The organism is Phaeobacter sp. S60 (assembly GCF_000826845.1).
Taxonomy (GTDB): domain Bacteria; phylum Pseudomonadota; class Alphaproteobacteria; order Rhodobacterales; family Rhodobacteraceae; genus Phaeobacter; species Phaeobacter piscinae.
In genome coordinates this window covers 54,723-165,848 of the sequence record NZ_JSWJ01000011.1, presented here as the reverse complement: position 1 = coordinate 165,848, position 111,126 = coordinate 54,723, and the positions used below count along the sequence as shown (strand labels likewise).

Sequence of the window (111,126 nt, the reverse complement as noted above, 5' to 3'; positions counted from 1 at the left end):
TTGCATCGGCTCGGACCGGACGAAACGCGACATTCGCGCCTGTGCAAGCTCACCAGTCGGCACTGTCCATCCAGATGGTCACCGGGCCGGAATTGACCAAAGCGACCTGCATATCCGCCCCAAAGGATCCGCGCGCCACAGGCACATCCAGCGCCGCCAGTTGGTCGGCAAATCTGGTATACAGCGCGCGCCCCAGGTCCGGGGCGGCAGCATTGGAAAACCCGGGACGATTGCCCCGGCGGGTGTCGGCGGCAAGGGTGAACTGGCTGACGACCAAGGCGCTGCCGCCGATGTCTTTCACGGAGCGGTTCATCTTGCCTGCTTCATCGCGAAAAATCCGCAGCTTGCTGATCTTGGTAGCCATCTGATCGGCGTGTGCTTCGCTGTCGCCTTCCATGGCGCAGATCAGGATCAGTAGGCCGGGACCGATATCGCCGATGACCTCACCGTCAACACGGACAGAAGCCTCAGAGACGCGTTGAATCAGAGCACGCATAATCTCTCCTATTCTGGGATCGGGGCGTCAGTCGCGCCAGCTGGTAAATTCGTCCAATTCGGCGCGCTCGGTTCGAAACTGATTGGCAGGATGGTCTGGATCGCCGTAGCCGAAGGACAGCGCACAGAGGATCGTGCGGTCTTCTGGTATGTCGCAGAATTCATGCAGCATCGGCGCATATGTGGCAACCGCAGCCTGCGCAATGGTGGCCACACCGGCAGCTGTTGCGGCCAGCGTGAAACCGGTAACAAATCCACCGCAGTCGAGCGCGCCGTAGGGGCCAAGCTCCTTGGGGCTGGTCAGAATGGCACAATGGGGGGCGTCAAACAGGGTGAAATTGCGCATCATCTGCTGGTGTGACGCCGCGCGATCGCCGCGTTCGACACCCACCGCCTCATATAACGCCCAGCCGCAGGCCTGGCGGCGGGTTTTGTATTCGCCGCTGTAGCGTTCGGGAAAGGGCAGATCCGGCGCAACGGGATCTTTCATCACCGCTTCCATCAGCGCAGATCGCAGCGCGTTGGTAGCCGCACCGCTGAACAGCGTCACCTGCCAAGGTTGGGCATTGCACCAGGACGGAACTTTCTGTGCGCAGCGCAGAATATCCTCGATCACCGCGCGCGGCACCGGATCCGGGCGAAACGCACGGCAGCTGTGGCGCGCCCGCAGCAGCGCATCAAGGGCGGGAAGGGTGGTCGTCATGATGCGTCCTCATCCTGTATTTGCGAGGGGGTATTCAGGCTCCCTGCGCCGCGTGGCCGTTCTAGCGGGTGCCAAAATAGGCAATGGCGGCACCGATCACCATGGCCACTGCAACGGCTGCGGCGATCTTCCATGCGGAGTAGGGGCGTTCGCCCTGCACCCGGCCCGATTGTCCGTTGACCACAAACCGATAGGTTTTGCCCCGATACTTATAGGCCGCGAGCCAGACGGGCAGCAGCACATGTTTGAACGTGATATCGGAGAAATTGCTGTCGATATATTCAATGCGTTGCCGGTCGCCGCCGATATCAAACCGCACATCGCGTTCGATCACCCGGCGCATCCGTGCATTGGCTTCGCTGTAACCGTCGGCCAACTCCACCGCATAGGCCTCCGCCCGGAACCCGGCCAGATACTGCGGCTGATAAGGCTCCAGCGCCGACAGATCCCAAGGTTCCAGCGCGTCGGTGTTCTTTTTCGGCAGGCTCTTGGAGGCCAGCACCAGAACATCGTCAAAGAACCGCTGTCCCCGCCCCGAGACAGGCCGCCAGCGCACCTTCGGCACCTGCCGGGACTGGCGTTTGCCATCAACCACGACGGTTTCGGTGACATAGTAGACCGTGCCGCGCTGACCGCGATACTGGGATCGGGTTTCAGCATCGAAGGTCCAATAGGGCACATAGATCCCGTCCATCCGCCGCCCCTTACGGGCATATTTCTGCAAACCGTTTGGCGCAAACCACAGCTGACCCAGCCAGTCCGCCATCGCCTTATGGGCGCTGCGCTCATCAAAGGCGAAGGGCAGCACACCCTTTGGCTTGATATGGCGATGGGTGCCGGTATCCGTGACCATGGGCGTGGCGCAGAAGGGGCATTCGCCGGCGTGGTCCTTTGGGTCCAGTTCCACCTGTGCGGCGCAATTGGGGCAGCGCAGTACACGGGTTTCTTCCATGTCGGCCTCAGCCAGACCAGAGGATAGCGCGGTGTCGAAATCCAACTCGCGCAGACTGCCACCGCGCCATGGACCAGATCGGATCGCCTCCTGATGGCCGCAGTGATCGCAGGTCAGCGTGCCGTTTTGCGGGTCATAACGATAGTCTGCGCCGCATTGTTCGCAAGGGAACCTGTGGTCTTCCAGCGGAGGCTGGGCCTTGGCCGTATCAGAGCTTTCGACAACAGGCGGTCCGGGCGGCGGCGGAGGTGGGGTTGGGGTCACGGGGGAGCCTCAAAGATATTTATGCAGCAGTTTTGGCACCATGATGCGTAGGGCGTTGTCCTTCAACAGGAAATGACGCCAGAGATGAAAGACCCCATGCAGCACAATGACGATGAGCAGCGTGTCAAAGGCGATTTCATGCACCTCTTCAGCCAATTCATGCAGGCTGCGGCTGCCGACGCCGGGGTTGATCGGAACAACACCAAAGGCGTGGATCGCAAAGGGGGCCAGCAACCCGGCGAGTGCCCCGGTAGCAACCATGACCGGTAAGCCGAATTGCAATACGCGGTGGTTCAGCCCGTGGAACCGCTTGGCCCAGCCGGGCAGCTTCGGACCAGCGCGCCCCGCCAGCCCCCTGCGCAGATAGATCGCGGTCCAGAACAGCACGACCACTGACAGGATCAACCCAACCCCGGCATGGGTCGCCAACGCCAGCCCTGGGGGGACGCTGTTGTCGTCTGGCTCCACCAGATAGAAGTAGACGATAAGAGCGAGGCTGAGCCATTGGAGCCATTTGAGCGCGCTGTGGCGTGTCATACCTGCGGGATCCTTCGTGGCGAGAGGGCTGCGATGTCCGCGAGACGGGGCGCCAAATGTCGTGGCGCCCCATGTGTGATCGGGTGTCAGCCCGCCGGGGCAGGTGGCGGTGGCGGCGGTGGCGGGGGCAGGATTGTGAAGAGCTGCGCCAGTTCCATCACATCACCGGCGGCTTTCCAACCATCCTGACCGGGGGTCCACACCAGACTGTCGCGGCGCAGCGCGCCCTCCTGCGCCATCCGTCCAAGGCGGGCCTTAGAGAAAGGGCCACTGGTCTGGCCATTTTCAGCGATGTGCCAGACATGTTCCACCGGTGGAGGCGGCGGGGCCACGGGAGCGGCCTGCGGCGCCGGTTGCGGGGCAGCGGGTGCGGGCCGTGCGCCCCAGGGACCGGCGGGCTGACCCGCTGCATGACTGGCGGCACCCGGTTGCGCCATCTGCGCCATCTGTTGGGCCATCGCCATGCCCATCCCCATGCCCATACCGGTCCCCATCCCGCTGTTGGGCGTCTGGGCGGCGGCGGTCATCGCTTCGGCGGCAGAAAATTGCGTGTAGCGGCCAAGATCACCGACGATCCCCATCTGGGTGCGCTTGTCCAGCGCCTGTTCGACGGCGGCGGGAAGTGAGATATTCTCGATATAGAGTTCCGGGATCGCGATGCCGTACTCAGCGACCGTGGCGGAAATCTCCGCCGCAACCAGCTTGCCCAGATCAGCCGTATTGGCCGCCATGTCCAGCACCGGGATGCCAGAGCCTGCCAAGACCCGGCTCACCTGTTGCACAATGATATTGCGGATCTGGAAGGAGATTTCATCCATGGTGAATTCGCCATCGGTGCCGACGATCTCGGTCAGGAACCGGGCCGGGTCCACCACCCGGATACTATAGGTGCCAAAGGCACGCAGACGCACGGGGCCGAACTCCGGGTCGCGAGCCATGATCGGGTTCTTGGTGCCCCATTTCAGATCGTTGAACCGGGTGGTGTCGACGAAGTAGATCTCCGATTTGAATGGCGACTGAAACCCGTGATCCCAATGCTGCAACGTCGTCATGATCGGCATGTTATTGGTCTCCAGCATGTAGAGACCGGGGGTGAAGACATCCGCCAGCTGACCCTCATGAACAAAGACCGCCGCCTGACCTTCGCGGACCGTCAGCTTGGCGCCATATTTGATCGCATGGCCTTCGCGCTCAAAGCGCCAGACCAGCGTGTCATTGGTGTCGTCGGTCCAGTGGATGACGTCGATGAACTCTCCCTTGAGAAAGTCGAAAATACCCATGGTTTCATCCTCCTTCGGCGATGCGGCTGGCATCATGGCGGGCGTGCAGGGCAGCACAATGTTGGGCGCGCCGAGGCGCGGGCGGGAGACAGTCGCGCTTAGCGCGGTTCCCCCATGATATCATAGGCAATCGCCTGCACGATGGGCCGGGCCTCATCGGCGGACATGCCGGGGCGCAGGCGCGGATCGTACAGGATTTGCAGAAGTTTTTCGTCCTGACTGGTCAGCAGCGCAAATTCATCATCATCGTTGAAGATTGACGGCCGCGCCTGCGGGCTGTCATTGCGCAGGCCAAGGCCCTGAGCGATCTCCTCGTGGATACAGCTCCGGCGGGCCAGATCGGGGTGTTCCGCGCGGATAAGAGCCACTCCGCGCATATAGGATGACGGATCCGCTTGCAGCCCCCCGGCGCGCACCAGGCAATAATAGCTCTGCGGCGGGTTGGCAAAGACCTGAAGATCGGCGTCGCTGATCGACGGCAGGATGTCCCGCACCCGCCCCGCCACATAGGCGCTGTCATCCGCGCCGGCAAAGATCACATTGAAATTGGCGCGGGCACGGCTGGTCGTTGTGCTGATGGGATGACCGGTGATCCGGGCCAGACGGGCGGCGTAGGCCTCCAGCGTTGCGCGGTCTTTCTGCTGTTGCTCCGCGCTGACGGAGGGGCCGAAGTCGGCGCGCAGACGCACCGGCCCCTGCCAACGCCCCAACGCCCCGGAGGTGCGCAGGTTATTGCTGCCATATTCGTCGTAAAAGGCAATCTGTTCAAAATTCCGGCGCAGATCGTCCGCATCATAAGGCGTCTCTGGCCCGCCACCATCGGTGCGCAACAGCCCACGGGTCAGCAGATCCTGCTGCAGTGCGCCGTAGTAGCGGGCCAGACGCTGGCTTTCGGCAGAAGGGGGCTTTGGCGCCGGCGCGAGACCTGCGGGCCGCGTCGGCGGCACCAGCGAGGTGCGCTCAGCCAGTGGATCGCACCCCATCAGAAGCGCCGTCCCAGCGAGCGTGGCGAGCACCGCTGGGATCAATCGCCGCCGGGGCGGCCGCGGTCTTATGGGGTGGGCCTTGCTCATGCGGTGCCGGGGACCGCCGTGGCAGCTGTGTCGCCTACACCGTCGCGGCGCGCTTTGGCGGCGGCCAATGTGTCGCGCAGCTCGGCTTCCATCTTTTTCAAATCTTCCTCAGCCGCAGCGCGTTTGGCCTTGCCGTCGTCGGCGATCTGCAGGCTTTCCTGGATGGTTCCGATCAGATCGGCATTGGCCTGCTTCACCGCTTCGATGTCGAAAACGCCGCGTTCCATCTCCTGACGGATCACCTTGTTGGTTTCGCGCAGATTGGCAGCGTTGGAGGTCAGCAGCTCATTGGTCAGATCATTGGCATCACGCACGGCGGCCGCAGCCTCGGCTGAGCGCTGGATGGTGACCGCCTGCGCCAGCTGGGTCTCCCAGAGCGGCACCGTGTTCACCAGCGTTGAGTTGATCTTGGTCACCAGCGATTTGTCGTTCTCCTGAACCAGCCGGATCGAAGGCAGCGACTGCATGGTGACCTGACGGGTCAGTTTCAGATCATGTACCCGACGCTCCAGATCGTCGCGGGCGGCGCGCATGTCGCGCAGCTCCTGTGCGCGCATCACCTGATCGCTCTCAGGCGCGGCGGCAACAGCGGCCTCCAGGGCCGGGATTTCATTGGCATCCAGCTCGGCCAGCTTGGCCTCTCCCGCGGCAATATAAAGCGCCAGCTCATCATAAAAGCTCAGCGTCTTGGCATAAAGCAGATCCAGCGATTTGATATCCTTGAGCAGCTGATGCTCATGGCCGAGGAGATTATCGGTAATCCGGTCGATCTGGCCCTGAACATCCTCAAATCGGGCGGTGAACTTGGCAAAAGGCGCCGCGCGCCCCAGCAGGCGTTCCCAGAAACTGCGCTTGCGGCGCACATCCAGTTCCGACACCGAAAACCCGCGAATGGTGGTCACGATATTGCGCAGGCTGTCACCGGCCGGGCCAACATCCTTGTTGCGGACATCCGTCAGCATGGCCTGGCTGATCTGCTGCAATTCCGCCTGGGCACCGGAGCCGAAATTGATGATCGAATTGCTGTCCGACATGTCGATCTGCGCCATACGGGACTGGATATCGGCGCTGGTGGCCTCATCGGCCTGCTCCAGCGACTGGATCTCAGCCACCGGTTCCGGCAGTTCAATCGCGGTGATCTCGGAAACGATTTGCGTTTCCTTGGCGGCTTTCTTCTGGGTCGTCTCGGACATGTGCAAATTCCTTATGGCTGTGTCAGCGGGTGTCCAGATGAACGCCCTCGCGCTGCAAACGATCCCGCAGCACGTCGATTTCAACGGTCAGATCGGTGCGATCTTCCAGCAGCATCTTGCGGGTGCGGGCGGCAAAGTTCTCCTCAAGATCGCGCAGCAGAGTCAGATAGTCCTCACGCGATTTGGTGTCGCCACTGCGGGTATAGATATCGGCAAATTTGATCGTCGCATCGCGCGCGCCCATCAAATAGACGGTGAGGTAGCGCCGCGCCCCGGTCAAATCGCGGGGGTCTTCCTCAACCGTACGAAAGAGGTCACGCGCCACCTCCTGAAAGGCCTCAACCCGCTGTTCGACCTGACGATCCCGGGCGCGCAGGGCGGCATCGGTCATCGCCGCGAGATAGGTTTCGGCCTCGTCTACAACACGGGCGACGCGATCACGCTGGAAATCATCAATGCCCTCGGCGCCCTTATCCCGCAGGGGATCAAGGCCAAAGGCGGCGAGATGCAGGCCAGCTGCCGCTGCGGCATAGATCAGCGCGCTGAGGGCGCCGGGATCCTGTCGCCAGGCAGCAAACACGGCGCCGACACCGCAGAGCAGGGCGGCCAGGATTTTGCGTGGCAGGGCAGGGCGGCGGGCAACTTTGCGATCATCATAGGCGGCTTCAGCCCGCAGGCCATCGCGCAGCAGATAGGCCGAACCGGCCCAAGTGGCTGCGGCAAGCAGGCCAAACGCCAGACCGGCTGTGTCCGAGAAGACAGACATCAGCGCCACCAGTCCCGCAGGCAGCGCCATCAGATTGGCGCGCATGCCGACGGGGTCGACTTTGGCGCTGCGGTAGCTGTTGGCGCTGGAGGTGCTGTGACCGGAGGCGGGGTCTTTTTCGGCCCCTTTGTCGCGGCCATCCGGGCTGTATTTGCCGCCAAAACGCTGTGCCATGGGATCAGCCTCCGACCAGCCAGCCGGTTGCCAGGCCAATCATCAGGATCAGCAAGGCCACAAAGGCGAGTTTCTGCACGTCTGTTCCCCCAAGATGAGCGCTGCAAGCAATTGGAAACTTAGGATATGCAGCGCCATCTTGCTAGGGGGAACTCTGAGAAGGCGGGCGCAGTTTCTCAGGGCAGGGCGCTCAGCGGCGCGTTGGTTTGCCGCCACCGCGCGGTGCGGGACCTTTTCCAGAGCTGCGGCCTGGACCGCGCCCGGTATCGCGCCCTGCGTCCCGGCTGGCGCCGCCACTTGCGGGTTTGCCGCCGAATTTGCCCGCAGGCTTACCCCCGGGTCTGTCTGCGGAACGGTCAGTTGCCCGGCCTGCGGGTTTGCCCTTGCCAGCAAATTTGCCGTCTGGTTTTCCAGTGGAGCGGCCACCGGAACGCTCGCTGCCTTTGTCGCCCGGGCGATCTGATGCGCCGAAGGATCGCCCTGATGGTTTCCCGCCGGGTTGTTTGCCACCCGGTTGTTTTCCGCCCGGCTTACCGCCAGATTTGAAATCTGGTTTCGCGCCGGGCGCTGTCCCAGGTTTGCCCGCGCCGGGGCGTCCACGCGCCGGGCGGGTCGGGCGTTTGGGCTTCTCGTCTGCCTCGGTCTCCGGCGTTTCCAGCCCCAGCTGATCGCGCACCACGCGGGGGCGCAGCTCTTCGACTTCACCGGGTTTGAGGCTGCCCAGCTGGAACGGACCGTAAGACAGCCGCAGCAGGCGGTTCACGGTAAATCCGATGTCTTCGATGGCACGGCGGATTTCGCGGTTCTTGCCCTCGCGCAGGCCAATGGTGAGCCATGCGTTGGCCCCCTGCTGCCGGTCCAGCGCGACGGTCATCGGCTGAAAGCGCTCCCCCTCGATCACCAGCCCCTGACGCAACGGTTCAAAATCGGTGTCTTTGGGGCGCCCGTTGATGCGCACGCGGTAGCGGCGCAGCCAGCCGGTGGAGGGCAGCTCCAGCTGTCGCTTGATACCGCCGTCATTGGTCAGCAGCAGCAGCCCTTCGGAGTTGAGGTCCAGCCGCCCCACGGTCATCACGCGGGGCATATCCTCAGGCAGTTCGTCAAAGATGGTCTTGCGGTCCAGCTCGTCACTGGTGGTGGTCACCAGGCCCGACGGCTTGTGATAGAGCCACAGCCGGGGTGGTTCCGGATCCTGCACAGGGGCGCCATCCACCGCAATCCGATCCTTCCCCAACACCACATTCAGCGCCGGGCTGTCGATGATCTTGCCGTTTACCGCAACGCGCCCTTCGGCGATCATCCGCTCGGCTTCGCGCCGCGATGCGACGCCGGCCCGTGACAGGACCTTGGCAATGCGGTCGCCCTCGGGGCTGTCACCGGTCGCAGCTGTATCTGTCGGTTTCTTGCTGGCGCGGGCGGGTTTCGCCGCACCGGGGCGCTGGCCCCTGGGGGAAGATGGTGTTTTGCTCATACTGAGGCCATAGATCATTCCGCGCAGTTGCGAAAGCTCCCATTCTGGGGCAGGGAGGGGCTATGCCGTTTCGTTCTCACATGGATATCGCCCTTGCCGAAGCCCGTGCCGCAGCCGCGCGCGGGGAGGTGCCGGTGGGGGCCGTCCTGATCTCCCCAGCGGGGCAGGTGGTCGCCCGGGCAGGCAATCGCACCCGAGAGTGGAGCGACCCGACCGCCCATGCCGAAGTGTTGGTGATCCGCGAGGCCTGCGCTGCCGCCGGGTCGGAGCGCCTCAATGGCCATGATCTCTATGTGACGCTGGAACCCTGCGCGATGTGCGCCGCCGCTATTGCCGCGGCCCGCATTCGCCGTGTCTACTACGGTGCGTCCGATCCCAAGTCCGGCGGCGTGGCGCATGGGGCTTGCGTGTTCTCGCATCCGCAGGCGCATCACGCGCCAGAGGTCTATGAGGGCATCAGCGCAGAACCGGCCGAAACCCTGCTGAAGGCTTTCTTTGCTGCGCGCCGTTCGGCGGATGGTTGACCCGGCTGCTGTGCTGCCCATAGCCTAATAGTCCGGTCGCGCCGCAGGAGGGCAGAGAGATATGAGCAAGGATTTTCTAGCCCCTGACGGGCAGTTGCGTTGTGGCTGGGCCGGATCCGTTCCGGAGTTTCTGCCCTATCATGATCACGAATGGGGCTATCCGGTGGCGGATGATCAGCGCCTGTTTGAGAAGATTTGTCTTGAGAGTTTTCAGTCAGGTCTGAGCTGGCGCACCATTCTGGCCAAACGCGAGAATTTCCGGGCCGCCTTTGCGGGGTTCGACTGGACCCGTGTCGCCCGGTTTGGCCCTCAGGACGTGGACCGCCTTTTGCAGGACGCAGGTATCATTCGCCACCGCGGCAAGATTGAGGCGGTGATCAACAACGCGCGTCGCGCAGAGGAAATGGTCGTCGCCGAAGGATCGCTTGCTGCGTTTTTCTGGAGCTATGAGCCGGGGCCGGACGATCAGGTGCCGCCGCAGACCGCCTCCATCACGCCGCAGTCGATTGCGCTGTCAAAGGAGCTGAAAAAACGCGGCTGGAAATTCGTCGGACCCACCACCTGCTTTGCCTTCATGCAGGCGATGGGGTTGGTGAATGACCACGCAACAGACTGTATCTGCAGACAAAAAGCCGCCAAAGCCCGCGCCGCCTTCACCTCCCCCGCTGTGCAACAGGCGGGATGAGGCCCTAACCCGCAGGTCATCTGGTGCCCCGACGGCGCTTATAGCTTGATCGCCTCGAGCACCTGCGGCTCGATCACCGTCACCTCCGGCAGGGCATCCGCCAGTTTCTCAGCGCTCTGCTCCAGGATCGGGAAGGTGCGGTAGTGGCAGGGGATCAACGTTTTGAAATTGAAATACCGTTTCGCCGCATAGGCCGTCTGCGCCATATCCATGGTGAAATGCCCCCCGGCGCTCAGGATGCCGATGTCGGGTTTATAGTAATCGCCGATCCAATCCATATCCGCCATCAACCCGGTATCGCCTGAGATATAAAGCGTTTTTCCCTCGCTCATCAGCATATACCCCACTTCGCTGCCCGCTGTTCGCAACCCATCCTGCGTAGCAAAAGTGGAGCTGTGCGAGGCCGGAACCATGGCGAGGTTCGGCCCGTCCAGATTGACGGTTCCGCCCTTGTTGAAGCCGATGGTGGTCACATCTTCGGTTTCCCCCCAGATGCCCATCAGATCATATTGGCCCACAATCGGCACATTCAGCCGCCGCGCCAGCGCCAGCACGTCAATGACATGGTCAAAATGGGCATGGGTCAGGATAATATGGGTGGCGCCTGCGATGGCAGCCTCGTGCTGATCGTCGCGCAGCATCGGATTGCCGGTCAGCCAGGGATCAACCAGCAGAACCTGTCCTGCGGTCTCGATGCGAAAACTGCCGTGGCCCAGCCAGATGATCTCCATGTCCTATACTCCCTCACTGCGGTTGCGACCCGGCCCGGTCGGGGCCTCGTCCTGTCTCAAGCCTATCGTGGCAGAGGCAAAAATCCACAGGCTCAGGTGCCTTGGGGCCGAATTCCCGGGGCTTTCACGCGCCCGCAGGCTTGCGGCGGCGGCGGTGCGGCGGTAAATGCGTGCTAACACGAGATGAGGGTTTCCATGTCGATTGACCAAAGCACCGCCGCCAAAGTGGCCAAACTGGCCCGTATCAAGGTCGAAGAGGACGCGCTGCCCGCTCTGGCAGATGAGTTCAACACCATCCTCGGCTTTATCGAGCAGCTGAACGAGGTGGACGTCGAAGGCGTCGAGCCAATGACCTCCGTAACACCGCAGCGGCTGAAGCGCCGGGTGGATGAGGTCACGGATGGCAATCAGCAGGACAAGATCCTCGCCAATGCTCCCGATGCCCGCGAAGGCTTTTTCGCAGTGCCCAAGGTGGTTGAATAAGACATGACCGAACTGAACAAACTGACCCTGTCCGCCGCTCGTGACGCATTGCGCAAGGGCGAAACCACCTCTGTCGAGCTGACCGAGGCCTGTCTGAAAGCGATTGATGCCGCGGATGCGCTGAATGCCTTCGTGCACAAGACGCCCGAGATTGCGCTGGAACGCGCTAAGGCGGCGGACGTACGGATCAAGGCAGGCGACGCGCCTGCCATGTGTGGCCTTCCCATTGGCATCAAGGATCTGTTCTGCACCAAAGGTGTCGACAGTCAGGCGGCCTCTGGCATCTTGGAAGGCTTCAAGCCCGAGTATGAATCCACCGTCTCCCAGCAGTTGCAGGATTCTGGTGCGGTTATGCTGGGCAAGCTGAACATGGATGAATTCGCGATGGGCTCATCCAACGAGACATCTGTCTATGGCAACGCAGTCAGCCCCTGGCGGCGCGAGGGCGATGAGGCCCAACTGACACCGGGCGGCTCCTCCGGTGGGTCGGCATCTGCTGTGGCGGCTGATCTGTGCCTGGCGGCAACTGGCACCGATACCGGCGGGTCGATTCGTCAGCCTGCGGCCTTTACCGGTATCACCGGCATCAAACCCACTTACGGGCGCTGCTCGCGCTGGGGTGTGGTGGCCTTTGCCTCCTCACTGGATCAGGCCGGTCCGATGACCAAATCGGTGCGCGATGCGGCGATGATGCTTGAGGCGATGTGTGGCCACGACCCCAAGGACAGCACCAGCGCCGATCTGGCGGTGCCGAATTTTGAGGCAATGCTGACCGGTGATATCAAAGGCAAGAAAATCGGCATCCCGCGCGAATACCGCATGGATGGCATGCCTGCGGAGATTGAGAAACTCTGGTCCGAAGGGGCGGAGATGCTGCGCGCAGCAGGTGCCGAGATCGTCGATATTTCCCTGCCGCACACCAAATACGCGCTGCCAGCCTATTATGTGATTGCGCCGGCTGAGGCGTCATCGAACCTCGCACGCTACGACGGTGTGCGCTACGGTCAGCGCGCCACGCTGGAGGGCGGCGACGGCATCACCGAGATGTACGAGAAAACCCGCGCTGCGGGCTTCGGTCACGAAGTGCAGCGCCGTGTGATGGTGGGTACCTATGTGCTCTCTGCAGGGTTCTATGACGCCTATTACAACCGCGCCCGCAAGGTCCGGACCCTGATCAAAAAGGACTTCGAGGATGTTTTTGCGCAGGGTATCGACGCGATCCTGACGCCGGCCACGCCCTCTGCGGCCTTTGGCTTGGGCGAAATGATCGACGCGGATCCGGTGCAGATGTATCTGAACGACGTCTTCACCGTGACCGTGAACCTCGCCGGTCTGCCGGGGATTTCCGTGCCTGCTGGTGTTGATGCCAAAGGACTGCCGCTGGGTCTGCAACTGATTGGCCGCCCTTGGGAAGAGGGTGATCTGCTGAATACAGCCTATGCGCTGGAAGAGGCTGCCGGGTTTGTGGCCAAGCCAGGGCATTGGTGGTAAACCCGGTTCTGATCTGAGCAGAACAAACAGGTGGTGATCATGCGTGCATTCCGGTCCATCCTTGCGACCAGCAGCCTTGTCCTGCTGGCCGCGTGCCAACCCCCGGTGCCCGACAGCGGGCCAGAGGCCGGGTTTGGCTCCAGCCCCTTCGACGGGGCGCCTGCGACCGGCACCACCATCAACGGCGATCCACTGGTGCCACCGGCACGGGTCGCCAGCGAGCCTCTGCCGCGCGCTGTGCAGCCCGCGCCCCGCGTGGCGGCGCGCACCAGTGGTGCGGGAACACTCGCCTCCTCCGGCGGCAGCAGCGATGACATCGCGCGGGAGACCGCAGCGGCACTAGAGGCCGCACGCAGCAATTCCGGCACCGCCCCGATTGAGGCCAGCCCCTCCAATCCGGCACCGGCGCTTGCGGGCAATCCGCAGATTTCGGACGAGAATGACTTCGACGCGGTTGCCTCGCGTCAGAGCATAGAAAGCGACGCAGAGCGGCTGGCCCGTCAGCGCGCGCAATATCAGGTGGTGAGCCCGACTGCCGTGCCCACCCGCAGCGGCAGCCGTGATCCCAATATCGTCCGCTACGCGCTGAGCACCTCCAATCCGCGCGGGCAGCGCATCTATTCGCGCTCGGGCATCAATCTTGCGGCGCGCTCCTCGCGCAATTGCGCGGGCTTTGCGTCGCCAGAACTGGCCCAGATCGCCTTTCTTGCAGCAGGCGGGCCGAAGCGTGACCGTCAGGCACTTGATCCCGATGGCGATGGCTACGCTTGCGGTTGGGACCCGGCGCCTTATCGCCTTGCGGTGCAGAACTGACGCCGGGCGGCGTGGCGTGACCGAGGTCCCGAGCAATCCTGAGGAGGGCGAGGCCGCCATTTGGCATCCGAGCCCCAATTTCAATGCGCGCCGGAATGGGTTGAAGCCACAGCTGGTCGTCCTTCACTACACCGCAATGGAGCACGCCGAGGCGGCTCTGGCACGGCTCTGTGATCCGCAATACGAAGTCTCCGCCCATTACCTGATCGGCGCTGACGGAACGCTGTGGCAGATGGTGCACGAGGCGGATCGCGCCTGGCATGCAGGTGCAGGTGAATGGTGCGGGCAGGGCGATATCAATTCACGTTCCATTGGGATCGAACTCGACAATCGGGGGGATCACCCCTTTTCTGCGCCGCAGATGGCGCGATTGGAGACGCTCTTGCCCGCCATCCTGCAACGTTGGGAAATCTCGCCTACAGGGGTGATCGGTCACTCCTGCATGGCGCCCGGCCGCAAATTCGATCCCGGCCCGCGCTTTGACTGGGCGCGTCTGGCGCGGCAAGGACTGGCAGCCCCCGTCCCGAAGGTCACGGCGGCTGCTCCACCCATTCCGCAGGAGCCATGGGCGCGCACGGAGCTCTTTCGCGCTCGCGCGCAGGCGCGGGGCTTCACTGCAGATGTTGACGACGCCACGCTGCTGCAGGCGGTGCGTCTCAGGTTTCGGCCCGGACAACGCGGACCGTTGAGCGATGCGGATATACAACTGCTTCTGCCTGGCAATCGCTAAAGGTATCCCCACGCGCCGCCCATCTTCTGGCGAAAATATCCTGAGGTGAATTGCCCCCGATCCTGAGGGGGCGAAAGGGGCAACGCCCCATCTCCGTTCTTACGGGGCACAATCTGCTTGACGCCGGGCGCGGTTGTTCCTAGGCGATCAGGGCGCAGAGGGCTGGATGGCCGCGGGAGGCCGCAAGGTGTCACGAGGAAAGTCCGGACTCTACAAAACGACGGTGCCGGGTAACGCCCGGGCAGAGCGATCTGACGGAGAGCGCCACAGAAAACAGACCGCCCGCACGCGCCTGCCTGTCAGGCGATCCCGTGTGGGTAAGGGTGAAACGGTGGGGTAAGAGCCCACCGCGCCGCTGGCAACAGGGGCGGCATGGCAAGCCCCACCGGGAGCAATGCCAAATAGGACCCCCGCGCGGGCCGGTCGGCGTCAGCCGATACCGCCGCTAGGCATGTTTTGGCCAAGAGGGGTCGGGTTGGCAGCTGGAGGTGCGCAGCAATGCGCATCCTAGATGAATGGTCGTCGAAGGGGCCCAGGCCCCGGAACAAAATCCGGCTTATAGGCCCTCTGCGCAAAATATCCCGGCGAACCCTCTTGACTCGCAGGGTGGTGCAGGTAAAAGCGCACGCTCATATAGGAATTTACCGAGAGGCCCCTGCCTTTTCGGACGCAGGAGAATACCATGGCGAAGCCGACCACAATCAAGATCCGCCTGAACTCGACCGCGGGCACGGGCCACTTCTACGTGACCAAGAAAAACGCACGCACCATGACCGAGAAAATGGTTGTGCGTAAGTACGACCCGGTCGTGCGCAAGCACGTTGAATACAAAGAAGGCAAAATCAAATAAGCCTCTTGATGTCGCGCAGCCGCTGGCCGCGATATCGCCCCGATATTCGGGACAGTAGATAAGAAGGGTCGCACCGTAGTGCGGCCCTTTTTTGGTTGGCACAGCAAGTCTTGCCCGGCGCACCACAAGTTTTATGAAAATCCGGTTGATGAAAGTCCGGCCCGCTGGATGCTTTGGCGCGTTAATGGCAGGTTTCCCCGCGACAAGTGATCCCGGGATGTGGGTGAGAGAGTGGCGCCGAGGTGCCTCGCCGGAAGTGCAAGGTCTCGGGCGGTCACAGCACCACAGGTCGGCTCGGGGGAGCGACCAGAGCAGGAGGCAGCGGTGGGGCTGCCTCCTGTCTTTTATGGGACGCAGCGCGCGTCGTTGGTGGCTGTCAGAGCGGTCGGAGATGCCTGTGTCAGCCGCGCCACTCGGCCATGATCATGACCGGCTCCATTCCCATACGCGCCATCAATGCGGCGGAGGCGCTGTTGAACGGCGCATATGTGGTGGCAACGACCTGGATGCCTTGGAGCGCCACAGCGCGTTTCAGATCCGCGATCAGCGCTGCTCCCACGCCCATGCGCCGCCAGCTTTCTGATACGGCGATGTGGTGCAGCATCGCGCGGGTCTCAGCCCGGCGCACAGGTAGGGCAGGGCGGTGTTCAATCCCATAGATCATATAGCCCATCACGCTGCCCTGCGGGCTGACCGCAGCGCGGGCGGTAACGCTGCTATCGCTCAGCCATTCTTCCAACCAGCGGGTCAATGCGGCGGCGTCCGGATCTGCCGGGTAGCGATCGGGCTGATGGGCCACGTGCAATGCATGCAGGTCCTGCAGCAGGGGGATCAGGCGGTGGGCGTCTGCGGGGGTAATATCGATCAGGTCCATGGGTGTCTCAAATACAGCGGTGAAGAGAGGCCTGCTGGGCGGCAGCAGGTCGGCTGGGCAGGCAAAGAAAAAGGGCGGATCGTGATGATCCGCCCCGGTCGTGCTTAGGTCTGGAAGGTGTCGCGTTATTCGCGGTTTCCAAGCAGCTGGAGCAGCATCATGAACATATTGATGAAGTCCAGATAGAGGCTCAGCGCGCCCATGATGGCGGATTTGGCGAGCCACTCCTGGTCGCCCATATGGGCGTGCTGCAGATACTCATTCTTGATCCGCTGGGTGTCATAGGCGGTGAGACCCGCAAAGATCAGCACGCCAATCACCGAGATTGCGAAAGCCATCGCCGAGGAGGCCAGGAAGATATTCACGATCGACGCCACGATCAGACCGATCAGGCCCATGATCAGGAAGGCGCCCATGCCGGAAAGGTCCTTTTTGGTAGTGTAACCCACCAGCGACAGACCCGCAAAGGCGATGGAGGTGATCAGGAACACCTGCACGATGCTCTCACCGGTGAACACCAGGAAGATCGAGCTGATGGACACACCCATCACGGTGGCGAAAACATAGAACAGCAGCTGGACGCCAGCGGCCGACATGCGATTTGCCGCCGCGCCGATGCCAAAGACAAAGGCCAGCGGGGCAAACATGACAACCCATTTCAGCGGCGAGGCATAAAGCGCATAGCCGATGCTGGTCAGATATTTGTCAGCGCTCAACTGGGCTGCGGCATTGGCGGGGTCCGTGGTGACCGCGAGGCCGGAAATGGCCCAGGCTGCCAGAAAAGTGATGAATGTACCTACGGCCATGGTGCCGTAGACCTTGTTCATATGGGCGCGCAGGCCCGCATCGATCTCCGCAGAGCGTGCGCCCGCTGTGGATCGGATGGTGTCAAACTGTGCCATGTATCATGGTCTCCGTCTCTAAACTCCCTCGCGCAGGTTCCCTGCTGCGTGCAGAGACCTGGCGTTCCTCGCAAATATCGGGTGAAGCGGGGCGCGGTTCAAGCCTGTAGATCGAAGTTTCGACGCAATTATCGACAAAAAGCGGCGGAAGGTGGGGCGCAGGGTAACGATGCAGTCTCTCGTTGGTTGCCTAAGGAGCATAATACCGAGACGTTATGCATAACTCAGCCTTTGGTTGCATTTTTGTTGTGGTGGCGGAGCGCATTTGACATGTCTTTTGTCATGAGATCACAGAACACACATCTTCAGGGGATCGGTTTGCGTCTTTTGGCCGCATTCCTGATGACCGCCATGTCAGCAGCCATCCATGGAGCGGCACAGAGTGTGCCCATTGGTCAAATCATGTGCTGGCGATCTGTATTGGCACTGATACCCATCGTCTTGTATATGATTTGGCGCGGTGAGTTCCCCGCTGCGTTGAAAACACGGTATCCGCGCCTGCATGTGACCCGAAGTGCTTTCGGCGCGTTTTCCATGGCTATGTCTTTTGTATCTCTTGCTTATCTTCCCGTCGCCAATGCGCAGGCCCTGGCCTATCTGGCGCCAGTTCTGGTCTTGCCGCTTTCGGCGATACTGCTTGGCGAACGGTTGACCGCTGCGATCATGATCGCAATTTCCTTTGGGTTTTCCGGTGTAGTGTTGCTGTTGTGGGAGGCAATGGAATTGCCCGGTGATGGGGCTTTGATCGGCGTGGTTGCTGGTCTTGCCTATGCCGTCACTATGGCGTTTGTTCGGGTGCACACAAAAACGATGATGGCAACGGAGGGGTCGTCTTCCATTGCCTTTTACTTTGCAATTGTCTCTGCCGCGCTTGGGCTTGCATCTTTGCCCTTGGGCTGGGTTTCCCTCAGCGCTGAGATGTTCGGATGGCTCGCTTTTGCCGGGCTGATAGGTGGTGTTGGTCATTTCGTCGCCAATGAAGCGGTAGCACGGGCACCGGTCAGCACGCTCGCGCCTTTTGACTATACCGGCCTGGTCTGGGCGCTTGGTTTTGATCTGGTGTTGTTCTCGGTGGTGCCGGGCGCGTTGGGGGTTTTGGGCGTCTTCGCCATTATCCTTGCGGCACTGCTGGTCACCTTTACGGGCCGCAGCAAGCTACCTGATCCGCTCAAGACGCAGGCGCACATACGCTGATACCCCGAATATCACGCTCATCGGTCTGGAACGAAAAAAGGCCCGCAGTGCGGACCTTTTTTGTCTTACGCCCGCTGCCGACGCGTTGGCATTAGCGGGTCCAGTTGCTCGGCGCGTCCCAGATCGGACGGCGGGCTTCTGCCTCGGCGTCGCGTTGGCTGATGCCCATGTCCTCAAGTGCCGAGGAATCCAGCTGCGCCAGCATCCGGCGTTCGCGCCAGACGGCGAGGGCATGTGCCACGGTTGCCAGGATGGAACGGCGGGGGGCGCAGGAGGTGGAGCGCAGGCTGTTGTCCATATAGGTCATAATTTGCGTCCTTTTCTGGATCTATGATGGTGTGGTGCGTTGTTATCAATTCTGTTGATGTATATGGCGCAGTGTGATTGATATGAAAAACGAATGTTTATGATTTCAACTATCAAGGATTGTGATGATGCGGAATCTCGATATCACCACGCTGCGCTCCTTCGTTGCGGTTGCGGATAACGGCGGGGTAACCCGCGCCGCCGGCTTTCTGCATCTGACCCAGTCTGCGGTCTCTATGCAGCTCAAGCGACTTGAGGAGCTGCTGGGGCTGCAACTGCTGGATCGCTCTGGCCGGACAATTGCGCTGACCGCCTCCGGGGAGCAGCTGCTGGCCTATGCCCGGCGGATGGTGGCGCTGAATGATGAGGTGATCGGACGGCTCACCGATCAGGCCTATGAAGGCGAGATTGTCCTTGGGGTGCCGCATGACATTGTCTACCCGGCGATCCCGCAGGTGTTGCAGCGTTTCAATGCGTCGTTCCCACGGGTGAAGGTGCAGCTGATCTCCAGTTTTACCCGCTCGCTGAAGGAGCAGTTCTCGCGCGGTGAATGCGATCTGATCCTGACCACGGAAACCACCACCTCGGAAAATGGTGAGACACTGGCCGAACGTCCACTTTGCTGGATCGGGGCTCCCAACGGGTCTGCTTGGCGGCAGCGTCCGCTGAAGCTGGCCTTTGGTCGGTACTGCACCTTCAGGCCCAAGGTGGTGGGCGCGCTGGATGCAGCGGGTATTTCCTGGGAGATGGTGGTGGAAACAGACAGTGACCGCACGATTGAGGCAACCGTCAGCGCCGATCTTGCGATTCATACGATGATTGAGGGGACCGAACCGCCGCATCTGGTGCAGATCGACCATGGCGGCAACCTGCCGGAGTTGCCGGTCCAACTGATCAATCTCTATGGGGCGGAGACCTCTGGCTCTCCCATGGTGAGCGAGCTGGCGTTTCTTGTGCGTAAGGCGTTTCAGAACATCAGCGCCCCGCTGGCTGCCGCGCAGACGCATTGGACAGCTGCCTGAGGTCTCACCTCAGACCAAGACCCGCGCCGCCTTTGTTTGCGGTGCGGGTTCTCATTGCATGACATGGCCTGGTGGGGCGTGGAAGGGCTAAGCAGGACAGGGCAGGGCTGCAGCCAAGCTGTCGTTAGCCCTGCTCTGGTCGGATCATGATCACCACCTTGCCCGTGGCCTGCCTGCTGCGCAGCAGCTCCAGACCGTCAGCGACCCGATCCAGCGGCAGCCTGTGGCTGATATGCGGGCGCAATGAGCCGTCGCGGTACCACTGAAGCAACCGTTTGATCGCCCATTGGATTACCACCGGCTGGCTCTTGAGGTAGCCGCCGAAGTAAAATCCGATCACGCTGAGATTTTTGACCAGCAGATGGTTCGCAGGGATCTGCGGCACCTCACCCCCGGCAAAGCCGATCGGCAGCAACCGGCCGCCGGGGTTGGTTGCGCGAAAGGCGGCGGTCCAGACCTCGCCGCCGATGGCCTCATAGACCACATCCGCGCCGCCCAGATCCTTGACCGATTGGCGCAGATCGTCACTGGCATCGATCAGATGGTCCGCACCAGCGGCCTTGGCCACAGCCAGTTTCTCGGCACCGCGGGCATGGGCAATCACCCGCGCGCCCAGCCGCTTGCCGATCTCAACCGCCGTGAGGCCAACGCCCCCTGCAGCGCCGGTGACCAGCAGCGTCTCCCCCGGCTGGAGTCGTGCGCAGTGATCAAGTGCCACAAGTCCGGTGCCATAGGTGATCTGAAACGCTGCTGCATCGGCAAAGGACATCTCATCCGGGATAGGTGTGACCCGATCGGCTGGAAAAATCCCGGCTTCGGCCAGGCCACCCTGACCGGAAAACACCGCTACCCGGTCGCCAACGGCCAGCCCATCTACATCCGCGCCAACCGCCTTGATCACGCCGGCCAGTTCCAACCCCGGCACAAACGGCAGGTCTGGCGTGTCCTGATATTTGCCGCTAAGAAGAAGAAGATCTGCAAAATTCAACCCACAGGCGTATATTGCAACTGCAACTTCTCCGCTTTTCGGAGATCTAACGTCAACCTCTGCGATAGTAGGTGAGATGTCGAAGCTGCTAACACTGTAGGCGCGCATATCATTTTTCCATATCTGGCATGGGGTAAGGTGATTCTGAGTGGTAAAACCATGTCAGATTCGCAATCGGATCACCTCACTATTTATGGGGAGGTGCGGAACATGAGTAAAACATGCAAAAAAGTGAAATAAAAATGGTGCATGAAATCATGCGTTTGACGCACAGGCGCCCATTGCGGCGAGAGTGACTGCTTGAATTCAACCGTTAAGGTCGTACACTCAACCCCAATGGGAGCGCCTTGTTCGTTGGTACAGGGACTTACGGGTTTTTTGGCAACATTGGTCTTGCACGGTAATTGCCGGGTGGGCGGGGGTTAAGAAAGACGGCTAGGGTGGCACCCAGTTGGTAAATCTTAGGAGAAACGCATGGCTCATCCAGTGGACGTGCACGTGGGGAAACGCATCCGGCATCGCCGGTGGCTCATCGGCATGACGCAACAACAGCTCGCAGAGCTGGTTGGTATCAAATTTCAACAAATCCAAAAATATGAAACCGGTGCAAACCGGGTCAGCGCCTCTCGGCTCTGGGATATTTCTGACGCGCTCAGCGTTCCTGTCAGCTTCTTTTTTGAAGGGTTGCAGGACGATGCTGCGCCAGCATCGGACAAGGCGCAGGTGCCTGATGATCTGATGGGCGACAAGGAGGCACTGGATCTGGTGCGGTCCTACTACGCGATTCCAGAGAACCAGCGCCGCCGTCTGTTCGAACTGGCGCGCGTGCTCAGCGACGCGGCTTGATTTTCCAGCCTCGAGTGGGGGCTTGGGGCTTGAAATATGCGCGGTTGAATGTCACCCCTTTGGGTATGACTTCAGCCGCGTTTTCAGATCTGGAGGTTGCCCATCGGATGGCCGATGCTGCACGCCAGGCGATCCTGCCATATTTTCGTTCAGACGGACTGCAATCCGACAACAAACTGGACGAAGGCTTTGATCCTGTCACCATTGCTGATCGCGCCGCCGAACAGGCGATGCGGTCCGTGCTCGCCGAACTGCGCCCCGAGGACAGCATCCTTGGAGAGGAATACGGCGAGACCACCGGCCCATCCGGACGCATTTGGGTCCTTGATCCGATTGACGGCACTCGTGGCTTTATCAGCGGCACCCCAACTTGGGGCGTTCTGATCGCGCTGGGGGACAAAAGCGGGCCTTTCCTTGGTATCATCGACCAGCCTTATATTGGTGAACGTTTTGTCGGCACACCCGATGGCGCCAGCCTGACCGGCCCCTTGGGAGAGCAGGCGCTCTGCGCCCGCGCGACGGTCAACCTGTCAGAGGCAACGCTGTTCACCACTTTTCCCGAAGTCGGTAGCGACGACGAACGGGCGGCCTTTCAACGCGTCGCCAGCCAGGTGCAGCTGACCCGCTATGGTATGGATTGCTACGCCTATGCGCTACTGGCGGCGGGGCAATGTGATCTGGTGATCGAAGCCGGTCTGAACGCTTATGATATTCAGGCGCCGATTGCGGTCATTCAGGCGGCAGGCGGCGTGGTGACCAACTGGCAGGGCGCGCCCGCGCATGAGGGTGGCCAGGTGCTTGCAGCTGCCACGCCCGAGTTACATGCCGCAGCGCTTGCACTGATTCAGCAAACCGCTTGAACTGCCTGCATACAATCCGCTAAACCACTCCAGCGCGCCGAGTCCTTTGCCCGTATTCTGTCGGCGCGTTTTCACACTTCACCGAAATGGGCGGCCTGATGGAGTGTGACCTGTGCCTGAGATTCTGATTCAAAATATTGATATCGCGCTGACAATGGATGATCAGCGCCGCCAGCTGTCGGCTGTGGATCTGCGCCTGCGTGACGGGATTATTGCTGAGATTGGCAGTGATCTCAGCACCACAGGTGAGCGGATCAGCGGCCGCGGCTGCGTGGTGACGCCCGGCCTCGTGAATACCCACCACCATCTCTACCAGAACCTCACCCGCGCGGTGCCCGGCGCGCAGGATGCGTTGCTGTTTGGCTGGCTGAAACGGCTCTACCCGATCTGGTCCGCCTTCACGCCGGATGATATCCATGTCTCCGCCCAGCTAGGCTTGGCGGAGCTGGCCTTCTCGGGCTGCTCGCTCACCTCTGATCATCTCTACCTCTATCCCAACGGCAGCAGGCTTGAGGACACGATTGAGGCGGCTGGCGATATCGGCCTGCGCTTCCAGCCGGCCCGTGGCGCCATGAGCATCGGCGAAAGCGCGGGGGGCCTGCCGCCGGACAGCCTGGTTGAGGATGAACGCGCCATTCTTGACGATATGATCCGGGTGGTGGACCGGTTCCATGATGCCGCTGAAGGGTCGATGTGCCGGGTCGCATTGGCGCCCTGTTCGCCGTTTTCCGTCAGCCGCGAGCTGATGCGGGACAGCGCCCTTCTGGCGCGGGACAAGGGCGTCATGCTGCACACTCATCTGGCCGAAAATGACGAAGATATCGCCTATTCCCTTGCGCAGTTCGGCTGCCGACCCGGCCAATACGCCGAGGATCTGGGCTGGACCGGCCCTGACGTCTGGCACGCCCATTGTGTGAAACTGGACGCTGAGGAGATTGATCTCTTCGCCCGGACCCGTACCGGTGTGGCCCATTGCCCCTGTTCCAATTGTCGGCTGGGCAGCGGTATCGCGCCGCTGCGCGCCATGCGCGATGCGCGGGTACCCGTTGGGCTGGGGGTGGATGGATCGGCCAGCAATGATATGGCCAGCCTGATCAGTGAGGCACGTCAGGCGATGCTGCTGCAGCGGGTCGCGCAGGGCGCCGATGCCATGAGCGCCTATGAGGCACTGGAAATCGCCACGCGCGGCGGGGCAGAGGTGCTGGGACGGCCCGATGTGGGGCAGCTTGCGGTGGGCAAACGCGCCGATATCGCCATCTGGGATGTCACTGGCGTGGCCTCAAGCGGCAGCTGGGATCCGGCGGCCCTGTTGCTGGCAGGGCCTGCACAGGTGAAACATCTCTTCGTTGAGGGGCGTCAGATCATCCGCGACGGCACCTTGGCGACCATGGATCTGCCAGGGCTCCTGGAACGGCACCAAAAAGCCACCACACGTCTCATGCAGCTGGCCTGACGCAACTGGCCAAACCGGGCAACGGCGCTCCGCCCAGCTTCTGGCGCCAAATATCCCGCCGGAGGCAGAGGCGCGTCAGCGCCTCCCTCGCTTTGTCCTCATGTCGCGACGGGCTTCAGTCGCGTGCGCCGTTGATCCAGACCTCCGCAACCGCCCGGTCATCGCCCATCATGATGGTGGCAAAAACCGCCTCCCAGAGGTCTTTCGCCCCGGCGCTGCGCTGCGCAATGGCAGGGGTTGAGGCCAGATCCAGCACCACCAGATCCGCCTCCATGCCGGGGGCGATATTGCCGATCTGGTCTCCCATATGCAGCGCGCGGGCCGAGCCTTGCGTCGCAAGCCATAGCAACTGCGCGGCATGCAGCGGCGTGCCGCGCAGCTGACCAACCTCATAGGCCGCCGCCATGGTGCGCAGCATCGAAAAACTTGAGCCGCCGCCAGTGTCCGTAGCCAGGCCAATCCGTTGCCCCTCAGCCATCAGTCCGGCCATGTCGAACAGGCCTGATCCGATGAAGGTGTTGGAGGTCGGGCAATGCACCAGCGCCGCGCCAACCTCGCGCAGCCGGGCACGTTCGCGGTCTTCCAGATGGATGGCATGACCATAAAGGCCGCGTGCGCCCAACAGGCCAAATTGCTCATAGGTGTCCAGATAATCGCGGGCCTTGGGGAAGAGCGACTTCACCCAGGCAATCTCATCCGTTTGCTCGCTCAGATGGGTCTGCATCAGGCAGTCCGGATGATCGGCCCAAAGCGCGCCCATGGCCTCCAGCTGTTCGGGTGTCGAGGTGGGAGAGAACCGTGGCGTGATCGCATAAGACAGCCGGTCAACCCCATGCCAGCGCGCAATCAGCGCCGCACTGTCGTCATGGGCCGATTGCGCGGTGTCGCGCAGCCCGTCCGGGGCGTTGCGATCCATGCAGGTCTTGCCCGCGACGACCCGTTGACCCCGCGCCTGCGCGGCGGTGAAAAACGCATCCACGCTTTCGGGATGGATGGTGCAATAGCTGCACATGGTGGTGGTGCCATTGGAGCGGGTCAGATCCAGATAACGCCCGGCGATCTCATCAGCATAAGACCGATCGCCAAACCGCATCTCCTCGGGGAAGGTATAGCTGTTCAGCCAGTCAATCAGCCGTTTGCCCCAGCTGGCAATAATCGCGGTCTGGGGGAAATGCACATGGGCATCGACAAACCCCGCAAGGATCAGCCGGTCGTCGTGGTCCACCAGCTCTGCCGCCGGGTGGGCCTTGCGCAGGCCCTCCCATGCGCCCAGCTCCAGCACCTTGCCACCACCGATGGCGACCGCCTCATGCAGGTCAGCCGCAGCCTCAGGGCTGTCGCCACCAAAGGGGGTGTCTGTAAACGAAAGAACCTGTCCTCGTAAGATATAGTCTGCCTGCATAAGACGCGGTCCTTTCTTGCCAAACTGCGGTCCACAGGATACGCGCAGCATCATCGGCGGTAAATTACGTCATTGTCATTGTTTTTCGGTAACTGCTTCTTTTATTCCAGAAGCAACCGCGAAAAAGGGGCCTCAGATGATTGCAGACGACCACCAGGAGCCAGTCGACCCCGCGTCCGAGGATGCCTATGAGCTGGACCGCAAACGGGTCGGCCAGATCCTCGAGGCGGTGGAGGCCGCGGATCAGGCGCAGCTGACCGCGCTGATGGAGCCGCTGCACGCAGCGGATATTGCTGACCTTCTGGAACAGATCAGCGCCTTTGACCGGGGCCAGCTGATCCGGCTGTACGACCGCGAATTCGACGGTGAGATCCTGTCGGAACTGGATGAGAGCATCCGCGAAGAGGTGATCTCACAGCTTGCCCCGCAGGTTTTGGCTGAGGCGGTGCGTGATCTTGAAAGCGATGACGTTGTTGACCTGCTGGAGGATCTGGAAGAGCCGCAGCAGGAGGCCATTCTCAACACGCTGGAAGATGCGGACCGGGTCGCGGTTGAACAATCGCTGAGCTATCCTGAGAACTCCGCCGGCCGACTGATGCAGCGCGAGGTGGTGATGGCACCCGACCACTGGACGGTCGGGCAGGCAATTGATTTCATGCGGGAATCCGATCATCTCCCGGATCAGTTCTACCATGTCGTTCTGGTCGATCCTCGGCTACACCCCGTCGGCAATGTCACGCTTGGCCGCATCATGTCCTCCAAACGGGAGGTGCCGCTGGGTGACATCGTCGAGGAGACCTTTCAGATCATCCCTGCCGATCAGGACGAGGAAGATGTGGCCTATGCCTTCAACCAGTACCACCTGATCTCAGCCCCCGTGGTCGATGATGAGGGACGGCTGGTGGGCGTCATCACCATGGATGATGCCATGGTGGTGCTGGACGAAGAGCACGAAGAAGACATCCTGCGCCTCGCGGGGGTCGGCGAGGGCAGCCTTGCTGACCGGGTGATGGCCACGACGAAGCAGCGCTTTCCCTGGCTGGCGGTGAACCTTGCCACCGCAATTCTGGCCTCGCTGGTGATTGCCCAGTTTGAGGCGACGATTGCCGAATTTGTGGCGCTGGCGGTGCTGATGCCGATCGTGGCCTCCATGGGTGGCAATGCTGGCACGCAATCGTTAACGGTGGCGGTGCGCGCGCTGGCGACCCGCGACCTCACCGGATCCAACGTCTGGCGGGTGATCCGGCGGGAAGTTCTGGTGGGGCTGGTCAACGGCCTTGCCTTTGCCCTGATCATGGGCGTGGTGGGGATCTTGTGGTTCGGCTCACCCGTGCTGGGCGTGGTGATTGCCGTCGCTATGGTGATCAATCTTGTCGTCGCGGGGCTGGCGGGAACCGTGGTGCCGATTATTCTGGAAAAAATCGGCGTCGATCCGGCGCTGGCCTCCGGCGCCTTTGTGACGACGGTCACGGATATCGTCGGGTTTTTTGCCTTTCTTGGGCTGGCCGGGGCGATGTTGCTCTGACCTTCGCCGTTTTTGCTGCCCGCCGGTGCGGGCGGTGTCTTTCGTTCTGACAGGATCGCTTTCATGGATGACCTCACCCGGATCAAGGCCGACGCCCGCAAAGCTGCCTTCCAGCGCCGCAAGGCCGCATATGAGATGAACAAGCCGGGGGTTGCGGGCCATCTGTCCGAGGTGCTGGCCGGATATCGCGGTGTGCCGCTCTCAGGTTACATGCCGATCCGCACGGAGATTGACCCGCGCCCTGCGATGGCTGAGGCGGCGGCCCATGGTCCGGTTGGGGTGCCAGTGATTCAGGCCAAGGAGACACCGCTGAAATTCAGTCGCTGGCAGCCGGAGGGCGCGCTGCGCGACGGTCCCTTTGGCGCCAAGGTGCCCGAGGTGGATGAATATTTTGAACCCGAGATCCTGATTGTGCCGCTGGTCGCCTTTGATGCGCGGGGCGGGCGGCTTGGCTATGGGGGCGGCTTTTATGACCGCACCTTGGAACTGCTGCGCGGCAAACGCGCGACATTGGCCATTGGGTTTGCTTTTGACGCTCAGGAGGCGGACGACCTACCACTGGAACCAACGGATCAGCCGCTGGATATGCTGATCACCGAAAGCCGGGTGTTGCAGTTCAGCCGATAGCGCTGCGGCTGATCGCTCAGATTTTTGAAAAAATCTGGGCAACACTTTTCAAAAAGTTTTGGTCCATCAACGCGGGCCTTGTCCTGAGCCGTGCAACGGCGTACCACGCCCGGATGCGACTATTATTTCTTGGCGATGTCATGGGCCGTGCGGGACGCAAGGCCATTTCCGAACACCTCCCGCAGATGCGCAAGGACTGGCGACTGGATTTTGTCGTGGTCAATGGCGAGAATGCGTCCAATGGCATGGGGCTGAATGGCGATCATGCCAAGGCGCTGCTGGATGCGGGGGCCGATTGTCTGACCCTTGGCGACCATGCCTTTGACCAAAAGGACATGTTGCAGGCCATCGAGAAAGAGCCGCGCATTATCCGGCCACTGAATTTTGCCAAAAACGCACCGGGGCGCGGCTACCGGTTGTTCAACGCCCCCGGCGGGCGCAAGGTGCTGGTGGTTCAGGCGCTGGGGCAGGTGTTCATGAAACGCGCCTATGATGATCCCTTTGGTGCGGTGGAGGCGGTGCTGAAATCGCATCCACGTGGCGGTCTGGCGCAGGCGGTGATCGTGGACATGCACTGCGAAGCCACGTCTGAGAAGATGGCCATGGGGCATTTCTGTAACGGCCGCGCCTCGCTGGTGGTGGGCACCCATACCCATGTGCCAACGGCCGATGCCCAGATCCTGTCTGGCGGGACCGGGTATCTGACAGATGCCGGCATGTGCGGCGACTATAACTCCGTGATCGGGATGGAGAAATCCGAACCGATGCGCCGTTTCCTGACCGGCATGCCCAAGAACCGCTTCACCCCCGCCGAAGGGCCAGCAACGCTCTCCGGCGTTTTTGTGGACACCGATGATCGCACCGGTGCGGCGAAATCGATCCGCATGATCCGGGTGGGTGGCTTGCTGGAAGAGGCCGCGCCCTGACGCTGGCTTTGTCTCGGGAGGCTCGCAACGTGCCTGGCTCCGCAAAAATACACGCAGGGCAGGGGGATACTTGCCTGCCTATATGCGCAAAACCCAAACCCTGTTCGCAAACAGCCGGTAAATCAGGACATGCCAACCGGTTGCACCGCGAAACACTTGCCTCGGGTGGCGGGATCAGGTTCACTCGCTTGGGCCGTGCGCTGTCTGATGCGGTTCCAGCCGGTCTTGCAGGTCACCGATGACTGATCTTTCAACCTCATGGATGTCGTTACCCTTGATGCAGTTTCTACCCCTTGGCGAGACCGGCGGCGCGGTTCTGACACTGCTGATCGTGGCGGCGATGTTTGCAGCCTTCCTGCGGGAAACCTTCCCGACCGAGGTGGTGGCGCTGGCGGGAGTGTCCGTGATGCTGGCAACGGGCGTGCTGCCCTATCAGGCGGCGCTGCCGGTGTTGTCAAATCCGGCGCCCTGGACCATTGCGGCCATGTTCATCATCATGGGGGCCTTGGTGCGCACCGGGGCACTGGATGCGTTTACCGCACAGGCGCGCAAGCAGGCGGAGGTCAGCCCGAAGCTGGCCATCGCGCTCTTGATGGTCTTTGTCGTTGCCGCCTCTGCCGTTGTGTCGAACACGCCGGTGGTTGTGGTAATGATCCCTGTGTTTATCCAGATCGCCCGCACGATGAAGGTTTCGGCCTCCAAGATGCTGATCCCGCTGAGTTATGCAGCCATCCTGGGTGGCACGCTTACGCTGATCGGCACCTCTACGAACCTGCTGGTTGACGGGGTTGCACGGGCGCAGGGGCTGGCGCCTTTCACTATTTTCGAGGTCACGCCGCTGGGCATCATTCTGGTGATCTGGGGCATGATCTACCTGCGCTTCGTCGCACCGCGCCTGTTGCCGGACCGCAGCAGCATGGCCAGCTTGCTCAGCGACCGCTCGCGGATGAAATTCTTCACCGAGGCGGTGATCCCCCCGGACAGCAACCTGATCGGGCGCGAGGTCACCGGCGTGCAATTGTTCAAACGCCCCGGCGTGCGGCTGATCGATGTCATTCGCGGCGATATCTCGCTGCGCAACGCGCTCAAAGGCGTGGAGCTGCAGGTCGGTGACCGGGTGGTCCTGCGCACCCAGATGACCGAACTCCTCAGCCTGCAACGCAACAAGGAGCTGAAGCGCGTCGATCAGGTCTCCACCGTGGAAACCGAAACCGTTGAGGTGCTGATCACCCCCGGCTGCCGCATGGTGGGCCGCTCGCTCGGCGCGATGCGCCTGCGTCGTCGCTACGGTGTTTATACGCTGGCGGTGCATCGTCGGAACCAGAACATCGGCGTCCAGCTGGAGGATCTGGTGGTGCGGGTGGGCGATACCCTGCTCCTGGAGGGCAACACCGAGGATATTCAGCGCCTTGCGGCAGATATGGATATGGCGGCGGTGTCGCAGCCCTCTGTGCGCGCCTACCGCCGTCGCCACGCGCCCATTGCCATTGTCGCGTTGATCGGCATCGTGCTTCTTGCGGCTCTGGGTGTGGCTCCGATCCTGATGCTGTCGGTCCTGGCCGTCTCACTGGTGCTGATCACCCGCTGCATTGATGCGGATGAGGCGTTTTCTTTTGTCGACGGTCGCCTGCTCACGCTGATCTTTGCCATGCTGGCCATCGGCGCCGCACTTGAAAGCTCTGGCGCTGTGCGGCTCATTGTGGACGCCATTGCGCCGTCACTCTCGGTCCTGCCGCCGTTTCTTCTGGTCTGGGCGGTCTATCTGCTGACCTCGATCCTGACAGAGCTGGTCTCCAACAATGCCGTGGCTGTGGTGGTGACCCCGATCGCGGTTGGGCTGGCGCAGGCCATGGGCATTGATCCACGCCCCCTTGTGGTGGCGGTGATGGTGGCGGCCTCAGCCTCCTTTGCGACACCGATTGGCTATCAGACCAACATGCTGGTCTACGGTCCGGGCGGATATAAATTCACCGACTTCCTGCGCGTGGGCATTCCGTTGAACTTTAGCGTTGGCCTCTTGGCATCCATCCTGATCCCGGTCTTCTGGCCACTTTAACAGCGACCGGTAAGTTTCTGTTAACCATGATTCATGCCAGTTCAGGCAATCGCACGTGATTGCCCGGCTTGGCGACCGGTAAACAGACACCCACCAAGGAAACTGCCCTCCAGCGCGTTATAGCCGTGATAGCCGCCACCGCCAAAACCGGCGACCTCTCCGGCAGCAAACAACCCCGGCACCGTGGCGCCATCGGCGCCGATCAGCTGCCCGTCGAGATTGGTCTGCAGGCCGCCCAGAGACTTGCGCGTCAGGATGTTCAGGCGTACTGCAATCAACGGCCCATTGGCGCGGTCCAGCAGGCGGTGCGGCTTGGCGGTGCGGATCAGACGATCGCCCCGGTAGTTGCGCGCGGCATTGATCGCAATCAGCTGCGCATCCTTGGCAAAGGGATTGTCCGCCTGTGCATCCCGCGCCTCAATCTGCCGGCGCAAATGGCTTTCCTCCAACGGCAGCTCCCCCAATTCGTTCATGCCCTTGACCAGATCGCTTAGCGTGTCGGCGACGACGAAATCCGCACCATGTTTCTTGAACGCCTCCACCGGGGCCGGGGCCTTGCCCCGCGACAACAGCCGCGCGCGCAGCACCTCGCCCCATTTGCCGGAGGTCAGATCCGGGTTCTGCTCCGACCCCGACAGGGCAAATTCCTTTTGGATGATCTTCTGGCTCAGGATGAACCAACTGTAATCCTGCCCGGTCTTCAGGATTTCGCGCAGGGTGCCCAGCGTGTCAAATCCCGGCAGGTAAGGCGCGGGCAGGCGGTCGCCTTTGGCGTCAAACCACATCGACGAAGGCCCCGGCAGAATGCGAATGCCGTGGTTGGGCCAGATTGGATCCCAGTTGCGCAGCCCTTCAGTGTAGTGCCACATCCGGTCGGCATTGATGACATGGCCGCCAGCGGCCTCCGCGATGGGGATCATGCGGCCATCCACGTGAAAGGGCACACCCGACACCATGCGGCGCGGCGCCGGGCCGAGCCGCTCCACCGGCCAGTTCTTGCGCACCGCATCCAGATTGCCACCAATCCCGCCAGAGGCGACCAGCACCGACGGCGCATAGACCTCAAACTCGCCGATTTCCTGCCGATTGGTGCGTGCGCCCTGCGGGGCCTCATCTGCGGCCAGAACCTCGCCGGAGACACCTTTGACGATGCCGCCCTGAGTGATGATATGGCTGACCTGATGGCGAAACCGCGGCTGGATCAGACCAGCCTCAATATGGGCCTCAACCCGCGCGGCAAAGGGGGCGACCACTCCGGGTCCGGTCCCCCAGGTGAGGTGAAAGCGCGGCACTGAATTGCCGTGGCCTTCGCCATCGCCGCCGCCGCGTTCGGCCCAGCCCACCACCGGAAACCAGCGCATCCCCAGCCCGTGCAGCCAGGCCCGCATTTCGCCACTGGCAAACTCCAGATAGGCCCGCGCCCAGCGTTGCGGCCAGTGATCCTCGGGGCGATCAAACTGGGCGCTGCCGAACCAGTCGCGCCGCGCCAGATCGGGGCAGTCGCGAATGCCCATGCGGCGCTGCTCCGGTGTGTCGATCATGAACAACCCACCAAGGCTCCAATGCGCCTGACCGCCCAGGAAATGCGCAGGCTCCTGATCCAGCAGGATCACCCGCTTGCCCCGGTCGCCCAGTTCGGCTGCCGCCACCAGTCCGGCTAGTCCGGCGCCGATAATGATCACATCTGCGCTGTTGTCCGTCACCTGTCCCATGGCGTGCCTCCGCTGTTGGTCCCCGTGGTGGGATCAGCCTAAGCGTGCAGAGGGTACAGGCGCAAACCCTGCGCGCCCTGCCGTTGGGTCATATTCGGGTTGAACAGCTGGTTCAGAGCGGCCAGAACAGCAAGATTGACGGGATAGAAACGGCGATGATCAACACCTCAAGCGGCAGGCCAATGCGCCAGTAATCGCCAAACTGATAGCCGCCGGGACCCAGCACCAGCGTGTTGTTCTTATGCCCGATAGGGGTGAGGAAGGCTGCGGAGGCCGCGACCGCCACTGCCATCAGGAACGGATCAGGTGACACCCCAAGGCCATTGGCCATCTGGATGCCGACAGGGGCTGCAACAATGGCTGTGGCGGTGTTGTTCAGCACATCCGACAGCGTCATGGTGACCACCATCAATACCGTCAGAATGGCCCAGGCGGGCATCCCATTGGTCAGTGTAAGCAGGCTTTCAGCAATCAGAGCCGTCCCACCGGCGCTGTCTAAGGCTGCCCCCAATGGGATCATGGATCCCAGCAGCACAACCACCGGCCATTCAATGTGGTCATATAATTCCGCCAGCGGCAGGATCTTGGTCAACACATAGGCCACCACCACCAGCCCCAGCGCAATCGGCAGATAGATAATCCCCAGCGAGGCCGCGAGCACCGCCCCCGCAAAGAGACCAATCGCCAGCCAGGTCTTGTCATTGGCGGTTACCGACAGGCCACGCTCGGCCAGCGGCAGGCAGCCCAGCCACTCGGTGACATCGGCGCCGCGATCGCGCGGGCAGAGCAGCAGCAGGATATCCCCGGCCTCAATCTGTTCCTGGCGGATATGGCGGGTCAGGCGGCGACCCTGCCGCGCCAGCCCCATCAGAACCGTGTTCTGCCGCCAGGCCAGCCCCAGCGCCTGCGCGCTGCGCCCCTTGATACGGGCGGTTTCCGGCACCACCACCTCAACCAGTTCAAGTCCATCGCCTGCGGCCGCCAGTTTCTCCTGGCGCGCGGCATCGGCAAAATCGAGGGAGGCGGCGCTGCGAAACTCATCCAGCGCTTCCGGCGTGGCCTCCAGCACCAGAGCGTCACCGGCCCGTAACAGCTGACCTGCCGCCCGCCCATAAAGCCGCTTCCCGTCGCGGATCAGCCCCAGAATGGCGACATCGGCTTTCTCCGCTTCTTTGTCGAATTCTCCCAGCCGCTGGCCGATCATTTCGGAGCCTTCGGGCACCGTCAGCTCGGCAATATACTGGGACAGCTGTGCCTCTGACGCGCCCGCCGCATTCTGGCGTAGCGGGATCAGGCGCCAGCCGATCAGCGCGACAAACAGCAACCCCGCCAGCGCCGCAATCCCGCCCACCGGGGCAAAGTCGAACATCCGGAACGGTTCTCCCAAGGTTTCTTCGCGGATTGAGGCAATGATGATATTGGGGGGCGTCCCGATCAGCGTCGCCATACCGCCTAAGATGGTGGCAAAGGATAGCGGCATCAGGCTCATCCCCGGTGTGCGTCCGGCCTTGCGCGCGGTCTGGATGTCCACTGGCATCAGCAGCGCCAGCGCAGCGACATTGTTCATGAAAGCTGACAGAACCGCGCCGATCCCGCCCATCAGCGTGATATGTGCGCCCAGATTGCGGCTGCTGTCCACCAGCGTGCGGGTGATCAGAAACACCGCGCCCGACCGCACCAGCCCGGCCGAGACCACCAGCACAAGCGCCACCACCAATGTGGCCGGGTGGCCAAACCCCGCAAAGGCCTCGCTGGCGGGCACCACGCCCAGAACCACCGCCACCATTAGCGCTGAAAACGCTACGATATCATAGCGATACTTTCCCCAAAGCAGCAGGCCAAAGACAGCGGCAAAGAGGGCGAATAAAACGGTCTGGTCAAATGTCATGGCGCCACTCTAGCCGCTGGGGCGGGTGGGGCAACCGTCGCAATGCACCCTTCTGTCGTGGCGCGTGCCTAGGATCCGGCAGCGCTGGTAGGGGCAGGGTGCATATGGGGCGCTTGAAAGCCCCCACATGTCGGGGCTATATGGGCGCCAGATCGAAATTGAAGCAGCAAGGATGCACCATGGCAGGCCATTCCAAATGGGCGAATATCCAGCACCGCAAGGGCCGTCAGGACGCCGCGCGGTCGAAATTGTTCTCGAAACTCTCCAAGGAAATCACCGTCGCCGCCAAAATGGGCGACCCCGATCCTGAGAAAAACCCGCGTCTGCGTCTGGCGGTGAAGGAAGCCAAGAGCCAATCCGTCCCCAAGGATGTGATTGACCGCGCGATCAAGAAATCCACTGCCGGTGAAGGCGATGATTACGAAGAAATCCGCTATGAGGGCTATGGCCCGAATGGTGTGGCCGTCATCGTCGAAGCCATGACCGACAACCGCAACCGCACCGCTTCCACCGTGCGCTCCACCTTCTCCAAGAACGGCGGCAACCTCGGCGAGACCGGCTCCGTCGGCTTTATGTTCGACCGCAAGGGCGAGGTGACTTACCCGGCAACGGTCGGCGATGCGGACACTGTGATGATGGCTGCGATTGAAGCGGGCGCCGAAGATGTCGACAGTTCCGAAGATGGCCACATCATCTACTGCGCCGATACCGACCTCAACGAGGTGTCCAACGCGCTGGAAGGTGAACTGGGCGAGTCCGACTCGACCAAGCTGGTGTGGAAGCCCACCACCACCACCGAGCTGGATCTCGAAGGCATGCAGAAGCTGATGAAGCTGGTGGATGCACTGGAAGACGATGATGACGTGCAGCGGGTCACCACCAACTTCGAAGCCTCGGATGAGGTGATGGAGCAGCTGTAAAACGCTAGCCCAGACTGAACAGGGCTAAGAACCTCAGGCCCGCCGGACTGGCGGGTCTTTTCGTCTGCGCAGTCCCCTTGGGTCCAAGCCGCATAAGGATAAAACGATGAAAATCAGAGGTTTCCGCGCCGAAGATGCCGCAGCGCTGGCGCAGATCTTTCACACTGCCGTGCATGGTGTGAGTGCACGGGACTACAGCCCGGAGCAATGCGCCGCCTGGAGCCCGGAACCGGCCCCGGCGGAGGTGTGGCAGGGCCGCGCAGATGACGGGCGCTTTGTCTTTGTCGCGGTGAATGCCGCCGATCAGCCGCAGGGCTTTATCGAGCTGGAGCGGGATGGCCATATCGATTGTTTCTACTGTCACCCAGATGTGGCGGGCACCGGCGTCGGCCTTGCACTTTATCAGCAGTTGGAGGCGCAGGCGCGGGATCTGGGGCTGAGCAGCCTATATGTTGAGGCAAGCGAGGCCGCGAAGCGGTTTTTCATCCGGCAGGGTTTTACTGACGAGGGGCGCCGCGAGATCGAACGCCGGGGCGTCGGGCTTCACAACTACCGCATGACCAAGGCCCTGAGTTGATCTGAGACGATCAGGGCTGCGTCAGCACGCCTTCCCGTCGCAGCTCATCCGCGTCGGGCATCCACAGGTCATTGCTCGCGGTGGCAAAAAGCCGGTCGGCAAACCCTGCGCTGATGCCCTGTTCGATCAGGAACGCCCGGTCGCGGGCCTGTTCGCGGCCCAGATCCACCTGTGGCAACCCACCGGGGAAATTCAGCGCATAGGCGTGAAACCCCAAGACGCCCTGATCGGCCAGCCTGCGCTGTTGCCCCGCCGCGAAGATCAGCGTGCAGGCAGAGGCGCAGGTGCCCTCCGCCACCGTGTCCAGCGCCCGGTCCCGGATCAGCCGGGCCACACCGCGTGCCTCATAGATCAGCCCGCCCGGACCGCTCAGGGCGACCTCACGCAGGGCCGGGGCCTCTGCCATCATCGCCGCCACGCGGCGGGTCAGCCCATGCGGGATTTCCCCGACAAAGACCAGCCGCCGCCCATCCGGGGTGATCGACAAGTCATAAAGCGCCTCACGCGCCAGCCGTTCCTGCTCGGCATAATCCGGCTCAACCGGGGTCGTCGCGATCAGCACCGCGTCCCACCACAGGGTTACGGTGGCAAAGCCGGCAAAGAGAATGGCCAGATATCCACCCCAGACCGGCGCCAGATGTCCGGTGTCGCGGATATGGGCATCGGCACTGCGCAGGAAGCACCGCGCCTGCCACAACAGCAGCAGCGCGTCGATCAGAACCAGCGCATAAAGCAACCGTATCGGCAGCACCACGACCGTATTCAACAGTGCCCATGTCAGCAGCACCACGATCCTTGGCAGAACCAGCTGCCATAGAAAGCTTCGCCCCAGTGTCAGAATGCGCAGCCGTTTTGGCGAGGTGCGGGCGGGGTTGGTTCTCAGGCTGGAAAACCTGCCGTTCGTTTTGCTGGTGTCGTGATCCTCTGGCACTGCCGTGCCCCCGGTGGTTACATCGGCGTCAGATGCCGACGTGCTGATATGAGCACGGCACGGGTCACATCGGCAAGGGCCGGGGCCAGTACCCGGCTCACCTGCCAGGTCAATGGCACATCCAGCGGGGTGTCCGGGATCAGCGGGCAGAGCTGCTCTGCCGTCAGGTAAGGTGCGGCCAGCTGTTCGGGGTTCATCCCCCAGCCCACGCCTGCCAATGCGGCATCGACAAAGGCCTGACTGGACGGCAGGAAATGGGCGGGCGGTGCGATCCCGCTGCCCACATGTGCGCTGAGCCAGCGCCCCTGCAGCTGATCCTTGGCATTAAATATGAGACAGGGCGCGCGCGTTGCGGCCTCTTGTGTCACGCCCTTGGCAAACCAGCGCTCCCGAAACCCCGGTGACGCCGTCGCAATATAGCGCAGCGCTCCCAATGGGTGGGCATCGCAGCCTGTCACCGGCTTGGCGTGGGCTGTCACCGCCGCCGAAACCTCGCCCCGGCGCAGCCAGTCGGCGCTGTGATCCTGATCGTCGATCACCAGATCAAACAGCAGCCCGTCGCAGGCGGCCATCACCGGAACAAACCAGGTCGCCAGACTGTCCGCATTGATCGCCACCCGCAGGCACGATGCACCGGGCGCGCGCTCCAGCCGCAGATCCTCTGACACAGCCGCTTCCAGCAAGGCCACATCCTCGGCGTGTTTGGCAATGCGAAGCCCAGCCTCGGTGCCAAGGCACGGGCTGCCACGCTGCACCAAGCTGCTGCCGATCCGATCCTCCAGCGCCTTGATCCGCTGCGAGATCGCTGAGGGCGTGACCAGCAGCGCCTGCGCCGCCGCCTCAAAGGAGCCAAGCCGCAGGACCGCCGAGAGCGCGGCAAGGTGATTGGGATCGAATCTCATTAGCTCTGCTTAATTGAGGTTATTCGGATTAATTTGCGTACAGCATTAAGGCGGCGTAGTCAAAGTCGCAGATGCGGAGATCGGTCCGCGCAAACACCACCAAAGGATACCCCCATGCCCCCCAGCCTGATCGCCGGTTTCTTTCTTGGCCTCAGCCTCATTATGGCCATTGGTGCGCAAAACGCCTTTGTGCTGCGGCAGGGGCTGCGGCGACAGCATGTGTTCTGGATCTGCTTTACGTGTGCCAGCTCCGATGCGCTGTTGATCACTGCCGGTGTTCTGGGGTTTGGCTCTCTCGCATTGGCGGTGCCGTGGTTTGAGATGGCGATGCGCCTGGGCGGGGCGGCGTTTCTGCTGTGGTATGGCGCGCGCAGCCTGATGGCGGCCTGGCGTGGCGGGGCGCATCTGGACAGTGCCGACCGGCAGGGAGCGCCGGTCACACTCTGGCCGATGCTGGCAACGGTTCTGGCGCTGACCTGGCTCAACCCGCATGTCTATCTGGATACCGTGGTGTTGCTCGGCTCAATCTCGGCGCAATATCCGCAGCCGCTGGTGTTCGGCTTGGGGGCAGCGGTCGCGAGCTTCGTGTTCTTCTTCACGCTGGGCTATGGCGCCAGCTTTCTGGCGCCCGTCTTTGCCCGACCCCGGGCATGGCAGGTGCTGGATGTGCTGGTGGGTCTGACCATGTGGGCCATCGCGCTCAAACTGCTGCTGATGTAGGGGCTGTCTCCTCACTCCTGCCGTCACGAGGATCTGCGCGTTATCCGGCCAAATCCGCACTCATCGCCCCAGCATGAAGATATTTCATATGTGAAGGGTTGTTCTGCAGCGACCCCGGTGGTCTCATGCCCGCCATGACCTCAACACCCCAAGACACCCCATCGCCCGCATCACGCTTTGCCGCCAACCAACCCTTGAGAGGTGTGTTCTGGATGCTGATGACGGGCTTCTGCTTTGTTGCGGTGACGGCACTGGTCAAATACCTCGGCGACCGTGTCCCGCCAGCGGAATCTGCGTTCTTGCGGTATCTGCTGGGGCTGGTGTTCCTGTTGCCGATGATTGGCGCGCTACGCCGCAGCCAATTGACACCACGCCTCTGGGGGTTGTTTGCCACACGGGGGTTTGTCCATACGCTGGGGGTGATCCTGTGGTTTTTTGCTATGACCCAGATCCCCTTGGCAGAGGTCACGGCGATGAACTACCTCTCGCCGATCTATGTCTCCATCGGGGCGGCGCTGTTTCTGGGGGAACGTATGGCGCTGCGCCGGGTCGGGGCCATACTGGTGGCGCTGCTCGGAGCGCTGATCATCCTGCGGCCCGGATTTCGCGAGGTGGAGGCAGGCCATATTGCCATGCTGTTCACCGCACTGGCCTTCGGCGCGTCTTATCTTCTGGCCAAGACCACCGTGGACGGCACCAGCCCGGTGGTGGTCGTGGCGATGCTGTCGATCTGGGTGACGGTGTTTCTTGCGCCCTTCGCCGCCGTGGTCTGGGTGACACCCACGCTGTGGGAACTGGCGATCCTGTTTGCGGTCGCCTGCTTTGCCACCGCTGGACATTATACAATGACACTGGCCTTCGCCTCGGCACCGGTGACGGTCACTCAGCCAGTAACGTTTTTGCAATTGCTTTGGGCCACACTGCTCGGGGCGCTGGTCTTCGGTGAGGCGGTTGATATCTGGGTGGTCGCCGGCGGCTGCCTGATCCTGGCGGCTGTCAGCTTCATCACCTGGCGGGAGGCGGTGCTGAAGCGGCGAGCACTCACACCGGCCAGTCTCGCTACAAAAGTCTGATTTTGCAAAACCGTCACATAGCACTGTTAGGGACCTCGAACGGATTCGGAAACAAAGGTGAAACACATGCGCGCCCGACTGATCTTGGTGTTTCTGCTGGCACCACTGGGGCTGGCACTCGCCGCCCAGCGTGGTTCGGCAGAGCCGGGCCATCCGGGATACGCAGGGCTGGAGATTTGCAACGACACTGCTGTACCCCAGACGCTCAGCCTCGCCTACCGAGATGATGGACGTTGGATTTCCAACGGCTGGTGGTCACTCTCGCCGGAAACCTGTGAACGCGTGCTTGATGCCCCACTAAAGAACCGATTTTATTATTTCCACAGTGAAGCGCAGAACTGGCAGTTTCTGGATGAGCGTATTTCATTCTGCACAGCCCCCGGTAATTTCACCATATACGGCGATCGGGATTGCGCTATCCGTGGCTACAACAGCGCATTTTTTGCGAAAATCGATACTCAGCTGCCTGCTGCACTCTCTGGCAGCGATCAGGCCGCCTCGGCCTATGTGGCGCGACTGAGCAGCCATTCCCGCCCGGCGCCTGTAGGCGCTGACGCAGTCAGAAGGCTGATGCCGGAGGAGGTCGCAGCCGCGGATACTGCGTTTGAGCAGGATGTAACCTTTCAGGGCTGCGAGGTGCGCAGCGGCGACGGGCGGGTGATCTGCAAATTGGTCATGGGGGCAGGGCAGCTCTGCGTGACCAACGATGGGATGACAGATCCGGCGATCATCGATCGGCTGCAGGCCTTGGCCCCCGGCACACCGGTGCGGGTGTCGGGAGAGAGCCTGACATCCGGCGATCGCGTGACCTTTGCCAGTTTAAATTCCCTGACAGAGCGCGCAGAGACCCGGCATGATCTGATGTTGGATGATCTGGCTGGCCGATGGGTGTCGCAGGCGGATGCCTATGATCTGTTCATCATTGAAGGGGCCTCGCGGCATAATTTCTACGGGTCGGTTGAGACCATGACTGAGCTGTTGTCGGTTCAGACCGCCTGCGATGATGCCTCAGGCACAGGACCCTATATGGTGGCTCAGGCTGAGGACGGCGGCCCCACCCATTGCTACCGGATCATCTCCCTGACGGAGGGCGAACTGGTGCTGTCCTACATGCCGCGCGGAACTGAGCTGCGCTATCACCGCCAGGATCAGCCCCTGAACTGACCGGCGGAACCCCCGGTGCGGCGGTGGCGTGGTCAGTTCAACGCCAGATCCACCACCCGGTGGGCAGCGCGGCGGGCCTGGGCCGAATCCAGCGGTGTTTCAGACTGTGCAGCCTGGAGCCAGACCCCGTCCATATAGCATTGCAGGGCGTGACGCGCTGTCTCCACCCGATCCTGCGGCAGCAAGCCATTCAACTCCGCCAGGAAATGGCTGCGCACCCGGCTGCGATTGATTCTGTGCAGCCGCGACAGGCGCGGCGAATAGGGCGCGCTGGCCCAGAACTGCATCCAGAGACTGCACTGCGCGACGCTGAATAAGTCATCGTCAAAATTGGCATCCATCACCGCATAAAGACGTTCCTTCGGGCAATTTGCAGTGGCATAACCCCGGATCATTGCCTCGCGCAGCTTGTTCAGCAGATGGCGCATCGTGGCTTCCATCAGCCCTTCCTTGGAACCGAAGTAATAGTTGATCGAGGCCGCGGAGGCCCCGGCCTCCTTCGCGATTTCTGCCATGGTAACAACACCATACCCACGTCGGTGAACGGCGACGATCGTGGCTTCGATCAGCTCTTCATTGCGGATGTCGCGAATTCTTTTTCTTCCCATTCCTCAGTCTTGCGTCAGGTCGCTCTGTGTTTCAACTCCTGTTATGCGGATTCCGGATCTTGAACGGTCATTTAAAAATAGGTTTAGAGATGACCTTTTTTCTGCTATGCCTGCCGCACACGTCAAAAGGGCGATCAACGCCCATCCAAGGGAGGGACGTATGACAACAATCATCTCAGCCGGGATCTTGCTGGCCTTTGCGCTGGTGATTTTCTGCGTGATCAAGTGGTGGAACATGCGCATTGTCGGGGTCACCCCGGTGCCATTGTTCACCTTTATCGCAATCCTGTTCACCTCGGGTCTGGATGTGGGGCTGATCATGTTCCCGCTGGCCTTTGACTACCCGCTATATGCGGATACCGCGGCAGAGCCTGCCTATGCGTTCACCAATCCGTTGGCGCTTGAATTCGGCTTCTGGGGCTTTCTGATCTGGGCCTTCTACTTCCTGACCTCATTCTACTTTTGCGCCATCGAACCGCGGGTGAAGTTCTTTGAGATCGGTGTTGTGAAGCTGCTGAACAATCTGGTGATCATCACCACCTGTGCCTTCACCGGCGCGCTGTTCCTGATCTACATGCCTTATTACATCGCCGAAGTCGGCGACGGCGAGACGGTCATTCCGGCCTTCTATGTGATCTGCTTCCTGGTGATCCTGGCGGCGGCCTATTCCTCCACCGATATCAAATATGTGCGCATCCTGTCGGTCACCTCGACCTTCCTGTTCTTCGCGCTGATCCTCGGCATGTGGGCCTATGCAGGCATGGGGCTGGGTGAGTTTGCCACCACCGCTGGCAATATCGGCGGCTACTTCGCCAACATCCACAAATTCGTCCTGCCGCTGACCGACTATCATGAGTTCTACCTGTTCTGGTGGTTTGCCTGGTCGATCATGATTGGTCAGTTCACCTCGCGCTTCGTTGGCGGCCTGACCACATGGCAGCTGCTGGCGGCCCTGCTGGTGTTCCCGTCGATCCCGCTCGCGGTGTGGTTCTCGGTGCTTTACTTCTATCACCTCAACACCATCCCGACCGCAGGTCTGATCAACTGGTCCATGACGGTCGTTGGCATCCTGTTCGTGATCAACTCGTTTGACTCGCTGATCCGGCTTTACACCGACAACATGAACCTCAGTGCAGAACGCCTGGGCAAACTGCCCTATGTGCTTGGCAATGCGGTGGCGCTGTTTGCCCTGACCCTGGCCTTCCAGAGCCAGTGGCTGCAGATCCAGTGGGTCGGCACCGTGGTGATTGGCATCTACATCGCCTGCCTGATCTACATCTTCGCAAAGAAGCGCAGCGAAGTTGCGGAGATCACCACCTCGCCCGAGGAAAACACCCTCGACTTTGAGCGTATCAAAACAGCCCACTAAGTAAGACTGGGCGCCCCGGCCCGCCAGTTGGCAGGGCCGGGGCCTTTCGCGGCAACGCCGCATAAAACATCTGACAGGATCGGGTCTTCGTGCCGCACGCCCCTGGCCCGCAAAACACCACCTGTTGCGAGCTACCACCGGGCCCAGGGCCGCTGTGCACAGATAGAGGAGACGTTGGAAAGATGACCGCCCCGAACATTCTGATCGTGATGGTTGACCAGTTGAACGGGACGCTGTTTCCCGATGGTCCCGCCGATTTCCTCCATGCGCCCAATCTCAAGAAACTGGCAGCCCGCTCCACCCGGTTCAAAAATGCCTATACCGCCTCGCCGCTCTGCGCGCCGGGCCGTGCCTCTTTCATGTCCGGTCAGCTGCCGTCGCGCACCGGCGTCTACGACAACGCGGCTGAATTCCGCTCGGATATTCCCACTTATGCGCATCACCTGCGGCGCGCGGGCTACTACACCTGCCTGTCGGGCAAGATGCATTTCGTCGGTCCCGACCAGATGCACGGGTTTGAGGACCGCCTGACCACCGATATCTACCCGGCCGATTTCGGCTGGACGCCGGATTATCGCAAACCGGGTGAGCGGATCGACTGGTGGTATCACAACATGGGATCCGTCACCGGCGCAGGGGTGGCAGAGATTTCCAACCAGATGGAATATGACGATGAGGTCGCCTATCACGCCAAGGCCAAGCTTTATGATCTGGCGCGCGGCAAGGATGACCGCCCTTGGGCGCTGACCGTCAGCTTCACCCATCCGCATGACCCCTATGTGGCGCGCAAAAAATACTGGGATCTCTACGAGGATTGCGAGCATCTGCTGCCACAGGTCCCGGCGATGGACTACGCCGATCACGACAACCACTCCAAACGGATCTTTGACGCCAATGACTGGCGCAGCTTTGACATCTCGCAAGAGGACATCAAACGCTCCCGCCGCGCCTATTTCGCCAATATCTCCTACCTTGATGACAAGATTGGCGAGATCCTTGAGGTGCTGGAAACCACCCGGCAGGAGGCGATCATCCTGTTTGTCTCTGACCACGGCGATATGCTGGGCGAGCGGGGGCTTTGGTTCAAGATGAGCTTCTTTGAAGGCTCTTCCCGCGTGCCGCTGATGATCTCGGCACCTAACCTGCCTGCCGGGCTGATCGAGACGCCGGTGTCCACATTGGACGTGACCCCAACGCTGGGCGCGCTGGCCGGTGTGGATATGGCGGAAATCGAACCCTGGACCGATGGGCAGAACCTGCTGCCGCTGGCAATGGGCACGGAGCGCAGCGAACCGGTCGCCATCGAATACGCAGCGGAGGCCTCTTATGCGCCGCTGGTGTCGCTGCGCTACGGCAAATGGAAATACAACCGCTGCGCGCTGGACCCCGATCAGCTGTTCGATCTGGAGGCAGATCCGCAGGAACTCAACAACCTTGCAGGTGACCCGACCCACGCTGGCACCTTGCAGACCTTACGTGCCAAATCAGAAGCGCGTTGGGATCTGGAGCGCTTTGACGCCGAGGTGCGCGCCAGCCAAGCCCGCCGCTGGGTTGTCTACGAGGCGCTGCGCCAGGGTGGCTATTACCCTTGGGACTACCAGCCGCTGCAAAAAGCATCCGAGCGCTACATGCGCAACCATATGGATCTGAACGACGTTGAGGACGGCAACCGCTTTCCTCGCGGCGAATAAGACCCGCAGACACTCCTTAGCCAGATCTTCTGGCCCTAAATATCCCCGCCGGAGGCATAAAATCATGACACACCCCGCACAACCCAAAGCCAGCCACTTTATCAACGGCGAATACGTCGAGGACACCGCCGGCACGCCGATCCCGGTGATCTACGCCGCCACAGGCGAGCAGATCGCCACCGTCCATGCCGCAACTCCGGCGATCGTCGAACAGGCGCTCTCCACCGCCAAAGCAGCCCAGAAAGAATGGGCCAAAATGACCGGCACCGAACGCGGCCGCATTCTGCGCCGCGCTGCCGATATCATGCGCGACCGCAACCACGATCTCAGCGTGCTGGAAACCTATGATACCGGCAAACCGCTGCAGGAAACGCTGGTTGCCGACGCCACCTCCGGTGCTGACGCGCTGGAGTACTTCGGCGGTCTGGCGGCCTCGCTGACCGGTGAGCATATCCCGCTGGGCGAGGACTGGGTCTATACCAAGCGCGAGGCACTGGGCCTGTGTGTGGGCATCGGTGCCTGGAACTACCCGACGCAAATTGCCTGCTGGAAAGGCGCGCCTGCCTTGGCCTGCGGTAATTCCATGGTGTTTAAGCCGTCCGAGACCACACCCTTATGTGCCTTGAAAGTCGCCGAGATCCTGATCGAGGCTGGTGCCCCTGCGGGTGTCTTCAACGTCGTCCAGGGCATGGGCGAAGTGGGCGGCGCGCTGGTCACTGATCCGCGCGTCGACAAGGTCTCGCTGACCGGCTCGGTGCCTACCGGCAAGAAAGTCTATGCCGCCGCCGCCGCAGGTATGAAGCACGTCACCATGGAACTGGGCGGCAAGTCGCCGCTGATCATTTTTGATGATGCTGACATCGACAACGCTGTGGGCGGTGCCATCAATGGCAACTTCTACTCCTCCGGCCAGGTCTGTTCAAACGGCACCCGCGTGTTTGTGCAAAAAGGCATCAAGGAAAAATTCCTCGCCCGTCTGGCCGAGCGCACCGGCAACGCCATCCTCGGCGACCCGATGGATGAGGCCACCAGCTTTGGCCCGATGGTCACCGAGAACCAGATGAACATCGTGCTGGGTTATATCGAGAAGGGCAAGGAAGAGGGCGCCCGCGTGATCTGCGGCGGCGCGCGCGCGGATATGGACGGTTATTACATCCAGCCCACCGTCTTTGCTGATGTGACCGACGAGATGACCATTGCACGCGAAGAAATCTTTGGCCCGGTCATGTCCGTCCTCGATTTCGACACCGAGGAAGAGGTCGTAGCTCGCGCCAATGACACCGAATTCGGTCTGTCGGCTGGTGTGTTCACCAAGGATTTCACCCGCGCCCACCGCGTGATTGGCAACCTTGAGGCGGGCAGCTGCTTCATCAACTCCTACAATGACGCGCCGGTGGAGGCGCCGTTTGGTGGAGTGAAGGCTTCCGGCGTCGGCCGCGAGAACTCGAAAGAGGCGATCAAGCACTTCAGCCAGGTGAAATCCGTCTACGTCCGCATGGGCGACGTCGAAGCGGCGTTCTGATTGCCCTTTTGGGCCACGCCCACCCACCCGCCCCGTTGCCCAAAAGGGCAAAAGGGAAGGGGTTGCTGAGAGGTCTGCTGAGGGCGCTTTGCATCCTCAGCAGACCAGAACAATGATGAGGCAGATTCGGAATGCCTCAAGGACAAGCCGCGCCAAGGCGCGGTGCCACAGGCATCCTTGACCCACCCCGAATCCGCAATGGAGAGACGCAATGAATGCGGATTATGTGATTGTCGGCGCCGGATCAGCCGGCTGTGCCATGGCGTATCGGCTCAGTGAGGCCGGGAAATCGGTGCTGGTCATCGAACACGGGGGCACAGATGCGGGCCCCTTCATCCAGATGCCTGGCGCGCTGAGTTATCCGATGAATATGTCGATGTACGACTGGGGATATAAATCCCAGCCGGAACCGCATCTGGGGGGCCGTGAGCTGGTCTGCCCACGTGGTAAGGTGATTGGCGGGTCGTCCTCGATCAACGGGATGGTCTATGTGCGCGGCCATGCGGGCGATTACAACCATTGGGCCGACAGCGGCGCTGCGGGCTGGTCCTACGCCGACGTGCTGCCCTATTTCAAACGCATGGAAACCTGGGATGACCGTGGCCATGGCGGCGATCCCGACTGGCGTGGCACCGACGGCCCGCTGCATGTGACCCGCGGCCCCCGCGACAACCCGCTGCACGCAGCCTTCGTCAAGGCAGGGGAGCAGGCCGGCTATCCGGTGACCAAGGATTACAACGGCGAGCAGCAAGAGGGCTTTGGCCCGATGGAAATGACGGTCCACAAGGGCCAGCGGTGGTCGGCTGCCAACGCTTATTTGAAACCTGCCCTGAAGCGCGACAATTGCGAGATGATCCGCGCCCTGGCGCGCAAGGTGGTCATTGAGGACGGGCGCGCCGTTGGGGTGGAGGTCGAGCGCGGCGGCAAGATCGAAGTGATCCGGGCAAAGGCCGAGGTCATTCTTGCGGCATCTTCGCTGAACTCGCCCAAGCTGCTGATGCTCTCCGGCATTGGTCCGGCGAAACATCTGGCCGAACATGGTATTGAGGTTGTGGTTGACCGCCCCGGCGTCGGGCAAAACCTGCAGGATCATCTGGAATTCTACTTCCAGTTCGCCTCCAAACAGCCGATTACGCTGTTCAAATACTGGAACCTCTTCGGCAAGGCGTTGGTCGGCGCGCAGTGGCTCTTCACCAAAACCGGCCTTGGGGCCTCCAACCAGTTCGAAAGCGCCGCGTTCATCCGCTCTGACAAAGGGGTGGACTACCCGGATATCCAATACCACTTCCTGCCGATTGCCGTGCGCTACGACGGGCAGGCCGCAGCTGAAGGCCACGGGTTCCAGGCCCATGTCGGCCCGATGCGGTCGGATTCGCGCGGGGAGGTCACGCTGGCCTCTGCCGACCCCAAGGACGCGCCGAAGATCCTGTTCAACTATATGTCGACCGAGAAGGACTGGGAGGATTTCCGCAAATGTGTCCGCCTGACCCGCGAAGTCTTTGCGCAGGATGCGATGAAACCCTTCGTCAAACATGAGATCCAGCCCGGCGACGCGCTGCAGTCTGACGAAGAGCTGAACGGCTTCATCAGAGAGCACGTTGAAAGCGCCTATCACCCCTGTGGCACCTGCAAAATGGGTGCGGTGGAGGATCCGATGGCGGTGGTTGATCCGGAATGCCGTGTCATCGGGGTTGAGGGACTGCGCGTTGCCGACAGTTCGATCTTTCCCCGGATCACCAATGGTAACCTCAATGGCCCCTCGATCATGACCGGCGAGAAGGCCTCTGACCATATTCTGGGCCGCCGCCTGCCGTCGTCCAATGCGGAGCCCTGGTTCAACCCGAATTGGGAAGGCTCACAGCGCTAACCACTGTACGGCGATCCCGGTATCACGATCGCCCTTGGTAACGATCCCTGAAACGCCCGCTGCACAATGTTGCGCGGGCGTCTTTTTTATGCGCTGCCGCCCGGCGTTTGATCCGAGTCAAAGTGGCTGGCCGACCGTCGCCTTAAGCTCTGGCTGACGCTGAGAAAAAGGAGCGAACAGATGTCCAACACCCCGCATGAGCTGGCCGAAGAATTCCCCGATAAAACCGTGCAGATCAGCCAGCTGAAACAATCTGACGCGCATTTTGCCAAACTTTCAGATGAGTATCACGCGGTGAACCGCGCGGTGCATCGTGCGGAAACCAATGTGGAACCGGTCAGCGCCGAGGTCGAAACCGGCCTGCGCAAACAGCGCGCCGCACTGAAGGATGAAATCTGGGGCATTCTGTCCAGGGCGTGAACTCTGTCGAAAATACAGCACGGAGGGGCGCCTCGGGCGCCCTTTTGTTTTGGAGGCGGCAATTCTGACGGTTCAACGAAGGGGCCCTATTGGTCATGAAGCCTGCGGAAAACAGACCCAGCACGCCACGGCTGCGCGAGTTATGGAAACAATGCAGCAATAGGGGGTGACTGTTTCCGCCGCACCGCGAAGATTAACCAAATTTCATCAAATTTGAGGCAAAATAGGGTGATCTCCCACGCTTTCGTATAGTCTCGACACAGCAAACGAATGGGCTTCGGCGCGGATCATTGCCGAAGCGGTCAGAGTTGAGGAGACGCCAGATGGAACAGAGCTGCCAGACTGTTTTTGGTGAGGACATGCACGGAACCGCTGGGACTGACAGCGATGCCGAAATTCTGGCGGCTGTGCGCCGGGTCCTGACCGCTGAGGATATCAGCCATCCAGATGTTGTGGAGCCGCCCCGGAAGGCCTCCTTAGTGTCCACACTTCTGACCCGGCTGCGCGGCTGATCTGCCTGTCTTGTGTGGAGGCCGCTGCGCCACCCGGGGACCAGGGCCCCTGCGAACCCCTTAGCAACGTCCTTCTGTAAGGAATTGTGTCGCAGCCGACACGGTCAGCTCACCTCATAGGGCAGCACGCCGCGTTGGTCGGTGTCGATGCTCAGCCGACGTTCCAGCGGTGGCACCGACCGCTGATGACAGTCGCGCCGCTCGCAAATGCGGCAGGAGATCCCGATCGGTTCATAGGCGCTGTCCTGGCTCACATCCAGCGTATCGGCATAGACCAGCGCATCGGCGTGGCGCACCTCACATCCCAGCGCGATGGCATAGCGGCGCACCGGTGAGCCAAAGGAGCCGCCGGGTTTCGAGACATCCCGCGCCAGCGAGATATAGCGCACCCCATCCGGCGTCTCTGCCAGCTGCCGTAGGAACCGCCCCGGCGTTTCAAACGCGCGGTGCACATTCCATAAGGGACAGGCGCCGCCGAAACGGGCGAATTGCAATCTGGTGGCCGAGTGGCGCTTGGTGATTGTGCCCGCCTGATCCACCCGGACAAAGAAAAACGGCACCCCCTTGGCACCGGGGCGCTGCAGCGTCGACAGCCGGTGGGCCACCTGCTCGATTGAGGCGCCAAAGCGCGTGGAGAGAAGTTCCAGATCGTGGCGGCATTCGACCGCCGCTTCCAGAAACTGCCGATAGGGCATCATCGCCGCCCCGGCGAAGTAATTGGCCAACCCGATCTTGGCAATGGAACGGGCCGCGTCGCTGTGGAATTTTGCAAAATCCAGCGTCGCCTCCAAGAGGTCATTCTGATGCAGCAGTGCCACCTGCAACAGCAGCTGAAACAGCTGTGTCTGCGGCGAAGCCCGGTTGGACAGTCGCAGCACCTTTCCCGCCGGATCAAATTTGCGCAGCCCGTCGATATCGCCGAACACCACGCTGATCCCGGCCTGATCCAGCGCCGCGATTGCCGCGCTGCGCGCATCCAGCCGCCCGCAGAAATTCTCTGCCGCGCGGTCGACCGCGTCGATATAGTTGTCACAATAATGGAAAAAGTCGCGCACCTCTTCCCAAGGGGAGGCCTGAATGCGCGCATCCTCCCGCCCCAACGCCTCATCCAGAGAGGCCAGCCGCTCATGGGTCTGCCGATAGGCACGGTGCAGGGTCAGCAGCGCCCGCGCCAAGGCTGGTGCGTTGGAAGCCGTCAGCCGCAGATCCGCCATCGGGGGCGTGTCATCGGCAAAGACAGGATCGGCCATCACTTCGCGCATGTCACTGACCAGCCGCTCACTGTCGCCGGCAGACAGCTCCGTCACGTCCAGCCCAAATTCCTGCGCCAGCGCCAGCACCACAGTTGTCGACACCGGCCGGTTGTTGTTTTCCATCTGATTGAGATAGGGCAGGGAGACGCCCAGTTTGGCGGCAAACTCTTTTTGTGTCAGCGACAGGCGCAGCCGCATTTCCCGCAGCTTGGCCCCGGCATAGAGTTTCTGTTGCGCCATGTGAGCTACCTTTGCAAACTTAGGGTGTCGCAATTGTAGAATTGCAAATCAATTGGCGCAATAGGGGGGGCTGGACTGAGGTGTTGAGCGCCCCGGCTGCGGAACGGCTCCTTTCAGATACCCGGTTCAGATACCCAATGATTTCTCGCGACGGATCACCACCCGGATCGAGACGAAGCCCAGAACGGCGGTCCCCAGCATGATCGCCAGCAGGGGCACCGGGGTTGAACCGGGCACCAGCAGATAGCCGGCATAAGCGCTGAGACCCGCGCCCACCCCAATCATAATCGCCCCTGCCAGGCCAGAGGCCGTCCCCGCCAGATGTGGGCGCACAGAAATGGCACCCGCCGTGGCATTGGGGATCGCCATACCGTTGCCCAGCCCGACAAAGGTCATGAACCCGAAGAAGGAATAAACGCTGTCGGCCCCCACCAGTGCCAGTCCCAGCGACAGCGCGACGCCAACCCCGTTGATCAGGCAGCCCCAAAGCACCATCTGATTAAGACCAATTCGCACAGAGTAGCGCCCGGACAGGAAATTGCCGGCGAAATAGCCAACAGCGGGGGAGGCGAAATAGACCCCAAGCTGCGCCGCCGACAGCCCATAGACCTGCGTCCCCATAAAGGGCGCGCCGCCGAGGTAGGCGAAAAACGCCCCTGACGACAGGCCTGAGGCCAGCGAATAGCCCCAGAATCGCGGCGACCGCAGCAATTCCGGGTATTCACGGAACTGCGCCATCAGCGTCTTGCCACTCTTGCGCGCGGTTTCGCCCAGATCCAGATAGGCGATCGCAAATGTGCCAGCACCCAGCGCCATCAACAGCCAGAAGTTCGCCTTCCAGCCGATGGTTTCCTCCAGTGCTCCGCCAATCATCGGGCCGATCATCGGCACAACGGCCATGCCCATGGTGACATAGCCGATCATGCTGGCGGCCTGATCGCTGTCATAGATGTCGCGCACGGCGGCGCGGCTCAGCACCATAGCCGAGGCAACGATCGCCTGGCACATCCGGAACAACAGGAAAATCTCGGCCGAGGGCGCGTAAAGACAGCCCAGCGTTGCCAGAAGGAACAGCGCCACCCCCCAGAGGATCACCGGGCGCCGTCCCAATTTGTCCGATATCGGTCCGACAACGATCTGGACCACCGCGCTCACCGCGAGGTAGAGCGCGACCGACAACTGCATGAGACTATAATCAGCATCAAAATACCGTGCCATCCCAGGAAGGGAGGGCAGAAAGATATTCATCGCCAGCGCCGACAGTCCTGATAGCAGGATCAGCGTGCCGATATTTGGGTTGGACCGGCGGTCCAGAAATCGCCGCGGAATGGTTCGCATGTGAACGAGTTAGGTCACACCGCGGCGATTGTCCATATTTAGTGGCCTCAGACCAGCAGATCGTCGCTGATTTGATCCAGCGTCATATTGCGCAGGGTGATGCTGTGGTTGCCTTCAAGGTCAAAGTAGAGATCGTCCCCCACCTCACTGGCGCGGGCCAGCACATCCGCTTTGCTGCCGTGGCCCACGATCCGCAGGGTGTCGATATCATCCTGAAAATCGCGGATGGTGTCATTGCCGCCCTTGCGGGCAAAGATGAACAGATCCGCGCCGCTGTTGCCCACCAATCGGTCATTGCCGCCAGCGCCGTTCAGCCGGTCATTGCCGCCTCCGCCGACCAGCAGATCCACACCGCTGTTGCCGTTCAGCGCGTCATTGCCGCCGTCGCCACGCAGCGTGTCGCGCCCGCCGCCGCCCACCAGCCGGTTGCTTGCATCATTGCCGGTGATGCGATCACGTCCGCGGCCGCCGATGGCATTCTCAATGGTGACCCCCTCGGCAATGGTCACATCACTGTCGGCATCAAAGCTGGAGAAATGCATCTCTCGCAGGTCCAGCGCCACCGCAGTGGTGCGGTCGCTGGCGTTGAAGGTATCCGTCCCTCCGGTGTCCCAAACCACATCCACGGTATCCGTGCGCGATCCGCGATACGTGGTGTTGCCGGTGTTGAAATCCGCAGCCCCCCAGATGTCCTGCAGTGCCAGCACATCAAACAGCATCATTGCATCGCTGTCCTGGCCGTTCAGGGGGTTTTCACGGTAGGACATCACAGAATAGAGGTTGCTGTCATAGTCTTCGGGTAGGTTTGAATCATGGGTGTGCTGCAGGCCAAGAGCATGTCCCAGTTCATGCAGGATCAGGCTCTCGCGATTGTCCTGTGACATATCCAATGTGTTATCAAACACCGCATAGCCATCCCAGCGGGTAATGTCATCGCCGCGGTAGCTCATGCTGTAGCCGCCGATGCCGACGGTGCTGCCCGGTATCGTTACCGAGCCAAGGTTGAGGTCCGGATCACTGGAGCCTTGGACCTCGACAAAATCGACGTTGAGGAAGGTCTCGATATGGTCGAAAGCCTCAGCGAAGGCGGCTCTCTCTGCGGCGCTGAAATTTTGCCAGCCGGAGTAGTTCGAGCCGGTGGGCAGGTCGCCCGGCGCGGAATTGCCCGCGAACTGATAAGTGATGGTGAGGCGGGGTGCATTGTCGGTGTTGACCGGGTTGCGGGTGTAGAACCCGTCGAACTGCATGGCTTGGATGATCTGGGAAGGTTGTAACATGGGGGGTGTTCCGTTTCCGTTAGTCGACCCCGGTGATACGAGCACATCCGTCAGCACATCAAGAACGCCCGCCGCTTCGGCCGTCTCTGCGCGGTTCTGTGCTGATTTGCAAATTAGCGAAGCTTCTACGCAAATGCTTTGCAAATTTGCCATTATTGCCTTTGGCTTCGCGTGTTCAGCGTTTATGGTCGCCTGAAATTCAACAGGGGGCATGGCCATGAAAGATATCCTTTCCGAGCTCGAAGACCGTCGCAACGCAGCGCGACTGGGTGGCGGACAAAAGCGGATCGACGCCCAGCACGGGCGCGGCAAACTGACCGCGCGCGAGCGGATCGAGCTGCTGTTGGACGAGGGTAGTTTCGAAGAATTCGATATGTTCGTGGCGCACCTCTGCACCGATTTCGGCATGGAAAACCAACGCCCCGCGGGCGATGGCGTGGTCACTGGCTGGGGCACCATCAATGGCCGGATGGTCTATGTTTTCAGCCAGGATTTCACCGTGTTCGGCGGCTCCCTGTCGGAGACCCACGCGCAAAAGATCTGCAAGATCATGGATATGGCGGTGCAGAATGGCGCGCCGGTCATTGGTATCAATGATTCCGGTGGTGCGCGCATTCAGGAGGGCGTCGCCTCGCTCGCCGGATATGCCGAAGTGTTCCAGCGCAACATCATGGCCTCCGGTGTGGTGCCACAGATTTCCGTCATCATGGGCCCCTGTGCCGGCGGCGCGGTCTACTCCCCCGCGATGACCGATTTCATCTTCATGGTGAAAGACACATCCTACATGTTCGTGACCGGCCCCGACGTGGTGAAGACCGTCACCAATGAGGTCGTGACAGCCGAAGAACTGGGCGGGGCCTCGACCCACACCAAGAAGTCCTCGGTGGCCGATGGGGCGTTCGAAAACGATGTAGAAGCCTTGGCAGAGGTCCGCCGACTGGTCGACTTCCTGCCGCTGAACAATCGCGAAAAACCGCCGGTGCGCCCCTTCTTTGATGAGCCGGGCCGCGTTGAGACCTCGCTCGACACTCTGATTCCAGAGAATCCCAACACGCCCTACGACATGAAGGAACTGATCCACAAAGTCGCGGACGAGGGGGATTTCTACGAAATTCAGGAAGATTTCGCCAAAAACATCATCACCGGGTTCATCCGCCTTGAGGGGCAGACCGTGGGAGTTGTCGCCAACCAGCCGATGGTTCTGGCGGGCTGCCTCGACATCGATTCCAGCCGCAAGGCTGCACGGTTTGTCCGCTTCTGTGATTGTTTCGAGATCCCGATCCTGACGCTTGTGGATGTGCCGGGATTCCTGCCGGGCACCAGCCAGGAATACGGCGGTGTCATCAAACATGGCGCGAAACTGCTCTTTGCCTATGGTGAGGCGACCGTGCCCAAAGTGACCGTCATTACCCGCAAGGCCTATGGCGGCGCTTACGACGTGATGGCGTCCAAACATCTGCGCGGCGATTTCAACTATGCCTGGCCGACCGCGGAAATCGCGGTGATGGGCGCCAAAGGAGCGACCGAGATCATTCACCGCGCCGACCTCGCGGATGCAGACAAGATTGCCGAGCATACGAAGGACTACGAGGAGCGCTTTGCCAATCCGTTTGTGGCGGCGGAACGCGGCTTCATCGACGAGGTGATCATGCCGCAATCCACCCGCAAACGCGTCAGCCGCGCCTTTGCGTCGCTGCGGGGCAAGCAGCTGAAAAACCCGTGGAAGAAACACGACAATATCCCTCTTTGAGGTCCGGACCATTCCGGAATTCCTGAACCCAGACCCTTGCGGCCAAAGGTAAATATCGCCTTGGTTGCGAGGGGAGATGAGGATGCAACCCTGATGTCAACGCCACGATTTGCCGGGATATGCTGCCGCGATGGCGGGGAAAGCCTGTGGGAAATCAGGGGTCTGGAACCAATCCTCGGCAATCAGGGTGGATTGTTCGCAAAATGCGATCAATTTGAGCGACCACATGCGTTAGCGCCCACATTTGCGTCTTTGTTTGACACCGGAACCGAATCTGCCCCATGATCCGCGCCAGCTCATATCGGACAGCGCGCACCGCGTGTGCAGCGCCTGCAGCCCCGACAGGAGGAGCCCATCGTTTTTGGGGTCGGGGCTGCGGTATTGGGCCTGTCATCACATCTGTTTCCTGCGCCTCTCTGATTGCGTTGGCCCTGTGCCTTGGCACTGCGGGGCAGGCGGATGCTGGTCCCTTTGATGTGCCCTCGGGGCAGAGCGTCGATCTCCATGAGGTGCTTCTGGATGAAGCCACTGGCGAACTCTGGGTGCGCTTCCGCTTTCTGGCGCCACAGATCGCACGCGATCTCGCCGTAATTAGCTACGAACAGGCGGCACCGGATATGGACCACCTCTGCCAGACACTTGCCTTGGCCTACCTGCAGCAGCATCAGCTGGCGCCCGCCCGCGTGGTGATTTCGCTGTCGGACCGTGCAGTGCCCTTTGGCGAGGCGGATGCCGCCGCAACCCAATTCTTCGAAAGCTACCGCCCCGAAGGTGACAGCTGCATCTGGGAGGCCTTCTGATGATCTCCTGTCTGCCACCGGATATTCGCGCCGGAGACCTCCGGTCGTTGCATCCGGCGCCGGTCGCTCCCGGCGTCACAAATACGCCGATCAAGGCTGAAAACTGGCGCTTTTTTGCAGCTTTATCCTGCGAACTGCCGCCGTGTTCGGCTTTGGGATGTGAAACGGTGCGCATCTCGGCTATTCTCGCGCCGGATCACATGCGTGTGATCTGTTATTTGAGGATGAGGCAGGCGCCGGCCGTGGCCCGCGCAGGTTTCAAAGACACAATTGGGAGACAGAAATGTCCAAAAGCATCAAACTCGTTGCCCTCGCGGGCCTGCTTGCAGCCGCCGCAGCCTGCGCACAGCAGGAAGAAGAATACGTCGTTGTCGAGCCCGAGCCGATTTCGGCTGAGCCGGTCTACACCGGCAAATACAAGTAATCACTACAGGGGTCCGGCCCTGCGGCCGGACTCCACCGTCCCGCGGGGTGCCGGATCGGAGGCACCATCATGCTAAAACACCGCGGCTTCCCCGGTCGTCTGCCGGGCACCGATTTTCAATTCATCATTCGTCGACCCAACCCCAAAGGGGTCACGCCAATCACCAGGCGCGAGCGGTTTCGTGACCGCCGTCCGGCGGACCGGCGTGCCGATGCCGGATTCATGCAGGCGCTTTGGGACTGCTTTGGCGATCAGCCTTTTGAACGGGGCAATCTGGATGCGGGCCGTCTCAGCTGGCTGTTTGGCCGCGAGGTGATCGCGGCTGAAGACCCGTTTGATCCCGAAAGCTATGAGGCACTGCTGGTCATCGACGTCGATGCCGCCCAGTTGTCCTTTCCCGAGGTTTTCGACGGATGCGCCCGTTAGGATGTCGGCCGGGATCCTGCATAGCCCTCTTTGCTGTGACCGCCATGTGGGGCGGTTGCGGCACGGTGGTGACGACAGGAACCCGGCGAATCTGTTGCTGGCGTCGTCCACGGATCTGCCTGTCTTAAGGGCCATAAAGTGGCCCGTCGGACTGCGGGGCGGTGACACTAACTGGCGGTCAAATAGGCCTTTTTGGGCTGATTTCGGCGTAATTTTGCACGGGACTTTCCAGTTTGCGCGACTTCTCGCCAAATCCGCGTGGTTTGTAATTCTGGGGATGTTTCTGCGCCGGGCTGGAGGCAATCTGAAAAAGACAGGTCAGCCTGTCGTGCATCTGATCCAGCCCCTTCGCCTGGAAGGGCAGGTTTGCCCCCCCAATCGCGGCCTGCCCATTTTTTCCTTGGATGCAAAGGCGGAAGCTTGCCAATTGCCCCCCAGTGTTTGGCAGGCTTCTGCGCATCCTCTTGATGCAGATCGGATATCCTTGCCTCCTGTTCGGGGGGCTGCAAACAGTTGTGCAGAGCTTGGATCACACAACGAAGGATCACCCCCATGCAGGCAAAACTCATCCTTGCGGCCTTTGGCCTCTGCACCACACTTGCCGCCTGTGGCGATACCACGGGCGAACAGGTCGTCTATGGCGCCGGCGCCGGCGCGGTTGGCTCGGCGCTTCTCAACGGCAATCTGGTCACAGGTGCAGCTGTTGGTGCCGCCGCCAATGTCATCTACTGCAAGGAAAATCCGCGCAAGTGCTAAGGCCGCTTGCCCGCAGGCAGGTCTGACGTCTGACCGCTTGCCCCGCGTGGGCATGCGCCAGAACCGCATATCCATCACCGCACAAAGGCTGCGCCCGGAGATCTCTCCGGCGTGGCCTTTTTTGTGCTCCGACGAAGCCAAGACCGTGGCGGGGCATGTCCTCGCGCCTCACGGAAGACACCGAAGACAAGGGACAGCCAATGTTTGAGAAGATCCTGATCGCCAACCGGGGCGAGATCGCCTGCCGCGTCATCAAGACCGCCCGCAAGATGGGCATCAAGACCGTTGCCATCTATTCGGACGCCGACAAGCAGTCCCTGCATGTGAAGATGGCGGATGAAGCCGTCCATATCGGCCCGCCGCCCGCCAACCAGTCCTATATCGTCATCGACAAGGTGATGGAGGCGATCCGCGCAACCGGCGCGCAGGCGGTGCATCCGGGCTATGGTTTCCTGTCGGAAAACGCCAAATTCGCCGAGGCGCTGGCCGCTGAAGGCGTCGCCTTTGTCGGCCCGCCGGTCGGCGCGATTGAAAGCATGGGTGACAAGATCACCTCGAAGAAAATCGCGCAGGAGGCAGGTGTTAGCACCGTTCCTGGTTACATGGGGTTGATTGCCGACGCCGATGAGGCAGTGAAAATCTCCAATGAGATCGGTTATCCGGTGATGATCAAGGCCTCCGCTGGCGGCGGTGGCAAGGGGATGCGGATCGCCTGGAACGACGAGGAAGCCCGCGAAGGTTTCCAGTCCTCCAAAAACGAGGCGGCGAATTCCTTTGGTGATGACCGGATTTTCATCGAGAAATTTGTGACGCAACCGCGCCACATCGAAATTCAGGTGCTCTGCGACGCCCATGGCAATGGCATCTATCTGGGGGAGCGGGAATGTTCGATCCAGCGCCGCAACCAGAAAGTGGTGGAAGAGGCGCCGTCGCCGTTCCTGGATGAAGACACCCGCCGCGCCATGGGGGAACAGGCCGTGGCGCTGGCGAAGGCTGTGGGATATGCCTCCGCCGGCACCGTGGAATTCATCGTCGATGGCGAGAAGAATTTCTATTTCCTGGAAATGAACACCCGTCTTCAGGTGGAACACCCGGTGACCGAGCTGATCACCGGTGTCGATCTGGTCGAACAGATGATCCGCATCGCCGGGGGGGAACCGCTGTCGATCACCCAGAACGACGTCAAGCTGAACGGCTGGGCCATTGAGAACCGCCTTTACGCTGAAGATCCCTATCGGGGGTTCTTGCCCTCCATCGGGCGTCTGACCCGCTATCGTCCGCCGCAGGAGGTTGCCGCAGGCCCGTTGCATGACAGCGGCAAATGGCAGGGGGATGCCCCGGCCGGTGAGCTTGCTGTGCGCAATGACACTGGCGTTTTTGAAGGCGGCGAAATCTCGATGTATTACGATCCGATGATCGCCAAACTCTGCACCTGGGGTCCCACCCGCGAGGCGGCGATTGCGGCAATGCGGGATGCGCTCGATGGGTTTGAGGTTGAGGGGATTGGCCACAACCTGCCGTTCCTCAGCGCGGTGATGGATCACCCGATCTTCATCGCGGGCACCATGACCACCGCCTTCATCGAGGAGCAGTATCCTGAGGGCTTCAACGGGGTCGAGCTGCCGGAACAGGATCTGCGCAAGATTGCAGCCGCCTCCGCCGCCATGCACCGGGTTGCGGAAATCCGCCGCACCCGCGTATCTGGGCGGATGGACAATCACGAACGCAAGGTCGGCAGCGACTGGGTTGTGACTCTTCAGGATGTCGCCTTCAACGTAACGGTAGATGCGGATCGTGACGGCTCCACCGTGCGCTTTGACGATGGCAGCGCGCTGCGCGTCGCCTCCGACTGGACGCCCGGCGACCAGCTGGCGCGGTTGACCGTCGGCGATGACAGCTTGGTGGTCAAAGTTGGCAAGATCTCCGGCGGCTTCCGCATCCGCTCGCGTGGGGCCGATCTGAAGGTCCATGTCCGCACCCCGCGTCAGGCCGAACTGGCCAAGCTGATGCCGGAAAAAATCGCCCCCGATACCTCCAAGCTGCTGCTCTGCCCGATGCCGGGACTGGTGGTGAAACTGGAGGTCGAAGTCGGCGATGAGGTGCAGGAAGGTCAGGCGCTTTGCACGATTGAGGCGATGAAAATGGAGAATATCCTGCGCGCCGAGAGGAAAGGCGTGGTCAGCGCGATCAACGCCGCCGCTGGTGACAGCCTCGCCGTTGACGAAGTGATCATGGAATTCGAATAACACCACATGATGTCGGTGCAGTCATATCACAAACTGGCGCGTGTCGCCTGTGTGGCGCTGGCCCTTTCGGGGCTGGCGGGCTGCGCCTTGCAAGATGAGGCGGCGGCCCGTGCCGCCGTTGGCGATTGGGTGCAGCTGGGGGAGACGCAGTATTACTTCTCCCGCCGCAACTGCGCTGCAGGCGTGTTTGAGGTGAAGGCGACCCGCATTTCATCGCTGCTGACCAAGGCGCGGTCGATCCGCGCGGGGCTGCGCCACCTCGACAAAAACCGACCCGTCGCCTTTGAGGTCGACGGCCTGTCGCCCAATATGGTCTCGGTTCAGGTGATGACGATGGATCAGGGCCGCGGCAACGGCATTTTTGCAGCCGGCATCGTTGGTAAGGACTGCATGCTGGAGGAGGTCAGCCGCGCTTATCTCTTGGCGCTCCTCGATCCCACATCTGTGTTGATTTATGAACCGCGCGCCCGTTTTATGGCGGTGGTGGGTCGCAGCAACCGACGCCTGTTTTACGCGCAGGGCGGGGGGGCGTGATGCGCCGTCGCTCTCTTCTTGGCGCTTGGCACTCAAGTTGCAGCGGCACCCGCAACCGCGGCACCAGCCTGCAGCGGACCGTGCCTGATCAGCTGCCGCGCCGCTCCTCCACCTCGCGCAGGCGGGAGGGGAATTTGTCAATTGTCCGGCTCAGCTCGCGCACGGTCCAGGGTTGCGGTTTGCGCAGTTTGACGCCGCCATCCTTGCCGATCAGCACCAGCATGAACCCCCTTGGCCGCAGCTTTTTGCGCAGCGCAGATTTCACGCCGGGGTCGGTATCGGTCAGCACGACGACATCCCGCTCCAGCAAGGCCTCGGCCCCGTCCGCCAACCGCTCCATTTGTTCGTGGAAGCGTGGATCAGCAGGGCTGTCGGCAAACACCACGATGGGCCGATGCAGCCACATCAGCTCATCGAGATCAACACTGGCGCCGGGTCGCACCAATTGCACCAGCGGGTCGGCAGGCGGATCCGCAACCTCTGCCAGCGCCTCGGCGTCGCTTGCCCCAGGCGATGTGGTCTCTTCCGTCATGACCCCGGCGTCCTCCGCGGCAGCAGCGGCAGCCTGTTGTGCTAGGCCTGCAGACGGCAGCCCCATGGCAAGCAGAGCCGCCAGCCCCAGTATCCCAGCCGATCCAATCCGCGGTTCGGCTAGTCCAAAACGGTTTTTTCCAAAGACAAACAAGTGTTTCATCAGCTCTCCTGTAGCGATGAATATATGCCCCATCCCGGTAATTGCGATGGGGAATCCTGCGCTCGGGGCAAAAAAAGCGCGCCACTGCAACAGCCGCACACGGCGCATTAACCGCATCGTCAGCCTCCCTGTGGCACGCTCTTGGCCTCTGCAAACCCGGCTGTCTGCCCTGCGCGACGCCACCATCGGGACGACACTGGCTATGGATATCATGCTACATATCGGCGCGCATCGCTGCGCGACGGGGTATTTTCAGGGCTTCCTCGCCCATCACGCGGCGCGGCTGCGGCAGGATGGGCTTGCGATCTGGGGGCCAGAGCAAACCCGCGATGGGCTGTTGCATGGCATCCAACCCGGTCCTGTGCCGGTCACCGGTCGTGATCTGGCAACCCGCGCGCGAGGCCGTCTGCGGCTACGCATCGCAACAGAGGCCGCCGCCGGCGCCCAACGCCTACTGATCAGTGACACGGATCTGATGGGCGGCGCCCATGACCTTTTGCAGCAACGCCAGATCTATGCCGGGATCGGCGTGCGTCTTGCCCGCTTTGATGCCGCCTTTGACGGGCAGGTGCGCGATGTGATGCTGAATCTGCGCAGCCCGGATCGCTTCTGGACCTCCCTGCTGACCCAGATGGTGGCCAATGGGCACCCGCTGCCCTCGGCTGCGGTGCTGGGCCAGATCGCCGCCCATCCGCGCAGCTGGCGCGACGTCATCACCGATATCGCCTGCGCAATGCCCAATGCCCGCATCCGGGTGATGCCCTATGAAACCTATGGCGACCGCCCCGAGGTACAGCTGGCCCTGCTTGCCGGTCCACGTCTGGCGCGGGTCTCTCTCTCCGATCGGCTCAACCGTTCCGACGGGCTGCCGACCCTGCGCCACCGCCTGGCCGCCAATGTGGCCCGCGATCTGCCGCGCGGGGAGGGCCGTTGGAGCCCGTTTTCCGACATTCAATCCGCAGCGCTGCGCGAGCGCTACGCCGACGATCTGATGTGGCTGCAAGGCGGCGCCGATGGTCTGGCAGAGCTGATGCGCGACCCTGACAAACACGCGGTGGGCTCGAACCCGCCCCCCTACGACCTGACAAGAGGAACTTCCGATGACGACCAAAACCGACGATTGGCGGGCTCTGGCTGAAAAGGAACTGCGCGGCCGCCCGCTGGACGCGCTGACCTGGAACACGCTGGAAGGTATTGATGTCAAACCGCTCTATACTGAAGCGGATACCAAAGATCTGCCCCATATGGGCACCTTGCCCGGCTTTGGCCCCTTTACCCGCGGGGTGAAGGCCACGATGTACGCAGGCCGCCCCTGGACCATCCGCCAATATGCGGGCTTCTCCACCGCTGAAGAATCCAACGCCTTCTACCGCCGCAACCTCGCCGCCGGTCAGCAGGGCGTCTCAGTCGCGTTCGATCTTGCCACGCACCGTGGTTACGACAGCGATCACCCCCGCGTTGTCGGTGATGTCGGCAAGGCCGGCGTGGCCATCGACAGTGTCGAGGACATGAAGGTCCTGTTTGACGGCATCCCGCTGGATCAGGTCTCGGTCTCCATGACCATGAACGGCGCGGTGATCCCGATCCTGGCCAACTTCATCGTCGCGGGCGAGGAGCAGGGCCATGACAGATCACTGCTGGCAGGCACCATTCAGAATGACATTCTGAAAGAGTTCATGGTCCGCAACACCTATATCTATCCGCCCGAACCCTCGATGCGGATCATTTCGGACATCATCGAATACACTTCGAATGAGATGCCGAAGTTCAACTCCATCTCGATCTCCGGCTATCACATGCAGGAGGCGGGCGCGAACCTCGTGCAGGAGCTGGCCTATACCCTTGCGGACGGGCGCGAATATGTGCGCGCTGCGATGGAGGCGGGCATGGATGTCGATAAATTCGCAGGCCGTCTGTCGTTCTTCTTCGCCATTGGCATGAATTTCTTCATGGAAATCGCCAAACTGCGCGCCGCCCGGACGCTCTGGCATCGTGTGATGACCGATTTTGGCGCGCAGAACGACCGCTCCAAGATGCTGCGCACCCACTGTCAGACCTCGGGCGTCTCCTTGCAGGAACAGGATCCCTATAACAACGTGATCCGCACCGCCTATGAGGCGATGTCGGCGGTACTGGGCGGCACGCAATCCCTGCACACCAACGCGCTGGACGAAGCTATCGCGCTGCCCACCGATTTCTCCGCCCGCATTGCCCGCAACACCCAGCTGGTGTTGCAGGAGGAAACCGGCGTCACCAATGTGGTCGATCCGCTGGCCGGCTCCTACTATGTCGAAAGCCTCACCAATGAGCTGGTGGAAAAGGCCTGGGCGCTGATGGAAGAGGTCGAGGAGATGGGCGGCATGACCAAGGCTGTCGCTTCCGGGATGCCGAAACTGCGCATCGAGGAAAGTGCCGCCAAACGTCAGGCGATGATCGATCGCGGCGAAGAGGTGATCGTCGGCGTCAACAAATACCGCAAGGAGAAGGAAGACCCGATCGACATTCTGGATGTCGACAATGTTGCCGTCCGTGAAAGCCAGATCGCCCGTCTCGAAACCCTGCGCGCAGACCGTGACAACGCCGCCTGCGAGGCCGCGCTGGACAATCTGACCCGCGTCGCAAAGGAAGGCGGCAACCTTCTCGCCGCCGCTGTCGAAGCTGCGCGTGCGCGCGCCTCAGTCGGAGAGATCTCCATGGCAATGGAAAAGGAATTCGGCCGCCATAGCGCCGAGGTCAAAACCCTCGCCGGGGTCTATGGTGCCGCGTATGAGGGCGACGAAGGCTTTGCCGCCATTCAGAAATCCATCGAAGACTTTGCCGAGGCAGAGGGCCGTCGCCCGCGTCTTCTGGTGGTCAAGATGGGTCAGGACGGTCACGACCGCGGCGCCAAGGTGATCGCCACAGCCTTTGCCGATATCGGTTTTGACGTCGATGTCGGCCCGCTGTTCCAGACCCCGGATGAGGCCGCACAGGACGCCATCGACAATGACGTGCATGTGGTCGGGATCTCGTCACAGGCGGCGGGTCACAAAACGCTGGCCCCGCAGCTGGTCAAGGCGCTGAAGGAGCAGGGCGCAGAGGATATCATCGTGATCTGCGGCGGGGTCATTCCGCAGCAGGACTACCAGTTCCTCTATGACAATGGCGTCAAGGCAATCTTTGGCCCCGGCACCAACATCCCCGAGGCGGCGCAGGACATCCTGAAACTGATCCGCCAGAGCTGATCTGCCTGATCTGCCTACCGTTTGGGCAATGACACACCCGTCCCGGACTGCCGGGGCGGGTGTGTTTCTTTCCCGCTTGCGCCTGTGCCCCTGCAGGCTAGTCTCCCCGCAGCATGATCCGCAGGAACAAGGGGGAGACGTCATGGAGCTTGATCATCTGGCCGTGGCCGCAGACACGTTGGACGCGGCCGTCGCCCATGTCGAAGACAGCCTTGGCGTGCCGATGCAACCCGGCGGCAGCCATGCGGTCTTTGGCACGCACAACCGGCTCCTTGGCCTAGCCGATGGGCTCTACCTTGAAGCCATTGCCATTGACCCCGCCGCGACACCGCAGCGCAGCCCGCGCTGGTTCGATCTGGATCGCCGTGCGGGGCCTGCGCGGATCACCAACTGGATCTGCCGCTGCGATGATCTGGCCGCGGCGCTGGACAACGCCCCGCAGGGGGCAGGCGAGATCGTTGATCTGCAACGCGGCAATCTGCGCTGGCAAATGGCGGTGCCTGCGGATGGCGTTCTCCCCTTCGACAATATGTTCCCAGCGCTGATGCAGTGGCACAGCCCCCATCCTGCTGACGCACTCACCCAGCAGGGCTGCACCCTGCGCCGTCTGCATCTGTCACATCCGGGCAGCATGGCGCTGCCGCTTGATGATCCGCGGGTAGAGATCCACCGCGGCCCGGCCGGGTTCGAGGCAGAATTTGACACCCCCCATGGGCCAAGGGTGCTGCGATGAATGTCCGACAGGCGCGCCCGGCAGATGCCAGCGCCATCGCCGCGATCACCAATCAGATCATTCGCGACACGCTGATCACCTTCACCACGGATGAAAAGACGGCGGCAGAGGTCGCGGCTGACATCACCGTAAAAGGCCCGCATATGCAGGTGGCGGAGGAGGCGGGTGAGATCCTCGGCTATATCAGTCTTGGTACCTTTCGCAGCGGCCCCGGCTATGCGCGCAGCGGTGAGCACACGATCTACCTCAGTGACACCGCGCGGGGCCGGGGGGCGGGGCGGGCGCTAATGGCCGCTATTGAAGAGGTTGCGCGCCGCGATGGCATTCACGTGCTTGTCGCAGGCATCAGCGCCGTAAACGCAGTGGGCCTGGCCTTTCACGCCGCCATGGGCTTTGCCGAGGTGGGGCGGATGCCTCAGGTAGGCTACAAATGGGGCCGGTGGCTCGATCTGGTCCTGATGCAGAAAATTCTCTCCCCCAAAGAGGTTGGGGCCGCTGACAGCCCAGCCAAACCGCGATAGTCTGCCCTTATGTCACTCTGGACCCGCATCACCGAAGCGCTCTCTGCGCTGGCCTCCGGTCAGAGCCTCTCCGAGGTGTTCGACAGTCTGCGCGCGCCGCCGGAACGCAGTGTTGCCTTTGCCATTGCGGTGATCGCGCTTGGCGCCAAAATGGCCAAGGCGGACGGGCAGGTCACCCGTGATGAGGTCACCGCCTTTCGTGAGGTGTTTCAGATCGCCGCCGAGGATGAGGCCGGGGCCGCGCGGGTCTTTGACCTCGCGCGGACTGATATCGCGGGCTATCAGGACTATGCCGCCCGCATTCAGAAGATGTTTGCCAATGATCCCCAGACGCTGTGCGATTTGATGGAGGGGCTGTTTCACATCGCCATGGCGGATGGGTTTTATCATCCCGGCGAAAACGAATTCCTGTCAGAGGTCAGCCGTATCTTCGGCCAGAGCGAACAACAGTTCATGGCCCTGCGCGCGCGGTTCGTGGCCGATGCGCCGCGTGATCCCTTCACCGTGCTGGGCGTGTCCCCGGATATGCCACGCGATGAGATCCGCAAGCATTGGCGGAAACTGGTGCGCGAAACCCATCCTGATTCCATGATGGCGCGTGGTGTGCCCGAGGAGGCGGTGCGCCTGGCTGAAAAGCGGATGATCGACATCAACCGTGCCTGGGACGAAATCAACGGATGCGGTGGCCATGCGGCTCGTCACCTATAACGTTGAATGGTTCTCCTCGCTGTTTGGTAATGACGACACGCTGCTGATGGATGGTGGTACGTCGGGCCGCCACGGGGTTGATCGGGTGGGCCAGACCCGCGCGCTGGCGCAGGTGTTCAAACATCTGGACGCCGATGGCATCATGGTGATTGAGGCGCCGGATACCAGCACCCGCCGCAAAACCCTGCGCGCACTGGAGTATTTCGCGCAGGAGGCTGGTTTGCGCAGTACCAAGGCGGTGATCGGCTTTGCCAATGACACCCAGCAGGAGATTGCCTTTCTCTACGACCCCGACGTGCTGACGGTGGCCCATACGCCGCGGGAAAGCACAGAGGCGCCGCGGTTTGATGGCGTGTTTCATATCGATCTGGATGTCGATGCTCAGAAAGACGCGGTGCGGTTTTCCAAACCGCCGCTGGAGTTGACCGTGACCACGCAGAGCGGCCGCGAGGTCTCGCTGATTGGCGCCCATCTGAAGTCAAAGGCCCCGCATGGTGCGCGTTCTGATGATCATGCAGTCACCCTGTCGATTGCGAACCGGCGCAAGCAACTGGCGCAGGCGATCTGGTTGCGCCGCCGGGTTGAGCAGCTTTTGGCCGAGGGGCGGGATGTCGTGGTGATGGGCGATCTCAACGATGGGCCGGGGCTGGATCAATATGAGCAGCTGTTCAACCGCTCCTCGGTGGAGATCGTGATGGAGAGCGATCTTTACGATCCCAACGCCCAAAGCCTGCTGCAGCCCCGGCTGCGGGTGATGCCCAGTTCCGCGCGTTTCTATGACAAGGCAAATAAACGTTATTTCAGTGCCTTGCTCGATTATATCATGGTGTCCTCCCGGCTACGCCAACCGGCAGGCAATTGGCGGATCTGGCATCCGTTTGAGGATGCCACCTGTTATGAAGACGTGGCGCTGCGCGAGGCGCTGCTGGCAGCTTCGGATCATTTCCCGGTCAGTCTTGATCTGGAACTGGAGTGACGGTGGTCCGCTGCGCCGCAACACGTCGCGCATGCCGACTGAACCGCGCCTATTCAATCCAGACGTGTTTCACCTATATTGGCAGCAGATGATGCCTGTTCAGCGATAAGGGAGCAATCACATGAGGTCTTGGGTCCGAATGACACCGCAGCTGCGCGGCGCTTTGGCGTTGGCTGGGCTGTTGATGCTGCCGCTGGCGCCAGCCGCACAGGCGGACACTGCGCCGACACAGAACGACGAAGGCAGCAGCCTGATGCAGCGCGGGGCAGAACTGTTCTGGGAAGGGCTGCGTCAGGAAATGGCCCCGGCACTTGATGATTTACAGGCGCTGGCGGATGACTTTGGGCCAAGCCTGCAAGGGTTCCTGTCCGAAATGGGCCCCGCGCTGGCCGAGATCGCGAACAAGGTTGAGGATTGGAGCGTCTATGAACGACCCGAAATCCTGCCCAATGGCGATATCATCATGCGCCGAAAGCCGGAAACCACCCCGGATGAAACACCGGATGCCACGCCCGAAGGGCAGCAGGATGAGGGTTTGCCCGAGGGCACAACAGACCTTTAGGGTGCCGGGGTGCCCTTGCGGATCTTCACCCGCACTTCCGCCTCCAACGAGCGGGCGAGGGAGGTCAGTCGCGCCTCGGCCACCTCGCCAAACAGCGGCTCTGCCTCGCGCGGCAGTTCCAGCAGCAGATGTTTCTTGCGCGGTTGCCAGACCAGCTTGCCGATGTCGCCATCCTTGCTGACCATCAGCATGGCGCCAAACCGCATCGCCTTGCCAAGGATCTCGGCCTCTTTCTTGCCGCGCTCATCCAACAGATCATAGAGGTATTCAAACGCCGTGCCCTGTCGTTTGTTGCGATAGCGGTGCAGCAGCGCGAGACCCAGAAACACCCGTTCGGAATGCTTCAGCCCGCCCAGATTGGCGCGGGTGGCATTGTCGAAACAGACCTCGGCGCGGTAGTCGGGGTGGGCGCGCCAGCTGACGTCATGCAGCAGGCAGGCAGCCTTGACCAACCGGGTTTTCGCATGATCGGAGGCTTTGAACAGGGGCGACACAAATTCATAGAGCGTGCGGCCAAAGCCTGGGATGCGAGCGTCCTTCTTCTCGGCAAAGCGGCTGGCCTCGATCAGCGGATCCCGGTTGCGCAGCCGCTGCGGCATCTGCTCATACAACAGCCCTTCGCGGATCCCATAGCTGGAGACGGCAATATCCTTGGGTTTGAAGGTCTTGACCAGCCGTGACAGCACATCGGCGGCATAGGGCACCAGCGACATCCGCGCGGTGGAGATACCACATTCGCTGCGTAACGCGTCCAGATCATGGGTCTCGATATAGCGCAGGGTTTCGCGCACGTCCTGCGCGTTCATGCGGTATTCATGCAGCACCCGCAGCGGATAGCCCCGCCGCGCCATGTCAATCCGCGCAATCGCCCGCCAGCTGCCGCCGACCAGAAACAGCCGGTCGTTCTGCTGGCCCATCTCGGCGCGCAAGCCTTCCATAACCTCGGTGATATGCGCCTTGCGGCCCCGTCTGCCGCCGGGAATATCGCGCAGTTTTAGCGGGCCAAGGGAGGAGGTCACGCGTTTGCCGACCTCGCCATCATGGATCTCTGCCAGTTCCATGGAGGAGCCGCCGATATCGCAGACCAGACCATAAGATCCGGGCCAGCCCAGAAGGACCCCCTGTGCGGAGAGGCGCGCCTCTTCCTGACCGTCGATGACATGGATTTTCAGCCCGGTGTCGCGCAGCACCTCATCGCAGAACTCCTGCCCGTCGCTGGCGTCGCGCACCGCAGCAGTGGCCACCACGGAGAGCGGCGGCATGTCCATGCCCTCCGCCAGATGCTGAAACCGGCGCAGCGCCGAGAGCGCACGGGCGCGCCCTTCAGGGTTCAGGCGACCGGTCTCAGACAGACCAGCCCCCAGCGCACACATGATTTTCTCATTGTAGAAATAGGCCGGACTGCGGGCTGCACCGTCAAAAATCACCATCCGCACCGAGTTGGAGCCGACGTCGACAACCCCCACCCGCGACAGCGCGCGGGCGCCCGGATCGTCAAACAAGGGGCGCTCAAATGGCCCCCAATCGGCGGTGGCAGGCTCCGGTGTCACGTGCATGTTGGCTCCGTTACGTGTCGTCAGGATGGGGGATCGCAGGGCGCGGGTCAATCGCCGGATGCGGCAGGGCGGGCGGCATCTGCGGCATCTGATTTCGGATCTGTCTCTGCGGTGGTGCGCGCCTCTGCCGGGACCTCTGCCGGTGTCGGCATTGGCCGGGCAGGGCGATCGGACATCAGCTCCACCGCCAGCATGCGCGATACCATCCGCCCTTCGGTGAGGGAGAGGCGATCCAGCTCCTCCACGATCTGCGAGGCGGCAGCAAACGACCGGTCCATATGGGCCACCAGATAGGGGATCACATCCGGTTTCGGGGTGATCTGGCGATCATTGAACAGCTTGGCCAATACCACCGACAACAGCGCGTCATCGGGGGGTTGCAGCTGCGCGTGGGGCGCGCCTTCGATCCGGCTTTGCAGATCGGGCAGCGACATGCCCCACAGATGCGGCGCCGCGCGGCCCGTCAGCATCAGCGCGTGGCCATTGGCCAGCACCAGATTGTGCAGGTGGAACAACGCGTCCTGCGCGGGCGCGCAATCGGCAATATCCGGCACATCCTCCACCGCGATTGGCCCATCGGCCAGATGCGGTACATCTTCCTTTGTCAGCTGCCAGGCGGGGATGATCTGTGCGCCTGAATTGCTGGCCCAGACATGCACCAGATGGGTTTTGCCAGAGCGTTTTGGCCCGCTCAGCACCAGCTTGCCGCCGGGCCAGGCAAACGAGGGATCCAGCATCGCCACCGCCATCGCATTGGAGGGCGCGACAAAGAAATCATCCCGCCCCAGCGCCGGTTTCGCCGGGAGATCAAAGCTCAGCTGCTGGGCCATGGGTCCGTTCAGTCCGCGTCGTTATGGGCTTTGCCCTGATAGAGTCGGCTGTCCAGATACTGTTCAACAAGGAAACGTGCAATCACCCCAAGTGCAGCCGCCACCGGCACCGCGATCAGCATGCCAACGAAGCCGAACAACGCACCAAACACCGACAGCGCCAGCAGCAGCCAGACCGGATGCAGCCCGACCGAATTGCCCACCAGTTTGGGGGTGAGAAGGTTGCCCTCAATCACCTGACCGATCATGAAAATGCCAGCCACCATACCAATCGACCACCAGTCGCCCCAGAACTGAAACAGCGCCAGACCAATCGCCAGCGCGCCGCCGATCAGCGCGCCCAGATAGGGGATGAAGGTAACCAGCCCGGCGATGAAGCCAACCGCCAGACCAAAATTCAACCCCACCACCATCAGGGCAACGGCATAATAGGTGCCAAGGATCAGGCAGACCGTGCCCATGCCGCGGATGAACGACGCCAGCACCTTGTCGATCCGGCTGGCCAGCAGGCGAATGGTCGGGGCATGGTCGCGGGGCAACAGCTCATCAATGCGGGCAACCATGCGGTCCCAGTCCAGCAGCAGATAGACGGCTACAACTGGCACGATCACAAACAGGATCAACACATTGACCAGCGACACTGCGGATCCCACGACGCCTTCCAGAACGCTGATGGCCTTGCTCTGCAGGGTTTGCGCGATGGAGACGATGGTCTGCTGCGCGCGGCTGCCCTCGTCAAACAGGGAGGGCGCCTGTTTCTGGGCGAAGTCACGCAGGTTCTGGAACGCCTCCGGCAGAACCCGTGCCAGATCAATCATTTGATAGATCAGTGTCGGCACCACCACCAGCAACATGACCACGAACAACAAGACCGCCGCCACAGTGATGACAGCCGTGGCGGCCGTCCGGCTGAGGCCCATCGCCTCCAGCCGGTCGGCAATCGGATCAATCAGATAGGCAATCGCCGCACCCAGCACAAAGGGCAGCAGCACATCGCCCAAGGCCCATAGGATGACCGCAAAGACAACGGCGGCAATGCCCCAATAATTCAATTGCTTCTGTGCCGGAAGTGCCATGTGTTGGTCCCTGCTCTCAGCCCGATCCTGTGGCGTCTGTTTGACAGAAGTCTTCGCTGATGCACAGAAGCGATGCAAGCCCAATGACCGGTTGCGGGGATCACCGCGATAGGCGGCGGCCTATGGCCCCGCTCTGCCGCCGCAAAAGCCACAAAGACAAAGCACGATTGCCCAAGGCGCGCCGATGGCTTAGACCGCTTGCGAACCCAGATTGACAAATGAGACCGCCATGCGCCTGTCCCGCTATTTCCTGCCTGTTCTCAAAGAGAACCCCTCCGAGGCCCAGATCGTCAGCCACCGCTATATGCTGCGGGCCGGCATGATCAAACAATCCGCCGCCGGGATCTATTCCTGGCTGCCCTTGGGCTTCAAGGTGCTGAAAAAAATCGAAGGCATCGTCCATGATGAACAGATCCGCGCGGGCCATATCCCGATGCAGATGCCGACCATGCAATCCGCCGACCTATGGCGCGAGTCTGGCCGCTACGAGGCCTATGGTCAGGAAATGCTGCGTATGAAGGACCGGCATGACCGCGACATGCTGTTCACCCCTACGGCAGAAGAGCTGATCACGGATATCTTCCGCAGCCATGTGAACAGCTATAAGGATCTGCCGCTGACCATGTATCAGATCCAGTGGAAATTCCGCGATGAGATCCGCCCGCGGTTTGGCGTGATGCGGGGCCGCGAATTCTACATGAAGGATGGGTATAACTTCGACCTGACCAAGGAAGACGCGCTGCACGCCTATAACCGCCATCTGGTCAGCTATCTGCGCACCTATGAGCGCATGGGTCTGCAGGCGATCCCGATGCGCGCTGACGGCGGGCCGATTGGCGGCGACTATACCCATGAATTCCTGGTGCTGGCCGATACCGGCGAGTCGGAAGTGTTCTATGACAGCGCGGTCACCGATCTGACCTTTGGCGACCGTGAGATCGATTACGACAGTGTCGAGCAATGCCAGGGCGTGCTGGAGGAGTTCACCTCCAAATATGCCCGCACCGACGAGACCCACGACGCGGCCCTGTTTGACGAGATCCCCGAGGAACGCCGCCGCGTCGCGCGCGGTATCGAGGTTGGTCAGATCTTCTATTTCGGCACCAAATACTCCGAAGCGATGGGCGCCAATGTTCAGGGCCCCGATGGCAAGCAGTCGCCGGTCCACATGGGGTCGCATGGCATCGGTGTGTCCCGCCTGCTGGGTGCGATCATCGAAGCGAGCCATGACGACAAGGGCATCATCTGGCCCGAGGGCGTGACCCCGTTCCACTGCGGGATCGTCAACCTCAAGCAGGGCGACGATGAGGCGGATGCCGCTTGCGAGGCGCTCTATCAGGCGCTGACAGCGGCCGGGCTGGAGCCGCTTTATGATGACCGCAAGGAGCGGGCGGGCGGCAAGTTTGCCACCATGGACCTGATCGGTCTGCCCTGGCGCATCACCGTTGGCCCGCGTGGGCTGAAAAACGGCGTGGTGGAACTGACCTCCCGCCGCAGCGGCGAAAGCGAGGAACTGTCGCCTGAGGCGGCGGTGCAGAAGATCATCGAGATCTACGCCAAACACCCCTCCAGCCGCGGTTTCTGAACCCGCCCGGCAGTTTGAAACAGATAGCCCCGCCAGCCTCGCTGGCGGGGTTTTCCTTTGTCAGCCGTGTTTCAGCGGGTAGTCATGGCCGGAGATCCGGTGGAACAGCGTTGCAATCGCCACCAGCGCCACGGCGCCAATCAGCACCGGGAACAGCAGGAAAGAAATGCCGGGGTCGGTGGCAAAGACCACCAGCGGATCGGCGCCTGCGGGCGGATGGGTCAGCCGCAGCGCCGCCATCAGGGCGATCGACAGCCCCACAGCGAGGGCCAGCGCCCACCAGGCGTCCGGAAGCAACGCGTTCAGCGCCAGTGCCACGGCAGTTGCCAGCAGATGGCCGCCGACCACATGCGCGGGCTGCGACAGCGGGCTGGCGGGCACCGAGAACAACAGCACGCAGCTGGCGCCAAAGGGGGCGATCAGCAGCAGGAGGTTGGCATGGGTTGTCAGCAGCGACAGCGCCGCAATCGCCAGAAAGGCACCAAGCCCGGCCATGACCACCGCGCGCAGCGACGGATGTGGCAGGGCGCGTTTGAAATATCGGTCCATCGTCATCCTCATTGTGACCTCGCAGGAGGTTTGGCAAATCGATATCACCGGGGAAGGGCAATGCAACGGGCAATTGCACCGGGTCACGATTCGGTGACGCCATATGCAGGCCCGCGCCCAAGAGATTTGCAGCCTGCGATGTGCGCGGAGCCATGTAACGGGCGGATTATCGGGCAGATCCGCCACCACACCTTGACCCCGGACCTTCCACAGCACAGGTTGCAGACAAATTTTCCGGGCAGGACCACCATGGCCACACCACTCCCTTTTTCCCGTTTCGAATGGCTGATCGCCTGGCGTTATCTGCGGGCGCGTCGCGCCGAAGGGGGCGTCAGCGTGATGACCTGGATCAGCCTCATTGGCATTGCGCTGGCGGTGTTTGCACTGATTGCGACCCTTGCGGTGCGCACCGGGTTCCGGTCGGAATTTGTCGGCACCATTCTGGGGGCCAATGCACATGTGACGCTGTATTCCCACGGCACCGTCACCGATCAGGGGCGGATTGACCGCAAGCTGACAGAGTATGACGCGCTGGCCGAGGCCGCCGCAGCGGTGCCCGGTGTGATCCGTGCAGCGCCGTTGGTGAAGGGGCAGGTGATGGCGAGCCTCAGGCAGCGCAGCGCCGGGGTTGAGGTCTTTGGCATCTCCGCCGCCAATATCGCCACGCTGCCGGCTGTTGCCCAGAGCGAGGCCGCAATTGGTGATCTGTCGCGGTTTGACGCGGGCGTTGCGCTGGGGTCCGGCGTGGCCCGTGAGCTGGGTGTGCAGGTGGGCGACCGGATCAAGCTGATCTCCCCCGATGGGGTCAAGACTGCTTTTGGCACCAGCCCGCGCGTGAACGCCTATGAGGTGGTCTATATCTTCACCGCCGGGCGCTATGACATCGACCGAACCCGGCTTTATATGCCCTTTGCCGAGGCGCAGAGCTATTTCAATCGCGAAGGCTACGCCGATGAGATTGAGGTGATGGTGGAGGATCCAGAAACCGTGGACCGCATGGTGTTGCCGCTGGTGCAGGCGGGGGATGCGGTGGCGTCCAATATCGGGGTCTGGACCTGGCGCGATGCCTCCGGCGGCTTCCTGCGCGCATTGGAGGTGGAGGACAATGTGATGTTCATCATCCTGTCGATCCTGGTGCTGATTGCCACGATGAATATCGTCTCTGGCCTGATCATGCTGGTGAAGAACAAGGGCCGCGACATTGGCATTCTGCGCACCATTGGCCTCAGCGAAGGCTCGGTGATGCGGGTGTTTTTCCTCTGCGGGGCCTGTACGGGTGTCGTGGGCACCCTGTTGGGCGTGATCCTTGGCTGTCTCTTTGCGATCTATATCGATCCGATCTTTTCCTTTGTGAACTTTGTGATGGGGGGCGGGGTCTGGGATCCGGCGATCCGGGGCATCTATGCGCTGCCCGCTGAGCTGCGGCTGGCCGATGTGCTGTCGGCTGTGACGCTGTCGCTGTCGCTGTCCTTTGTCATCACCATTTTCCCGGCACGGCGCGCCGCGCGGATGAACCCGGTGGAGGCGCTGCGCTATGAATAACCCCGAGACGCAAGCCGCTGGCGCGCAATCCGCCGTGTTGCAGCTGAGCCAGGTCGGCAAATCCTACAATCACGGCCTGCCAACGCAGGTGGATGTGCTGAGCGGCATTGATCTGACGGTGAAGCCGGGGGAGATCGTGGCGCTGGTGGCGCCCTCCGGTGCGGGCAAATCGACGTTGCTGCACACGGCTGGTCTGCTGGATACGCCCGATCGCGGCACCGTGCGGATTGGTGGTCAGGATTTGACCGGCAAATCCGAGCGACGGCGCACGGCGGTGCGGCGGCAGGATGTAGGGTTTGTCTATCAGTTCCATCATCTTCTGGCGGAATTCACCGCGCTGGAAAACATCGTCCTGCCGCAGCTGGCCAATGGTATCAGCCGGACCAAGGCGGAGGCCCGCGCGCAGGATCTGCTGGCGCGGGTTGGTCTGCAGGACCGCGCCGGGCATCGCCCTGCGGCCATGTCGGGCGGCGAGCAGCAGCGGGTGGCGTTTTGCCGGGCGCTGGCCAATGGGCCGCGTCTTCTGTTGGCGGATGAGCCCACGGGCAATCTGGATCCCGGCACGGCGGATCAGGTCTTTGCCGCGCTGATGGAGCTGGTGGCGGCCACGGGCATGGCGGCGGTGATTGCCACCCATAACCTTGAGCTGGCGCAGCGGATGGACCGGGTGGTGCGGCTTGAGGGCGGTCAGCTGCACGCCGGGATGTGACTGGCGCGGCTCAGGCGCAGATGCCGGTCACATCGACATCTTTCCAGGGCAGGTAAACATCGCTTTCGCGGCTTTGCGGCAGGTCGGAAACCGGCATCGCGCCCTTCAGCATCCGGTGTAGCCGTTTGGTGCGCGCGCCGGTGGGATCCAGCGCACGGCAGCAGACATATTCCTCAACGATGGCGCCCTGCTGTTCATAGGCAAAGTCGATGAATCGGTCATTGCCCTTCAGATCAAACAGATAGGGGTCGTCGCTCACGCGATGTTCAGCGGCGGCGCGCAGCGGGTGATACCCGGTCTTGGCGCGTTGCTGCCATTGCCAGACATGGGTGGCCTCATGCGCAAGCAACATCGCCTCCACCAGATAAAGCCGATCCGGGTAGGCGGGCATATAGTCATCGATATACCAGTCGCGCACAAAAAAGATGCGGTTGAACAGCGCCAATGCAGCCGGGGAGGAGGTGACGATCTCCTCCTTAACCGGGGGCAGAATACGTTCGCGGCAGGTGACGCGCGGGCGTGGTTTGCGGCGGAATGTGACCTGCGACAGCGGCGCGCCCTTGACGATGCGCAGGCGATCCAGATCCAGCTCCGGCCCATGGATGCGGGTCAGAAACTGCCGTTCTCCCTCTGATGGCGGGCGCCCACAGGACAGGAGGCCAAGGCAGGTGAGGAGGAGACAGAGACGCGCAATCATGGCCCCACCCTAGGTAAGTTAGACCAGGGTGGGAACCGGTTTTGCAGGCGTGGCGTCGCCCGTCAATTGGTGGCGGGGCGCAGGTCCACAAAGGTTTCGTTGTAGCAAGCGCCATCCTCGGTATCGGTGCGGATGTCTGCGGGGATCAGCGCATTCACGGTAAAGCCGGTGGCGCTACTGGCGCGCCAGGTGCCCTTGGGGCTGTAGAGTACACCGGGGCGGGTGGCATCGCTGATCTTCAGCCGCAGGGTCACTGCGGCCTGATCGTTGAACAGCTCCAGCAGCGCACCGTCGCTGAGGTTGCGGCTGGCGGCATCCTCGGGGTGCATTTCGACCAGTTCAACCCCGTCGGAGGGCGGCTGATCGCCAAAGGTGGCATTGGTCCGCTTGCTGGAGGAGGGCGTGATCAGCACAAAAGGCGCGCTGCGCGGCACCGGGTCATAGCGCGGTACGCCAAAGCCGTAGCGGGCCTCGTAGTCTTCGCTGAACAGCTCAATCTTGCCCGAGGCGGTGGCCGGCACAACCGTATCACACAGGATCGGTGCAGCGCCCTCAGGGGCGGTGATCTCCAGCGCCCGGTCCAGCGGGATCTCACTGGGGCGGTGGCCCTGGAGCTGGGGGTGATCGCCGTCCAGCGCCTGATCCATCAGCTCGGCGTCGCTGACCTGAAACAGCGGATCATCATAGCCAAACCGCGCCGCCAGACGGCGGAAAATCTCGGTATTGGGCAGGCTGTCGCCAACCAGCGGGATCACCGGGGCGGCGCGCTGGATGTAGTTCTGGCCATAGGCGCCATAGACATCGTCATATTCGAAATGGCTGGCGGCGGGCAGGATTACGTCACACATCCGCATGGAGTCAGTCATTGCCACATCGCTGCCCGCGATGAAGATATCCTCCTGGCTCAGCGCCTCAATCAGCCGCGCCTGATCGGGATGGGTGGCGACCGGGTTGTGGTTGTAGATCATCACCGCCTTCACCGGGATGCGCATGGTGCGATCCAGCAGTTTGCGCGCCACATCAACGATGTTGAAGACACGGGTATCCGGGTCAATCAGGTGGCTCGCCTGCAAGCGGTCAGTCGTCTTTGGGGCGGCAAGGCCGGGTTTGGCGAGCACACCAGCCCCCAGGCGCCCATGGTGGCCAGTCAGCGCCTGAAGCGCCATCGCCGCGCGCAGGCCGGACCCGCCGGAGCGGCCCCGTTCTATGCCGTTGCCAAGGGAGGTGGACATATTGCGCGCCGCTGAGATCCAATCGGCGAGCTGGTGGAACTGCGCCAGCGGGATGCCGCAGACCTCCGCCACCTGATCGGGGGTATAGCCGCGCGCCGCTTCCAGGTATTGCGCGGACCCCGTGGTCCATTGGCGGATGAAGGCGTGGTCCAGCGCATCGCGGCGCTCCAGCTCCGCCGCCAGCGCCATGGCCAGCACCACATCGGTGCCGGGCACCGGTTGCAGATGCAGGTCGCAATGTTCGGCAATCTTGGTGCGCTTGGGGTCGATCACCACCAGCCGCGCGCCCTTGGCCCGTGCCTGTTTCAGCAGCGGCGCCATATGCAGGTTGGAGACGGTGACATTGTTGCCCCAGACCAGCACCAGATCGGACTGCACCACCTGTTGCGGCGGCATGCCGGGGGCGGGACCAAAGAGGCTCTCATAAGCGCCGCCACGCACCCCGCCACAGAGCGGTCCCCGGTTCAGCCGGGTCGCCCCCATGTGGTAGAAAAACCGCCGGTCCATCGACCCACCTGCCAATTGGCCATGGGGGCCTGCGTAGTTGAAGGGCAGCACCGACTGCGGGCCATGGGCCTCAATCGCGCGCATGACGCCTGCGTGGATCAGATCCAGCGCCTCCTCCCAGCTGATCGGTTCATAGCTGCCGCTGCCGCGTGGACCACTGCGGCGCAGGGGCTGGGTCAGGCGGTTGGGACCATGCACGAAGCCTGCAAAACTGCGCACCACCTTGTTGCAGATCACCGCATCGGTCAGCGGGTTGGCGCGCGATCCGCGCACGGCGGTGATCTGATCATCTTTCACGCTGACGCTGAGGCTGCAGGTGTCCGGGCAATCCAGCGGGCAGACGCTGGGCAGCTGGGTGGTCGGGCTATGGCTCGATTGGCTGTTGGGCGGAAGGGTGTCGCGCATGGCTGGGCTCACAAATCTGAAAATGTCTGTTGCCCTAGCCTAGCGGTGCATGTGACCTTGTATAAATGGCCAGATAAGGAGAATTTGATAAGGCCAAAACCCTTAGCGTAGATCGACCACGGATTTACCCAACCGGAATGGCGCGGCAAAGGCCACCATGCAAAGCGCGAGGATCTGCAAGATCAGAATATGCGCATTGTCCTGCAGATATTCCCATTCGCTTTTCAGCTGGGTGACCTGCGTGATCAGCGCATCATAGGCGCGCGCCAGGATCAGAAAATCGCCCGCAATGGTCGGCACCTTGCGACGCAGGCTGTCGACGGCGGCCTCGGTCGGGGTGTCGAGCGCTGTAAAGACGGTGAAGGCGGCGGGATCAAACGCGTCCGCCTTGGCGGCCATCTCCATCATCTCGCTGGTGTTTTCGGCGCGACCAAAGATCAGCTGCAGCCCCTGCAGCGGCGTGACCTGATCGGTGACAGCGATGAACAGGGGCAGCTCAGCATTGCCGGCGGTGGAGGCGGAGAGGAATTCGATCTTCTCGCACAGAATGGCGATATCCGCATCATAGGCCGGATCGCAAAACCTGAGGCGAAACCGCGCCGCGTCGCGGTCAAAGGCGGCGGTGGCGGCATAGGCGATGTCGATCTGGCGCTCCAGCCGCCCGGTGTCGGCCTTGTAAATGCCCGCCAGCACAGCCACCAGCGCGCCGATCCCGCCGAGAACCACCCAGCCCAGATCCGCCAGCCGCCAGACGCGGTGCCCGGCGGGATGGCGAAACAGCAGTGCGGTGCCGAGACTGCCGATGCCAAAACACATCAGGATCAGCAGCAGTTGATTGTCGGCGATCATCATCATAGCGGCGGCTCCTGCGGGTGGGGGCGAGTTTGGGCTGGCTCTGGGAAGTGTAGAAAGACCAGCGCCTTGCAGGCAAGCGCTATCACCGCGCGGCCCGATGTGCCTAGGGGCGCGGTGGGGGATGTCCTGATTGTGATGTGCCCGGCGTGGTGGGGGCGGGGTCTTGGCCGTTGCTGCGGGCAGCAAAAGGAGGCGGCGCCGCCAAGGGCCCAATGTGTCCATTGGGGCCAAAGGCGGAGGGTGGAATGGGGATTGCCCATCTTCGCGAGATATCTGCGAAACCGCCCCGGTTGGTGGTCGGGGCGTCCAATCTCCAAGTGGTGGGGCAGGGTGTCAATCCGCCCCGGATGTCGCGACTGGATCAGTCTGGCAGAACAGGTTTAAGCGAAGGTGGCGGCGGCGTGCGGTGGGGGCGCAACGGCTGGGTTTTTAAGAGTTGTCAAAACCATCGGTGTCCAAGCCGAGCGCCATCGTGACATAGAGTTCTGTCAGATACTGCTCGATATGGCTTTTTATCTCGAGGAAGCGAAAATTCATACCCTTGATATTGTTGATCTCTTCTCTGAAAGTAGCGCCATAGATCTCGTGGGCTGTAATCTCAGATCTGCTTAGTGCGGTCTTGTATGTGGCCTTGCTAATTTCTTGGTGGCGTTTTCGAGTTCGTTTCAATGCAAAAGATGCAGAATTATGTGATGCCGTTACATGCGCCCTTAACCGCTGCTCCAAATTGTTTGTTCGGCCGACGTAAACTGGTTTGCTGTTCTCGTAAAAAATATAGATTGCTGGAATTTTGAACCCCGCTGGGCGGGTACTCATTGAGAAATATTTTGTTCGTTCAAGAGGTCAAAATTGTTTTTTGCCTTGTCGCAGAAAGCGTCGAAATCATCAGATGACATTATGTCGTCCTATCAATTGAAGTGAAATCTTATGGTGTGCGCCCCCCTCGGACGTGACGCACAGCGGCACGGCCCGCGCCTGACCTTCCCCCCGGGAAGGCGCATTCGCGCCCTCCCAAGGTCAGGTGCGGGCCTTGTGTTGCGCGAGGTGTCTTCATTTCGAATCAGAGATGCCAATACAAGATTGCAGCTCTTTCATTGTAGCCTCATAAGCAGCAATGACGTCACTCTTTCGGGGGACTGAAGATGAGTCAAATAGCTGTTCAAACTCGTCCTTCCATTCGTAGCTTGTATGTTCTTTTCTGTTTCCGTCAAAACATGAAACATGGCTCTTGATTAGAGCATCTTTTCCCGCACCGGAGTAAGTACGAAAAACTAAATGGATGAAGCGGTCGTAAGCAGAGTAGAAATCTTGGCTAAGCAAGTATTTGTAGATGTTTACAATTTTGTCTAGCTCGCGTTTATTTTCGATCAGGTCTTTGGGTGAGATATCTTTCCAGTAACCAACCCAAACGAAGAAGCAATATATGGCATTTAGGCTTGGGGCTATCTGATCATAAAGCTCAAGCCGCTTTTCGATCAGTTTTCTGTTCTGCCATTGTGCGTCATCAATGTTCTTTAGACGGCGATTTAGAAAATACCCGACTATAGCGACTGACAGCGGTGTGAGTGCTGCGACTAGCAGCTTGTAAATTTCCAATGCTTAGCCCTCAAACATCCAGCTCCTCCACGAACTTCGCGTTCTCCTGAATATACTGGAAGCGAAGCTCGGGTTTCTTGCCCATCAGACGTTCAACCAGATCGCCGGTCTCGCCGGGTTCGTCCTCGTCGATGGTCACCCGGATCAATTTCCGGGTGGCGGGGTCCATGGTGGTTTCCTTCAGGTCCTTGGCGTCCATTTCGCCAAGACCCTTGAAGCGGGAGACGTCGATCTTGCCCTTGCCGCCCAGACCCTTTTCAAGCCAGAGATCCCGCTCGGCCTCGTCCAGGCAGTAGACGCGTTTCGCGCCTTGCGTCAGGCGGAACAGCGGCGGGCAGGCCAGATACAGGTGGCCGCCGTCAATCAGCGGGCGCATCTGGGTGAAGAAGAAAGTCATCAGCAGCGAGGCGATATGGGCGCCGTCGACGTCCGCATCGGTCATGATGATGATCTTGTCATAGCGCAGATCGTCGAGGTTGAACTTGCTGCCAAGGCCGACGCCAAGCGCCTCGCACAGATCATTGATTTCGGCGTTTGAGCCGAGCTTGTTGGAGGCGGCGCCAAGGACGTTGAGGATCTTGCCCTTCAGCGGCAGCAGCGCCTGATTGACCCGGTTGCGCGCGCCCTTGCCGGAGCCGCCGGCGCTGTCGCCCTCGACAATGAACAGCTCGGTGCCCGCGCGGTTCTTGGCGGTGCAATCCGTGAGCTTGCCGGGCAGGCGCAGTTTCTTTGTGGCAGATTTGCGCTGGGTCTCTTTCTCCTGCTTGCGGCGCAGGCGTTCCTCGGCCCGCAGGATCAGGAAGTCGAGGATGGCGCCCGCGGATTTGGTGTCGGCGGCCAGCCAGTTGTCGAAATGATCGCGGACGGAGTTTTCCACCATTTTGGCGGCGGCCTCGGTGGAGAGGCGATCCTTGGTCTGACCGACAAAGGCGGGATCCGCAATGAAGCAGGAGACAAGCGCGCAGCCGCCGGTCATCAGGTCGTCGCGGGTGATCTGGCCCGCCTTTTTGTTGCCGACCAACTCGCCGTAGGCCTTGATCCCCTTGAGGATGGCGGACCAGAAGCCCGCAACATGGGTGCCGCCCTCCGGCGTGGGGACGGTGTTACAGTAGGACTGGGTGAAGCCGTCGCGGGACGGGGTCCAGTTGATCGCCCATTCCACATAACCCGGCGCGTTGAATTTCTCGCGGAACTCGACCTTCCCGGCAAAGGGTGCATCGGCGTAGACGGAGGATTTCCCAAGCACTTCTGTCAGGTAGTCTTTGAGGCCGCCGGGGAAGTGGAAGGTGGCCTCGGTCGGGGTTTCACCATCGTCGATTTCCGATTTCCAGCGGATTTCGACGCCGGAGAACAGATATGCCTTGGAACGCACCAGGGTGAACAGGCGCTTGGGCTTGAAGCGGTGGGAGCCGAAGATCTGCTCATCCGCGTGGAAGGTGACGAAGGTGCCGCGTTTGTTCGGGGCGGCGCCGATTTTCTCAACCGGGCCCTGGGGCAGGCCACGGGAGAAGCGCTGCTCGAACAGTTCCTTGTTCTTGGCAACCTGCACCACCATGGAATCCGACAGCGCATTCACCACAGAGGAGCCGACGCCGTGCAGACCGCCCGAGGTCTGATAGGCCTTGCCGGAGAATTTGCCGCCCGCGTGCAGCGTGCAGAGGATCACCTCAAGCGCGGATTTGTCCGGGAACTTCGGATGCGGATCAATCGGGATGCCGCGGCCGTTGTCTGAGATGGTGACGGCGTAATCGGCGTGCAGCGTCACCTCGATCCGGTTGGCGTGGCCCGCGACCGCCTCATCCATGGAGTTGTCGAGGATTTCCGCCACCATATGGTGCAGCGCGCGCTCATCGGTGCCGCCGATATACATACCGGGGCGCTGGCGGACCGGTTCGAGGCCTTCCAGGACCTCAATCGAGGAGGCGTCATAGGTCTCAGAATCGGGCGTGCTGAGGAGGTCGTCGGCCATATGCGGGGCTGCTCTTGCTTGGTTTTGGTTGAGGTCATTATGGCAGGTGTTGGGGCCGGGTGGAAGAGGCACGCAAGGGGCTGTGGATAAGGCGGGCGGGTGCTTGATTGCGGGTCATAATCTTTGAAACAGAGAGGCAGATGTGGTAGTGTCGCCGTGTTATCCATTCACCTTTTATCAGTATTAGTAGGGAGGGAGCCATGCAGACTGCAGGGGCAATTTCCGCGTTTTTGGTAGCAATTTCTTTAGCGTTGCCAGCAGCAGCCGGACCGTCGTTTTCAAAAAAGGAGGTCAGGAAGCTGCTGATCGGCAATACCTATCCGTTGGGACGGAACAACGAGGGGGCGATGTATGTCAAACCCGACGGGACCATGGATGTGGTTTGGGAAGGTAAAACCGAGACGACGGCGTACAAACTGAGGTCCCGTGGCCGCATCTGTTATGAACTCAAGATGTTTGGCGAGACTGAATGCATCGGGTTTGAAAAGATCGACGGCGAAAGTTTCTATCAGGTCTTTGGTGACGCCAAACGTAAGATGGCGTTTTCGGACATTAAACCGGGCAAAGCATTTTGATCCTCCGCTTTCGGGCCGAACTGTCGCTCTGTGTGCGGTTTGGTCTTTACCAGGCTGACCTCTGACACCCAGCCTGCGGCGATATTCTCCGTGCGGTGCCGGGGCTTGCGGGCTACACCGGCTGCCAGAGGTTGGCAGGAGGAGAGCGCAGGTGGCTGGGACTGGGATCAAGACGCAGGATTGGGCGGCGTTTCGGGCGGAGGCACAGCGGATGCTGGAGGCGGCGCTGGATCAGATGCAGGAGGCGGCAGAACGCCCGTGGCAACCGGTGCCCGGCGACATTGACGCGCGTTATGCCATCAGGGCGGAGGCGCAGGGGCCAGAGCAGACCGTCGACCGGATCATTGCGGATGTGCTGCCGTATCATGGCGGCAATATTCATCCCCGGTTCTGGGGCTGGGTGCAGGGATCTGGCTTGGCCAGCGACCTGATCGCCGCGCTGGCGGCGGCAGCGGTCAATGCCAATATGGGCGGGCGGGATCACGGCGCGAACTATATGGAACGTGCGGTCGTTGACTGGACGCGGGCCAAGATGGGGATGCCGGAGGGCGCCAGCGGCATTCTGGTGACCGGCACCTCGCAGGCGACGGTGATTGCCTGTCAGGCGGCGCGGCTCAGGGTCATGAAGGATCTGCGCAAACAGGGACAGGGCGATGTCCGGCTCACGGCCTATGCGGGGGAAGGCGTGCACAACGCCACGCTGAAGGCGGTGGAACTGTTGGGCATCGGCTCGGACAATCTGCGCAAGGTGCCTTTGGTCGGTGGGCAGATGGACTGTTTTGCATTGGCCCGGATGGTGGCAGAGGACAGGGCCGCAGGGGCGCTGCCCTTTCTGGTGGTGGGCACGGCGGGATCGGTGGATCTGGGGCTGTTTGACGATCTGAACGCGCTGGCGGATGCGGCGGCGGCGCTGGGGCTGTGGTTGCATGTGGATGGGGCGTTTGGCGCCTGGACACGAATTGCGGATGAGCCGTACCGGTCGTTGTCCGACGGGATCGGGCGGGCTGACAGTATCGCGCTGGATTTTCACAAGTGGATGTATGTGGGCTACGACTGTGGCATGGCGCTATTGCGCAATGAGGATGAGCACCGGGCGGCCTTTGCCGCGCGGCCATCCTATCTGGAGGGGGCCGAGCGCGGGCTGGCAGGTGGCGAGCCTTGGTTCTGCGACTACGGCATTGATCTCAGCCGGGGCAATCGGGCGTTGAAGGTCTGGACGGCTCTGGAAACCTACGGCGAGGCGGCATTCTGCGAGGCGATTACTGGCAATTGTGCGCTGGCCGCAGCGATGGCGGCAGAGGTGGAGGCGCAGCCGCTGATGGCGCTTGGCGCGCCGGTGGTCTCCAATATCTGCGTGTTCACGGCGCGCTGTGATCTGGCGCCAGAGACGCAATCGCAGGTGAACGTGGAGATTGCCCAGACCCTGCAGGAAAGCGGCGAGGCGGTGTTCTCCACCACACGGATGGACGGCCGGGTGATGCTGCGTGCCGCCATCACCAACCATCGCAGCCGCCCGGCGGACGTGGATGCAGCCATTGCCGCAGTCGCGCGGGAGGCCGCACGGGTCTAGCGGCCGAGCCCAGAGACATCAGCGACAGGATCGGTGTTTTTCGCTTCCATCGCGGTGGGCAACGGCTACTCTGCGCGACGGACAAGCAGGGAGAGCCACATGGCCTGGATCAAGACCATTCCATTTGACGCAGCAACCGGCAAGCTGAAGACGCTGTACGACCGGGTGACCGGACCGGGCGGCAATGTCGATAACATCATGATGATGCACAGCCTGCGCCCGCAGTCGATGGAAGGGCATATGGCGCTGTATAAGGCGGTGCTGCACCACAGCGGCAACAGCCTGCCGAAATGGTATCTGGAGGTGCTGGGCGTCTGGGTGTCCTCGCTGAATGACTGCGCCTATTGCGTTGAGCATCACTTTGCCGGGTTGCAGCGGCTGTTGCGGGACGCGCCGCGCGGCGCAGCCATCCGCGCCGCCATCGAGGCGCGCAACCCTCAGCTGGCACCGCTTGAAGCTGCGGAGCGCGCCGGAATGGTCTATGCGCGCAAATTGACCGAAGCACCGGCTGCCGTGATTGAGGCGGATATCAACGCTCTGCGCGCGGCGGGGCTGGATGATGGGCAGATCCTGGAGATCAATCAGGTCACCGCCTATTTTTCCTACGCCAATCGCACCGTGCTGGGGCTTGGCTGTTCGACCAAGGGTGATGTGCTGGGGCTGAGCCCCAACAACAGCGAGAACCCGGAGGATTGGGGTCATAGCTGAGCGCGTCTGACTGGCTGGCCTAGGCCGCGTCAGACCGGGCTAGGCCGCAACAGGATCGGCGAGGATCGGCCGCAGCAGCGTAAACAGCGGCGCCAGCACAAGGGCGGCGCTGCAGACTGCGGCCACGGGATCCGGCGGCGGCGCAAGCGCGACATCGCGCCAGAGCGTCAGCGATTTGCGTCGCAGCAGATCGGCGTGGGGATGGCTCTGCCCATGCGGCGAGGGCACGCGTTTCAACTCTGGTGCCTTGGGCTGAAACCCTTTGAGGGAGAGGATATCCATCAGTGCCGCCATCTCATCGGCAAAGCCACTGTCGCGGGGGTTGGGATGCCCCGCGACCTGCGCCAGCCCGGCGGTGGGATAGCTCCGCGTCAGCGGTTGCCCCGCAACCGCATCCCGCCAACGGCTGAGCGCGCTGCCGTTCAGGCCCATGATGCCGCCGCCGATGCGCACGCCATCGGGATCAATGCCAAAGAACACCCCGCAACCGGGGGTCTGCGGCAGCTGCCACAGCAGATGCAAATGGGTGTGATAGGGGGTCTTGTCCTTGGAAAAACGCAAATCGCGCTGGGGGCGGAAGAGTTTGCCTCGAATGCCGGGATGATGGGGGCGCAGATAATCCGCGACCGCTTGCAAAAGCGCCTCAGCCGGGTGGCGCAACTCTGCGTCGTAGCGCGCCTTGTGGGACTGGAACCAATCCCGCGTGTTACTCTCCGCCAGCTCCGCGAGAAAGGCCTGTGCGTCGGGGATCAGCTGGCGTGTGATATCGGACATGCAAAGGCTCCTTACGGTGGGCTGGCGCTGACAGAAGCCTAACACAGGTGGGGCACAGCGCGGGCATTGGAAACTGCAATCCCGGACCGGCTGAGAGCAAGAGGCCGACAGCAACCATCGGTAAGATCAGACTTGCCGTTGTGCCGGTCGATGCCTAAGGCTGGGGTATGACACAGAGAATACCCCCGCCCGCCCCGAATACCCTTCTTGGCCACAGTCGCGCGATTGCGGTGCTGGGGCTGCCGTTGATCGGCGGCCATGTGGCGCAGTTCGCCATCGGCCTGACCGATACGGTGATGCTGGGCTGGTACGGGGTGGAGGCGCTGGCGGCGGTGACGCTGGGGTCGACCTATTTTTTCACGATTTTTCTGCTGGGTTCCGGCTTTGCCTTTGCGGTGATGCCGATGGTGGCCGCTGCCGCAGGCGCCGGTGAGGAGCGCCAGATCCGCCGAAGCACCCGTATGGCGCTGTGGCTGTCGCTGGCCTATGGGCTGTTGGTGATGCCGCTGTTGTGGTGGTCGGAGCCGATCCTGTTGCTGTTGGGGCAGGAGGCGGAGGTGGCCCATGGCGCGGCGGAGTATCTGCGGATCGCGGGCTGGGCGCTGTTTCCGGCGCTGCTTTATATGGTGCTGAAAAGCTACTTGGCCGCGCTGGAGCGGACCCAGATCGTGCTGTGGGTGTCGGTTCTGGCGGCGGCGCTGAATGCGCTCATCAACTATATGCTGATCTTTGGCAATTGGGGCGCGCCGGAACTGGGGGTGACCGGGGCGGCGCTGGCCTCGCTGGCGACCAATGTTTTTGCCTGCATCTTTGTGCTGATTTACGCGCTGAAGGCGCTGCCAGAACATGCGCTGTTGAAGAATTTCCAGCGTCCCGACTGGGAGATGCTGAGCCGGGTGCTGCGTCTGGGCCTGCCAATTGGTCTGACCAACCTCAGCGAGACCAGCCTGTTTGCCGCCTCGGCGATGATGATGGGCTGGCTTGGCACCGTGGCGCTGGGCGCACATGGTATTGCGCTGTCTCTGGGCGGGCTGGCGTTCATGATGCATCTGGGGCTGTCCAATGCGGCGACGATCCGGGCCGGCAATGCCTTTGGTCGTGGCGACCGGGACCATATGGCGCGCGGCGCGCGCGTGGTGATGGCGATGTCGCTGGGGCTGTCGGTGCTGGGGATGATCCTGTTTCTGGCGGTGCCCGAGGCGCTGATTTCGCTGTTCCTGTCGCCGGATGACCCGGACCGGGCCGAAATCGTGCTGATCGGCAGCGTGCTCTTGGCGGCGGCGGCGCTGTTTCAGCTGATGGACGGGATGCAGGTGATCGCGCTGGGGCTGCTGCGCGGGGTGCAGGACACCGGCGTGCCGATGGTGATTGCGGCGCTCAGCTATTGGGCGGTTGGGATCCCGGCGTCGTATCTCCTCGGCTTTACCTTTGACATGGGCGGGCTTGGCGTCTGGTTGGGTCTGGTGCTGGGTCTGACCGCGGCGGGGGTGTTCCTGATGATCCGGTTCTGGCGCCGCTCGATCAAGCTGGTCGGCACATCGAAAACCGCCGCCGCGCGGTAGCGGTCAGCGCATCGGGCCGCTGTGCTGTGGAGGTGCGCGCCCCCTGTGCCATCGCGCCGGTATTTCGAGCTGAGATTTGCGAGGAGACCTGTGGGCGCCGTATGTGCTGAATGTCGGAAGTGTGGGACTTTGCTGCCGTTCGATTCAGCGGCTGCAAGGTCGGCAACTTCCCCTTTCCACCATTCCAACGTAGATGTATCCAGTTCCTGGTATTCCCGTTGGCCACCAGAGCATAAAATGCATTTTTACTCCGAAGCTAAGCGACTACTTTGGTTTCACTTAGCAAACCTTGTGATCTCTATACCGGTTACGCTTGTACTTCCCTTGAGCATTTCTGGCTTCAACATGGCTTATCCATTGTTTTCTCTGAAAGTAATCGCTCTTCTTTACTTCAACGAGTTTCCTTCGAAAAAAGATCCATTCAGCGTTGCGTTCTTTGCCATCGCTTGTGTTTGAGATCGCTTTATTGTTTCTTACGGGTTCCTTTTCTTTCTTCACCTTCTTGTTCTGATGCTTGTGATTGGAGCGGAAGCTTCCTGCGCATCGCAGTTCTGGCGCTGCGCGGCATCGGTGACTCTGGGCTCAAAGCCAACAATGTGCTCTGAGCCCAGACTGTCATGTCCCAGCGTCCTATCCTGTGAAACGCTGCTTCTTCTGTGTTCCCTTTGTAGGAAGGTATCTCGCTGCCGCCTTTGGTGGCAGCTGCGATGGGTCAGTTGCTGATGGGTGACAGCAGATCCGGGTTGGTGACCAGATTGCGGACGCCGTGGGCGTGGGTTTCGATAAAATGGTTGTGCGCCAGCCACGTGCCGACACTCTGGATATTGACCTTCATCACCTTGGGCCGGACGCTCCAGGTCACTTGAAATGGCGAGCCTTTGGTATTGTAGCCCGGCCCGGTGGTGGAGCCTGCATAGCGTACTGGGGTGCCGGTGTTGCTGGGGATGTTCTGCGCCTGATAGAGATTGTTACGGACCGTCAGGCGGGTCAGCTCCTCGAAATCGGCGGCGCTGGGATCATTGACCAGGACATAGACCTGGGCCTCCACCCGCAGTTGCGGGTTGCCGATGGCCTCACTCAGGCAGGCGCCAAGCGTCGGGCCGGGGGTCACCTGCGCGGTGGTGTGGACGTAGTGCACCTCAATCGTATCACCGGGCACCAGGTCGCCGTGACCACCATCCGCGCCGATGGGGCTGTCCAGCGGGGCCAGTTCAGCCTCTGTCAGGGGGCCGTCGTATTGATAGCCGCTGCCGTAACCCTTGCCATCGCCATTGCCTGCATAGGTGGTGAATTCACCGCCGCGATGTTCGGCGTTCTCGTGAAAATGGATATTGCAGAGGCTCATTTGCGATGCCGACGGTGCCTCCGCAAAGAAGCGCAGGTTATGTCCTTCGGCGGCGTCGATATCGCGGGGCGATTGCGGGCCAAAGCCTGCGCCAAAGGTGGACATGGCTAGCGCGGCGCGTTGCCTGTCCATCTCGCCGTCTTTTGCTGTTTCCGACGTGTCGGCGGATGTTTCTGCACCATGGGCGAAGGCCAGGGCAGCAGCGAGGGCTACAATCGAACGATATGACGGCATCATGGATCCTATTTTGACTGAACACTACTGGTAACGGTGACGGCAGCGGCGCAGTAATACCGGTTCAGAACATGGGGTCGGGGAGATCCTGCACACTACGCACTGCCGCATTGGTTCATAGTTTAAGTGTGTGACGATTAAATTAATCGCTTATAGGTTGTTTGTTCGGTTCGCTGCAGGTGACACTCTGGCCGCGTGCTAGCGGGCACAGGTCAACCAGCGATGAGGGGGCGTGTTTGCAACGGACCCCGCGCCGAGGGATCGGGCGCGGACTTGATTGGGGCGTGGCGAGCCCAGGTCGCGGAACGCTCAGATCGCGGTGGACCCTACCGCCGGACACGAAGGGCGGTTTAGAGGGCTGGTAGATTGGCTGGCGTTTAAGGGCGTTCCGGCTTCTGATTGCTTCGTTGGACTTTGACCAGCCGATCGGCCTTCTTTCGCACCAGCACCGAGCGCAGATCATGCATCGCCAGCAGCATCTGGTCAGTGATCTCTTCCAACTGTTCGTCGCTGGCCTTGCTCTGGGCCCAATGGGCGGTGAGATTCAGGTGGTCGATCGCGCGGTGGATGTCATCCATATCCCGCGCCGCCAGGGTGCGGCTGCGTTGCGCCATCCAGTCGCGGATGGCACTCAGATCTTCAGGGCTGAGGGAGCGGTCGCCATGTGGGCGGATCTCGCCACTGCGCAGCTTAACCACGGCGATCTGCTCCATATCCAGCCGTCGCTGCCGGTTCTCGCTGTCGACGCGAAACACAAAGGCGCCGTTGTCGCGCACGCGAAAGTAATAGTCTGGCAGGGCGGCGGGCATCTGGGGGCCTCCGGTCAGCGCAACGCGGCGCAGAAGGCCTGGATGCGGCGGCAGGCTTCGGTCAGGATTTCATCCGAGGCCGCGTAGCTGATGCGGAAGTTCGGCGACAACCCATAGGCAGCGCCATGTACCACAGCGACATCGGCCTCTTCCAGAAGCGCCTTGGCAAAGGCCTCGTCATCGGTGATCGCAACGCCCCCGGCAGAGGTCCGCCCGATCAGCCCGGCAATCGACGGGTAGACGTAGAAGGCGCCATCTGGAACCGGGCAGGCGACACCGTCGATCGTGCTCAGCAACGAGATCACCAGATCCCGCCGACGGCGGAAGACAGCGGTATTGGGCAGGAGATAATCTTGGGTGCCGTTCAGCGCTTCAACCGCCGCCCATTGGCTGATGGTGCAGGGGTTGGAGGTGGATTGCGACTGGATCTTGCGCATGGCATCAATCAGCGGCTTTGGCCCCGCCGCATAGCCGATCCGCCATCCGGTCATCGCATAGGCTTTGGAGACGCCATTACAGGTGAGCGTGCGGTCATACAGCTGCGGCTCAATCTGCGCCGGAGTGCAGAAGGTGAAATCGTCAAACACCAGGTGCTCATACATGTCATCGCTCATCACCCAGACATGGGGATGGCGCAGCAGCACGTCGGTCAGCGCCTTCAGCTCCTGCGCATGATATCCCGCTCCGGTGGGATTGGAGGGGGAATTGAAAATGAACCATTTGGTCTTGGGCGAAAGGGCCGCCTCAAGCTGCTCCGGGGTGATCTTGAACCCGGTTTCCAGCGTTGATTCCACACAGACAGGGGTGCCGCCCGCCAGCCGTACCATATCAGGGTAGGATACCCAGTAGGGGGCAGGAATGACCACCTCGTCGCCGGGGTTCAGCGTCGCCATCAGCGCATTATAGAGGATCTGTTTGCCGCCGGTGCCTACTGAAACCTGCGCGGGGGTATATTCCAACCCATTGTCGCGGGAGAATTTATCGCAGACCGCTTGCTTCAGCTCGGCGATGCCATCGGGGGCGGTGTATTTGGTCTTGCCTGCCTGGATGGCGCGGATCGCCGCCTCCTTGATATTGTCGGGGGTGTCGAAATCTGGCTCCCCGGCGCTCAGCCCGATCACATCGCGGCCCGCAGCGCGCAATTCCCCGGCCAGCGTGGTGATCGCGATGGAGGGGGACGGTTTGACGCGGGCGAGGCTATCGGACAGGAATTGCATGGAAAGACCTCTGTTTGAATGTCATATAGAACTGTCATAGGGTGCCGCTAACTGTCGATCAAGCGCGATCAAAGGGCAGGCAAACCGATAGGCCAATAGGAGCGGGCAAATGAGCAACGACGACATGAATTGGTATGGTCCGGAGGCCGCAACCTTTGGTGACCGTGTGGCGGCTGCGCGGGATGCTGCGGGCATGACACAGGCACAGCTGGCGCGCCGGCTGGGGATCAAAAAGGCGACGCTGGCCGGCTGGGAACAGGACCTGTCGGAGCCGCGTGCCAACAAGCTGTCGATGATGGCGGGGCTGTTGAATGTATCCATGCGCTGGCTTCTGACCGGTGAGGGCGAGGGCATGGAAGCCCCGGCTGGCGAACAGGTGCCGCAGGATCTGGCAGCGGTCATGACCGAACTGCGCCAGCTGCGCGAAGAGCTGCGCGGCAATGCTGACCGGGCGGCGCGGCTGGAGAAACGTCTGCGTCTGGTGATGGAAGGCAGCGTTCAATGAGTGAGCTGCCCGCCCATCGTCTGAAACGGCTGCAGATGCGGTCCATGCGCCGGGGGATCAAGGAGATGGACATTCTCCTGTCGGCCTATGCCGAACGGAACCTGGCTGGGATGGCCCCGGCTGAGCTGGATCTCTATGATCTGCTGTTGCAGGAAAACGATCAGGATCTCTACCAGTGGGTGACGGGTCAGGTGGCCGCCCCGGCGCAGTTCGCTGCGCTGGTTGGCGGCATATCGCAAATCCATCAAAAAGAATAAAATTTCAGCTTAACGGATTTTTCGGGAATTTTCTGCATTGTGACCCGCAGACACCATCGAGTCGGAGATGCGGATGAGTATGGAAATGCCAATTGGCCAGCAGGACACCAAAGGGTTCATGACTGGCTATCTTGAGGCGCTTGCAATGGTTGAGCGTCTTCACCGTCTGCTGCTGGACGTGATCAAGGACGAGTTTGAGCGCGTGGGCGTGCTGGAGATTAATGCGGTCCAGGCACTGTTGCTGTTCAATATCGGCAACAACGAAGTCACGGCAGGCGAACTGAAATCACGCGGCTATTATCAGGGCAGCAACGTCAGCTATAACCTGAAGAAACTGGTCGAAATGGGCTATATGCACCACCAGCGTTGCGAAATTGATCGCCGCTCGGTGCGGGTTCGCCTGACGGAGCGCGGTCGTGAAATCCGCGATATCGTTGCAGCCTTGTTCTCGCGCCATGCCGAAGGCCTGGAAGGCAAAGATGTGATCAGCAGCGAAGGGATCGCGGATATCACAGCCTCGCTTAAGCGCGTTGAGCGCTACTGGTCAGACCAAATCCGTTACATTTACTAAGCATTTTTTGCAGACCTAAATGGTTCTTTCCTTATCGGTCGCAACGCATATCATGCATCGGCAGAACGCCGTATCTCTGCGATATGCTTGACCCGTTTGATTTGCTGCCAGGCAGCTGATCTGACCAAGCCACACCGATGCCAGCCGTGCAGAATGCCGGATGTGTGATCGGATCTGGGGACCAGAAGGCCCATCAGGCTTGGCATCTGTTTTGAGTGATCGCAGCGCAGCTGAAACACCACCGGGCACCGGCTGGTGCGCCTTGGTATGGGTTACGTGCCATTGCCGAAGCAAGCGAGATGCCGGCTGATGTCTAGGGCTACCCGCGCATTTCAGGATCTGAGATTGCGATGTCGGACAGGTTCGGATCACCAGTATTGATGCAGATATTCAACCTGATCAGCCGGCGCGCCTGCGGCTCGTCGCCTCCGTGACAGTGCTGCGATAAAAACCACAGGGCAGGTGGAACGCGCGATCCGCCCTGTGGGTTGGTTGATCAGCAGTCAGGCCTACCAACAGTTAGACCTGCCAGCTGTCATATTTACCAGCTGCCTGTGTTTTCCATGCTGGCCCAGGGCTCTGCCGGGTCCAGCGGGTCGCCGTTTTGCAGCAGCTCGATCGAGATATTGTCGGGAGAGCGGACAAAGGCCATATGGCCGTCGCGCGGCGGGCGATTGATGGTCACACCATTGTCCATCAGATGCTGGCAGGTGGCATAGATATCATCGACACCATAGGCCAGATGGCCAAAATGACGGCTGTCGCTGGGCAGCGCGTCGTCGCCATCCCAATTATAAGTCAGCTCAATCGGGGTGTCCTCCTGGCCTTCGGCCGCCATGAAGATCAGCGAGAAGCGCCCCTTTTCGCTGTCATAGCGTTTGGTCTCCTTGAGGCCCAGCAATTCGTAAAAGGCCATGGATTTTTCCAGATCTTTGACGCGAACCATTGTGTGCAGATATTTCAGCGGCATCGGTGTCTTCCTTATATCAGGACGGCTGACCCTAGGGGCGTGGCGTCCGTGTCGTCTATCTCAGGCTCCTGACCATAATGCGTCCACTGCCAGTGACCAGAGCGATTGCGGGACCCAAGCGCGAATTAGAGTTTAAAACTTGGACTGGATGCCGAGGGAGAGAGACAATTCACGGGACTGGAAGCGGCTGTGATTGCTGTCTTTCTTGCCAGCGCGCAGGCGCAGTGTTGGGGCAAAGCCTGCGTAGTCATACTCCTCAAAGAACAGGTTCACATCGGCGTAAAGCGACGTGTCCTCGCGCCCGTCAGGCAGGTAGCGGGCGGGAAAGCCCGCAATAAACTGCGGATAATCAGAACGCCCCAGGATCAACCCGGTGCTGATTTTGGCCGGTCCCAGAGGTTTGGAAAACTGATACCCCAGTCGCAGCGTCGCGGTACGATTGGAGGTGTTCACATGGCCCGAACGAGTGTCGCGCAGAGCAACGCTCAGATTGATCTGGTCGCCGTTCAGCAGCTTGCGATTGACCCGCGCACCAAGGCCGAAGACCTCGCCGTCCTGTGAGGGGCCGCGCGCATCCAGCCGCTGCTCTGCCATGCCATCCAGCGTCAGGCCGGTACGGGCCGAAACCTGCCAGCTGCGCCGGGCGGTCAGCTTGACCAGATCGTAACTCTTTTCGCCGCCATACCAGGCGGTGCCAAAGCTGAGGCCAAGCGCGGCTGAGCCCTGACGCTCCTGCGGGCCAACAGCAAAGGCATGGGTCAGAGAAATCTCGCCATAGGTGGAACCAAACTCGCTGTTGCGGGGCACCGTGGTGCCGGATTGCTGCGCAAGGGTGGCGGCCTTGGCCTTGGCATCGGAGGACAGCGCCACCCGCTGCACATAGGTGCGGGCGCTCAGCGTGGTGAGGCTGGTATCGCTTTGCTGCAGGCGGCGGCTGATCGACATATCGAGCACCCCTACCGTGCCCTCCAGCGCAACCGAGCGCGGCCCAAAGCGGCCCAGCGTCGGCACCCCGTCGATCACCTCCAACGTGCTGTCGGCGCCATTGTTGACGTTGTTGGAGGGCTTCAACTCCCCGCGCAGCTGGACCGACCAGGGGTTGATGCGCCGCAGCACCTTATAGTCAGCGGCAATGCGTTTTTCGCTAATCTCATCAGGGGCGTGAACAGCGGTGCGGCGCAGCCAGACCTGGGCGAGGGTGGGGCGGGCGTCCTGCACGGCCAGTCGCGCTGCCAGCTGTGCGGCGCGGAATTTCCCGGCACTGTCCGGCGCAAAGCGGTAGGCGCGCGCGGCGGAGCGGCGCCCCGCGCCGGGCGATTTCAGCTGCGCCTGCGCGGCGGCGCGCAGATACCACGCCAGATGATCCCGCCGGTCCGCCCGCAACAGGGCGCGGGTCAGATCCAGCGTCAGCTCGGGTCTGCCGGTTCCAAGCGAATGCGCCGCCAGCAGGCGACCCTGCCCAAGGCTCAGATGCTGTTCAGGGGTCGGCTCTGCCGCAGCGGCTGGCGCCGCAGCAAGCAGCGCCAGAGTGAGGGCTGCGGCCAGGGGGTGCCGCATGGGATCAGGGAACCGGCTGATCGCAGACGGCTGAGCTGTCGGCGGTGCCGCATTGGCCCAGAACGAAGATCCCGTATTCCTCGATGCCATCAATGCCTTCGACGTGGTTCTGAGCGAACACCGATCCGGCAACGGATGTGGCGTCGGTCCCGGCAAAGATGCCGCCATAAGTGCCGACATTGGTGCGGGTGCTGTTAACGACCTGCGATGCAGTCCCGGTGAAGGTGCCATTGGCATCAATCGCGGTGGGGGCCAGATCCAGTGTCACCAGCGTTTGCGGCGCGCCGCCGTCGATGACTGGCTCAATCTGGCGGTTGTAGATGGTGCCATTGACGATGTTGTCGCCAAAATCTGCGTTGACGAAGGCATCGCCGGTCACCTCAGCGGTCTGGGCTGGGCGCACATCAGCGGGGGTGCCGGGGGTGACAGGCAGCAGATCGCCGCCGTCGCCTGCGATATTCATCAGGCCCACATAGGTGCCGGCATAGCTGACCACGCCGCCGGAGGCGACGTCACCGGTTGGGGCGGAATAGCCGCCGCGACGGCCATAGCTGGTACCAGCGAAGTAATAGGAGAACTGACCGCCGGTGGCGACCGCTACGGCAAAGGCGCCGTCTTCGATTTCGCGGACATAGGCGGTGACGTGACGGTCAAGCGAGCTGTCCTGCGCGGTGTAGGCTTCATAGCCCTGCCGGTCGAGCGCCGGGCGGCGGCGGTAGCTGGCGGAAAACGGGGTGTCATCGAGGCTGAGCCCGGTGATCACTAAAGTGCCCGCAGCTGCGTCATAAGCGACGCTGTCGACATCGGAGGCCAACACTTCGGGTACAATCGGATCGGTGGTGGTGCCTCCATCGGTGCTGTCATCGGTGTCAAAGGGGTTTGTCCCCCCGCCACAGGCTGACAGAAGGGTGGCTGCCGCAAGTCCTAGCATTGCCCGCTTCATTTGAACTGACCTCAAAATTTCTTTGTTTGCGGCATTGTCTTGTCATGGTTGCGGAAAGTCAATTGAATTGCCGTGTCGGTCGCGCTGTGGCCGCGGGAGCGTGGCGGTTCGGTGACCTTTTTTTGCGCAGGTGCTGTGGCGGGAGCAAGCGGGCTTGGCGGCGCGGGATTTGTGCGATGGGATCGGTCAATAAGGCGCCGTGATACGGTCGCCTAACCCTTGAGATCAGTGGCGTGGGCAGGCTAGACAGGAGGCACTTCGCGGGGGTCGGCAGCCCCCGCGCGAAGATGATCACGAGGGGGAGGTCACCATGCGCCAGTACCACGAGGCCTTGCAGTATATACTGGACCACGGCGAGGCGAGCAGCGACCGGACCGGCACCGGCACCCTATCCTGTTTCGGGATGCAGACCCGCTATCCGCTCGCGGATGGGTTTCCGCTTGTGACCACCAAGAAGCTGCATCTGCGCTCAATCATTCATGAACTGCTGTGGTTCTTGTCCGGCGATACCAATATCGGCTACCTCAAGGACAATGGTGTGTCGATCTGGGACGAATGGGCGGATGAGAATGGCGATCTGGGGCCGGTCTATGGCCATCAGTGGCGGCATTTCCCGCGGCTGGAGCTGGCGGAGGGCACGACCGGGGAGGAACCGCTCTATCGTGCGGGCACAGTGGATCAAATCGCCAATCTGGTGGAGATGATCCGCAATAGCCCCGACAGTCGGCGCCTGATTGTGACCGCCTGGAACCCTGCGGATGTGCCCGATATGGCGCTGCCACCCTGTCATACACTGTGGCAGGTGCGGGTGCAGGGGCGGCGGATGCATCTTCAGCTGTATCAGCGGTCTGCGGATATGTTTCTGGGGGTGCCTTTCAACATCGCCTCTTATGCGCTGCTGTTGAAAATGCTGGCGCATGTGACCGGCTATGAGGCGGGGGATTTCATTCACACCATCGGTGACGCGCATATCTATTCCAATCATATGGATCAGGTGAAGCTGCAATTGTCACGCGAGCCGCAGCCCCTGCCGGAGCTGCGCATCAACCGCGAGGTTCCTTCCATTTTTGAGTTCAAATACGAGGATTTCGACGTGCTGAATTACACCCCGGACCCGGGCATCAAGGCCCCGGTCGCGGTTTGAGAAAGGACTGAGATGATCACGCTTATTGTTGCCCGCGACCAGAATGGCGCTATCGGCAAGGACAATACGATCCCCTGGCATGCGCCGGAGGATCTAAAGTCTTTTCAGCGCGAAACGCTGGGCGGGGCATTGATCATGGGGCGCAATACCTGGGATAGCCTGCCGGTGAAGCCGTTGAAAAACCGGCTCAATCTGGTGGTGTCCTCGGATCCTGAGGTCGCCGATCTGGTCTATCCCAGCATTGAGGCGGCGCTGGCGGAGGCGCGCGCACAGGGCTATCACCGCATTTATGGCATTGGCGGGGCTGGTATTTACAAGGGCATGATGGAGATGGCCGACCGGATGCTGATCACCGAAGTCGAGACAGAGGTGGCGGATGCCGACACTTTTTTCCCCAGCTTTCAGGCTGGTGAATGGGGGATCTCCAGCCAGACCGAGATCCGCAGTGAGGCTCCGGCCTGTGTGGTGGTGGAATATCTGCGTCGTTAAGGGCTGACGGGCGTTGAGGTCGCTGAGACAGCAGCCTCTGACCAGCACAAGGGTGGGCCAGCTTCGCTTACCGTTGGGTGGCCATTAAATCACGGGCAGCTCAGCTGCGGATTTCACCATCCGAAGGCCCTGCACGAGATGCGTGGCATCGTGGATATGCAGATCGGGCAGCGCGGCCATCAGCCGTTCCCAATCGCCGAGCGGCATCCTCAGATGGGTTTCATGCCCCTTCATAACGCCCAAGTTGCGAAGCGGAGACAGCGCCTCCGTGAGCAAGCTGATGCCATCATCCTGAGGGGCGGGCGCAGACCAGGTGCGGATATCGTCGATCCAGCTGCGGCGCATCAGGCTGGCGTCGATTTCGGGAATAAGGGCAATCGGCTTGCCACTGGCGGGGATCAGCGCGAACCACGGGCGCGTCGGGCTTTGTCAGAACAGGGTCTGAAAGCCGGTAAAATACTGCACCTCCGGTTCGCTCATCACCAAAATCGCGTCCAGACCGGCCTCCGCCATGCGGCTCTGGGCAAGCTGGGTGCGGGCGGCGTATTCGGCCTCGGGAAAGCTGCGTAGGGCAGGGGCTGGGGTCATGGGGGCCTCTTTGGTGGTGCGATAATGGTGCGAATGCCTGTCGGGGCGCTGTCCCCGCAAGAGGGGCCAGCGTGAAGGGGAGGAAAAACTGGCTAGAGTGTTGGCGTCAGCGCCCGGCCCGGATGGTTGAACAGTTGGCCAAAGCCATTGAGCTGATCCGCGATCCCGGCCCGGCGCAGGCAGGACCACATCAGCGCCTGATTGGAGGTGATCACCGGCTTACCTGCGACCTGTTCGATCTCTTCCACCACTTCCAACGTGCGCGTGCCGCTGCAAGAGAGGAAAATCGCATCCGCGTCCGGCCGGTCGATTTCCAGCGCGAATTCCTTCCAATAGTCGGGTTCCACCTGACCAAATTCCACACCGGTTTCCAACTGCAGCCCCTGAATGTCGAGGATATCAAACCCCGCAGCCAGCAGATACTCGGCCTCGGCGGTGTTGATATCATCGAGGTACGGCGTGCCCACCACGATCCGTTTTGCACCCACCTCGCGCAGGGCATCCATCACGCCGGTGACGATGGACATGGGCCGGGTATAGGGCGCGCCCTTGTGGATCTCGCGAAAGACGTTTTCCTCCCGGCAGACAATTGAGCCTGAGGTGCAGCAATAGGCAATTACCGCAGGTTTCATGTCCGGTTGCAGCCGCCCGGCTGCGTCGGCCATGTGATCGATATGACGCGCCAGCGTTTCATTCGTGGTATAGTCATCCGTTCTGAGCCGGGTGATATGGACGCCGACGCCTTCGGGTGCCATGGCGAAGAGATCCGCCTCACAGGCGAGATCCGTGGACATCAGAATGAAGCCGAGACTGGCGCGATGGGCCGTGCCCTTGCCCATCCATGGTGTGCGGGGGCGGGACTGAACGGTTTGACCGGATCTGAACATTAGCAGAGTACGCTCCTGCGTGGGGGTGGATGAGGGGCTAGCCGATGTGGTTCAGGGCTGCTCATGTTGATCGAGAACGGCTTTGGCGGCACGGAAACACTCAAGACCCTGCGGGACGCCGCAATAGATCGCAACCGCATGGATGATGGCGCGGATTTCTTCGCGGCTGACACCGTTGTTCAGCGCGCCCCGGCAATGCAGTTCCCATTCATGCATCTTGCCAAGGGCGCCGATCATGGCGAGGTTCATCATCGAGCGGGTCTTGGCATCAATCGTCTCATCGCCCCAGCCAAACCCCCAGCACCAGGCTGTCATGGCTTCTTGGAACGGGCGGGTAAAGTCATCGGCGGCGGCGAGGTTGTTTTCGACATACGCGGCACCAAGGGTCGCCTTGCGTTGCTCCAGACCTTTCAGGAACAGGTCTTCGTCAAAGCTGCTGGTTTGCGGCGCGGCGTCAGAGGGCGTGTTGCTCATTTGGGCGTCCTTTAAGTGTCCAATCCTTCGACGATAGCGATCTGCGCGGAGCAGGCGGCCTGTCGGTGGGTGCGGGCGGATTGATATTCGGGCGAGTGGTAGCAGGCGAGGGCGGTGGCCTTGCTGTCGAATTCGATGACGACATGACGCTGATAGGCTGTCCCCTCCAGCGTCTCCGCCGCGCCACCCCGTGCCAGAAACCGCGCGCCATATTTGGCAAAGGCCGCAGGCGCCTGCTGTTGATAGCCCGCATAGCGATCAGGATCGGTGACTGTGACAAAGGCGATCCAATATCCTTTAGCCATTTGGCGTCTCTTCAGCTGTTGGCGCAGGGTCTTTCAGGAACCGCTGCGCAGTTTGGGCCGCGTCGGCAATATGCGCTTCAACCGCTTTGCGCGCCCTGTCCGGGTCGCGGCTGAGAATGGCATCATGGATCGCGGTCATATGGCTCATCCCTGAGGTTTCGCGGTCCTTTGCCGCGATGGTCAAGGCCCGCAACCGGCTGATCCGCCCATTCAGGCGCTGCACGATCTCCCAGGCAATGCTGTGGCCCGCCTCCATAAAGATAAGCTGATAAAAATCAGTGGTGGCGCGCAGCAGGTTGCTCCACTCGGTATCGGCCATTGTGGCCTCCACCGTATCAAGCGCGCGGGTCAGCTTGCCAGCGAATGCCGGTCTTTGTTGCATGGCGCAGGCGGCAGCAGCGGACCCTTCCAGCTGGCGGCGCACGTCGTAAATCTGGCGGGCCTGATCCCAAGAGAGCCGCGCAACGACCGGTCCGCGATTGGGGATGATCTCGACCAGCCCCTCTGCCTCAAGATAGCGAATCGTTTCGCGCACGACGGTCCGGCTCACGCCGAGCTGATCGCAGAGCGGGCGCTCCACCAACCGTTCACCGGGCGCAAAATGTCCGTCGATGATGGCCTCGCGCATCCGGTCCTGCACAATATCTCGCAGAGTTTGCGGCGCCTTGTCGATTTTTCGGAGCGTTGTCTGAGTGCTGTCCATGGCTTTCTCATAACAACCGAGTCTGGTTGCGGCAAGTATGATTGACATATCGTGTAATGGTATACCATGATACCAGAAGATTGCCGCTTAGGAGACCCTCATGCCCGCTGCCATTCGCAAAACGCTGCTTCATGTCGAAAACACGTTGATCGAAGGGGGCAAGACCGCGCCCAGCCCGCTCACCATGATCGCGGCCATGGCAGTGATTCAGAACCCATGGGCCGGACAGGGATTTGTCGAGGATCTGGGGCCGCAGATCCGGGACTGCGCGCCGGGCTTGGGCCTTTTGCTGACGGAGATGATTCTGGAGGCGGCAGGCGGCGGCGACCGGGTCGAAGGTTATGGGAAATCCGCGATTGTCGGCCTCAATGGTGAGGTCGAACACGCCTCGGCGCTGATCCACACGCTGCAATTCGGCAACCATTATCGCAACGCGGTGGGGGCGAAATCCTACCTGTCATTCTGCAACACCCGAGGGCCTGCCAATGCGCCGTTGATGATTCCGTTGATGGACAAAAACGACGGGGGCAAGCGATCCCATTACCTGACGATCCAGACGGCTGTCGCGGATGCGCCAGCCGCTGATGAGATCCTGATTGCGCTGGGAGCCTCTATCGGGGGCCGTCCGCACCACCGAATCGGCGACCGCTATCAGGATTTGAAAGAGCTTGGCCATGACGTCGACAATCCTGCAGCTGTCTGATGCTGGACGCAGGGTCGCCCTGCGGGATACGGGGGCGGGCGCGTCGCTGGTCCTGTTGCATGGCGTCGGTATGCAATCCGCCGCCTGGGGGCCGCAGATTGCGGATCTGAGCCGGAGCCACCGGGTCATCGCGCTGGATCTGCCCGGACATGGCGGCAGTGACCCGCTGCCTAGTGGGAGTGAGCTGCCCGATTATGTCGCTTGGCTGAAGGCAGTGGTGCAGGCGCTGGATCTCGGTTCTGTCAGTCTGGCAGGACATTCAATGGGGGCGTTAATCGCGACTGGCTTTGCTGTAGAGTGCCCTGCAATGACCCGCCGGGTGGCACTGCTGAATGGGGTCTACCGACGCACGCCGCAGGCACGGGCGGCTGTGCTCGCCCGTGCTGCCGAAATCGGGGCTGGTCAGCTGGATCTGGCAACGCCGTTGGCACGCTGGTTTGGTGAGACGCCTGCTGACATCAGCGCCCGCGACCGGGTTGCGGGCTGGCTGGGGACGGTTGATCCAGCAGGCTATGCCACCGCCTACGGCGCTTTTGCGCGGGGGGACGCGACCTATGCCCACCGTCTGAGAGAGATCGCCTGCCCCTTCCTCGCCGTCACCGGCGATGGTGATCCCAATTCCACCCCGGCCATGGCGCAGGAGATGGCCGCGCAGGTGCAGCACGGACGCGCCATCGTCATCACCGGCCATCGCCATATGGTGAATCTGACAGCGCCTGATGTGGTCACCGCTCATCTGCGCGACTGGCTGGCAACCGCCCCTGAGGAGACGTATCATGACATCGCTTGATCCGCGCGCCTTGCGCCATGCCTTTGGCAGTTTCATGACCGGTGTAACGGTTGTGACCTCCCATGACCAAAGCGGCCAGCCGATTGGCTTTACTGCCAATTCCTTTACCTCCGTCTCGCTTGATCCGCCGCTGGTGCTGGTGTGCTTGGCCAACCAGTCGCGCAACTATGATGCGCTGGTCAACGGTGCTGGGTTTGCGGTGAATGTGCTGGCGGAAACTCAGATAGAGATTTCCAATACATTCGCCCGCCCGACTGAGGACCGCTTTGCCGGTCTCGATTGGCGGCCCGGTCCCGCTGGATCGCCTCTGATCGACGGGGTGTCTGCTTGGTTCGATTGCAGCCTGCACAAGACGGTTGAGGCGGGCGATCATGTGATCCTGATTGGTGAAGTGAAAGCCTTTGATGTCAGCCCACATCCGGGTTTGGGCTATGCGCGCGGCGCCTACGTCACGGCGGCCACCACAGCGGAGCCTGCCGGAACCGGCCCCGATCTGGTGGTCTCCGCCCTGATCGAACGCGACGGCGAGGTGCTGCTGGTCGATGATGGCCAGGGCGGTGCGACCCTACCGGAGGCGCTGGCTGGTCCCGATGGTGCCGCTGCCACGGTGCGCCAGTTGATTGCCGATACCGGGCTCACGGCTGAGCCGGGCTTTGTCTATTCGGTGTTTGAGGATGTTGCGCGCAAACGCCAGCATATCGCCTTTCTCTGTCAGGCAGGGGCAGGCGCGCCGACGCGCGGAACCTTTGTGCCGCTGGCGCGGGAAGGCACGGGCGAAGCGGGTCTTGAGGACATCAGCGATCCGGCGATCCTGACCATGCTGGAGCGGTTCGCCCGCGAGGCAGCATTGGGGGATTTCGGGATCTATTCCGGCAATCAACGCAGCGGCGAAATCCGCCAGATCGCATAACGATAGGTGATACATGCGCTTTTCTCTGTTTGTACATATGGAACGGACCTCGGCGGAACAGGATCAAAAGCGGCTCTATGATGAGTTCGTCGCCTTGGCCAAGATTGCCGACGATGGCGGTATGCACGCAGTCTGGACCGGAGAGCATCACGGGATGGATTTCACCATCGCGCCAAACCCGTTTCTGAATCTTGTCGATCTGGCGCGCCAGACCAGAAATGTGCGGTTGGGAACCGGCACGATCATCGCGCCTTTCTGGCATCCAATCCGCCTTGCGGGGGAGGCGGCGATGACCGATCTGATCACCGAAGGGCGGTTGGAACTTGGCATCGCGCGCGGCGCCTATAGTTACGAATACGAACGGATGGTGCCGGGGATGGATGCCTGGGACGCAGGCCAGCGGATGCGGGAGCTGATCCCGGCGATCCAGGGGTTGTGGCGGGGCGACTACGCACAGGAGGGAACCTATCATTCCTTCCCGGCCACGACATCCTCACCCAAGCCGCTACAGAAAAACGGCCCCCCGATCTGGGTCGCAGCACGCGACCCCAACAGCCATGAATTTGCCGTCGCCAATGGCTGCCATGTGCAGGTGACGCCGTTGTGGCAAGGGGATGAGGAGATCACCCGGCTGATGGAGACGTTCAACGACGCCTGCGCCAAATACCCTGACGTGCAACGCCCGGATATCATGCTGTTGAACCACACATATATTGCCGCAGATGCCGCCGATGCGCAGCAGGCGGCGGAGGAAATCAACCGGTTTTATTGCTACTTCGGCGCCTGGTTCAAAAATGAGCGCCCGGTGTCACAGGGGCTGATCGCGCCGCTGAGCGAAGTGGAAATCGGGGCTCACCCGTTCTATTCGCCGGAGGCGATGCTACGTGACAATGTGATCGCCACCGCCGAAGATGCGATTGCCCGGATCCGGGGCTATGAGGCGCTGGGGTATGATGAATACAGTTTCTGGATCGACAGCGGGATGAGTTTTGAGCGTAAGAAAGCTTCGCTTGAGCGGTTTATCCGCGATGTTATGCCAGCCTTTGCCTGAAGGGGATCACCATGCAGCAGTTCCAGCAATATATCGGCGGGGTGTTTTCCGACGGCTCTGCCCGTTTTGAGAGCCGCGATCCAGCGAGCGGCGAGGTCTGGGCGATGATGCCTGAGGCCCGCAACGCGGATGTGGAGGCCGCGGTTGCAGCAGCGCGCGCGGCCTTCCACGCGCCGGATTGGGCGGGCATGACCGCCACTGCGCGCGGCAAGCTGCTTTTTCGGCTGGCCGATTTGATTGCCGAGAATGCAGAGACTCTGGCCCGGTTGGAGACCCGTGATACTGGCAAGATCATTCGCGAAACTTCCGCCCAGATTGCCTATGTAGCCGACTACTACCGTTACTATGCTGGACTAGCAGACAAGATCGAAGGCGCCCATCTGCCGATTGACAAACCGGATATGGAGGTCTGGCTGCGCCGCGAACCGCTTGGGGTGGTGGCAGCCGTGGTGCCGTGGAATTCGCAGCTGTTTTTGGCGGCGGTCAAGATTGGCCCGGCACTGGCAGCAGGCTGTACCGTGGTGTTGAAGGCATCTGAGGAGGGGCCGGCACCGCTGCTGGAGTTTGCCCGGATCTTTGATCAGGCCGGGTTTCCGGCGGGGGTTTTGAACGTCATCACCGGATTTGGCGCCGATTGTGGCGCGGTGCTGACTTCCCATCCTGGGATTGATCACGTGGCATTTACCGGCGGGCCGGAGACCGCGCGCCATGTGGTGCGCAATTCAGCCGAGAACCTCGCCTCCACCTCTCTGGAACTGGGCGGAAAATCCCCCTTCATCGTGTTTGAGGACGCAGATATCGACAGCGCGGTCAATGCGCAGGTCTCTGGGATTTTTGCCGCGACAGGGCAGAGTTGCGTGGCCGGGTCTCGGCTGATCATATCCAATCAAATCAAGGCGCAGTTTCTGCACCGGTTGAAAGAAAAAGCCGAGAACATCCGCATTGGTGCGCCAGAGCTACCCGAGACCGAGATTGGACCGCTTTGCACCGGTGCCCAGCTCAGCCGGGCCGAGGAACTGATCTTTGCCTCCTTGGCCGCTGGGGCGCAGCTTGTCACAGGCGGTCAGCGGTTGGAGCAAGGGGGGTATTTCTTTCCGCCGACCATACTCGATTGCTCTGAGGCCCCCGAGGCGCCCTGTTTGCGGGAGGAATTCTTTGGCCCGGTCCTGTCGGTGCGCGGGTTCGACACCGAGGCCGAGGCGCTGGCGCTGGCCAATGACACTGACCATGGTCTTGCATCTGGCGTCTTCACCCGAGATCTCACCCGCGCGCATCGGATGATCCGGGGCATTCGGGCCGGCATTGTCTGGGTCAATACCTATCGTGCCGTCAGCCCGATTGCGCCCTTTGGCGGGCAAGGGCTGTCAGGCCATGGGCGCGAGGGCGGGTTGCAGGCTGCGCTGGATTACACAAGGATCAAAACGGTCTGGCTGCGCACCAGTGACGCGCCCATTCCGGATCCCTTTGTCATGCGGTGATCGCAGGGTGGCCGACAAGCAGACCGGTGCTGACGGGGTCATTCGATCGCGCGGCAGGCTGCGCCCGAGGGTCAACCTCGGCGCAGCCGTATCGTGTTTAAAGGGGGCGAATGTCGCTGGCCATCTGGCGGCCATCGCGCCCTTCGGTCATCTCGAAATCAACTTTTTGATTATCCGCAAGGCCGGTCAGCCCAGACCGTTCAACCTGTGAGATGTGCACAAACACATCCTTGCCGCCGCCTTCGGGCTCGATAAAGCCATAACCCTTGGTTGTATTAAACCATTTCACGGTGCCACTCGCCATGTTCCCGTGTCTCCTTCCTTCTAGTGAGCCGCCATGAATACACGATAATTTCACGTTTCCGGGCGACATGATCGGTTCTGCCGCAATGCGCTGACAGAACAGGCCAGGGAGATTGTCCCAACCCGGTTTTAACTTTTGCACGGACCATGTAAAAATCAAGCAAAACAGTGTGGCTCTACCATAAATTGTGCTGAGCCATCCCCTCGGGAAAGGAAAAAGCGTGCAACTCTACGGATTGAAGACCTGTGACACCTGCCGCAAGGCGCTGAAACAGCTGCCGGAGGCGCAGCTGGTCGATGTGCGCGCCGATGGTGTGCCGGAGGCCGTTCTCACAGCAGCCATGGCGCAGTTTGGCGATCGTCTGGTCAATACCCGCTCCACCACTTGGCGCGGGTTGAGCGAGGCGGAGCGGGCGACGGATCCTCTGGATCTGCTGAAGGCCCATCCAACATTGATGAAACGTCCACTGATCCAGTCCGGCCCCGATTTGAACGGCGATCTGTATCTCGGCTGGGATGCCAAAACCAAGGCGGCCCTTGGCGTTGAGGGCTAGGATCCCCATCTCAGTTCCGGAGTAGATGAGGAGAGCGGCAATGCGCAATGCAGCGCTGGTGCTGGGCATCGTGGCCGGGCTGATTGGGATGATGGTGGGGTTTGCGGGTTATGGCCATACCGCCGCCGTCGAGTATTTTGGCGAGGTCGACGGGATTGCCCGGCAGGTCGATGACGTTGATCAGCTGCGGCTCTTGGCGGTGATCTCGCCCATTCTGGCGCTGGCAGGCGGCGCGATGGCAATCTCCCGCGCGCTGTGGGGCGGGGTGTTGCTGCTTGCGTCGGCGGCGGGGCTCTATGCCGGGTTCGGGTTGAATGTCTTTACCATCTTCCCGATCTCACTGGCGCTTCTGGGCGGGCTGCTGGCGTTGGCTGCGGGCAAACCGGATGAGCCGAAAGCGCATTTCTGAACCGACGTGAATAATGGTCATGAAAAAAGGCGCTGCTGCGGATGCAGGGCGCCTTTTTTTTGGATTTGAAAGCGGATCAGATCAGGCGGCGGCAGGCGCCGTGGCGCGCCGTGCAAGCGCATCCAGCGACAGCGGGCCTGCGCCTTTGAACACCAGAACCAGCAGCAGGAATGTCCACATAACCCGCTGATCCACCAGACCGATGGCATTGTCAAAAAGACTGCCCAGTTTGACGCCATGGCCGGTCACATCGACGATGGTCTGCACCCAGATGAAGCCAATGGTGCCAAGGGCGGCGAGCCGGGTGAGCAGCCCGACCAGGATCAGCGCAGGCAGGACATATTCCGCCACTGTCCCGGCAAAAATCACCAACCGCTGAAAGATATTGAGCTGCGAGACATCATAGAGCACGGCCTCAGCCGCATGCGGGAAGATCTGGCCGAAGGCCCCGGCGGAGGGTGAGAAGATCGACCCATCCGTCTTCAGCCCGGCGGAGTTCCAGTAGTAAACCAACAGGACCGCCGCAAAAACCAGCCGTGCAAGGATTGGCAGAATGATGTCCGAAAGCCTATCAGCTTTGCCAAAGATGGAGGTGTAAGAGGAAACAAGCGCGTGCATCGGTTATCCTTTGCGATCTAGGTCAATGATTGCACCGCCTTGCAGCAACAGGGCGAGCGGGTGTGAGAGGTCGAAATCCGGGTGGTCGGCCTGAACCGTGGTCAGCGCCTCTTCCAGTGTGGCGCCACCTGCGATGGCGGTGATCCAGTCGGCACCACCCGCAGGCAGTTCCTGTAGAACCGGGTCGAATTCGGGCCGGGTGATAAGCACATCCTGCGCCATATGCCGGGGCTTGGGCGCGTCCTCTTCGGTATTGAAGCGCCAGATGTCATAGATTGGCCAGGGTGAGCGCAACAGGGCAACGGCGGGGGCCAGCGTCAGCCGGGTCGCCATCAGCGCCTCAGGGGGCAGGGCTGCTAGACGCGCCGGGTCAACCGGCGTGGCGTCGCCCGCGTGATACCCCCGGCGCAGGGCCAGATCGAGGCGCGCCGCATCCGGCAGATAGCCGAGGTGTTTCAGTTGCTCCATCCCGGCAAGAAAATCCGGAAATTCGGCCCCATAGTGCATCATCAGCGGCGAGGAGGGCGGGTGAGCGCGCAGATACAAACCCGCCAGCCCATCAAGGTTCTGTTTGCCCAAGAGCTTTGCGATCAGGGGAAAGGCGCTGTGCATCGCCTCCGTCAGGGAGACGGCGACGTTGTTGCGATAGACGCTGAACCGGCGCCCGGCAGGCTGGCCGGTCGCATCCAGCAGCCCCTCCGGCACCGGCTGGGTCGCGTCCATCATGGCGCGGGTGAAGTCTGTTTGGGAGACAGTCATGCCGGGACGCGCTCCAGCGCGGTTGCAGCGCGGGTGGCCTCGGCCGCCAACACGGACCAGTCGGGCACATCGGTGTCCCATTCGACCAGCACAGGTTTGGGGCCGGATTTGGCCAGCGTATAATCGAGCAGCGCCCAGACCGGATCCACCACTTCAGCGCCGTGGCTATCAATCAGCAGCGGCTTGCCGTGGTCGTCTTCATCCTCATCATGGCCGCCCAGGTGGATTTCACCAACCTGATCCAGCGCAAAAGCATCGATATACCCCTGCGGCGAGAAATCGAGATTGGTCGCGGAGACAAAGACGTTGTTCACATCCAGCAGCAGTCCGCAGCCGGTACGACGGGTGATCTCTGCCAGGAACTCCGGCTCCGACCAGCTGCTCTCGGCAAAGGCGAGGTAGCTGGAGGGGTTTTCCAGCAACATCCGGCGGCCGATTGTGTCCTGCAGCTGATTGATGTGATCACAGACCCGCGCCAGCGTCGCATCCGTATAGGGCAGCGGCAGCAGGTCGTTGTAGAAATGGCTGTCATGGGTGGACCAAGCGAGATGCTCAGAAAAACTCGCCGGATTGAGCCAACCGACCAGATGTTTCAGCCGCGCCAGATGATCGCCGTCCAATGCCCCCTCACCACCGATAGAGAGGCCGACACCGTGCACCGACATCGCAAACTGTTCGCAGAGATGGCGCAGCTGCGCCAGCGGGCGGCCACCGTCACCCATGTAGTTTTCGGCGTGGATTTCCAGCCATTTCACCGGGCCAGCATCGGCAAGGATATCGGCAAAATGCTGCGGCTTGTAGCCAACACCGGCTGCGGCGGGCAGGGAAGGGGCGGCGTCCAGCATGGCAGGTCCTCGGGTCGGGTTACAAAAAGGGCGGGAGACTCCCCCCGCCCTCGGCCTTAATCCATTGCTTATGCAGGCAGGTCGCGCTCCAGCGGCTCCAGCGAACCCTTGCGATCACTGCCATCCGCCATGGCTGGCAGATCCATGCCTTCGCAGCTGCCGGCATCCACGAGGGTCCAGGCATTGCCCTGATAATCGACGGTCGAGGTGCCGGCGCAGGTGGTGCCGGGACCGGCGGCGCAGTCGTTTTGACCAGCGAGGGAGACGCCATAGCATTTCTCTTTGGACTGGGCAGCAGCCGGGGTGACCATGGCAGAGGTCAGCGCAGCAGCAACGGCACCAGCGACGGCGAGGGATTTTGCAGTGTTGGACATTGGTGTCTTCCTTCTTTGGAAATTGGTTGCGAGGGCGGTGTTACAAGTCAGACATTAACTCAGGCCGGGAAGTCTTTGAATTCACGAGCCTGTGTCTCACGCGGGCGTCAGCAGCTGTGACCGTATATTACAACCTTCTGGCTGCCGAACCCTTAAAACCATGCGCAAAAAGAAACCGGCCCCGCAAGTGGGGGCCGGTAAATGGGTAAAGATCAGCAAAAGACCGCAGAAATGTTACAGAAGATCTGGCGGCGTTGCCTCAATCGCCAGCGCTTTTGTTACAGCGTCCAGCGCTTCGACCTTGGTCTGTTTCTCGCCCAGACGCCGCACGGAGACGGTGCGTTCTTCAACTTCGCGGTGACCGACGGCCAGAATGACCGGCACCTTGCCCACGGAATGCTCGCGGACCTTGTAGTTGATCTTCTCGTTGCGGATATCCGCCTCGGCCCGCACACCGGCGGCGCGCAGGGTCTCAACCACTTCGTTCACATAGTCATCCGCATCCGAAGTGATGGAGGCGACAACCACCTGGCGTGGTGCGAGCCAGAACGGCAGCTTGCCGGCGTGTTCCTCGATCAGGATGCCGATGAAGCGTTCAAAACTGCCAAGGGTGGCGCGGTGCAGCATGAACGGGCGGTGCTTGCTGCCGTCCTGACCGATGAAATTCGCATCCAGACGTTCCGGCAGGTTGGGATCCACCTGCAGGGTGCCGCACTGCCAGTTCCGGCCAATCGCGTCGGTCAGGGTGAATTCCAGCTTGGGACCGTAGAAGGCACCTTCGCCCTCCAGCAGCTCATAGTCATAGCCCGCCGCCTTGCAGGCATCGCCAAGCGCCTTCTCCACCAGATCCCAGCTTTCATCGCTGCCGATCCGCTTTTCCGGGCGGGTCGAGAGCTTGATGGTCCAGTCATGGAAGCCAAGATCGGCATAGACCTTCGACAGGAAGGCAATGAACTTGGCGGTTTCAGATTCGATCTGATCCTCGGCGCAGAAGATGTGACCATCATCCTGCGTAAAGCCGCGCACCCGCATGATGCCATGCAGCGCGCCCGAAGGTTCATAGCGCGCACAGGAGCCAAACTCGGCCATGCGCAGCGGCAGATCGCGGTAGGATTTGAGGCCCTGATTGAACACCTGCACATGGCAGGGGCAGTTCATCGGCTTCAGCGCGTTCACGGCCTTTTCACGGGCGTGATCCTCGTCGACCTCAACGATGAACATGTTTTCCTGGTATTTGTCCCAGTGACCCGAGGCCTCCCACAGTTTGCGGTCCACCACCTGCGGGGTGTTCACCTCAACATAGCCGTCGCGGTCCTGCATGCGGCGCATGTAGTCCTGCAGGGTGGTGTAGATCTTCCAGCCGTTCGGGTGCCAGAAGATCTGGCCGGGAGCCTCTTCCTGCATGTGGAACAGGTTCATCTCGCGGCCCAGTTTGCGGTGGTCGCGCTTGGCGGCCTCTTCCAGCATATGAAGATGGGCCTTGAGCTTCTCCTTGCCGGTGAAGGCGACGCCGTAGATCCGTTGCAGCATGGCGCGGTCGCTGTCGCCGCGCCAGTAGGCGCCGGCGATCGACATCAGCTTGAACGCATCGCCGGGCAGCTGGCCGGTGTGTTGCAGGTGCGGGCCGCGGCACAGATCCTGCCAGTCGCCGTGCCAATACATGCGCAGCGGCTCATCGCCGGGAATGCTCTCGATCAGCTCGACCTTATAAGGCTCATTGTTGTCGGTGTAATGCTGGATCGCGCGGGGGCGGTCCCAGACCTCGGTGCGCACCTCGTCCCGCTTGTTGATGATCTCTTTCATCTTCTTTTCGATGGTGCCGAGATCTTCCGGGGTGAAGGGCTCCGCGCGATCAAAGTCGTAGTACCAGCCGTTTTCAATCACCGGGCCGATGGTGACCTTGGTGTCGGGCCAGATCTCCTGCACCGCGCGCGCCATCACATGGGCCAGATCGTGGCGGATCAGCTCATTGGCCTGCTCTTCGTCCTTCATGGTGTGAAGCGCGATGGAGGCGTCGGTGTCAATCGGCCACTGCAGATCCCAATGCGCACCGTTCACGGTGGCAGAGATCGCTTTTTTGCCAAGCGAGGTGGAAATGGAGGCTGCGACCTCAGCAGGGGTGATGCCTGCGTCATAGGATCGTGCATTACCATCAGGGAAGGTGAGAGAGATTTGGGCCATTGTCTGGCTGCTCCTCGTCGGTTTGGCGCCCACTGAACGCCCGGTTGCGGGTTATATGTGTTTTGCCCGTTTGGCAGGGGCGCGCGAGGCTGTCAAGCGGGCGAGGGGCCAGCCCCGCGCGCTCCCCGGGATATTTTGTGCCAGAAGATGCAGGCGCCGGATTAGGGTCCTGGATCGCGGGTCGGACTTAGGGGGCAGGAGCTGGCACACCTTCGCGGATCAGGGCGGAGTAGTCTGGCGTGATGCCCTGGGCCTGCGCTTTGGCGGTGATACTGCCGCGTTCGCGCAGCTCCTCGGTGCTGTAGCCTGTCGCCAGTACTCC

The 111,126-nt window shown here is 61.5% G+C and carries 112 protein-coding genes, 1 other RNA gene and 1 pseudogene (1 of these 114 cut by a window edge); 61 read left to right on the top strand and 53 right to left on the bottom strand.

Annotation, left to right across the window (positions count from 1 at the left end):
* Positions 1-49: 49 nt before the first annotated feature.
* From dtd to OO25_RS10730, 9 genes are all read right to left on the bottom strand, one after another.
* Positions 50-496 (bottom strand): D-aminoacyl-tRNA deacylase, encoded by a 447-nt coding sequence (dtd, locus tag OO25_RS10770; protein WP_040180070.1) that lies wholly within the window; start codon positions 494-496, stop codon positions 50-52.
* 27 nt (positions 497-523) lie between these two features.
* Positions 524-1,198: a nitroreductase gene (locus OO25_RS10765; RefSeq protein WP_040180069.1), complete on the bottom strand. Its 675-nt coding sequence runs from the start codon at positions 1,196-1,198 to the stop codon at positions 524-526.
* A 61-nt stretch (positions 1,199-1,259) separates the two neighbouring features.
* Entirely contained in the window at positions 1,260-2,414 is a 1,155-nt protein-coding gene (locus tag OO25_RS10760; RefSeq protein ID WP_040180068.1) for a TFIIB-type zinc finger domain-containing protein, read from the bottom strand.
* Between the two features lie 9 nt (positions 2,415-2,423).
* The gene (locus tag OO25_RS10755) at positions 2,424-2,951 is read right to left on the bottom strand and encodes a cytochrome b (protein ID WP_040180067.1); all 528 of its coding nucleotides are present in this window, start codon (positions 2,949-2,951) and stop codon (positions 2,424-2,426) included.
* Between the two features lie 86 nt (positions 2,952-3,037).
* Complete coding sequence (locus OO25_RS10750; protein WP_040180300.1) at positions 3,038-4,231, bottom strand: SPFH domain-containing protein; 1,194 nt, start codon at positions 4,229-4,231, stop codon at positions 3,038-3,040.
* Between the two features lie 98 nt (positions 4,232-4,329).
* On the bottom strand, positions 4,330-5,214 hold the full coding sequence (locus tag OO25_RS10745; RefSeq protein WP_040180066.1) for a DUF2927 domain-containing protein: 885 nt from the start codon (positions 5,212-5,214) through the stop codon (positions 4,330-4,332).
* A gap of 86 nt (positions 5,215-5,300) precedes the next feature.
* Positions 5,301-6,497: a toxic anion resistance protein gene (locus OO25_RS10740; protein WP_040180064.1), complete on the bottom strand. Its 1,197-nt coding sequence runs from the start codon at positions 6,495-6,497 to the stop codon at positions 5,301-5,303.
* 22 nt (positions 6,498-6,519) lie between these two features.
* Complete coding sequence (locus tag OO25_RS10735) at positions 6,520-7,437, bottom strand: 5-bromo-4-chloroindolyl phosphate hydrolysis family protein (protein ID WP_040180298.1); 918 nt, start codon at positions 7,435-7,437, stop codon at positions 6,520-6,522.
* 190 nt (positions 7,438-7,627) lie between these two features.
* Positions 7,628-8,908, bottom strand: a complete 1,281-nt coding sequence (locus OO25_RS10730; protein WP_040180296.1) for a pseudouridine synthase — start codon at positions 8,906-8,908, stop codon at positions 7,628-7,630.
* Positions 8,909-8,970: 62 nt separating this feature from the next.
* On the opposite strand from OO25_RS10730, the gene OO25_RS10725 reads away from it, so the two are divergent.
* Both OO25_RS10725 and OO25_RS10720 read left to right on the top strand, forming a co-directional pair.
* Entirely contained in the window at positions 8,971-9,432 is a 462-nt protein-coding gene (locus OO25_RS10725) for a nucleoside deaminase (protein ID WP_040180062.1), read from the top strand.
* A gap of 61 nt (positions 9,433-9,493) precedes the next feature.
* On the top strand, positions 9,494-10,117 hold the full coding sequence (locus tag OO25_RS10720; protein ID WP_040170385.1) for a DNA-3-methyladenine glycosylase I: 624 nt from the start codon (positions 9,494-9,496) through the stop codon (positions 10,115-10,117).
* 38 nt (positions 10,118-10,155) lie between these two features.
* Here the strand turns inward: OO25_RS10720 and OO25_RS10715 are convergent, their stop codons facing one another.
* The gene (locus OO25_RS10715; protein WP_040170386.1) at positions 10,156-10,848 is read right to left on the bottom strand and encodes a metal-dependent hydrolase; all 693 of its coding nucleotides are present in this window, start codon (positions 10,846-10,848) and stop codon (positions 10,156-10,158) included.
* Positions 10,849-11,043: 195 nt separating this feature from the next.
* Between OO25_RS10715 and gatC the strand changes: the two genes are divergently transcribed.
* The 6 genes from gatC (at position 11,044) to rpmG (ending at position 15,215) form a co-directional block, all read left to right on the top strand.
* Complete coding sequence (gene gatC / locus OO25_RS10710) at positions 11,044-11,331, top strand: Asp-tRNA(Asn)/Glu-tRNA(Gln) amidotransferase subunit GatC (protein WP_008561736.1); 288 nt, start codon at positions 11,044-11,046, stop codon at positions 11,329-11,331.
* 3 nt (positions 11,332-11,334) lie between these two features.
* Entirely contained in the window at positions 11,335-12,822 is a 1,488-nt protein-coding gene (gatA, locus tag OO25_RS10705; protein ID WP_040180060.1) for an Asp-tRNA(Asn)/Glu-tRNA(Gln) amidotransferase subunit GatA, read from the top strand.
* A gap of 39 nt (positions 12,823-12,861) precedes the next feature.
* On the top strand, positions 12,862-13,635 hold the full coding sequence (locus OO25_RS10700; protein ID WP_040170834.1) for a hypothetical protein: 774 nt from the start codon (positions 12,862-12,864) through the stop codon (positions 13,633-13,635).
* 16 nt (positions 13,636-13,651) lie between these two features.
* Positions 13,652-14,365: an N-acetylmuramoyl-L-alanine amidase gene (locus OO25_RS10695; RefSeq protein ID WP_040180057.1), complete on the top strand. Its 714-nt coding sequence runs from the start codon at positions 13,652-13,654 to the stop codon at positions 14,363-14,365.
* Positions 14,366-14,519: 154 nt separating this feature from the next.
* Positions 14,520-14,940: RNase P RNA component class A (gene rnpB, locus OO25_RS22230), an RNA gene on the top strand.
* A 107-nt stretch (positions 14,941-15,047) separates the two neighbouring features.
* Positions 15,048-15,215, top strand: coding sequence for a 50S ribosomal protein L33 (gene rpmG / locus OO25_RS10690; protein WP_007814563.1), 168 nt, complete (start codon positions 15,048-15,050; stop codon positions 15,213-15,215).
* A 400-nt stretch (positions 15,216-15,615) separates the two neighbouring features.
* Here the strand turns inward: rpmG and OO25_RS10685 are convergent, their stop codons facing one another.
* On the bottom strand, positions 15,616-16,089 hold the full coding sequence (locus OO25_RS10685; protein ID WP_040180056.1) for a GNAT family N-acetyltransferase: 474 nt from the start codon (positions 16,087-16,089) through the stop codon (positions 15,616-15,618).
* Positions 16,090-16,214: 125 nt separating this feature from the next.
* Positions 16,215-16,991 (bottom strand): Bax inhibitor-1/YccA family protein, encoded by a 777-nt coding sequence (locus OO25_RS10680; RefSeq protein WP_040180055.1) that lies wholly within the window; start codon positions 16,989-16,991, stop codon positions 16,215-16,217.
* 48 nt (positions 16,992-17,039) lie between these two features.
* Here OO25_RS10680 and OO25_RS10675 point away from each other — a divergent pair, with 48 nt between their 5' ends.
* The gene (locus OO25_RS10675; RefSeq protein WP_242407027.1) at positions 17,040-18,185 is read left to right on the top strand and encodes a DMT family transporter; all 1,146 of its coding nucleotides are present in this window, start codon (positions 17,040-17,042) and stop codon (positions 18,183-18,185) included.
* Between the two features lie 91 nt (positions 18,186-18,276).
* On the opposite strand, the gene OO25_RS10670 is transcribed toward OO25_RS10675, so the two are convergent.
* Positions 18,277-18,492, bottom strand: coding sequence for a DUF1127 domain-containing protein (locus OO25_RS10670; protein ID WP_040180054.1), 216 nt, complete (start codon positions 18,490-18,492; stop codon positions 18,277-18,279).
* Between the two features lie 127 nt (positions 18,493-18,619).
* Here OO25_RS10670 and OO25_RS10665 point away from each other — a divergent pair, with 127 nt between their 5' ends.
* Entirely contained in the window at positions 18,620-19,513 is an 894-nt protein-coding gene (locus OO25_RS10665) for a LysR family transcriptional regulator (protein WP_040170835.1), read from the top strand.
* 124 nt (positions 19,514-19,637) lie between these two features.
* Here the strand turns inward: OO25_RS10665 and OO25_RS10660 are convergent, their stop codons facing one another.
* A complete protein-coding gene (locus OO25_RS10660; protein WP_040180053.1) occupies positions 19,638-20,609 on the bottom strand; it encodes an NADPH:quinone oxidoreductase family protein in 972 nt (323 codons plus the stop codon).
* A 366-nt stretch (positions 20,610-20,975) separates the two neighbouring features.
* Between OO25_RS10660 and OO25_RS10655 the strand changes: the two genes are divergently transcribed.
* The 3 genes from OO25_RS10655 to OO25_RS10645 all read left to right on the top strand — a co-directional run bounded on the left by OO25_RS10655 (position 20,976) and on the right by OO25_RS10645 (position 23,660).
* The gene (locus tag OO25_RS10655; RefSeq protein WP_040170404.1) at positions 20,976-21,347 is read left to right on the top strand and encodes a helix-turn-helix domain-containing protein; all 372 of its coding nucleotides are present in this window, start codon (positions 20,976-20,978) and stop codon (positions 21,345-21,347) included.
* A gap of 65 nt (positions 21,348-21,412) precedes the next feature.
* Positions 21,413-22,207: a histidinol-phosphatase gene (hisN, locus tag OO25_RS10650; protein ID WP_082035324.1), complete on the top strand. Its 795-nt coding sequence runs from the start codon at positions 21,413-21,415 to the stop codon at positions 22,205-22,207.
* A 112-nt stretch (positions 22,208-22,319) separates the two neighbouring features.
* Entirely contained in the window at positions 22,320-23,660 is a 1,341-nt protein-coding gene (locus OO25_RS10645) for an 8-oxoguanine deaminase (protein WP_040180051.1), read from the top strand.
* Between the two features lie 115 nt (positions 23,661-23,775).
* Here OO25_RS10645 and guaD read toward each other — a convergent pair whose 3' ends face one another.
* Positions 23,776-25,062 carry a guanine deaminase gene (gene guaD, locus OO25_RS10640; RefSeq protein ID WP_040180293.1) on the bottom strand — a complete coding sequence of 429 codons (1,287 nt, stop codon included), beginning with the start codon at positions 25,060-25,062 and terminating at the stop codon, positions 23,776-23,778.
* Between the two features lie 136 nt (positions 25,063-25,198).
* Between guaD and mgtE the strand changes: the two genes are divergently transcribed.
* From mgtE to OO25_RS10620, 4 genes are all read left to right on the top strand, one after another.
* Positions 25,199-26,587: a magnesium transporter gene (gene mgtE, locus OO25_RS10635; protein ID WP_040170408.1), complete on the top strand. Its 1,389-nt coding sequence runs from the start codon at positions 25,199-25,201 to the stop codon at positions 26,585-26,587.
* Between the two features lie 63 nt (positions 26,588-26,650).
* The gene (locus OO25_RS10630) at positions 26,651-27,214 is read left to right on the top strand and encodes a 5-formyltetrahydrofolate cyclo-ligase (protein WP_040180049.1); all 564 of its coding nucleotides are present in this window, start codon (positions 26,651-26,653) and stop codon (positions 27,212-27,214) included.
* 113 nt (positions 27,215-27,327) lie between these two features.
* Complete coding sequence (locus tag OO25_RS10625; RefSeq protein WP_040180046.1) at positions 27,328-28,140, top strand: TIGR00282 family metallophosphoesterase; 813 nt, start codon at positions 27,328-27,330, stop codon at positions 28,138-28,140.
* A gap of 277 nt (positions 28,141-28,417) precedes the next feature.
* The gene (locus OO25_RS10620) at positions 28,418-30,196 is read left to right on the top strand and encodes an SLC13 family permease (RefSeq protein ID WP_040180045.1); all 1,779 of its coding nucleotides are present in this window, start codon (positions 28,418-28,420) and stop codon (positions 30,194-30,196) included.
* Between the two features lie 41 nt (positions 30,197-30,237).
* Here the strand turns inward: OO25_RS10620 and OO25_RS10615 are convergent, their stop codons facing one another.
* Together OO25_RS10615 and OO25_RS10610 are read right to left on the bottom strand one after the other, a co-directional pair.
* Positions 30,238-31,908 carry an FAD-binding dehydrogenase gene (locus OO25_RS10615; protein ID WP_040180043.1) on the bottom strand — a complete coding sequence of 557 codons (1,671 nt, stop codon included), beginning with the start codon at positions 31,906-31,908 and terminating at the stop codon, positions 30,238-30,240.
* A gap of 112 nt (positions 31,909-32,020) precedes the next feature.
* Positions 32,021-33,796 (bottom strand): SLC13 family permease, encoded by a 1,776-nt coding sequence (locus tag OO25_RS10610; RefSeq protein WP_040180042.1) that lies wholly within the window; start codon positions 33,794-33,796, stop codon positions 32,021-32,023.
* Positions 33,797-33,975: 179 nt separating this feature from the next.
* Here OO25_RS10610 and OO25_RS10605 point away from each other — a divergent pair, with 179 nt between their 5' ends.
* Both OO25_RS10605 and OO25_RS10600 read left to right on the top strand, forming a co-directional pair.
* Complete coding sequence (locus OO25_RS10605; protein ID WP_024096685.1) at positions 33,976-34,716, top strand: YebC/PmpR family DNA-binding transcriptional regulator; 741 nt, start codon at positions 33,976-33,978, stop codon at positions 34,714-34,716.
* Positions 34,717-34,822: 106 nt separating this feature from the next.
* Positions 34,823-35,293, top strand: coding sequence for a GNAT family N-acetyltransferase (locus OO25_RS10600; RefSeq protein ID WP_040180041.1), 471 nt, complete (start codon positions 34,823-34,825; stop codon positions 35,291-35,293).
* A gap of 10 nt (positions 35,294-35,303) precedes the next feature.
* On the opposite strand, the gene OO25_RS10595 is transcribed toward OO25_RS10600, so the two are convergent.
* Both OO25_RS10595 and OO25_RS10590 read right to left on the bottom strand, forming a co-directional pair.
* Positions 35,304-36,224, bottom strand: a complete 921-nt coding sequence (locus OO25_RS10595; protein ID WP_052465654.1) for a hypothetical protein — start codon at positions 36,222-36,224, stop codon at positions 35,304-35,306.
* 17 nt (positions 36,225-36,241) lie between these two features.
* Positions 36,242-37,126 (bottom strand): LysR family transcriptional regulator ArgP, encoded by an 885-nt coding sequence (locus OO25_RS10590; RefSeq protein WP_040180040.1) that lies wholly within the window; start codon positions 37,124-37,126, stop codon positions 36,242-36,244.
* 114 nt (positions 37,127-37,240) lie between these two features.
* Between OO25_RS10590 and OO25_RS10585 the strand changes: the two genes are divergently transcribed.
* The 3 genes from OO25_RS10585 (at position 37,241) to OO25_RS10575 (ending at position 40,083) form a co-directional block, all read left to right on the top strand.
* Complete coding sequence (locus tag OO25_RS10585) at positions 37,241-37,846, top strand: LysE/ArgO family amino acid transporter (protein WP_040180037.1); 606 nt, start codon at positions 37,241-37,243, stop codon at positions 37,844-37,846.
* 134 nt (positions 37,847-37,980) lie between these two features.
* Positions 37,981-38,919 (top strand): DMT family transporter, encoded by a 939-nt coding sequence (locus tag OO25_RS10580; RefSeq protein WP_082035330.1) that lies wholly within the window; start codon positions 37,981-37,983, stop codon positions 38,917-38,919.
* A gap of 66 nt (positions 38,920-38,985) precedes the next feature.
* The gene (locus OO25_RS10575; protein ID WP_040180035.1) at positions 38,986-40,083 is read left to right on the top strand and encodes a DUF1036 domain-containing protein; all 1,098 of its coding nucleotides are present in this window, start codon (positions 38,986-38,988) and stop codon (positions 40,081-40,083) included.
* A 32-nt stretch (positions 40,084-40,115) separates the two neighbouring features.
* Here the strand turns inward: OO25_RS10575 and betI are convergent, their stop codons facing one another.
* Positions 40,116-40,691, bottom strand: a complete 576-nt coding sequence (gene betI / locus OO25_RS10570) for a transcriptional regulator BetI (RefSeq protein WP_040170425.1) — start codon at positions 40,689-40,691, stop codon at positions 40,116-40,118.
* A gap of 160 nt (positions 40,692-40,851) precedes the next feature.
* Between betI and OO25_RS10565 the strand changes: the two genes are divergently transcribed.
* The 6 genes from OO25_RS10565 (at position 40,852) to OO25_RS10540 (ending at position 48,072) form a co-directional block, all read left to right on the top strand.
* A complete protein-coding gene (locus OO25_RS10565) occupies positions 40,852-42,060 on the top strand; it encodes a BCCT family transporter (RefSeq protein WP_040180034.1) in 1,209 nt (402 codons plus the stop codon).
* Positions 42,061-42,242: 182 nt separating this feature from the next.
* On the top strand, positions 42,243-43,751 hold the full coding sequence (betC, locus tag OO25_RS10560; protein WP_040180033.1) for a choline-sulfatase: 1,509 nt from the start codon (positions 42,243-42,245) through the stop codon (positions 43,749-43,751).
* A 64-nt stretch (positions 43,752-43,815) separates the two neighbouring features.
* Positions 43,816-45,273 carry a betaine-aldehyde dehydrogenase gene (gene betB / locus OO25_RS10555; RefSeq protein WP_040180032.1) on the top strand — a complete coding sequence of 486 codons (1,458 nt, stop codon included), beginning with the start codon at positions 43,816-43,818 and terminating at the stop codon, positions 45,271-45,273.
* Positions 45,274-45,484: 211 nt separating this feature from the next.
* Positions 45,485-47,140, top strand: a complete 1,656-nt coding sequence (gene betA, locus OO25_RS10550; protein WP_040180030.1) for a choline dehydrogenase — start codon at positions 45,485-45,487, stop codon at positions 47,138-47,140.
* Positions 47,141-47,320: 180 nt separating this feature from the next.
* Positions 47,321-47,560 (top strand): YdcH family protein, encoded by a 240-nt coding sequence (locus tag OO25_RS10545; RefSeq protein ID WP_040180027.1) that lies wholly within the window; start codon positions 47,321-47,323, stop codon positions 47,558-47,560.
* A gap of 323 nt (positions 47,561-47,883) precedes the next feature.
* Entirely contained in the window at positions 47,884-48,072 is a 189-nt protein-coding gene (locus tag OO25_RS10540; protein WP_040180026.1) for a hypothetical protein, read from the top strand.
* Positions 48,073-48,176: 104 nt separating this feature from the next.
* Here OO25_RS10540 and OO25_RS10535 read toward each other — a convergent pair whose 3' ends face one another.
* The 3 genes from OO25_RS10535 to OO25_RS10525 all read right to left on the bottom strand — a co-directional run bounded on the left by OO25_RS10535 (position 48,177) and on the right by OO25_RS10525 (position 52,180).
* Complete coding sequence (locus OO25_RS10535; RefSeq protein WP_040170434.1) at positions 48,177-49,565, bottom strand: short-chain fatty acyl-CoA regulator family protein; 1,389 nt, start codon at positions 49,563-49,565, stop codon at positions 48,177-48,179.
* Between the two features lie 126 nt (positions 49,566-49,691).
* Positions 49,692-50,903, bottom strand: coding sequence for a multidrug effflux MFS transporter (locus OO25_RS10530; protein ID WP_040180024.1), 1,212 nt, complete (start codon positions 50,901-50,903; stop codon positions 49,692-49,694).
* 47 nt (positions 50,904-50,950) lie between these two features.
* Positions 50,951-52,180, bottom strand: coding sequence for a M10 family metallopeptidase (locus tag OO25_RS10525; RefSeq protein ID WP_242407025.1), 1,230 nt, complete (start codon positions 52,178-52,180; stop codon positions 50,951-50,953).
* A gap of 217 nt (positions 52,181-52,397) precedes the next feature.
* On the opposite strand from OO25_RS10525, the gene OO25_RS10520 reads away from it, so the two are divergent.
* The 7 genes from OO25_RS10520 to OO25_RS10490 all read left to right on the top strand — a co-directional run bounded on the left by OO25_RS10520 (position 52,398) and on the right by OO25_RS10490 (position 59,116).
* Complete coding sequence (locus OO25_RS10520) at positions 52,398-53,930, top strand: acyl-CoA carboxylase subunit beta (protein ID WP_040180020.1); 1,533 nt, start codon at positions 52,398-52,400, stop codon at positions 53,928-53,930.
* A gap of 425 nt (positions 53,931-54,355) precedes the next feature.
* Positions 54,356-54,730, top strand: coding sequence for a DUF6497 family protein (locus tag OO25_RS10515; RefSeq protein ID WP_242407024.1), 375 nt, complete (start codon positions 54,356-54,358; stop codon positions 54,728-54,730).
* A gap of 283 nt (positions 54,731-55,013) precedes the next feature.
* The gene (locus tag OO25_RS22960) at positions 55,014-55,154 is read left to right on the top strand and encodes a hypothetical protein (protein WP_014880466.1); all 141 of its coding nucleotides are present in this window, start codon (positions 55,014-55,016) and stop codon (positions 55,152-55,154) included.
* Positions 55,155-55,223: 69 nt separating this feature from the next.
* Positions 55,224-55,580 (top strand): hypothetical protein, encoded by a 357-nt coding sequence (locus OO25_RS10510; protein ID WP_040180017.1) that lies wholly within the window; start codon positions 55,224-55,226, stop codon positions 55,578-55,580.
* Between the two features lie 552 nt (positions 55,581-56,132).
* Positions 56,133-56,336 (top strand): hypothetical protein, encoded by a 204-nt coding sequence (locus tag OO25_RS10500; RefSeq protein WP_040170447.1) that lies wholly within the window; start codon positions 56,133-56,135, stop codon positions 56,334-56,336.
* Between the two features lie 200 nt (positions 56,337-56,536).
* Positions 56,537-58,582 carry an acetyl/propionyl/methylcrotonyl-CoA carboxylase subunit alpha gene (locus OO25_RS10495; protein ID WP_040180290.1) on the top strand — a complete coding sequence of 682 codons (2,046 nt, stop codon included), beginning with the start codon at positions 56,537-56,539 and terminating at the stop codon, positions 58,580-58,582.
* A gap of 9 nt (positions 58,583-58,591) precedes the next feature.
* Positions 58,592-59,116: a hypothetical protein gene (locus OO25_RS10490; RefSeq protein ID WP_242407023.1), complete on the top strand. Its 525-nt coding sequence runs from the start codon at positions 58,592-58,594 to the stop codon at positions 59,114-59,116.
* 88 nt (positions 59,117-59,204) lie between these two features.
* On the opposite strand, the gene OO25_RS10485 is transcribed toward OO25_RS10490, so the two are convergent.
* Complete coding sequence (locus tag OO25_RS10485) at positions 59,205-59,810, bottom strand: DUF4174 domain-containing protein (protein ID WP_040170450.1); 606 nt, start codon at positions 59,808-59,810, stop codon at positions 59,205-59,207.
* A 130-nt stretch (positions 59,811-59,940) separates the two neighbouring features.
* On the opposite strand from OO25_RS10485, the gene OO25_RS10480 reads away from it, so the two are divergent.
* The 7 genes from OO25_RS10480 (at position 59,941) to OO25_RS10450 (ending at position 66,534) form a co-directional block, all read left to right on the top strand.
* A complete protein-coding gene (locus tag OO25_RS10480) occupies positions 59,941-60,948 on the top strand; it encodes a hypothetical protein (protein WP_242407022.1) in 1,008 nt (335 codons plus the stop codon).
* A complete protein-coding gene (gene scpA / locus OO25_RS10475) occupies positions 60,911-63,034 on the top strand; it encodes a methylmalonyl-CoA mutase (RefSeq protein WP_040180012.1) in 2,124 nt (707 codons plus the stop codon). The genes OO25_RS10480 and scpA overlap by 38 nt, the downstream gene beginning before the upstream one ends.
* 142 nt (positions 63,035-63,176) lie before the next feature.
* On the top strand, positions 63,177-63,767 hold the full coding sequence (locus OO25_RS10470) for a VOC family protein (protein WP_040180011.1): 591 nt from the start codon (positions 63,177-63,179) through the stop codon (positions 63,765-63,767).
* Positions 63,764-64,288 carry a GNAT family N-acetyltransferase gene (locus tag OO25_RS10465; protein WP_040180008.1) on the top strand — a complete coding sequence of 175 codons (525 nt, stop codon included), beginning with the start codon at positions 63,764-63,766 and terminating at the stop codon, positions 64,286-64,288. The genes OO25_RS10470 and OO25_RS10465 overlap by 4 nt, the downstream gene beginning before the upstream one ends.
* 9 nt (positions 64,289-64,297) lie before the next feature.
* Positions 64,298-64,996, top strand: coding sequence for a molecular chaperone DjiA (locus OO25_RS10460; RefSeq protein WP_040180006.1), 699 nt, complete (start codon positions 64,298-64,300; stop codon positions 64,994-64,996).
* The gene (locus OO25_RS10455; RefSeq protein ID WP_040180005.1) at positions 64,977-65,972 is read left to right on the top strand and encodes an endonuclease/exonuclease/phosphatase family protein; all 996 of its coding nucleotides are present in this window, start codon (positions 64,977-64,979) and stop codon (positions 65,970-65,972) included. Before OO25_RS10460 ends, OO25_RS10455 begins: the two co-directional genes overlap by 20 nt.
* 121 nt (positions 65,973-66,093) lie before the next feature.
* The gene (locus OO25_RS10450; RefSeq protein ID WP_040180004.1) at positions 66,094-66,534 is read left to right on the top strand and encodes a hypothetical protein; all 441 of its coding nucleotides are present in this window, start codon (positions 66,094-66,096) and stop codon (positions 66,532-66,534) included.
* Here OO25_RS10450 and OO25_RS10445 read toward each other — a convergent pair.
* The 3 genes from OO25_RS10445 to OO25_RS10435 are packed head-to-tail and all read right to left on the bottom strand — an operon-like array spanning position 66,531 to position 69,996.
* Positions 66,531-68,090: a Ppx/GppA family phosphatase gene (locus OO25_RS10445; RefSeq protein WP_040180003.1), complete on the bottom strand. Its 1,560-nt coding sequence runs from the start codon at positions 68,088-68,090 to the stop codon at positions 66,531-66,533. The two genes, OO25_RS10450 and OO25_RS10445, sit on opposite strands and share 4 nt — an antisense overlap.
* 47 nt (positions 68,091-68,137) lie before the next feature.
* Positions 68,138-68,920 carry a chromosomal replication initiator protein DnaA gene (locus OO25_RS10440; protein ID WP_040180002.1) on the bottom strand — a complete coding sequence of 261 codons (783 nt, stop codon included), beginning with the start codon at positions 68,918-68,920 and terminating at the stop codon, positions 68,138-68,140.
* Between the two features lie 8 nt (positions 68,921-68,928).
* The gene (locus OO25_RS10435) at positions 68,929-69,996 is read right to left on the bottom strand and encodes an AI-2E family transporter (protein WP_040180001.1); all 1,068 of its coding nucleotides are present in this window, start codon (positions 69,994-69,996) and stop codon (positions 68,929-68,931) included.
* Positions 69,997-70,225: 229 nt separating this feature from the next.
* Here OO25_RS10435 and proS point away from each other — a divergent pair, with 229 nt between their 5' ends.
* Complete coding sequence (proS, locus tag OO25_RS10430; RefSeq protein ID WP_040170468.1) at positions 70,226-71,581, top strand: proline--tRNA ligase; 1,356 nt, start codon at positions 70,226-70,228, stop codon at positions 71,579-71,581.
* A gap of 60 nt (positions 71,582-71,641) precedes the next feature.
* On the opposite strand, the gene OO25_RS10425 is transcribed toward proS, so the two are convergent.
* Positions 71,642-72,130 (bottom strand): HPP family protein, encoded by a 489-nt coding sequence (locus OO25_RS10425; protein WP_040180000.1) that lies wholly within the window; start codon positions 72,128-72,130, stop codon positions 71,642-71,644.
* A 249-nt stretch (positions 72,131-72,379) separates the two neighbouring features.
* On the opposite strand from OO25_RS10425, the gene OO25_RS10420 reads away from it, so the two are divergent.
* Both OO25_RS10420 and OO25_RS10415 read left to right on the top strand, forming a co-directional pair.
* Positions 72,380-73,672 (top strand): lipoprotein-releasing ABC transporter permease subunit, encoded by a 1,293-nt coding sequence (locus OO25_RS10420; RefSeq protein ID WP_040179999.1) that lies wholly within the window; start codon positions 72,380-72,382, stop codon positions 73,670-73,672.
* Positions 73,665-74,381, top strand: a complete 717-nt coding sequence (locus OO25_RS10415; RefSeq protein WP_040179998.1) for an ABC transporter ATP-binding protein — start codon at positions 73,665-73,667, stop codon at positions 74,379-74,381. The genes OO25_RS10420 and OO25_RS10415 overlap by 8 nt, the downstream gene beginning before the upstream one ends.
* 10 nt (positions 74,382-74,391) lie before the next feature.
* On the opposite strand, the gene OO25_RS10410 is transcribed toward OO25_RS10415, so the two are convergent.
* The 6 genes from OO25_RS10410 to parE form a co-directional block, all read right to left on the bottom strand.
* Entirely contained in the window at positions 74,392-75,078 is a 687-nt protein-coding gene (locus tag OO25_RS10410) for a hypothetical protein (RefSeq protein ID WP_040170471.1), read from the bottom strand.
* 62 nt (positions 75,079-75,140) lie between these two features.
* On the bottom strand, positions 75,141-77,222 hold the full coding sequence (locus OO25_RS10405) for a molybdopterin-dependent oxidoreductase (RefSeq protein WP_052465653.1): 2,082 nt from the start codon (positions 77,220-77,222) through the stop codon (positions 75,141-75,143).
* Positions 77,223-77,324: 102 nt separating this feature from the next.
* Positions 77,325-78,077 (bottom strand): hypothetical protein, encoded by a 753-nt coding sequence (locus tag OO25_RS10400; RefSeq protein WP_040179995.1) that lies wholly within the window; start codon positions 78,075-78,077, stop codon positions 77,325-77,327.
* Positions 78,078-78,506: 429 nt separating this feature from the next.
* Positions 78,507-78,893 carry a GIY-YIG nuclease family protein gene (locus OO25_RS10395; protein ID WP_040179993.1) on the bottom strand — a complete coding sequence of 129 codons (387 nt, stop codon included), beginning with the start codon at positions 78,891-78,893 and terminating at the stop codon, positions 78,507-78,509.
* Positions 78,894-79,127: 234 nt separating this feature from the next.
* Entirely contained in the window at positions 79,128-79,673 is a 546-nt protein-coding gene (locus OO25_RS10390) for a hypothetical protein (protein WP_040179991.1), read from the bottom strand.
* 10 nt (positions 79,674-79,683) lie between these two features.
* Positions 79,684-81,642, bottom strand: coding sequence for a DNA topoisomerase IV subunit B (gene parE, locus OO25_RS10385; protein ID WP_040170475.1), 1,959 nt, complete (start codon positions 81,640-81,642; stop codon positions 79,684-79,686).
* Between the two features lie 200 nt (positions 81,643-81,842).
* On the opposite strand from parE, the gene OO25_RS10380 reads away from it, so the two are divergent.
* The 3 genes from OO25_RS10380 (at position 81,843) to OO25_RS10370 (ending at position 84,495) form a co-directional block, all read left to right on the top strand.
* A complete protein-coding gene (locus tag OO25_RS10380; RefSeq protein WP_040170477.1) occupies positions 81,843-82,217 on the top strand; it encodes a hypothetical protein in 375 nt (124 codons plus the stop codon).
* A 151-nt stretch (positions 82,218-82,368) separates the two neighbouring features.
* Complete coding sequence (locus OO25_RS10375) at positions 82,369-83,787, top strand: pyridoxal-dependent decarboxylase (RefSeq protein ID WP_040179989.1); 1,419 nt, start codon at positions 82,369-82,371, stop codon at positions 83,785-83,787.
* A gap of 99 nt (positions 83,788-83,886) precedes the next feature.
* Entirely contained in the window at positions 83,887-84,495 is a 609-nt protein-coding gene (locus tag OO25_RS10370) for a peroxidase-related enzyme (protein ID WP_040170480.1), read from the top strand.
* A 39-nt stretch (positions 84,496-84,534) separates the two neighbouring features.
* Here the strand turns inward: OO25_RS10370 and OO25_RS10365 are convergent, their stop codons facing one another.
* Positions 84,535-85,269 (bottom strand): DUF2461 domain-containing protein, encoded by a 735-nt coding sequence (locus tag OO25_RS10365; RefSeq protein ID WP_040179987.1) that lies wholly within the window; start codon positions 85,267-85,269, stop codon positions 84,535-84,537.
* Positions 85,270-85,436: 167 nt separating this feature from the next.
* Here OO25_RS10365 and OO25_RS10360 point away from each other — a divergent pair, with 167 nt between their 5' ends.
* Positions 85,437-86,831: an MATE family efflux transporter gene (locus OO25_RS10360; RefSeq protein ID WP_040179985.1), complete on the top strand. Its 1,395-nt coding sequence runs from the start codon at positions 85,437-85,439 to the stop codon at positions 86,829-86,831.
* A 712-nt stretch (positions 86,832-87,543) separates the two neighbouring features.
* Here OO25_RS10360 and OO25_RS10355 read toward each other — a convergent pair.
* The 3 genes from OO25_RS10355 to OO25_RS10345 all read right to left on the bottom strand — a co-directional run bounded on the left by OO25_RS10355 (position 87,544) and on the right by OO25_RS10345 (position 90,436).
* Positions 87,544-88,410 (bottom strand): delta-class carbonic anhydrase, encoded by an 867-nt coding sequence (locus tag OO25_RS10355; RefSeq protein WP_040180286.1) that lies wholly within the window; start codon positions 88,408-88,410, stop codon positions 87,544-87,546.
* Between the two features lie 377 nt (positions 88,411-88,787).
* Positions 88,788-89,219 (bottom strand): hypothetical protein, encoded by a 432-nt coding sequence (locus tag OO25_RS10350; protein ID WP_040179983.1) that lies wholly within the window; start codon positions 89,217-89,219, stop codon positions 88,788-88,790.
* Between the two features lie 14 nt (positions 89,220-89,233).
* Positions 89,234-90,436, bottom strand: a complete 1,203-nt coding sequence (locus OO25_RS10345) for a pyridoxal phosphate-dependent aminotransferase (RefSeq protein WP_040179982.1) — start codon at positions 90,434-90,436, stop codon at positions 89,234-89,236.
* Positions 90,437-90,545: 109 nt separating this feature from the next.
* Between OO25_RS10345 and OO25_RS10340 the strand changes: the two genes are divergently transcribed.
* The 3 genes from OO25_RS10340 to OO25_RS10330 all read left to right on the top strand — a co-directional run bounded on the left by OO25_RS10340 (position 90,546) and on the right by OO25_RS10330 (position 91,769).
* Positions 90,546-90,941: a helix-turn-helix domain-containing protein gene (locus OO25_RS10340; RefSeq protein WP_040170488.1), complete on the top strand. Its 396-nt coding sequence runs from the start codon at positions 90,546-90,548 to the stop codon at positions 90,939-90,941.
* Complete coding sequence (locus OO25_RS10335) at positions 90,938-91,198, top strand: succinate dehydrogenase assembly factor 2 (RefSeq protein WP_040170489.1); 261 nt, start codon at positions 90,938-90,940, stop codon at positions 91,196-91,198. Before OO25_RS10340 ends, OO25_RS10335 begins: the two co-directional genes overlap by 4 nt.
* 73 nt (positions 91,199-91,271) lie before the next feature.
* Positions 91,272-91,769, top strand: coding sequence for a MarR family winged helix-turn-helix transcriptional regulator (locus tag OO25_RS10330; protein WP_175304819.1), 498 nt, complete (start codon positions 91,272-91,274; stop codon positions 91,767-91,769).
* A gap of 541 nt (positions 91,770-92,310) precedes the next feature.
* Here OO25_RS10330 and OO25_RS10325 read toward each other — a convergent pair.
* The 3 genes from OO25_RS10325 to OO25_RS10315 form a co-directional block, all read right to left on the bottom strand.
* Positions 92,311-92,739 (bottom strand): VOC family protein, encoded by a 429-nt coding sequence (locus OO25_RS10325; protein WP_040170492.1) that lies wholly within the window; start codon positions 92,737-92,739, stop codon positions 92,311-92,313.
* Positions 92,740-92,871: 132 nt separating this feature from the next.
* Complete coding sequence (locus OO25_RS10320; RefSeq protein WP_040179981.1) at positions 92,872-94,296, bottom strand: hypothetical protein; 1,425 nt, start codon at positions 94,294-94,296, stop codon at positions 92,872-92,874.
* A gap of 4 nt (positions 94,297-94,300) precedes the next feature.
* Entirely contained in the window at positions 94,301-95,239 is a 939-nt protein-coding gene (locus OO25_RS10315) for a hypothetical protein (protein WP_040179980.1), read from the bottom strand.
* 310 nt (positions 95,240-95,549) lie between these two features.
* On the opposite strand from OO25_RS10315, the gene OO25_RS10310 reads away from it, so the two are divergent.
* Both OO25_RS10310 and OO25_RS10305 read left to right on the top strand, forming a co-directional pair.
* Positions 95,550-96,383: a thymidylate synthase gene (locus OO25_RS10310; RefSeq protein WP_040179979.1), complete on the top strand. Its 834-nt coding sequence runs from the start codon at positions 95,550-95,552 to the stop codon at positions 96,381-96,383.
* Positions 96,384-96,395: 12 nt separating this feature from the next.
* Positions 96,396-96,872 (top strand): dihydrofolate reductase, encoded by a 477-nt coding sequence (locus OO25_RS10305; protein WP_040179977.1) that lies wholly within the window; start codon positions 96,396-96,398, stop codon positions 96,870-96,872.
* 84 nt (positions 96,873-96,956) lie between these two features.
* Here the strand turns inward: OO25_RS10305 and OO25_RS10300 are convergent.
* From OO25_RS10300 to OO25_RS10280, 5 genes and pseudogenes are all read right to left on the bottom strand, one after another.
* A pseudogene (locus OO25_RS10300) lies at positions 96,957-97,460 on the bottom strand (aminopeptidase P family N-terminal domain-containing protein).
* A 92-nt stretch (positions 97,461-97,552) separates the two neighbouring features.
* The gene (locus OO25_RS10295; protein ID WP_040179975.1) at positions 97,553-98,347 is read right to left on the bottom strand and encodes an aspartate/glutamate racemase family protein; all 795 of its coding nucleotides are present in this window, start codon (positions 98,345-98,347) and stop codon (positions 97,553-97,555) included.
* A 51-nt stretch (positions 98,348-98,398) separates the two neighbouring features.
* A complete protein-coding gene (locus OO25_RS10290) occupies positions 98,399-98,821 on the bottom strand; it encodes a carboxymuconolactone decarboxylase family protein (protein ID WP_052465652.1) in 423 nt (140 codons plus the stop codon).
* An 11-nt stretch (positions 98,822-98,832) separates the two neighbouring features.
* Positions 98,833-99,126: a DUF1330 domain-containing protein gene (locus OO25_RS10285; protein WP_040170504.1), complete on the bottom strand. Its 294-nt coding sequence runs from the start codon at positions 99,124-99,126 to the stop codon at positions 98,833-98,835.
* A complete protein-coding gene (locus OO25_RS10280) occupies positions 99,119-99,829 on the bottom strand; it encodes a GntR family transcriptional regulator (protein ID WP_040179974.1) in 711 nt (236 codons plus the stop codon). Before OO25_RS10280 ends, OO25_RS10285 begins: the two co-directional genes overlap by 8 nt.
* Before the next feature lie 100 nt (positions 99,830-99,929).
* On the opposite strand from OO25_RS10280, the gene OO25_RS10275 reads away from it, so the two are divergent.
* Genes OO25_RS10275 through OO25_RS10255 form a run of 5 tightly spaced genes read left to right on the top strand, consistent with a single transcriptional unit; the run spans position 99,930 to position 104,761 of the window.
* Positions 99,930-100,532 (top strand): amino acid synthesis family protein, encoded by a 603-nt coding sequence (locus OO25_RS10275; RefSeq protein ID WP_040179973.1) that lies wholly within the window; start codon positions 99,930-99,932, stop codon positions 100,530-100,532.
* Positions 100,504-101,322 (top strand): alpha/beta fold hydrolase, encoded by an 819-nt coding sequence (locus OO25_RS10270; RefSeq protein WP_040179972.1) that lies wholly within the window; start codon positions 100,504-100,506, stop codon positions 101,320-101,322. Before OO25_RS10275 ends, OO25_RS10270 begins: the two co-directional genes overlap by 29 nt.
* Positions 101,309-102,232 carry a flavin reductase gene (locus tag OO25_RS10265; protein ID WP_040179971.1) on the top strand — a complete coding sequence of 308 codons (924 nt, stop codon included), beginning with the start codon at positions 101,309-101,311 and terminating at the stop codon, positions 102,230-102,232. Before OO25_RS10270 ends, OO25_RS10265 begins: the two co-directional genes overlap by 14 nt.
* A gap of 13 nt (positions 102,233-102,245) precedes the next feature.
* The gene (locus OO25_RS10260; protein WP_040179970.1) at positions 102,246-103,283 is read left to right on the top strand and encodes an LLM class flavin-dependent oxidoreductase; all 1,038 of its coding nucleotides are present in this window, start codon (positions 102,246-102,248) and stop codon (positions 103,281-103,283) included.
* Between the two features lie 11 nt (positions 103,284-103,294).
* Positions 103,295-104,761, top strand: a complete 1,467-nt coding sequence (locus OO25_RS10255; protein ID WP_040179969.1) for an aldehyde dehydrogenase — start codon at positions 103,295-103,297, stop codon at positions 104,759-104,761.
* Between the two features lie 97 nt (positions 104,762-104,858).
* Here the strand turns inward: OO25_RS10255 and OO25_RS10250 are convergent, their stop codons facing one another.
* Positions 104,859-105,065, bottom strand: coding sequence for a cold-shock protein (locus OO25_RS10250; protein WP_040170517.1), 207 nt, complete (start codon positions 105,063-105,065; stop codon positions 104,859-104,861).
* A gap of 220 nt (positions 105,066-105,285) precedes the next feature.
* Here OO25_RS10250 and OO25_RS10245 point away from each other — a divergent pair, with 220 nt between their 5' ends.
* Complete coding sequence (locus OO25_RS10245) at positions 105,286-105,618, top strand: arsenate reductase family protein (protein WP_040170519.1); 333 nt, start codon at positions 105,286-105,288, stop codon at positions 105,616-105,618.
* Between the two features lie 40 nt (positions 105,619-105,658).
* The gene (locus tag OO25_RS10240) at positions 105,659-106,027 is read left to right on the top strand and encodes a hypothetical protein (RefSeq protein WP_040179968.1); all 369 of its coding nucleotides are present in this window, start codon (positions 105,659-105,661) and stop codon (positions 106,025-106,027) included.
* Between the two features lie 81 nt (positions 106,028-106,108).
* Here OO25_RS10240 and OO25_RS10235 read toward each other — a convergent pair whose 3' ends face one another.
* From OO25_RS10235 to OO25_RS10210, 6 genes are all read right to left on the bottom strand, one after another.
* Positions 106,109-106,645 carry a DoxX family protein gene (locus OO25_RS10235; RefSeq protein WP_040170524.1) on the bottom strand — a complete coding sequence of 179 codons (537 nt, stop codon included), beginning with the start codon at positions 106,643-106,645 and terminating at the stop codon, positions 106,109-106,111.
* Between the two features lie 3 nt (positions 106,646-106,648).
* Positions 106,649-107,404, bottom strand: a complete 756-nt coding sequence (locus tag OO25_RS10230; RefSeq protein WP_040179967.1) for a DNA-binding domain-containing protein — start codon at positions 107,402-107,404, stop codon at positions 106,649-106,651.
* Complete coding sequence (locus OO25_RS10225) at positions 107,401-108,249, bottom strand: DUF692 family multinuclear iron-containing protein (RefSeq protein ID WP_040179966.1); 849 nt, start codon at positions 108,247-108,249, stop codon at positions 107,401-107,403. Before OO25_RS10225 ends, OO25_RS10230 begins: the two co-directional genes overlap by 4 nt.
* 68 nt (positions 108,250-108,317) lie before the next feature.
* The gene (locus OO25_RS10220) at positions 108,318-108,623 is read right to left on the bottom strand and encodes a DUF2282 domain-containing protein (RefSeq protein WP_014875093.1); all 306 of its coding nucleotides are present in this window, start codon (positions 108,621-108,623) and stop codon (positions 108,318-108,320) included.
* Between the two features lie 234 nt (positions 108,624-108,857).
* Entirely contained in the window at positions 108,858-110,804 is a 1,947-nt protein-coding gene (gene thrS, locus OO25_RS10215; RefSeq protein ID WP_040179965.1) for a threonine--tRNA ligase, read from the bottom strand.
* Between the two features lie 187 nt (positions 110,805-110,991).
* A protein-coding gene (locus tag OO25_RS10210) for a DUF4105 domain-containing protein (protein ID WP_040179964.1) crosses the window boundary here: on the bottom strand, positions 110,992-111,126 show its 3' end. It continues 870 nt past the right edge of the window; only the last 135 of its 1,005 coding nucleotides appear in the window; the start codon falls outside the window, past its right edge; its stop codon occupies positions 110,992-110,994.

What these genes read in the sequence shown, in the direction of transcription:
- OO25_RS10525 (WP_242407025.1), bottom strand. Translation starts at nt 52,180, where the DNA reads ATGTTACAACCTTCCCAGATCATCCAAGCCATGCAGTTCGACGGGTTC.
- OO25_RS10370 (WP_040170480.1), top strand. Translation starts at nt 83,887, where the DNA reads ATGGCCTGGATCAAGACCATTCCATTTGACGCAGCAACCGGCAAGCTG.
- OO25_RS10660 (WP_040180053.1), bottom strand. Translation starts at nt 20,609, where the DNA reads ATGCGCGCCTACAGTGTTAGCAGCTTCGACATCTCACCTACTATCGCA.
- OO25_RS10380 (WP_040170477.1), top strand. Translation starts at nt 81,843, where the DNA reads ATGCAGACTGCAGGGGCAATTTCCGCGTTTTTGGTAGCAATTTCTTTA.
- OO25_RS10490 (WP_242407023.1), top strand. Translation starts at nt 58,592, where the DNA reads ATGTCGGTGCAGTCATATCACAAACTGGCGCGTGTCGCCTGTGTGGCG.
- OO25_RS10605 (WP_024096685.1), top strand. Translation starts at nt 33,976, where the DNA reads ATGGCAGGCCATTCCAAATGGGCGAATATCCAGCACCGCAAGGGCCGT.
- OO25_RS10730 (WP_040180296.1), bottom strand. Translation starts at nt 8,908, where the DNA reads ATGAGCAAAACACCATCTTCCCCCAGGGGCCAGCGCCCCGGTGCGGCG.
- OO25_RS10405 (WP_052465653.1), bottom strand. Translation starts at nt 77,222, where the DNA reads ATGCGCGACACCCTTCCGCCCAACAGCCAATCGAGCCATAGCCCGACC.
- scpA (WP_040180012.1), top strand. Translation starts at nt 60,911, where the DNA reads ATGACGACCAAAACCGACGATTGGCGGGCTCTGGCTGAAAAGGAACTG.
- OO25_RS10425 (WP_040180000.1), bottom strand. Translation starts at nt 72,130, where the DNA reads ATGGACCGATATTTCAAACGCGCCCTGCCACATCCGTCGCTGCGCGCG.
- OO25_RS10325 (WP_040170492.1), bottom strand. Translation starts at nt 92,739, where the DNA reads ATGCCGCTGAAATATCTGCACACAATGGTTCGCGTCAAAGATCTGGAA.
- hisN (WP_082035324.1), top strand. Translation starts at nt 21,413, where the DNA reads ATGACTTCAGCCGCGTTTTCAGATCTGGAGGTTGCCCATCGGATGGCC.
- OO25_RS10530 (WP_040180024.1), bottom strand. Translation starts at nt 50,903, where the DNA reads ATGCGAACCATTCCGCGGCGATTTCTGGACCGCCGGTCCAACCCAAAT.
- OO25_RS10685 (WP_040180056.1), bottom strand. Translation starts at nt 16,089, where the DNA reads ATGGACCTGATCGATATTACCCCCGCAGACGCCCACCGCCTGATCCCC.
- OO25_RS10745 (WP_040180066.1), bottom strand. Translation starts at nt 5,214, where the DNA reads ATGGGGTGCGATCCACTGGCTGAGCGCACCTCGCTGGTGCCGCCGACG.
- OO25_RS10520 (WP_040180020.1), top strand. Translation starts at nt 52,398, where the DNA reads ATGAAAGATATCCTTTCCGAGCTCGAAGACCGTCGCAACGCAGCGCGA.
- OO25_RS10750 (WP_040180300.1), bottom strand. Translation starts at nt 4,231, where the DNA reads ATGGGTATTTTCGACTTTCTCAAGGGAGAGTTCATCGACGTCATCCAC.
- OO25_RS10620 (WP_040180045.1), top strand. Translation starts at nt 28,418, where the DNA reads ATGCAGTTTCTACCCCTTGGCGAGACCGGCGGCGCGGTTCTGACACTG.
- OO25_RS10440 (WP_040180002.1), bottom strand. Translation starts at nt 68,920, where the DNA reads ATGGCCCAGCAGCTGAGCTTTGATCTCCCGGCGAAACCGGCGCTGGGG.
- OO25_RS10735 (WP_040180298.1), bottom strand. Translation starts at nt 7,437, where the DNA reads ATGGCACAGCGTTTTGGCGGCAAATACAGCCCGGATGGCCGCGACAAA.
- OO25_RS10305 (WP_040179977.1), top strand. Translation starts at nt 96,396, where the DNA reads ATGATCACGCTTATTGTTGCCCGCGACCAGAATGGCGCTATCGGCAAG.
- OO25_RS10510 (WP_040180017.1), top strand. Translation starts at nt 55,224, where the DNA reads ATGCTAAAACACCGCGGCTTCCCCGGTCGTCTGCCGGGCACCGATTTT.
- OO25_RS10410 (WP_040170471.1), bottom strand. Translation starts at nt 75,078, where the DNA reads ATGATTGCGCGTCTCTGTCTCCTCCTCACCTGCCTTGGCCTCCTGTCC.
- thrS (WP_040179965.1), bottom strand. Translation starts at nt 110,804, where the DNA reads ATGGCCCAAATCTCTCTCACCTTCCCTGATGGTAATGCACGATCCTAT.
- OO25_RS10590 (WP_040180040.1), bottom strand. Translation starts at nt 37,126, where the DNA reads ATGAGATTCGATCCCAATCACCTTGCCGCGCTCTCGGCGGTCCTGCGG.
- OO25_RS10765 (WP_040180069.1), bottom strand. Translation starts at nt 1,198, where the DNA reads ATGACGACCACCCTTCCCGCCCTTGATGCGCTGCTGCGGGCGCGCCAC.
- mgtE (WP_040170408.1), top strand. Translation starts at nt 25,199, where the DNA reads ATGATTGCAGACGACCACCAGGAGCCAGTCGACCCCGCGTCCGAGGAT.
- OO25_RS10670 (WP_040180054.1), bottom strand. Translation starts at nt 18,492, where the DNA reads ATGACCTATATGGACAACAGCCTGCGCTCCACCTCCTGCGCCCCCCGC.
- OO25_RS10225 (WP_040179966.1), bottom strand. Translation starts at nt 108,249, where the DNA reads ATGCTGGACGCCGCCCCTTCCCTGCCCGCCGCAGCCGGTGTTGGCTAC.
- OO25_RS10250 (WP_040170517.1), bottom strand. Translation starts at nt 105,065, where the DNA reads ATGGCGAGTGGCACCGTGAAATGGTTTAATACAACCAAGGGTTATGGC.
- rpmG (WP_007814563.1), top strand. Translation starts at nt 15,048, where the DNA reads ATGGCGAAGCCGACCACAATCAAGATCCGCCTGAACTCGACCGCGGGC.
- OO25_RS10545 (WP_040180027.1), top strand. Translation starts at nt 47,321, where the DNA reads ATGTCCAACACCCCGCATGAGCTGGCCGAAGAATTCCCCGATAAAACC.
- OO25_RS10360 (WP_040179985.1), top strand. Translation starts at nt 85,437, where the DNA reads ATGACACAGAGAATACCCCCGCCCGCCCCGAATACCCTTCTTGGCCAC.
- OO25_RS10275 (WP_040179973.1), top strand. Translation starts at nt 99,930, where the DNA reads ATGCCCGCTGCCATTCGCAAAACGCTGCTTCATGTCGAAAACACGTTG.
- OO25_RS22960 (WP_014880466.1), top strand. Translation starts at nt 55,014, where the DNA reads ATGTCCAAAAGCATCAAACTCGTTGCCCTCGCGGGCCTGCTTGCAGCC.
- OO25_RS10280 (WP_040179974.1), bottom strand. Translation starts at nt 99,829, where the DNA reads ATGGACAGCACTCAGACAACGCTCCGAAAAATCGACAAGGCGCCGCAA.
- OO25_RS10465 (WP_040180008.1), top strand. Translation starts at nt 63,764, where the DNA reads ATGAATGTCCGACAGGCGCGCCCGGCAGATGCCAGCGCCATCGCCGCG.
- OO25_RS10400 (WP_040179995.1), bottom strand. Translation starts at nt 78,077, where the DNA reads ATGATGATGATCGCCGACAATCAACTGCTGCTGATCCTGATGTGTTTT.
- OO25_RS10415 (WP_040179998.1), top strand. Translation starts at nt 73,665, where the DNA reads ATGAATAACCCCGAGACGCAAGCCGCTGGCGCGCAATCCGCCGTGTTG.
- guaD (WP_040180293.1), bottom strand. Translation starts at nt 25,062, where the DNA reads ATGCAGGCAGACTATATCTTACGAGGACAGGTTCTTTCGTTTACAGAC.
- OO25_RS10255 (WP_040179969.1), top strand. Translation starts at nt 103,295, where the DNA reads ATGCAGCAGTTCCAGCAATATATCGGCGGGGTGTTTTCCGACGGCTCT.
- OO25_RS10435 (WP_040180001.1), bottom strand. Translation starts at nt 69,996, where the DNA reads ATGGCACTTCCGGCACAGAAGCAATTGAATTATTGGGGCATTGCCGCC.
- OO25_RS10265 (WP_040179971.1), top strand. Translation starts at nt 101,309, where the DNA reads ATGACATCGCTTGATCCGCGCGCCTTGCGCCATGCCTTTGGCAGTTTC.
- OO25_RS10630 (WP_040180049.1), top strand. Translation starts at nt 26,651, where the DNA reads ATGGATGACCTCACCCGGATCAAGGCCGACGCCCGCAAAGCTGCCTTC.
- OO25_RS10295 (WP_040179975.1), bottom strand. Translation starts at nt 98,347, where the DNA reads ATGTTCAGATCCGGTCAAACCGTTCAGTCCCGCCCCCGCACACCATGG.
- OO25_RS10700 (WP_040170834.1), top strand. Translation starts at nt 12,862, where the DNA reads ATGCGTGCATTCCGGTCCATCCTTGCGACCAGCAGCCTTGTCCTGCTG.
- OO25_RS10240 (WP_040179968.1), top strand. Translation starts at nt 105,659, where the DNA reads ATGCGCAATGCAGCGCTGGTGCTGGGCATCGTGGCCGGGCTGATTGGG.
- OO25_RS10565 (WP_040180034.1), top strand. Translation starts at nt 40,852, where the DNA reads ATGACAACAATCATCTCAGCCGGGATCTTGCTGGCCTTTGCGCTGGTG.
- OO25_RS10220 (WP_014875093.1), bottom strand. Translation starts at nt 108,623, where the DNA reads ATGTCCAACACTGCAAAATCCCTCGCCGTCGCTGGTGCCGTTGCTGCT.
- betC (WP_040180033.1), top strand. Translation starts at nt 42,243, where the DNA reads ATGACCGCCCCGAACATTCTGATCGTGATGGTTGACCAGTTGAACGGG.
- OO25_RS10740 (WP_040180064.1), bottom strand. Translation starts at nt 6,497, where the DNA reads ATGTCCGAGACGACCCAGAAGAAAGCCGCCAAGGAAACGCAAATCGTT.
- OO25_RS10270 (WP_040179972.1), top strand. Translation starts at nt 100,504, where the DNA reads ATGACGTCGACAATCCTGCAGCTGTCTGATGCTGGACGCAGGGTCGCC.
- betB (WP_040180032.1), top strand. Translation starts at nt 43,816, where the DNA reads ATGACACACCCCGCACAACCCAAAGCCAGCCACTTTATCAACGGCGAA.
- OO25_RS10540 (WP_040180026.1), top strand. Translation starts at nt 47,884, where the DNA reads ATGGAACAGAGCTGCCAGACTGTTTTTGGTGAGGACATGCACGGAACC.
- OO25_RS10535 (WP_040170434.1), bottom strand. Translation starts at nt 49,565, where the DNA reads ATGGCGCAACAGAAACTCTATGCCGGGGCCAAGCTGCGGGAAATGCGG.
- OO25_RS10625 (WP_040180046.1), top strand. Translation starts at nt 27,328, where the DNA reads ATGCGACTATTATTTCTTGGCGATGTCATGGGCCGTGCGGGACGCAAG.
- OO25_RS10320 (WP_040179981.1), bottom strand. Translation starts at nt 94,296, where the DNA reads ATGCGGCACCCCCTGGCCGCAGCCCTCACTCTGGCGCTGCTTGCTGCG.
- OO25_RS10365 (WP_040179987.1), bottom strand. Translation starts at nt 85,269, where the DNA reads ATGTCCGATATCACACGCCAGCTGATCCCCGACGCACAGGCCTTTCTC.
- OO25_RS10680 (WP_040180055.1), bottom strand. Translation starts at nt 16,991, where the DNA reads ATGGCACAGTTTGACACCATCCGATCCACAGCGGGCGCACGCTCTGCG.
- OO25_RS10655 (WP_040170404.1), top strand. Translation starts at nt 20,976, where the DNA reads ATGGCTCATCCAGTGGACGTGCACGTGGGGAAACGCATCCGGCATCGC.
- OO25_RS10355 (WP_040180286.1), bottom strand. Translation starts at nt 88,410, where the DNA reads ATGCCGTCATATCGTTCGATTGTAGCCCTCGCTGCTGCCCTGGCCTTC.
- OO25_RS10290 (WP_052465652.1), bottom strand. Translation starts at nt 98,821, where the DNA reads ATGAGCAACACGCCCTCTGACGCCGCGCCGCAAACCAGCAGCTTTGAC.
- OO25_RS10665 (WP_040170835.1), top strand. Translation starts at nt 18,620, where the DNA reads ATGCGGAATCTCGATATCACCACGCTGCGCTCCTTCGTTGCGGTTGCG.
- OO25_RS10230 (WP_040179967.1), bottom strand. Translation starts at nt 107,404, where the DNA reads ATGACTGTCTCCCAAACAGACTTCACCCGCGCCATGATGGACGCGACC.
- OO25_RS10330 (WP_175304819.1), top strand. Translation starts at nt 91,272, where the DNA reads ATGAGTATGGAAATGCCAATTGGCCAGCAGGACACCAAAGGGTTCATG.
- OO25_RS10500 (WP_040170447.1), top strand. Translation starts at nt 56,133, where the DNA reads ATGCAGGCAAAACTCATCCTTGCGGCCTTTGGCCTCTGCACCACACTT.
- OO25_RS10495 (WP_040180290.1), top strand. Translation starts at nt 56,537, where the DNA reads ATGTTTGAGAAGATCCTGATCGCCAACCGGGGCGAGATCGCCTGCCGC.
- OO25_RS10395 (WP_040179993.1), bottom strand. Translation starts at nt 78,893, where the DNA reads ATGAGTACCCGCCCAGCGGGGTTCAAAATTCCAGCAATCTATATTTTT.
- OO25_RS10485 (WP_040170450.1), bottom strand. Translation starts at nt 59,810, where the DNA reads ATGAAACACTTGTTTGTCTTTGGAAAAAACCGTTTTGGACTAGCCGAA.
- OO25_RS10715 (WP_040170386.1), bottom strand. Translation starts at nt 10,848, where the DNA reads ATGGAGATCATCTGGCTGGGCCACGGCAGTTTTCGCATCGAGACCGCA.
- OO25_RS10335 (WP_040170489.1), top strand. Translation starts at nt 90,938, where the DNA reads ATGAGTGAGCTGCCCGCCCATCGTCTGAAACGGCTGCAGATGCGGTCC.
- OO25_RS10450 (WP_040180004.1), top strand. Translation starts at nt 66,094, where the DNA reads ATGAGGTCTTGGGTCCGAATGACACCGCAGCTGCGCGGCGCTTTGGCG.
- gatA (WP_040180060.1), top strand. Translation starts at nt 11,335, where the DNA reads ATGACCGAACTGAACAAACTGACCCTGTCCGCCGCTCGTGACGCATTG.
- OO25_RS10350 (WP_040179983.1), bottom strand. Translation starts at nt 89,219, where the DNA reads ATGCCCGCCGCCCTGCCAGACTATTACTTTCGCGTGCGCGACAACGGC.
- OO25_RS10235 (WP_040170524.1), bottom strand. Translation starts at nt 106,645, where the DNA reads ATGCACGCGCTTGTTTCCTCTTACACCTCCATCTTTGGCAAAGCTGAT.
- OO25_RS10615 (WP_040180043.1), bottom strand. Translation starts at nt 31,908, where the DNA reads ATGGGACAGGTGACGGACAACAGCGCAGATGTGATCATTATCGGCGCC.
- betA (WP_040180030.1), top strand. Translation starts at nt 45,485, where the DNA reads ATGAATGCGGATTATGTGATTGTCGGCGCCGGATCAGCCGGCTGTGCC.
- OO25_RS10600 (WP_040180041.1), top strand. Translation starts at nt 34,823, where the DNA reads ATGAAAATCAGAGGTTTCCGCGCCGAAGATGCCGCAGCGCTGGCGCAG.
- OO25_RS10420 (WP_040179999.1), top strand. Translation starts at nt 72,380, where the DNA reads ATGGCCACACCACTCCCTTTTTCCCGTTTCGAATGGCTGATCGCCTGG.
- OO25_RS10755 (WP_040180067.1), bottom strand. Translation starts at nt 2,951, where the DNA reads ATGACACGCCACAGCGCGCTCAAATGGCTCCAATGGCTCAGCCTCGCT.
- OO25_RS10445 (WP_040180003.1), bottom strand. Translation starts at nt 68,090, where the DNA reads ATGCACGTGACACCGGAGCCTGCCACCGCCGATTGGGGGCCATTTGAG.
- OO25_RS10585 (WP_040180037.1), top strand. Translation starts at nt 37,241, where the DNA reads ATGCCCCCCAGCCTGATCGCCGGTTTCTTTCTTGGCCTCAGCCTCATT.
- OO25_RS10470 (WP_040180011.1), top strand. Translation starts at nt 63,177, where the DNA reads ATGGAGCTTGATCATCTGGCCGTGGCCGCAGACACGTTGGACGCGGCC.
- OO25_RS10285 (WP_040170504.1), bottom strand. Translation starts at nt 99,126, where the DNA reads ATGGCTAAAGGATATTGGATCGCCTTTGTCACAGTCACCGATCCTGAT.
- OO25_RS10575 (WP_040180035.1), top strand. Translation starts at nt 38,986, where the DNA reads ATGCGCGCCCGACTGATCTTGGTGTTTCTGCTGGCACCACTGGGGCTG.
- OO25_RS10610 (WP_040180042.1), bottom strand. Translation starts at nt 33,796, where the DNA reads ATGACATTTGACCAGACCGTTTTATTCGCCCTCTTTGCCGCTGTCTTT.
- OO25_RS10340 (WP_040170488.1), top strand. Translation starts at nt 90,546, where the DNA reads ATGAGCAACGACGACATGAATTGGTATGGTCCGGAGGCCGCAACCTTT.
- OO25_RS10315 (WP_040179980.1), bottom strand. Translation starts at nt 95,239, where the DNA reads ATGAAGCGGGCAATGCTAGGACTTGCGGCAGCCACCCTTCTGTCAGCC.
- OO25_RS10345 (WP_040179982.1), bottom strand. Translation starts at nt 90,436, where the DNA reads ATGCAATTCCTGTCCGATAGCCTCGCCCGCGTCAAACCGTCCCCCTCC.
- OO25_RS10310 (WP_040179979.1), top strand. Translation starts at nt 95,550, where the DNA reads ATGCGCCAGTACCACGAGGCCTTGCAGTATATACTGGACCACGGCGAG.
- parE (WP_040170475.1), bottom strand. Translation starts at nt 81,642, where the DNA reads ATGGCCGACGACCTCCTCAGCACGCCCGATTCTGAGACCTATGACGCC.
- OO25_RS10720 (WP_040170385.1), top strand. Translation starts at nt 9,494, where the DNA reads ATGAGCAAGGATTTTCTAGCCCCTGACGGGCAGTTGCGTTGTGGCTGG.
- betI (WP_040170425.1), bottom strand. Translation starts at nt 40,691, where the DNA reads ATGGGAAGAAAAAGAATTCGCGACATCCGCAATGAAGAGCTGATCGAA.
- OO25_RS10725 (WP_040180062.1), top strand. Translation starts at nt 8,971, where the DNA reads ATGCCGTTTCGTTCTCACATGGATATCGCCCTTGCCGAAGCCCGTGCC.
- proS (WP_040170468.1), top strand. Translation starts at nt 70,226, where the DNA reads ATGCGCCTGTCCCGCTATTTCCTGCCTGTTCTCAAAGAGAACCCCTCC.
- OO25_RS10460 (WP_040180006.1), top strand. Translation starts at nt 64,298, where the DNA reads ATGTCACTCTGGACCCGCATCACCGAAGCGCTCTCTGCGCTGGCCTCC.
- dtd (WP_040180070.1), bottom strand. Translation starts at nt 496, where the DNA reads ATGCGTGCTCTGATTCAACGCGTCTCTGAGGCTTCTGTCCGTGTTGAC.
- gatC (WP_008561736.1), top strand. Translation starts at nt 11,044, where the DNA reads ATGTCGATTGACCAAAGCACCGCCGCCAAAGTGGCCAAACTGGCCCGT.
- OO25_RS10580 (WP_082035330.1), top strand. Translation starts at nt 37,981, where the DNA reads ATGACCTCAACACCCCAAGACACCCCATCGCCCGCATCACGCTTTGCC.
- OO25_RS10260 (WP_040179970.1), top strand. Translation starts at nt 102,246, where the DNA reads ATGCGCTTTTCTCTGTTTGTACATATGGAACGGACCTCGGCGGAACAG.
- OO25_RS10455 (WP_040180005.1), top strand. Translation starts at nt 64,977, where the DNA reads ATGCGGCTCGTCACCTATAACGTTGAATGGTTCTCCTCGCTGTTTGGT.